Raw genomic sequence first — 114,044 nt, 5'->3', positions numbered from 1 at the left:
TCGTGACGAGTTGGCGAGCAATCGCCTGCTGGCAGCCCATGGCGTCGATCGTTACGATTGCACCCTTGAGCAGTAGTGCATCGAGCAGTTCCGGAATCGCCGTGATCTCGTTACTCTTGTCGGCCGTGCGCACCTGCCCCAGTACAACGCCCAGGCCGCTTCCAAAGGCCGAAACAAGGTGGATGGCACGCTCCCCATTGCGATGCGAGCCACGCACCGTCTTGCCGTCGATCGCGATGACCTCGCCGGACAAGGTTGGAAACGCACCGCTCATCCAGCGCGTGAAGCACGCCTCGAACTGACGTGGGTTCAGGGCCGCGAACACCCGTCCAAACGTGTCGTGGGACGGGATGCCGTTGCGCAGCGGCACGTAGCCGCGTAGCCACTCCAGTTTCTCTTCACCCCAGATCTGAATGGCTACCCAGCTATCCGCTCCCGAGAGAATCGCGCACAGCGCCACCACCAGCATCTCTGACAGGTCGTGCGCAGGCGTTCGGCTGCGCGGATCGCGTAACTCGCCGAACGCGTCTTCGATGCTCAAGGCTTGCGTTTCCTCCATCCGATGCCTCCGCAAAAGATAGTAGTAAACGCTTGATTCGCCTCGGTTTACAACCCCGCGCGTAACTCCTTGATTGTTAACGCCCCTTCATGCGATTGCCCTGGCGGCCCGGCGCCAGGCGCGGCCGGCAGCATGACGCCGGCCCTCAGCGGCGGCGCATCAGGAACACGAAGGTCTTGTCCTGCGTCGTCGATTCGACGATCTCGTTGCCCGTCTGCTTCGCGAACGCGGCGAAATCGCGCTGCGAACCCGGATCGGTCGCGAGCACCTTGAGGATTTGCCCGCTTTCCATATCGGCGAGCGCTTTCTTGGCACGCAGGATCGGCAACGGGCAATTGAGCCCGCGCGCGTCTACTTCCTTGTGAATCTGCATCGGCTGTCGACCTTCGAATGTCGCGCCACACGCGGCGCGGGAAGAAGCCGCGATTTTACCGCAGCGCCGCCGCGCCTGCCCGGGCAGGCCGAGGCCCGGCACCCGCGGGCACCGGGTTCACGCGCCGGAGAAACCGCCCGCGAGCCGCTCCCGCAGGTGCCGCACGAGCGCGCGCACCGCGCTCGGCACGACCGGGCTGTACGGGCGGATCGCGAAGATGTGGTCGCCGAACGCGCCTGACGGCCGCCAGCCGTCGAGCAGCGCGACGAGCCGGCCGGCGTCGAGATCGCGCTGCGCGCTGAAGTCCGGCAGCAGCGCGATGCCGAGCCCGCCGAGCGCGGCTTCGCGCATCGCCTCGCTGTTGTTCGCCGCGAAACTGCCGCGCACCGGCACGCTCACGCGCTGGCGCCGCCGGCCGTCCGGCTCGAAGCTCCACGCGGCCGGCTCGTGCTCGCGCAGGTAGCACAGGCAGCTGTGCTCGACGAGTTCGCTCGGGTGCCTCGGCGCGCCGCGCGCGTCGAGGTAGTCGCGGCTCGCGACGAGCAGCGAACGCGTGTCGCACAGCTTCCACGCGACGTGGGTCTGCGGCGCGGTGGTCGTATGGCGGATCGCGAGGTCGAAACCCTCCTGCGTCAGCGAATGCAGCCGGTCCGACAGGTCGAGCTCGATATGCACGCCCGGATGCCGCCGAAGGAAATCGGGCAGGTGCGGCACGACCTGCTGGCGCCCGAGCGCGACCGGCACCGTCACGCGCAGCAGGCCGCGCGGCTCCCCGGCCAGGTCCTTCACGCGCGCGAAGTGCTGCCCGATCGACTCGAACGCGTCGCGCGTGCTGTCGACGAGCGTCTGGCCCGCGTCGGTGAGCCGCACGCTGCGCGTCGTGCGCCGCACGAGCGGCACGCCGGCCGCTTTTTCGAGGTCGGCGATACGCTGGCTCATCGCGGCCTTGCTGATGCCGAGCCGCTGCGCGGCGGCCGTGAAACTGCCGGCCGCGGCCAGCACCGTCAGCGAATGGATATGCGGCCAGAGCGCCTGGACATTTTGCTGATTCATCCGCCGATTATTCAGAATTCTGAACAGTGAATCAAGCTGCTCGGCCTTCTCCCGCCCGGCGCGTTTGCCTAGACTGGGTGCCGTCCACCCTACCCGATCCCTCAGGAGACACGATGAATCCGGTTCCCGCGTACACCTCCGACGCCGACGTCGGCCACTATGTCGACGGCGCGCCCGTCTCCGGCCGCAGCGGCCGCTTCCAGGACGTGCTCAATCCGGCGCTCGGCCGCGCGGTGCGCCGCGTCGCGCTTGCCGACGACAGCGAAGTGCAGCAGGCCGTCGCGTCGGCCCATGCCGCGTTCCCCGAGTGGGCCGCGACGCCGCCGATCCGCCGCGCACGCGTCCTGCACCGCTTCCTGCAACTGATGAACGAGCACCGCGACGCGCTCGCGGCGATCATCACGGCCGAGCACGGCAAGGTGTTCTCCGACGCGCAGGGCGAAGTCGCACGCGGCATCGACATCATCGAATTCGCGTGCGGGGTGCCGCAGCTCCTGAAAGGCGACTTCACCGATCAGGTCAGCACCGGCATCGACAACTGGACGATGCGCCAGCCGCTCGGCGTCGTCGCGGGCATCACGCCGTTCAACTTCCCGTGCATGGTGCCGTGTTGGATGTTCCCGGTCGCGATCGCGACGGGCAACACGTTCGTGCTGAAGCCGAGCGAGCGCGACCCGTCGGCGGCCCTGTTCATCGCCGACCTGCTCACGCAGGCCGGATTGCCGGCCGGCGTGTTCAACGTCGTCCAGGGCGACAAGGGGGCGGTCGACGCGCTGCTCGACCACCCGGACGTGCAGGCCGTCAGCTTCGTCGGCTCGACCCCGATCGCGGCCTACGTGCAGCAACGCGCGGTGCAGTCGGGCAAGCGCGTGCAGGCCCTCGGCGGCGCGAAGAACCATCTGGTGGTGATGCCCGATGCGAACCTCGAACAGGCCGTCGACGCGCTGATCGGCGCCGCGTACGGCTCGGCCGGCGAACGCTGCATGGCGATCAGCGTCGCGGTGCTGGTCGGCGACGTCGCGGACAAGATCGTGCCGCTGGTGGCCGAGCGCGCCCGCAAGCTCGTGATCGGCGACGGGATGTCGCCGGAAGTCGAGATGGGCCCAATCGTCACCGGCGATGCACTCAAGCGCATCGAAGGCTATATCGAGCAAGGCGTGAACGAAGGCGCGCAACTGGTGGTCGACGGCCGCGGGCTGCGCGTGCCGGGCCGCGAGGCGGGCTTCTTCACCGGCGGCACGCTGTTCGACCACGTGACCCCCGACATGCGCATCTACAAGGAAGAAATCTTCGGGCCCGTGCTCGGCTGCGTGCGCGTGAAGGACTTCGGCGAGGCGGTCGACCTGATCAACGCGCACGAGTTCGGCAACGGCGTGTCGTGCTTCACGAGCGACGGCGGCATCGCGCGCGAATTCGCGCGGCGCATCCAGGTCGGGATGGTCGGCATCAACGTGCCGATTCCGGTGCCGATGGCGTGGCATGGCTTCGGCGGCTGGAAGAAGAGCCTGTTCGGCGACATGCACGCCTACGGCGAGGAAGGTGTGCGCTTCTACACGCGCCAGAAGTCGGTGATGCAGCGCTGGTCGTCGAGCATCGGCAAGGGTGCCGAATTCGCGATGCCGACCGCGAAGTAATTGCCTGGAGGCACGCCGCCGGCCGGTCACTGGCCGCCGGCCGCCGGTTGCCGGCCGCTCTCGCGGCCGGTACGCCGGCAGGCGACGTCAGCCGGCCTTCGTGCCGTGCGCGCCGTCGGCGGTCGGCAGGTACGACAGTTCGAGCCGATACGCGAGCGCGACGAACAGGCTCTGCGCGAGGCCCATCGTGGCCGTCAGCGCGCGGAAGCCGAACGTCTCGCTGTCCTGCACCATCAGCGTCACCTCGGCCTCCCGTGCAAGCGGGCTCATCCGGCTGTCGGTGATCGCGATCAGCCGCGCGCCGCGCTGCACGGCTTGCTGTGCGACCTGCACGGTTTCCTCCGCATACGGCATGAACGAGATGACGATCATCACGTCGCCCTCGCGCACCGACCGGATCTGCCCGAGATGCATGCTGCCCAGCGCGCTGAACAGCCCGATGCGCTTGTCGGTGTGCTGCAGCGCGTAGTCGAGGTACACGGCGATCGGAAACGCGCGCCGCGAGCCCGCGATCCAGATCGCCTGGGTTTCGGCGAGCAGGTCGACGGCCTGCGCGAGCGCCTGCGAATCGAGCGTCTGCCGCAGCTGCTGCATGCCGGCAATGCTGCCCTTGATGAATTCGTCGGCGATCTGTTCGGGCTGCAGGCTCGACGAGCCCGACTCGATCACGTCGCGCAGCCGCAGGTTGTACGCGCGCCCCGGCGCGATCTGCTGCGCGAGCCCTTCGCGGAACAGCCGCTGCATCTCGGAGAAGCCGGAAAAGCCGAAATGCTTCGCGAAGCGCACCACGGCCGACGGCTGGACGCCGCACGCCTCCGCGAGCGACTGGATGCCTTCCAGGCCAAGCTGGTCCCGATGCGTTTCCACGTGGCGCGCAATCACCTTCAGGCGATTGCTGAGGCCGTCGTACTCCTGCGTCAGGTGCTGCAGGAACTGCTCGACGGTGGCGGGAGGTTTCTCGGATGAACTCATCGGATAGCGCGAAGTTGACGGCCCCGATGCGCGCACGACACTGACGGACGCGGCCCGGGGCTCACCTGAACACATGCATGAAGGGCGAATTTAATCACGTTTGCGGCGCGGCCCGCGCCACGTGCTCGCTCCCACGCGCTCGATCATCACTTGCCTACGCTCCACGGCGATACTGGAAGCGATTGTCCAACGCTCACGCAGCGGCGTAAAGATTAGGGCGTCTACCAAGCCGGCCATCGGGGCGAAGCGGCGAGAAACAGCGAGAAACGGCGAAAGCGACAGAAGCGGAGACATGCGGCAGGCAGCCGCCTGCCCCGCAGCCTGCCCGCGCCGCCGGTTCAGCGATAGTCGACCCACACCCCGCCCGCATCGGCGGAGCGCACGCAGTTCTCCACCCAGCGCACGCCTTCCACGCCCGCATGGACATCCGGAAAGCGAATGCTCTTCAACGCCGCGGCGTCGCCGCGGTCGGCCGCATCCATCGCAAGCGCGAAGCGCGCATAGAGATTCGACCAGGCCTCGAACAGCCCCTCCGGATGCCCGGCACCGATGCGATCTTCGCGCAATGCGTGCGGATGCAGATAACCCATCCCGCGATCGAGCACCTGGGCGGGCTGCCCCTGCACTTCGTAGCGCAACTGGTTCGGATGCTCGTCCCACCATTCGACGCTCGCCTTCGCGCCGATCACCCTCACCTTCTGGCCGTGCATCGAGCCCGCGTTCACCGCGCTCGACCACACGTAACCGACCGCGCCCGTGTCGTACTCCATGATCGTGAACGCGTTGTCCTCGAGCGGCGCGCGGCTCTTCACGAAGCTCTGCCGCGAGCACATCAGCCGCCGGATCTTCAGCTCGGGCGCCATCACTTCGGAGATGTACAGCGGATGCGTGCCGATGTCGCCGAGCACGTAGCTCGGGCCCGCGAACTTCGGGTCGACGCGCCAGCGCGCGGCCGCGCTCGCGGCCTCGACGCCCTCGCTGTGGAACCCGTGTGCGAACTGCATCTGCACGATGCGGATCTCGCCGAGATCGCCGCGCGCGATCATCTCGCGCGCCTGTTCGATCATCTGGTGTCCGGAATAGCCGTACGCGACGCCGACGATCCGGTTCTTCTCGACCGACAGCCGCTGCAGCGCCTCGGCCTCCTCGGTCGTGAAGCACAGCGGCTTCTCGCAGACCACGTGCAGCCCCGCGTTCAGCGCGGCGCGGCAGATCTCGAAGTGCGTGTTGTTCGGTGTCGCGATCGACACCGCGCGGATGCCGTCCGGGCGGCGCGCCTCGGCGTCGAACATCGTCGCGTAGTCGGGATAGCAGCGCTCGGCGGCGACGCCGAGCTTCACGCCGAACTGGCGGCCGCGTTCGGGATCGATGTCGAACGCGCCGGCGACCAGCTGGAAGCTGCCGTCGCGCAACGCGGCCGACCGGTGGCTGTAGCCGATCTGGCTGCCGAGCCCGCCGCCGACCATGCCCCAGCGAATCGAATGTCCAAGCAGAATCTGTCCGTCAATCATGATGGTGATGTTCCTGGTCCGTGTTCAGGGTGTTCAGGGGTGCAACGCGCGGTGGATCATGCGAAGCCGGCCGACGCGAGAAACGCGCGGCTCGCGGCGACGTCGCGCAGGCTCGTGCCGGCATTGCGCGGGTCGCGCTCCTGTTCGATCGTGATGTACCCGGCGTAACCGATGTCGTCGAGCGCGCGGCGGATCGCCCGGTAGTCGAGCACGCCGGTGCCGATCGGGCACATCACGCCGCGCGCGCAGGCGGCGAAGAACGCGATGTGCTCGCCCATCACCGCGTCGTACACGGCCGCGTCGATGTCCTTGAAGTGCACATAGTCGAGGCGCGCCGCATGGCGGCGCAGCCAGGTTTCCGGGTCCATGCCCGAGTAATGCAGGTGGCCGGTATCCAGACAGAGGCCGGCCGTGTCGGCCGGAATGTCGGCGACGATCCGGTCGATCTCGTCCGCGAATTCGATGTAGCCGCCCGCATGCGGATGGATCACCGTGCGCACGCCGAATTCGTCGCGCGCGATCGTCGCGATCTGCCGGATGTGCTCGACCATGCCGGCCCAGCGTGCGCCGGACAGCCGCGGCGCGCGATCTGCGTGGCCGGCCGCGTAGTCGCGTTCCTCATGCCCCCAGTCAATCACGACCAGGTACGGCGCCGCGTAGCGCTGGCCGTCCTGCGTCGGCAGTTTCGGCAGCCGCGTGATCAGCGCGCAGATCTCGCGCGTCTGGCGCAACAGGTTCGGCAGGTTCTCCGGCGCCACGAGATCGTCGAAGATCGTACCGGCGGTGATGCTCAGGCGCTGCCGCTCGAGCTCGGCGCTCACCACGTCGAGTTCGAGCGGGATGTAGCCGTACGGCCCGAGCTCGATGCCCGAGTAGCCGGCCTGCGCGGCTTCGGCGAGCACGTGCCGCCACGGCGGCAGGTGCGGGTTCTTCACGTCGTCTACGCCCCAGCAGCAGGGCGCGCAGCCAATCTTCATCGTCATGTCGGTCTCTCCGGCAGGTCAGCCGCGATAGAACGCGGGGCGTTCGGCCATCGCGATCGATTCGACCGCCCCGCTCTTTTGCGCACGCACGCATGCGTCGGCCGCGACCGCCGCCGCGTAGCCGTCCCAGGCCGACGGCCCGGTGAGCGCTTGCGCGCGCACGCCGTCGATGAACGCCTGCAGCTCGACGTCGTACGATGCGATGAAGCGCTCCTTCCAGTCGGTCATGATCTCGACCGACTGCCGCGCCGCATGCTTGAGCCCCACCGCCGGCGGATCGGGCAGCTTCGCGATGCCCTGCTCGCCGACCACCTCGCACTGGATGTCGTAGCCGTACTGGCAGTTCACGAAGATCTCGACGTCGATGCGCACGCCGCTCGCGGTTTCCAGCAACACGATCTGCGGATCGGCGAGATGCGACGACGCATGACGCGTCTTCTTCGGATAGACGACCTGCGTGCTCACGTAGTCCTCGCCGAGCAGCCAGCGCAGCACGTCGAGTTCGTGAATCAGCGTATCGGTGATCGCCATGTCGGTCGTGTAGCGCTCGCCGACCGACTGGTTGCGGTGCGCGCAATGCAGCATCAAGGGCGCGCCGATCTCGCCGCTGTCGATCACGCGCTTGAGCGCGCGATAACCTTCGTCGTACGGACGCATGAAGCCGACCTGCACGAGCCGCTTGCCGTGCGCGACTTCCGCTTCGACGATCCGCATGCAGCCTTCCGCCGTGACGGCGAGCGGCTTCTCGCAGAACACGGGCTTGCCGTGCGCGATCGCGTCGAGCACGAACGCTTCGTGCGTCGGCCCCCACGACGTGACGAGCACGGCCTGCACGTCGGCGGCCGCGACCACCTCGTGGCCATCGGCGTAGATCTCGGCATCGAGCCCGTACTTCGTCACCGCGTCGCGCGCCTGCTGCGGATCGATGTCGTTGACGGCCACGACACGCGCGCCGGACAGCGTGCGGGTCAGTCTGCGGATGTGGTCCTGGCCGATCGCGCCGCAGCCGATCACGCCGATTTGCAAGGTCATCTAACAGTCTCCAGTCGTTCATCTGCGGTGCGACACCCGCCGCACCGGCCAGCAACAGGTCAGCGCGCGGTGCGATCGAAAAAACGATCGACGTAGCGCCGGATCGTGTCGCGCATGTAGCGCGACGACGCTTCCGCGCGGTCCTCCCACGCGAACACGCACGACGACATCACGCCGTCGAAGCCTGCCGCGCCGAGCGCACGAAAGAACACGTCCCAGTCGATCTCGCCCTGCCCGATGTCGAGATGCTGGTGCACGCGGATCTGGTTCGAACCGGGCGGGTTCACGATGTAGCGCAGTTGGCTGCTCTTGCGGTGGTCGAAGGTGTCGGCCACGCGCACGTGCGCGAGGATCGGCGCGGCCTGCGCGATCATCGCGGCCATGTCGTCGCCGTAGTAGAACGTGTGCGGCGCGATGTACGACAGCTTCAGCGACGGCGAACCGATGTTCGTGACGATGTCGATCGCCGGCTGCAGCTGCTCGATCCAGTCCTCCGGATGCGGCTCGACCGACAGCACGATGCGTTCGCGCTCGAGGATCGGCAGCAGCTCGTCCATCGAACGGAACCACGCGGCTTCGCACAGCTCCTTCGGGTTCGCGCCCGGCCGTTCGCCGACCGAGCGCTCGGGCGACGCGCCGCGCCCGAACTCCGACACCATCAGCGCGCACTCCATCTCGACCGCGACCTCGATCGCCTTCTTCCAGCAGCGCACGGCCCATAACCGCTCGTCCTCGAACGGGCTCGCCCAGCGGTACATCGGCTGCAGCGACGCGAGGCCGACGCCGCTCGCGCGCATCGCCTGCCGGAAAGCGGCCATCCGCTCGCGCGTCGCGCGCGGCATCACTCACCAGTCGAGAAAGTCGCTGCGCGGCGACAGCTCGATCTGGTCGTAGCCGAGCTCGGCCACCGCGTGCGGCAGGCGGTCGAGCGGCAGGTGGCGAATCATGTAGGGGTCCAGCGCGATCTTCATCGAAAGTCCTCGGCGATAGTGGGTTCCGGATGAACGCGGCGGCACGTGCCGCCCTCGTCCGGCGATGCATGACGGTCAGCGGCGCTTCTTCTTGTTGCGGTACTGGTCGGCGATCACGGCCGCGACGATGATCGCGCCCTTGACCATCTCCTGGTAATACGCGTCGATGCGGATGAACGTGAAGCCCGACGTCATCACGCCGAGGATCAGCACGCCGATCACGGTGCCCGTCACGCGGCCGAGCCCGCCCGACAGCGACGTGCCGCCGATCACGACGGCCGCGATCGCGTCGAGTTCGTACATCACGCCCATGCCCGACTGGCCCGAGATCGCGCGCGCGGCGGTCACGGTGCCGGCGATCCCGCTCAGCAGGCCCGCGATCGCGTAGACGAAGATCAGGTGGCGCGTGACGTTGATGCCGGACACGACGGCCGCATGACGGTTCGCGCCGATCGCGTACGTGTACTTGCCGAAGCGCGTGTAGCGCAGCACGACGTGGAAGATCGCGGCGATCACGAGGAAGATGATCACCGGATTGGCGCCTGCGCCGATGGCCGCGAACTGGTCGGTCAGCATCGACACGGGCATCCCGTTGGTGAACCACTTCGCGAACCCGCGCGCGGCGACCATCGTGCCGAGCGTCGCGATGAACGGCGGGATGCCGGTCATCGCGATCAGCGAGCCGTTCAGCAGGCCGACCAGCAGCCCGACGCACACGCCGGCCAGCACGGGCCAGATGATCGGCAGGTCGGTCAGGTGCGGGAACACCGCGCGCGGGAAGTCGGACACCTGCGCGAGGCTTGCCGACACGACCGCCGCGGCGGCCACGACCGAGCCCGACGACAGGTCGATCCCGCTGGTGATGATGACGAGGTTCACGCCGACCGCGATGATGCCGATCACGGCCATCTGCAGCACGATGATCTCGAGCCGCTCGGTATTGAACAGGAAGCTCTGGCCGACGACGATCCAGCCGACGATCTCGAAGAACAGGCTGATGCCGACGAGCACGAGGAAGATGCTCAGTTCGGGCGGCCACTTCATGTGCCGCGCCTTGATCGTCATGGTCTGCGCATCCGCAGCCGGATTCAGGTTGCCCATTTCATTTGTCTCCAGTCTTGTTTCGGCTCAGCGCGACGCGAGATCCATGATGCGGACCTGGTCGGCGTCCTTGCGATCGACGATGCCGGTCATGCGCCCTTCGTGCATCACCATCACGCGATCGCTCATTCCCAGCACTTCCGGCATTTCCGACGAGATCATCAGCACCGCGACGCCCTTGCCGGCGAGCGCGCTGACGAGCCGGTGAATCTCGGCCTTCGCGCCGACGTCGATGCCGCGGGTCGGTTCGTCGAGGATCAGGATGCGCGGCTGCGTGAGCAGCCACCGGCCGATCAGCACCTTCTGCTGGTTGCCGCCCGACAGGTTCTGGATCTCCTCGTGCAGCCCGGGCGACTTCACGCGCAGCATCCGGCTCATTTCCTCGCAGTCGCGCTTCAACTGCGCCTGCCGCACGAAATTGAACTTCACGTAGCGGTTGCTGAGCACCGCCGCTTCCATGTTCGCGAGCAGGTCGAGATTCAGGAAGCAGCCGGTGTCCTTGCGATCCTCGGTGAGGAAGGCCATCCCGTGCTTCATCGCCTGCGCGGGTGTCGCGATCCGCACCGGCTTGCCGTCGATCCGGATCTCGCCCGACGTGGCCGGCACGACGCCGAACAGCGCCTCCGCGACGTTCGAGCGCCCCGAGCCGACGAGGCCGGCCACGCCGAGGATCTCGCCCGCGCGCAGCTCGAAGCTCACGTCGCGGAACACGCCGTCGACGCCGAGGTTCTTCACCGACAGCACGACGTCGCCGATCGGCACCTCCTCCTTCGGGAACATCTGCGTGATCTCGCGCCCGACCATCATGCGGATGATGTCGTCGCGCGTGACGTCGCTCGACGCATGCGTGCCGATGTACTTGCCGTCGCGGAACACCGAAAACTCGTCGGCGATCTCGAACAGCTCGTTCATCTTGTGCGTGATGTAGACGATGCCCTTGCCCTGCTCGCGCAGCTGGCGAATGATCCGGAACAGGTGCGTGACTTCCTTGTCGGTCAGCGCGGAAGTCGGCTCGTCCATGATCAGCACGTCCGAGTCGAACGACACGGCCTTCGCGATCTCGACCATCTGGCGGCTCGCGACCGTCAGCGTGCGCACGTCGGTTTCCGGATCGATGTCGATCGACAGCCGCTCGAACAGCGCGGCCGTCTGGCGGCGCAGCGCCGCGTGATCGATCAGGCCGAAGCGGTTCTTCGGTTCGCGGCGGATCCAGATGTTCTCCGCGACCGTCATGTACGGCATCAGGTTGAGTTCCTGGTGAATCATCGCGATGCCGCGGTCGAGCGCATCGAGCGGGCCGTTCAGCACGACCGGCTCGCCGTTGATCAGGATCTCGCCCTCATCGGGCGTGTAGACGCCCGCGATGATCTTCATCAGCGTCGACTTGCCCGCGCCGTTCTCGCCCATCAGTGCATGGACGGTGCCGCGACGCACGCGGAACTGCACGCCGTCGAGCGCGACGACGCCCGGAAAGGACTTGCCGACACCGCGCACCTCGAGCACGCAGTCGGCCGCGGAAGAAGCCGGCGGGGCCGACGAGCCGGACAAACCCGACACACCGGCCGACGCATCGTCGCCGGCCATCGGGCGCGCGATCCTGGCTGTAAACATGGACGTTCCTCGACGAGTCGCGCGCGTGCCCGGTCATGCCGGGCACGCGCAGTTCAACGGATCACCGGTCAGTGCTTCGCGTACTGGCTCATGTTCTCGGGCGTCACGAGCTCGAACGGCACGTTCACGTAGCGGTCGACGGGCTGTTTCTTCGCGAGCTTGAGCGCGGCCGCGACGGCCTGCTGCCCCTGCCCGGACGCGTTCTGGTACACCGACACCTTCAGCTCGCCGCTCTTCATCGAGGCGAGCCCGTCGGGCGTCGCGTCGATGCCGGCGACGATCGTCTTCGGCGTCCACTTGCGCGCGGCCTTCAGCGCATTGATCGCGCCGATCGCCATCTCGTCGTTGTTGGAGATGATCGCGTCGTACTTCGTGCCGGAGCTCAGCCAGTTCATCGTGATGTCCTGGCCCTGCGTGCGGCTCCACTTGCCCTCGCGCTTGTCGACGATCTTCATGCCCGCGCAATCCTTCGTCGCGATCACGTCCTCGATGTCTTTCGTGCGGGCGCGCGCCGATTCGTTGGACAGCTCGCCCATCAGCACGAGGAGGTCGCCCTTGCCGCCGAGCAGCTTGCACACCTGGCGCGCCTGCAGCGTGCCCGACTGCTTCTCGTCGGACGCGACGACCGCGACGCCGGCCGGCAGCTTGTCGAAATCGACCGGCTTGCGGTTCACGTAGACGAGCGGAATCTTCGCGGCCGTCACCATCTTCGTGATCTTCGGCGTCGCGTCGGTATCGACCGCGTTCACGATAATCGCGTCGACCTTCTGCGCAATCATGTTCTGGACCTGGCTCAACTGCTTGCCGACGTCGTTGCCGCCGTCCTCGATCTGCACCGTCGCGCCGTCCTTCTTCGCCGAATCGGCGATGCTGTTGCGCAGGATGGTCAGGAACGTGTCGTCGAACGACGCCATCGTCACGCCGATCTTCTCGGCATGCGCGAGCGGCGCAGCCAGGATCGCGGCGGCCGCGACGGCCATCAGCTTGGTCTTCATGATCAATCTGTCTCCTCATCTCCGGGGGGCGGAAGACGGCGCGTTGCGCGCCGCCGGGCCGAGTCCGATCGAATCCGATACGGACTGAAGCATCCGGATGAAACTGTAGATCACTTCCTCGAAAATTTGGAAATTTATTTCTACGTGATTTCACCTAGGGAACTGGATTTCCAAAAAGTCTAGACTGCGTCCGTAGCCCGATTCCTTGCGGCAGGCAGTCCCGCGTCGTGCAATACACGGTGCGGACGGTCGCGACAGGATCGGCCCCCTAATCCGCCGGCATTGCCGAACGCCGGCCGCGAGCGTGACACGTGATATGAGCCTGCTGAACTTTCCGAGTGACCGCCCCATCGATCTCGCCTGCCTCGGCCGCGTGGCCGTGGATCTCTATGCGCAGCAGTACGGCAGCCGCCTCGAAGACGCGCGCAGCTTCCAGATGTATCTCGGCGGCTCGTCCGGCAACGTCGCGTTCGGCGTGGCGCGGCTCGGGCTGAAGACCGCGATGATCTCGCGCGTCGGCGACGAGCAGATGGGCCGCTTCCTGCGCGAGACGCTCGAGCGCGAAGGCTGCGACACGAGCCAGCTGCAGACCGACCGCGAACGCCTCACCGCGCTGGTGCTGCTCGGGCTGAAGGATCGCGACACGTTCCCGCTGCTGTTCGTGCGCGAGAACTGCGCGGACATGGCCGTGCGCGCCGACGAGATCAGCGAGGACTTCATCGCCGGCTGCCGCGCGCTCGCGATCACCGGCACGCATCTGTCGACGCCGGGCACGCGCGAGGCGTCGCTGACCGCGCTCGGTTATGCGCGCCGCCATGGCGTCGTGCGGATTCTCGACATCGACTACCGGCCCGTACTGTGGGGCCTGACCGCGCGCGGCGCGGGCGAGAACCGCTACGTGCCGGACGCGCAGGTGACGCGTCAGCTGCAGCAGGTGCTCGGCGAATTCGACCTGCTGGTCGGCACCGAGGAGGAATTCCTGATCGCGGGCGGCGTGCCGCATGACCTGATCGGGTCGTTGCAGGCGGTGCGCGCCATCACGAACGCGACGCTGGTCGTCAAGCGCGGCGCGCTCGGCTGCTGCGTGATCGAGGGCGACATTCCCGCCCGCATCGACGATGCGCCGACCTTCCTCGGCGAACGCGTCGAGGTGCTCAACGTGCTCGGCGCGGGCGACGCGTTCCTGTCGGGCCTGCTGTCGGGGCTGCTGCGCGGCCGCGACTGGGCCGAGTCGACGCGCATCGCGAACGCGTGCGGCGCGATCGTCGTATCGCGCCACGCGTGCTCCGCGGCGATGCCGACGCCGGCCGAGCTTGCGCACTGGTTCGACGGCAACCGCAATCCGGTGGTCGATGCCGATCACACGCTCGCGCACCTGCATCGCGTGACGGTGCCGCGCCGCGAATGGGACGACCTGTGCGTGATGGCGTTCGATCATCGCAGCCAGTTCTACGAACTCGCGGTGCAGGCCGGCGCCGACGAAGCACGGATCAGGACGCTGAAGCGCCTGCTCGTGCGCGCGGTCGAGCAGGTCGAGCGCGAGCGCCGGATCGAAGGCCATGTCGGCGTGCTGATCGACGGCGGCGGCTACGGCAGCGACGCGCTGGCGTCGGCCACCGGGCGCGGCTGGTGGGTCGGCCGCCCGGTCGAGCTGCCGGGCTCCCGGCCGCTGCGCTTCGACGAAACGCGCTCGGTCGGCTCGTCGCTCACGCACTGGCCGACTGAACAGGTCGTGAAGTGCCTCGTTCACTATCATCCGGACGACCAGGTCGACCTGCGCGTCGAACAGGAGCAGCGCGTGCTGGAACTGTGGGAAGCCACGCGCGCCAGCGGCAACGAACTGCTGCTGGAAATGATTCCGCCGCGCGCGGTCACGCCGGCCGGCACCGAGGACGACGCGGTGCTGCGCACGATCGCGCGCTTCTACAACCTCGGCGTGAAACCCGAATGGTGGAAGCTCACGCCGCTGAGCGCCGACGGCTGGGCACGGCTCGCCGCGCTGATCGCCGAGCGCGACCCGCACTGCCGCGGCGCGGTGATCCTCGGGCTGAACCAGCCGCTGCAATACCTCGTCGACAGCTTCCGCTCGGCGACCAACCCGATCGTCAAGGGCTTCATGGTCGGGCGCACGCTGTGGGCCGATGCGTCGCTGAACTGGTTCGCCGGCCGGATCGACGACCAGGCGCTGATCGATGAAGTGGCCGGCAACTTCGCGCAGCTCGTGGATGCGTGGCTCGGCCGCCGTGCGGCGGCGGCGGCACGCGCCGCCGCGGCGTGACGTGACGCAACACGAAGCGACGCCCGCGATGATCCACCCGAATCCTCTTCACCGACCGACATGACCTCTACCGTAAGACTGACCGTCAGCCAGGCGCTCGTGCGCTACCTGGCCGCCCTGCGCGCCGAAGTCGTCCAGCCCGACGGCCGCGTCGAGATCCTGCCCTACTGCGGCGGCGTGTTCGCGATCTTCGGCCACGGCAACGTGGCCGGGCTCGGCGAGGCGCTGCACGCCGAAAAAGACCGGCTGCCGACGTTCCGCGCGCACAACGAGCAAGGGATGGCGAACGCGGCGATCGCGTTCGCGAAAGCGAACTTCCGCCAGCGGATGATGGCCGCGACGTCGAGCATCGGCCCCGGCGCGACCAACATGCTGACCTCCGCCGCGCTCGCGCACGTCGGCCGCCTGCCGCTGCTGCTGCTGCCCGGCGACGTGTTCGTGTCGCGCCTGCCCGACCCGGTGCTGCAACAGGTCGAGGATTTCGAACAGGGCGACGTCAGCGCGAACGACTGCTTCCGGCCGGTGACGCGCTACTTCGACCGGATCACGTCGCCCGAGCAGCTGCTCGTCGCGCTGCCGCGTGCGATCCAGGTGATGACCGACCCCGCGCAGTGCGGCCCCGTGTGCCTCGCGCTGCCGCAGGACGTGCAGACCTTCGCGTACGACTGGCCCGAGGATTTCTTCGCGCCGCCGGTGATCCGGATGCGCCGGCCGCCGGCCGACGCGCTCGAGCTCGCCGATGCGCTCGACGTGCTGAAGGCCGCGAAGAAGCCGCTGATCGTCGCGGGCGGCGGCGTGCTGTACAGCCAGGCGTGGGACGCACTGCGCGCGTTCGCCGATACGCATGGCGTGCCGGTCGCGGAATCGCAGGCCGGCAAGGGCAGCCTCGCGTGGGACCACCCGCTGAACCTCGGCTCGATCGGCGTGACGGGCTCGCCCGCCGCGAACCGCGCGGCCGCGCAGGCCGATGTGGTGTTCGCGGTCGGCACGAGGCTGCAGGACTTCACGACCGGCTCGCATGCGCTCTACGGCAACGCGACGCTGCTGAGCCTGAACGTGCAGCCGTTCGACGCAGGCAAGAAACGCGGCCGGCAACTCGTCGCCGACGCGCGCACGGGCCTCGGCCAGTTGTCGGCCGCGCTGGCCGGCTGGCATGCCGATCCGGCATGGACGGCCAGCAACCGCGACCAGGCCGCCGCATGGAACGCGCGCGTGACCGAACTCACGACGCGCGTGCCGAACGACACGCTGCCCTACGACGCGGAAGTGATCGGCGCGGTGCGCGACTCCGCGGCCGACGCGGGGCGCGACAGCGCGCGCGACGACCTCGTGGTGTGCGCGGCCGGCACGCTGCCGGCCGAACTGCACAAGCTGTGGCGCAGCGGCGTGCCGGGCAACTACCACATGGACTACGCGTACTCGTGCATGGGCTACGAGGTCGCGGGCGGCCTCGGCGCGAAGCTCGCGCGGCCCGAGCGCGAAGTGATCGTGATCGTCGGCGACGGCTCGTACATGATGCTCAACGCGGAACTCGCGACCTCCGTGATGCTCGGCCGCAAGATCGTCGTCGTGATCCTCGACAACCGCGGCTACGGCTGCATCGAGCGGCTGCAGCTGAACTGCGGCGGCGCGAGCTTCAACAACATGCTCGACGACTGCGTGCCCGAAGGCGGCGAACGCTCGACCATCGACTTCGCGATGCACGCGCGCGCGATGGGCGCCGAAGCCGTGCACGTGCGCGACATCGGCGAACTGCGTAGCGAAATGAAGCGCGCCCGCGCGGCGAAGAAGAGCCAGGTGCTCGTGATCGACACCACGCACCGGCGCACGACCGACGACGGCGGCGCATGGTGGGAAGTCGCCGTGCCGCAGGTGTCCGAACGCGCCGGCGTCGAGGACGCGCACCGCGCATATCTCGACGCGAAGACCCGGCAGCGGCGCTGACGGCGCACGCTGCCCACGCCCCCTCCCCGCGAAAAACACATTCGAACCAAGGAAGCCCGTCATGAGCTGGAACGTCCGCATCGGTATCAATCCCCTGTCGTGGATGAACGACGACCTGCCGTCGCTCGGCGGCGAGACGCCGCTCGAAACGGCGCTGAAGGAAGGCGCCGAAATCGGCTATGCGGGCTTCGAGCTCGGCAACAAGTTTCCGAAGACGGGCCCCGAGCTGAAGGCGAAACTTGCCGGGTTCGGGCTCGTGTGCGTGTCGGGCTGGTATTCGGGCTTCCTCGCGGAAGTCGCGCCGGGCATGAGCGACGCCGATGCGGTCGCCGCGGAGATCGAGCGCTGCCGCGCGCACATGACGAAGCTGCAGTACAACGACGTGAACGTGGTCGTGTACGGCGAATGCGCGGGCACGATCCAGGGCAACATCGACACGCCGGTCGCGAAGCGGCCGCGCTTCGTCGACGAAGACGCATGGCGGCGCTACGCGGCACGCCTCGACGCATTCGGCGAGCACCTGCTCGCGACCTACGGCATCAAGCTCGCCTACCATCACCACATGGGCGCATACGTCGAATCGCCCGACGACGTCGACCGGCTGATGGCGCTGACCGATCCGGCGAAGGTGTTCCTGCTGTTCGATACCGGCCACGCATATTTCGGCGGCGCGGCCGACCCGGTGACGTTGTTGAAGAAACACGTATCGCGCGTGGTCCACGTGCATTGCAAGGACGTGCGGCCGCAGGTCGTCACGCAGGCGCGCAACGACGGCTGGAGCTTCCTGAACGGCGTGATCAACGGCACCTTCACGGTGCCCGGCGACGGCGCGCTCGACTACGAGGCGACGCTGCGCACGCTGAAGGATGCCGGCTACGAAGGCTGGCTCGTCGTCGAGGCCGAGCAGGATCCGGCCGTCGCGCCGAGCTATGCGTATGCGAAGAAGGGCTACGAATCGCTGCGCGCGATCGTCGACCGGTTGAGCGCGTGAGCCCTGTCACCCCCGCTGTCACCCCATTGCGGAGCCCCACCCCATGACGATTTCTCCCCTGCTGGTCAAAGCATCGCCCGAGCGCGAAATCTGCAACGTCACGCCGGAATCGGCCGGCTGGAAGCACGTCGGCTTTCGCGCGCTGCGCCTGAAGGCCGGCGACACCGAAACGCTCGACACGGGCACGCGGGAACTGTGCGTCGTCGTGCTCACGGGCACGGTGCGCGCGGAAGTCGACGGCACGACCTACGATGCGCTCGGCAAGCGCGACAGCGTATTCGAGGACGTATCGCCCGATGCGCTGTACGTGCCGGGCGGCAAGACGGTCACGCTGGTCGCGACGCGCGATGCGGAAATCGCGCTGTGCACCGCGCCGTACGCGAGCGGCGACAAGCCCGTGCAACGCCTCGACGGCGAACGGATGCGCCGCTCGGTACGCGGCCAAGGCACCAACACGCGCTACGTGTGCGACATCCTGATGGGCGACAACCCGGCGGCCGAGCGCCTCCTCGTCGTCGAGGTCGTCACGCCGGCGAGCCATTCGAGCAGCTATCCGCCGCACAAGCACGACCGCGACGCAGCGCCCGACGAAACCTCGCTCGAGGAAACCTACTACCACCGGATCGATCCGCCGCAGGGTTTCGCGTTCCAGCGCGTGTACACGGACGACCGCAGCCTCGACGAAGCGTGCGCGGTCGAGAACCACGACGTCGTGATGGTGCCGCGCGGCTACCATCCGGTCGTCGCGCCGCACGGCTACAACCTGTACTACCTGAACGTGATGGCCGGGCCGAGCCGCGCGTGGGCGTTCAGGAACGACCCCGCGCACGAATGGATGCTCGACGCGGCGCCGAAGCGCTGAATGGAAGACGGGCCCGCGCGCGGCCCGTGACGATGCGATGCCCGGCACGCGCACCCAGAGCCGGGAACGCCACGGAGCCGCCATGGTGACGACCCTCTTTCGCCTCGATCCCCACCCGTTCGACGACGATGCGTCGAACCCGGCGCTGCCGCGCTTCGATGCGGCGCTTGCCCGCCGGATGGGCGAGATCGCGGTCAACCTCGCGTCGCGCCGCGGGCTGCCGATCGCGGTGAGCATCGTCGGCGAGCAGGCGCCGCTGTTCTACTGCGCGCTCGACGGCAGCCACGCGAACGACAGCGACGCGATCCGCCGGCGACAGAACACGGTGTTGCGCTTCGGCCTCAGCTCACTCGCGGTCGGCGAGCGCTTTCGACGCGCCGGCTGGTCGCTGCAATCGCAGGGGCTGTCGGATGACGACTATGCGCTCGACGGCGGTGGCGTGCCGTTGCGTGTCGCCGGGGCCGGCATCGTCGGCGCGATGACGATCGCGGGGCTCGCCTCGGAACACAATCACGCGCTCGTCGTCGAGAGCCTGCAGTGGCACGTCGGCCGTTACGCGCTCGCGCCGCACGCGTAACGACAAGGGCGGCACGACCGGCGCAAGCGCACCGATGCGCCGCCCCGCCCGATCAGTTCAACCCGCCGCTCACGACGAGATGCTCGCCGGTCATCCAGCGTGCATCGTCCGACGCGAGGAACACGGCCACCGACGCGATGTCGTCCGGCTCGCCGAGGCGGCCGAGCGGCGTCTCGCTGCGCACCTGCTTGTCGAGATCCGAACCGATGATGCCCGCGCTGTGCGTGCCCTCGGTCACGATCATCCCCGGGTTGATCGCGTTCACGCGAATCTTGCGCGGGCCGAGTTCGAGCGCGAGCACGCCGGTGATCGCGTCGACCGCGCCCTTGGTGCCGCTGTAGACGGCGCTGGCGGGCGGCGTGATGCTGGTCACCACCGAGCTGATGTTGATGATGCTCGCGCCTTCGCCGAGATGCTTGACGGCGGCCTGCGTCGTCAGCAGCACGCCGAACACGTTCGTGTCGAACTGCCGGCGATAGTGCTCTTCGGTGATCGCCTCGATCGGCGCGAATTCGTACACGCCGGAATTGTTGACGAGCACGTCGAGACGGCCGTACGTGTCGATCGCCGTATCGACGATGCGCTGCGCGTCGGCTGCCTTCGACACGTCGCCGCCCACCGCGACCGCGCGGCCGCCCGCTTCGACGATCGCGCCGACGACCGCGTCGGCACCCGCCTTGCTGCTCGCATAGTTGACGACGACCGACGCGCCTTCGGCGGCCAGTGCCTTCGCGATTGCCGCGCCGATGCCCTTCGATCCGCCCGTGACGATCGCGACCTTGCCTGCCAGCTTGCTCATGATTTCATTCCTCAGTCAAAAGACCTTCGATGGATGGCGCCGGTTGCCGCGCAGTGTGTCGATGCGGCGACCGGCATGCATGGCAATGTACGGTGCGGCACCGCAGCGATAAAGCGGCTCGACACGAATTGACTGGCGGAGTTTGCCGAACAATCGCTCGCGCGCCGTCAGCCGGCGCTGAGCCAGGCGTTCGCGACCTCGCCGCCCAGGCCGTCGAGCGCGCCGTCGTAGACGATCCGTCCGCGCCCCATCACCGCGACGCGCCGCGCGAGCCGCGGCGCGAACTGCAGCCGCTGCTCGATCAGCAGGATCGCGACGCCGTCGGCCTGCAGCGCGGCCAGGCACGCGCCGACTTCGTCGACCGCGAGCGGCGCGAGGCCTTCGGCCGGTTCGTCGACGATCAGCACGCGCGGGCGGCCGGCCAGCGCACGCACCAGCGCGAGCACCTGCTGTTCGCCGCCCGACAGCCGCCCGGCTTTCACGTCCGCGCGCGCGGACAGCAGCGGAAAGCGGTCGAACAGCCGTTCGAGCGCCGCGCGTTCGGCCGCACCGCGGGCACCGCGCAACCCGAGCCGCAGGTTGTCGCGCACCGTCAGCAGCGGGAACACGTCGCGGCTTTCGGCAACGTAAGCGACACCGCGCCGCGCGATCTCGAACGTGCGCGCGCCCACGCATTCGGCGCCGTCGATGCGCACCGAGCCGGCCGTGCGCACGAGCCCCATCACGGCCTTCGCGAGCGTCGAGCGCCCCGAGCCGTTGCGGCCGAGCAGCGCGAGCGTCTCGCCCGGGGCAAGCGCAAGATCGACGCCGTCGAGCACGGGTTGCAGGCCGTACCCCGCGCGCAGCCCGCGAATGTCGAGCAGCGCGCTCACAGGCCGCCCTCGCCCAGGTAGGCGGCCCGCACGGCCGGATCGGCGCGGATCGCATCGGGTGCGCCGGTCGCGACCACCGTGCCGCGCACGAGCACCGTGATGCGCTCGGCGAATCCGAACACCGTGTCCATGTCGTGCTCGATCAGCAGGACCGTTCGCCCCTGCGTCGTCGCACGGATCAGCGCGATCATCCGCGCCGCCTGCGCGCGGCTCATGCCGGCCGTCGGCTCGTCGAGCAGCAGCGTGCGCGCCCCGCTCGCGAGTGCGATCCCGAGATCGAGCGCGCGCTGTTCCGCATAGCCCAGCTCGGCGGCCGGCGTGTCGCGGTGCGCGTCGAGACCGATGTCGTGCAGCACGCGCCCGGCCGCGAGATCGACCGACGCCGATTCGCGCAGCCGGTTCCACCAGCGCCGCCGTTCGGCGGGCGCATGCAGTGCCGCACAACGCAGGTTGTCGAACACCGATAGCCGCGCGAACGCGCTCGTCTGCTGGAAACTGCGGCCGATGCCGAGCCGGCTCGCGACGACCGGCCCGCGCCCGCGCAGCTCCACGCCATGCAGCACCACGCACCCGCGCGTGGGCCGCGTCGCACCGGCGATCACGCCGAACAGCGTCGACTTGCCCGCGCCGTTCGGCCCGATCAGCGCATGACGCTCGCCGGCCGCGATGCTCAGCTCGACGCCGTCGAGCACCGTCTGCGCGCCGAAGCGCTGCACGACGCCGTGAAGCGCGATCGCGTTGCCGTTCATCGCACGTCCTCCCGCTTGCCCGCCTGCCCGCCCGGCGCGAAGCGCGCGCGCCAGCCCCACAGCAACGCACCGATGCCGGCCGCCGAACACGCGACGGCCCAGCCGGCCGGCGTATCGGCGTCGATGCGCCAGGCGCCGAACGCGAAGCCTGCGCCGTCGTCCTGCGCGAAGCGCCACGCATAACCGAGCTCCGCCGCGCAGACGATCGCGACGCCCCAGAACACGCACGCGGCGACCGCGCACAGCATGCGCCACCGCTCGGCCGCCGGCGCGCCGCGCCGCGATGCTTGCGCGAGCGCCTGCACGATCCCGGCGATCCCGCGCGGCGCGGCCACGACGATCGCGACGAACAGCACGCCGAGATACAGCGCCCACGCGCGCGACACGCCCGCGACGACGATGCTCAGCAGGGTCAGCACGGCGGCACCGGCCGCCGGCCCGAAGAACGTACCGGTGCCGCCGATCACCGCGGCGATCAGCACGGTCGCCGAACGCGCCATCGACACGCTGTCGGGCGTCGCGATTTCGACGTCGATCAGTGTCAGCGTGCCCGCGACACCCGCGAAGAACGACGCGCAGGTGACCATCGCGAGCCGCACGCGGCGCGGATCGGTGCCGAGCGCGGCGACGCGCGCGGGGTTGTCGCGCACCGCGTTCGCGAGCCGCGCGAGCGGCGTGCGCGTCAGCGCGTGCATGGCCCACGCCGACGCGATGCACCACGCGGCGATGACCGCATACGCCTGCACCGGTGCGCCGAAATGCCAGCCGCCCCACGGCATGCCGCTCGCGCGGTCGATCGGCACGCCGCCGATTCCGCCGAACCACGCGGGCACGCTCCAGGCGGCGGCCGCGACGCATTCGCCGAGCCCGAGCGTGATCATCGCGAACGCGGTGCCCGAGCGGCGCGTCGCGAGCAGCCCGGCCGCGAAGCCTAAACCGGCACCGGCCATGCCGCCGACGAGCGGCAACAGCGGCAGCGGGCCGCCGAAGTGGTTGAACCAGTGCGCGGCCGCGAACGCGCCGAGGCCCGCGAACGCCGCGTGGCCGAACGACAGCAGCCCGGTCGTGCCGAGCTGCAGGTTGTACGACAGCGCGAGCACGGCGAGCGCGGCCGTCTGCGCGAGATAACCGAGCACCGCGCCATGCGGCCACAGCCACGCGGGCAGCGCGACGCACGCGGCGAACAGCGCCCCGCGCGCCAGACCGTGGGCGAGCGCGCGGCTACGCATCGGCGCGCTCGCCGAACAGCCCGCGCGGCCGCGCGACCAGCACCGCGACGAGCAGCAGGTACGGCACCAGCGGCGCGAGCTGCGCGATCGATACCGTGGCCACGCTGTCGGGCAGCGCGATGCCGGCCCATGACGCGAGGTCGCGCAGCGACGTATCGCTCGCGGCCGCGAAGGTCTGCGCGCAACCGACGGCGAGCGACGCCGCGAACGCGCCGCCGAGCGAACCGAGCCCGCCGATCACGACGACCGCGAACACGACCGAACCGACGGTTTCGGCCAGCGCGGGTTCGATCACCGCGAGCGGCGCGCCGATCACGCCGGCCAGCGCGGCCAGCGCGGTGCCCGCGCCGAACAGCGCCGTCATCACACGCGGCACGTCGTAGCCGAGCGCCTCGACGGCCGCCCGGTGCGTGAGTGCCGCGCGCACCACGAGCCCGATGCGCGACGTGCGCAACAACGCGCCGAGCGCGACGAGCATCGCCGCGGACATTCCCATCATGAACAGCCGGTAGCGCGGCAGCGCGAGGTCGAAGACGGTCGCGGGCGCGCCGTCGAACAGCGCCGGCACGGGGGCCGGCAGCGGCGCCAGGCCCCACACGAGTTTCGCGCCCTCGCCGATCAGGTACGCGAGCCCGAAGGTCAGCAGCAGTTCGCTCGTATGGCCGCGCGCCTGGACCCGGCGCAGCAGCGTGCGTTCGCAGCCGGCGCCGAGCAGCCCGACCGCGAGCGGCGCGAGAACCAGCGCGGGCCAGAAGCCCGCGCGGGCCGCGATGCTGTAGCCGACATACGCGCCGAGCATGTAGAAGCTCGCGTGTGCGAAGTTGAGCACGCCCTGCACGCTGAAGATCAGCGTGAGGCCGGCCGACAGCATGAACAGCAGCAAGCCGTAGCTGAGGCCGTTGAAGGCCTGGAGCGCGAATGCGTGCACCGCGAGGTCAGGCCGCGAGCGGCTCGAGCGCGGCGCGCAGCGCGTCGGGCAGCGGCACCGGGCGGCGCGTGCCGCGATCGACGTACACGTGCACGAAATGCCCCTGTGCGGCGGGCGACGCGTCGCCCTGCGCGAACAGCCCGACCTCGTAGCGCACGCTCGACGTGCCGAGCTTCACGACCCGCAAGCCCGCGTCGACCGACTGCGGAAACACCAGCGGCGCGAAGTAGTTGCACTGCGTCTCGACCACGAGGCCGATCGTCTGCCCGTGCTCGACGTCGAGCACGCCGGCGCGGATCAGGTATTCGTTCACGACCGTGTCGAAGTAGCTGTAGTAGACGACGTTGTTCACGTGCCCGTAGACGTCGTTGTCCATCCAGCGGGTCGTGATCGGCAGGAAGTGGCGATAGGCGTCGCGCGGACGCGGTTGCGGCTTGTCGGACATGGCGATGGCGGTCAGGACGATGAAAGCGCTGAGGACGAAGCGCGGCGGCCGCATGACACGGCGCACCGGCAAGAAGCCGGGCGCCGCGATCGCTCGCGGCACGGCGGCTGCAACCCGACTGGCCGGCCCGTCACTGGCCCGGCCGGTCGACGAATTCGAAATCGAGGCCGCGCGCACGCATCCAGTCGGCGAGCGCGACACCCGTGCCGGCGCGCCACGGGCGCAGCAGCGGCGGATCGACGAGCTTGTATTCGAGCAGTTCCGGCGACAGCGCGACCGTGCCCGACGCGCGCACGTGGTACGCGATGATCAGTTCGTTCTTGCGGATGAATTCGTAGACGCCGACGAGCGACACGTGCTCGGCCTTCAGAGCCGTTTCCTCGAACACCTCGCGCGCGATGCCGTCCTCGGGCGTCTCGCCGTTCTCGAGGAAGCCGGTGATCAGCGCGAACATGCCTTCGGGCCAGGCCGCGTTGCGCGCGAGCAGGATCTTGCCGTCGAGCTCGACGATCGCGGCCACCACCGGCAGCGGGTTGTTCCAGTGCACGTAGCCGCATGCATCGTCGGGACAGGCCTGGCGGACGCGGCCGCCTTCATGGTCGGGATCGGCGCGCTCGGTGAGCGGGCTCGCGCAGCGCGGGCAGAAGCGGTAGTCGGCGGTGGTCATCGATGGGGATCTGGCGGGCGCCGGACGGCCGCCAGCCGGCTGCCCGCGCACCCGCTCGGCGCGGGAAAGGCTTCATTCTAGCGAGTTTGCCTGTGCCGCAGACGATCCGGCCCCGCCGACATCAGGGTTGCAGGCGCCGTCGTGCGGCGGTCGCCGCGAAGCCGGCGGCGCCCAGCAGCAGAGCGGCCACCGCGACCCACAGCGCGGGAGAAAACGACCCGAAGCGCGCAACCAGCGGCGCCGCGACGAGCGGCCCCAGGATCTGCCCGACCCCGTACGACGCGGTCGCATAACCCATCAGCCCGGCCGCGCGTTCTCCGTGGAGCCGCCGCGCCTCGCGCATCGCGAACAGCGTGATCGCGGTGAACGGCAGGCCGAGCAGCGCGCTGCCGACCGAGAAGCCGGCCGCGTTCGGCCACACGATCCCCGCCGCGATTCCGAGCGCCTGAGTCGCGCAGCCGGCGGCGAGCAGCAGCCGGTTGTCCCAGTGGCCGGGCAATCGCGAAGCGGCGATCGCGCCGACGATCAGCGCCGCGCCGAACATCGGCCAGAACAGGTCGGGCCACGGCGAGCCGGCCGGCAGCGCGGCACGCGCGATCACCGGCAGGAACGTCGCGGTGATGATGTAGCCGAAGCCCGGCATCCCGTACAGCACGACGAGCCACGCGGCGTCGACCCGATGGCGCCGCGCGTCGTCCGGTGCCGCGACCATCGCCGCATGCCGGGCAGGCTCGGCCGTCGGCACGGCTGCCGACACCGGCGCACGGCCGAACGTGCGCCAGATCGCGATCGACAGCACGGCCGACAGCGCCGCGAAACCGAGCCAGCCGGGCGCCGCGCGCTGGCCGGCCAGCGCGCTGCCGATCAGCCCCGTCACCACGATGCCCACGCCGGGTCCCGCATAGATCACCCCGCTCCACTCGGGCGCGTGCAGTTCGGCCAGCCGCCGCAGCCCCCATTGCGACACGAACACGAACGTCCAGGCGCTGACGACGCCCGCGACGAAGCGCACCACGAGCCACGCCGGCAACAGATGGCCGACGCCCATCGCGGCGGTCAGCAGCACGGTGGCGGCAAGCCCGATGCGCACCATCCGTGCGGGCGCGGCGCGCACCGCCGCGCAGCTGACCGCACCAACGAAATAGCCCGCGTAGTTCGCCGACGCGAGCCAACTGCCGGCCTTCAGACTGATCGAGCCGTCGGCGAGCATCAGCGGCAGCAGCGGCGTGAACGCGAAGCGGCCGACGCCGAGCGCGACCGCGAGCCCGATCATGCAGGCGAGCGCGGCCGCGCGGGCGCGGCGGTCGGCGTCGGCATCATCGGGCAGGTGTACGCCGGCGGCGGCGCTCGGGGCATCGGAACGGGACATGGCGGCATGGGCCGCGCGCGAAACGCGCCGGCTGGATCGGAAATCGGAACGTTTCCATCGTAGCTTGACCAAACGTTCTCGAAAAATGAATAATTGAGAATCCATTCATCGCTCGGAGAGAATCATGGATCTGGCGGCGCTGGCGATATTCCGGGCCGTGGTGCGCGAGAACGGCGTGACGCGCGCGGCGGCCAAGCTCAATCGCGTGCAGTCGAACGTCACGACGCGCATCAAGCAGCTCGAGGAGGAACTCGGCGCGGCGCTGTTCGTGCGCGACGGCCGCCGGCTCGTGCTGACGCCGGCCGGGCACACGCTGCTGCCGTATGCGGAGCGCCTGCTCGCGCTCGCCGACGAGGCGCGCGACGCGGTGCGCGAGGACACGCCGCGCGGGCGGCTGCGGCTCGGCACGATGGAGAGCACGGCCGCGAGCCGGCTGCCGACCGTGCTCGCGCGCTATCACCACGCGTGGCCCGACGTGTCGCTCGAACTGGTGACGGGCACGACGGGCTGGCTGATCGAGCGCGTGCGCGACTTCGAGATCGACGCCGCGCTGTTCGCGCGCCCGCCGGCACCCGACACGCTGCCCGACACATTCGAGACCGTGCCGGTCTTCCGCGAGGATCTGGTGCTGCTCACGCCGCGCGGCCATCCGCCGGTGCGCACGCCGCGCGACGTGATCCTGCCGACGCTGATCGCATTCGAGCGCGGCTGCACGTATCGCAAGTACGTCGAACAGTGGTACGCGGCGCACGGCGTCAAGCCGGCGCGCGTGCTCGAACTCGGCTCGTATCACGCGATCGTCGCGTGTGTCGCGGCAGGTGCCGGCGTCGCGGTCGCGCCGCGTTCGGTGCTCGACCTGCAGCCCGAGACCGGCAACATCGCCGCGCACGTGATCCCCGAGCTGGAGGGCATCGACACGCTGCTCGCGTGGCGGCAGGGTTATGCGTCGGCGGCGTTGGCCGCGTTGCGCGATGCGCTCACCGAAGCCGCACGGCAGCCGGATGGCGCGGCGAAGCCGCCGGTGGCCGTGCCGGTCTGAACCGCCGGCCCCCGCTTCCGCCGCGCACAAAAAAACGGCCCGACCGGTATCAACCGGTCGGGCCGTTTTTCATGTCGAGCGATGCCGCCTTCAACGAGACGGCATCGCATCGGTCGTGACGATCAGAGCCGCTCTTCGACCCAGCCCTTCACGCCCGCCAGCGCGCCGGGCAGGTTCGCCGGCTCGGTGCCGCCTGCCTGCGCCATGTCCGGGCGGCCGCCGCCCTTGCCGCCGACCTGTTGCGCGACGAAGTTCACGAGCTCGCCGGCCTTGACCTTCTTGCTCGCATCCGGCGTGACGCCGGCGATCAGGCTGACCTTGCCGCCTTCGACGGCCGCCAGCACGATCGCCGCGCTCTTCAGCTTGTCCTTCAGCTTGTCGACCGTTTCGCGCAGCGTCTTCGCGTCCGCGCCGTCGAGCGTCGCCGCCAGCACGTACACGCCGCCGATTTCGACGGCCTGCTGCGCGAGCTCGTCGCCCTGGCTCGACGCGAGCTTCGACTTCAGCGCGCCCAGCTCCTTCTCGAGCGACTTCACCTGGTCCTGCACCTGCGCGATACGCTGCGTGAGTTCCGACGGCTGCGCCTTCAGCGCCGCTGCCGCTTCGTTCACACGCGCGTCGAGCTCCTGCACGTAGCGCAGCGCGTTGTCGCCGGTGATCGCCTCGACGCGGCGAATGCCGGCCGCGACGCCGCCTTCGACGACGATCTTGAAGAAGCCGATGTCGCCGCTGCGGCTCACGTGCGTGCCGCCGCACAGTTCGCGCGAGAAGCCGAGGTCGAGCACGCGCACTTCATCGCCGTACTTCTCGCCGAACAGCGCCATCGCGCCGCCCTTCACGGCTTCGTCGTACGGCATCACGCGCACGATGCCCGGCGCGTTGGCCAGGATTTCGTTGTTGACGATCTGCTCGACGCGACGGATTTCGTCGTCGGTCATCGGTGCGTTGTGCGCGAAGTCGAAACGGGTCTTTTCCGCGTCGACCAGCGAACCCTTCTGCTGCACGTGCGCGCCGAGCACTTCGCGCAGCGCCTTGTGCATCAGGTGGGTGGCCGAGTGGTTGCGCTGCGTGCGTGCACGACGGTGCGCGTCGATCTCCGCGCGCAGCACGTCGCCGACCTTCAGCGTGCCCTGCTCCAGCGTGCCGTGATGGCCGATCACGTCGGCCTGCACCTTCAGCGTATCGGCCACCGCGAAGCGCGTCGCGGCGTTCGCGAGCACGCCCTGGTCGCCGACCTGGCCGCCCGATTCCGCATAGAACGGCGTGTGGTCGAGCACGACGACCGCGTCCTGGCCGGTCTTCGCTTCGTTGACCGACGAACCGTCGACGTACAGCGCGACGACCTTCGCGTCGTCGAACGCGATTTCCTCGTAACCGTGGAACGTGGTCTTCGCGCCCGTGTATTCGAGGCCCTGCGTGGCCTTGAACTTGCCGGCCGCGCGCGCCTGCTCGCGCTGGCGCGCCATCGCGTCGTCGAATGCCGGCTCGTCGACCGTCATCCCGCGCTCGCGGCACACGTCGGCCGTGAGGTCGAGCGGGAAGCCGTAGGTGTCGTGCAGCTTGAATGCGAGCTCGCCGTCGAGCACCTTGCCGCCCTTTGCCTCGACGTCGGCCAGCGCGGCCTCGAGGATCGACATGCCGTGCTCGATCGTCTCGAAGAAGCGCTCTTCTTCCTGGCGCAGCACGTCGGTCACGCGCTGCTCGGCTTCCTTCAGCTCCGGATACGCGACGCCCATCTCGGCGACGAGGTCGGCCACCAGCTTGTGGAAGAACGCGCCCTTGCGGCCGAGCTTGTAGCCGTGGCGGATCGCGCGGCGCACGATCCGGCGCAGCACGTAGCCGCGGCCTTCGTTGCCGGGAATCACGCCGTCGACGATCAGGAACGAGCATGCGCGGATGTGATCGGCGATCACCTTCAGCGAGTTGTTCGTGAGGTCGCTGATCTCGGTCACGCGCGCGGCGGCCTTGATCAGGTTCTGGAACAGGTCGATCTCGTAGTTGCTGTGCACGTGCTGCAGCACCGCGGCGAGACGCTCGAGGCCCATGCCGGTGTCGACCGACTGCTTCGGCAGGCGCGTCATGTTGCCCTGCGCGTCGCGGTTGAACTGCATGAACACGAGGTTCCAGATCTCGATGTAGCGGTCGCCGTCTTCTTCAGGCGACCCCGGCGGGCCACCCCACACGTCCGGGCCGTGGTCGTAGAAGATTTCGGTACACGGGCCGCACGGGCCGGTGTCGCCCATCGTCCAGAAGTTGTCCGACGCGTAGCGCGCGCCCTTGTTGTCGCCGATGCGGATGATGCGCTCGGTCGGCACGCCGACTTCCTTCGCCCAGATGTCGTAGGCTTCGTCGTCTTCCTGGTACACGGTGACCCACAGCTTGTCCTTCGGCAGCTGGTACACCGTGGTCAGCAGTTCCCACGCGAACTTGATCGCGTCGTGCTTGAAGTAGTCGCCGAACGAGAAGTTGCCGAGCATCTCGAAGAACGTGTGGTGGCGCGCCGTGTAGCCGACGTTCTCGAGGTCGTTGTGCTTGCCGCCCGCGCGCACGCTGCGCTGCGCCGTCGTGGCGCGCGAGTACGGACGCGGGTCCGTGCCGAGGAACACGTCCTTGAACTGGACCATGCCCGAGTTCGTGAACATCAGCGTGGGGTCGTTACCGGGCACGAGGCTCGACGAGCGGACGATCGTGTGGCCCTTCGATTCGAAGAATTTGAGAAATTTCTCGCGGATTTCGGCAGCTTTCATGGCGTGCGGGGACAGTCTGGCAAAGACGGCTTCAAACGCCGGCGCCCTTGGGCGGCGCGCGGCGGCATGGATTCGGAAACGGTCGATTATACGGGATCGGGGCCGGCTTCCGGGCAAAGCGCCGGCAAAGCGGCTCGGCCATCCGGACGGCCCGGCTGGGCCACCCGGATGGCCGATTCGCCTTAAGATGCTCGGCATGCCAATTCGCCTTGCCCGCCAAGGCCAGCCATGAAAGGAGACGATTCGACGATGGGTGCCCTGAGCCATATCCGCGTGCTGGACCTCACCCGCGTGCTCGCGGGCCCGTGGTGCGCGCAGACGCTTGCCGATTTCGGCGCGGACGTGATCAAGGTCGAGCGCCCGGGCGCCGGCGACGACACGCGCCACTGGGGGCCGCCGTACCTGAAGGACGCGGACGGCGCGGATACCGCCGAGGCCGCGTACTACCTGGCGGCGAACCGCAACAAGCGCTCGGTGACGGTCGACATCGCCACACCCGAGGGCCAGCAGATCGTGCGCGAACTCGCCGCGCAAAGCGACGTCGTGCTCGAGAACTACAAGGTCGGCCAGTTGAAGAAATACGGGCTCGATTACGAATCGCTGCGCGCGGTGAAGCCCGACCTCGTCTACTGCTCGGTCACCGGCTTTGGCCAGACGGGCCCGTACGCGCATCGTGCCGGCTACGACTTCATCGTCCAGGGGATCGGCGGCTTCATGAGCATCACCGGCGAGCGCGACGGCGAGCCGGGCGGCGGCCCGCAGAAGGCCGGCGTCGCGATCGCCGACCTCGCGACCGGCCTCTACTCGACGATCGCGGTGCTCGCCGCCCTCACCCACCGCGACCGGACGGGCGAAGGCCAGTACATCGACATGGCGCTGCTCGACGTGCAGGTCGCGCTGCTCGCGAACATGAACACCAACTTCCTCGCGAGCGGCAAGCCGCCGGTGCGCTGGGGCAACGCGCATCCGAACATCGTGCCGTACCAGACGTTCCAGACGAGCGACGGGTGGATCATCGTCGCGGTCGGCAACGACGGGCAGTTCCGCAAGTTCGTCGAGGCGGGCGGCCGGCCCGAGCTGGCCGACGACGAGCGCTTCGCGACGAATCCGTCGCGCGTGCGCCACCGCGACACGCTGGTGCCGATCCTCGCGGACATGGTGAAGGCGCGCGGCAAGGCCGACTGGATCGACGCGCTCGAAGCGGCCGGCGTGCCGTGCGGGCCGATCAACGATCTCGACGAGGTGTTCGACAACGAGCAGGTCGTCGCGCGCGGCATGCAGGTGTCGCTGCCGCATCCGAGCGGCGCGGACGCGAAGCTCGTGCGCAACCCGATCCGGATGAGCGTGACGCCGCCCGACGCGCGTACCGCCCCGCCGCTGCTCGGCGCACAGACCGACGACGTGCTGCGCGACATGCTCGGCTACGACGACGCGAAGATCGCCCGGCTGCGCGCTAAACAGGCGATCTGAGAGGCGATCCGAGAGGCGATCCGGGCACGGCGCCCGGCGCGGGTGCCGGCGGGCAGGCGGCGGCCGCCGCCGCCCCGCCGCGCGCCGTCAGCCGCGGCGGGCGAGCGCGTCGAGCCAGCCGCGCGCCTCGGGCCAGTCGCCGAGCCCGCTGTCCGCATTGATGTGGCCGCGCGGGCCGATATCGTGGAAAGCGCTGCCCCATGCGTTCGCGCAACCGCGCGCGAACGCAAGCGAGCCGTACGGATCGTCGCTGCTGGCGACGACGCAGGTCGGAAACGGCAGCCGTTCGAGCGGCACGGGCCCGAAGCCGTGCGCATCGGCCGGAAACGCGGGGCCGCCCGGGTCGGGCAGCGCGACGAGCAGCGCGCCGCGCACCTTCGCGAGCGCGGCCGGGCGCGCATAGCGGGTCGCCCACCACGCGGTGGTGAGCGTGCCGAGACTGTGGCCGGCGATCAGCACCGGCCCGGGCGCGGCTTCGACCGCGCGATCGAGCGCGAGACACCAGCCGTTGCGGAACGCACGGTCCCAGTCGGGCATCGCGACGCGCGAGAAACGTGCATCGGCACGCTCCCAGCGGCTCTGCCAGTGAAGCGGGCCCGAATTGGCGTAACCCGGCAGGATGAGAACGGGAAATGAGCTCATGGAAGGTGCGTCGACGGGTGAAATCGTTATATGGCGTCGACGCAGTGTCGCACACCCGTTCCTCCCTGATGCTGCCTGTCTGAAACCGGAAGGATGTGCAAGGGGCCGGGACGCGTGCGGGACGGCGTCGCGACCGGACGACGAGCCGCGTGGCACGCGGCTCGCGTCATGTCATCGATCAGCGCACGTTCGCGCCGACGATACCGCCCGCCGCGGCGCCGGCGACCGTGCCGAGCGGGCCGCCCGTCACCAGGTAACCGAGCGCGCCGCCGGCGGCCGCGCCGATGCCGGCATTGCGCTGCGTATGCGTCATGGCGCACGCGCCGAGTTGCGACAGGGCCGCGACGATCACGGCGGTACGAACGATAAACGTGGTCTTCTTCATCATGATTGTTGGTGTCCTCTCGCCGCGCGGTTATGCGAACGGCGGTATCGAATCGGTGAAGCCATCATAGGCAACGCCAAACGGCCCGGGCAATCCGATTTACGTCGTGTTACAGCCGACACAATATCGAGATAATCCGTCGAAACCCGTGCCTGCCGCGCCGCCAGCCGCGCGGGACGGACCCCGGTCAGGTAGAATCACGGGATTAAACCGGCGCGACGCGCCGACACAACCTGACGCCATCCGCATGAGCACCGAACGCAACGACGCCCCCGCGGCTTCCAATTTCATCCGCAACATCATCGACGACGACAACCGCACCGGCAAATGGGGCGGCCGCGTCGAAACACGCTTCCCGCCCGAGCCGAACGGCTACCTGCACATCGGCCACGCCAAGAGCATCTGCCTGAACTTCAGCGTCGCACGCGACTACGGCGGCGTGTGCCACCTGCGCTTCGACGATACGAACCCGGAAAAGGAAAGCGTCGAGTACGTCGACTCGATCGTCGACGCGGTGCGCTGGCTCGGCTTCGACTGGCGCAAGGACGCGGTCGATCACCAGTACTTCGCGAGCGACTACTACGACAAGCTGTACGAATTCGCCGAGCTGCTGATCCAGCGCGGCAAGGCGTACGTCGACAGCCAGAGCGCGGAAGAAATGCGCGCGAACCGCGGCTCGCTGACCGAAGGCGGCAAGCCGTCGCCGTTCCGCGACCGCACGCCGGAAGAAAACCTCGACCTGTTCCGCCGCATGAAGGCCGGCGAGTTCAAGGAAGGCGAGCACGTGCTGCGCGCGAAGATCGACATGGCTTCGCCGAACATGAACATGCGCGACCCGGTGATCTACCGGATCCGCTACGCGCACCACTACCGCACCGGCGACGCGTGGTGCGTGTACCCGATGTACGACTACACGCACTGCATCTCGGATGCGCTCGAAGGCATCACGCATTCGCTGTGCACGCTCGAATTCGAGGATCACCGCCCGCTGTACGACTGGGTGCTGAACGAACTCGCGGAAGCCGGCATGTTCACGCGCCCGCTGCCGCAACAGATCGAATTCTCGCGGCTGAACCTCACGTACGCGATCACCAGCAAGCGCAAGCTGCTGCAGCTCGTCACCGAAGGCCACGTCGACGGCTGGGACGACCCCCGGATGCCGACGATCGTCGGCGTGCGCCGCCGCGGCTTCACGCCGGAGAGCATCCACCTGTTCTGCGAGCGGATCGGCGTGACGAAGATCGATTCGTGGATCGACATGAGCATCTTCGAAGGCGCGCTGCGCGACGACCTCGACGACAAGGCAGCGCGCACGGTCGCCGTGCTCGATCCGCTGAAGCTCGTGATCGACAACTACCCGGAAGACCTCGAGGAAGCGTGCACGGCGCCCGTGCATCCGCACCATCCGGATCGCGGCGTGCGCACGTTCCCGATCTCGCGCGAGCTGTGGATCGAGCGCGAGGATTTCGTCGAAAACCCGCCGAAGGGCTATTTCCGCCTGTTCCCGGGCAACAAGGTGCGCCTGCGCTACGGCTACGTGATCGAGTGCACGGGCTTCGACAAGGACGCCGACGGCAACGTGACGGCCGTGCACTGCAACTACTTCCCGGACAGCAAGTCGGGCACCGAAGGCGCGAACAACTACAAGGTCAAGGGCAACATCCACTGGGTCAGCGCGAAGCATGCGCAGCCGGCCGAAGTGCGGATCTACGACCGCCTGTTCAAGGAGCCGCATCCGGACGCGGGCGGCGCGAACTTCCTCGAGGCGCTGAATCCGGATTCGAAGAAGATCGTCCAGGCATACGTCGAGCCGGGCAACAGCGACATCGCGCCGGAAACGCGCGTGCAGTTCGAGCGTCACGGCTACTTCGTGGCCGATCGTGTCGATTCGAAGCCGGGCAAGCCCGTGTTCAACCGGATCGTCGGGCTGCGCGACAGCTGGGGCAAGCCGGCCTGACGGATCGGACAGGCGCGGCGCCGGTCGCCCGCGCCTGACCCGTTCGTCATGCTCGGACAACGGCTGCGCCGATGCGCAGCCCGACCGGCCGCTCGCCGGGGCAGCCTGCCCCGAATGCCACGCCAGGAACCGTCGTCATGCCCTATTCGCTGCAGGCCATCGTCGCCAGATCCGGCGCATTTGCGTCCGCGCCGCTGCCGCGCGGGCTGCACGTCGTCCGCCTGCGCGGCGACATCGACATGATCCCGCTCGACACCGCGTTCCGGGACGCTCACGCCATCCCGTTCTGCCCGTTGACCGACGGGGACGACACGGTGCTGCCGCCGGCACTTCTGTCGCTGTGTGAACAGTTGAGTGCGCTCGCTGCACTGGCTTATGTCGAAGCCGAATTCTTCGGCGGCAGCGGCACCCAGGCGCATGCGCGCTTCGCGGATGGCCGCGCAAGCGGCCCGCTCGTCGTGTCGGACCACGCGATCAACGAAGCGCTTCGCGAACTCGGCGTCGCCAGGGGCGACGCGTTCGACGAATTCGAAGCGATCGGCCTCGACCAGCATCGCGACACCGATCGATGGCTGACCTGACTCGCCGGCGGCGAATCGGACGAACCATGAAAAAACCGGCTTGCGCCGGTTTTTTTATTGCCTGCCGGGGTTACGCGCCCGTCAACCGCCGATGCAGATCCACCAGCGACAGCTTCGTGCGAAACAGCCGCGCGAGGCTGCGGCTCGCATACGCGTCGATGTCGGCCGGCACGGTCCAGCGATACGCATCCATCTCGGGAATCATCGAGCCGTCGCGGCGGCTCGGAAACAGCGACGTGCACGTGCACTGCGCGGGATCGATCTCGCCTTCGGCCACCTGCACCGCGAACAGGTGCAGATCCTTGTCGTGCCGGTACGCAAAGCGGCCGAGATCGAGCAACCGGGCCGGCGCCAGCGCGATGCCGGTTTCCTCGAGCAGTTCGCGCAGCGCGGCGTCGGCCGGCGATTCGCCCGGCTCGCCCTGCCCCTTCGGGATGTCCCAGTGCGTGGTGTCCGTCGCGTGCGCGAGGAACACGCGGCCGGCCGCATCGAGGATCACGACGCCGCACGACACCGTGCGCGGCGCGTCGCCCCGCTTCATCACGCGCGTGCTCAGCGCTTCTGCAACTGCCACTTGCCCGCGTCGGTCTTGCAATAGACGGGCTTGAGCGTCATCGTCTGGCCCTTCGCGGTGATTTCGGTGGCGATTTGGCGGCAGGTCTTGCCGTCCGTCTCGGTCGTGGTCGGCGTGAGCTTCGCATCGATCTGCGTGCCGCGGCCGCTGCTCTGCCACGCCGTGGTCTCGCCGTCCTTGCCTTCGTCGCGCACCTGCGCGGCGGCCTTCGCGAGCGACGCGCGGTCGGCCTTGCTGAAGTAGCTGAGCGGCGTGTCGTTCAGGAAGTTCAGGTTGTTCTGCGCATGGGCGGGCAGCATCGCGGCTGCGCACGCGGCGCCGGCCAGCACGCGCGTGACGACGGAAAGGGATGCACGCATCGACATGTTGTTCTCCTTGGATGTTCGATCGAACGGCGCACCGCGCATGCCGGCGAACTGGCACGCACACTGCGCCTGTCAGCGAGCGAGGATAGCATGCGTGCCGTCCGCACCGCCTACTAGTGGCCGCCCGGCGCGGCCGCTTGCTGATATCCGTCAGTCAACGTGCCGAGGAAGGCGATCACGTCCTTGATCTCGGCCGCGTTCAGCGCCGGCTGCTCGCCGCGCTTGCGGTCGAACGGCGCCTCGCGGTTGATGTTCGGCCAGTAGCGTTTCGGCAGGTCGTCATAGATCTGCACCTTGCCGTGCACGACCGGATAGAACTTCTCCGGATGAATGTCGCGCTCGACGTAGAAGCGCATCACGTCCTCGAGCGTGTGATAGACGCCGTTGTGGAAGAACGTCTTGCGCAGCGCGACGTTGCGCAGCGACGGCGTGCGGAACAACCCGCAGAATTCGTCGCGGCCCTTCAGGTCGGTACGCTCGGGGCCGCACGCGCCGAGGTCGTGAAAGCGCGGGTCGCGATTGACGGGCAGCGCGCGATTGCGCGGCACCGCGATCGCGATCAGCCCGAAATCGCTGAACTGCGGCGGCGTGCCGTCGAGTGCGCGCTGGCTGATGTGGCAGCTCGCGCAGTTGCCCTTCTTCTCGTCGTTGAACAGCTGCAGGCCGCGCATTTCGGCCGGCGTGAGCTGCGCATGGCCCGCGAGATACGCGTCGTACTTGCTCGTGTACGGCGAGAACAGCTCGGGCGTCTGCTCGAACGTTTCGAGCGCGCGCAGCACGGCCTTGAACGTGGCCGCGTCGTCGTCGAGCACCTTCACGCCGAACACCGCGCGGAACTCCTCCGCGTACGGCGCGGCCTTCACGGCCTGCGCGACCTTCGCCGGCGAGCTGTTCATCTCGAACGGCGACGTGAGCGGAATGCGCGCCTGCTCGGCGCCCGTGTCGACGCGGCCGTCCCACGTGAGGCCGCCCGTCGGGCCCGCATCGACGCTTTCGTCGCCTTCGTCGTCGGAATCGTGGAAGTGCTCGGTGAACTGCGGCACGCCCTGCAGGTACTTGAGCGACGGCACCGCACGAAAGCCCGGATGCTTCATGTCGTCGCCGCCGAACTGCACGTCCAGCGCATTGGGCGGCCCGAATGCGTGATCGGGGCTGTGACACGACGCGCACGCGAGCTTGCCGGAACCTGACAGCGTAGGGTCGAAGAAAAGTTGCTTGCCGAGCGCCGTCATCCGGCGCACGCCTTCGTAAACTTGTGCCCGCGTCTGCGGCTGGTTCGTCGCGACCACGGCGCCGCTCGCGGCAACCGTTGCGGACGCAACGGGGTGCGCGCCGCCCGGCGCGCTCGCAGCCTGTGCGGACGGCGCACCGGCACCGGGCTGTCCGTCACAGCCGGCAACGGTGACGAGCGTGGCGGCCAGCGCGAATGCGCCGGCGAGATGCAGCCACGAACGCGCGAATGCGCCGGCTGTCGGTTGGCGAGGCTTCATCGATTCGTCGGAAAGTAGGTTCAGGAGCGGCCGGAGTTTATGTCAGCCGCATGACCGTTGCATGACGACTCATCGACAGCCAATCGAAAGGACGCCTACACCCGCCTGTCAAATCGCACCCTCAAAATGCGTGCAGCCGGACATGCCACGGCCACCTCGCGAACCGGTGGTACACGAATGCGCCGGTTCCCCACGCGACAAGAGAGAGATAGAGAGTACAACGGATGAAAAACCACGCCTGGATTCGCTTTACACCGATCGCCGTTGCCGCGGCTGCCGCCCTCACCGCCTGCGGCGGCGACGACGTGCAGCAGCAAGGCCTGTCGACGGTCAAGAACGTCGTCGTGATCTACGCGGAAAACCGCAGCTTCGACAACCTGTACGGCAACTTCCCCGGCGCGAACGGCCTGCAGAACGTGACCGCGGCCAGCGCGCAGCAGAAGGACCGCAACGGCCAGCCGCTCGCGACGCTGCCGAAGGCCTGGGGCGGCCTGACCGCGAAGGGCGTGACGCCGGCCGTGACCGAGGCGATGACGGCGAACCTGCCGAACGCGCCGTTCGCGATCGACGACCCGAACGGCTTCAACACGCCGATGAGCGTGACGACGCGCGACCTGTATCACCGCTTCTACGAGAACCAGATGCAGATCAACGGCGGCAAGAACGACATGTTCGCCGCATGGGCCGACTCGGGCGGCCTCGTGATGGGCCACTACACGCCCGACGCGACGAAGCTGCCGCTGTGGAAGATCGCGCAGCAGTTCACGCTGGCCGACAACTTCTTCATGGGCGCGTTCGGCGGCTCGTTCCTGAACCACCAGTACCTGATCTGCGCGTGCGCGCCGTTCTACGCGAACGCGGACAAGAGCCCGGCCGCCGGTTCGATCTCGGCCGTCGCCGCCGACGGCAAGTCGCTGCAGCTCGCGAGCAACTCGCCCGCTTCCGCGCTCGACGGCGCGCCGAAGTTCGTGAACTCGGGCAACCTGACGCCGGACTTCTACGCGATCAACACGATGCAGCCGCCGTACCAGCCGAGCGGCAACAAGGCGGCGTCGGGCGGCGATCCGAACCTCGCCGACCCGTCGGCCGCGACGACACTGCCGCCGCAGTCGCAACAGAACATCGGCGACCTGCTGACCAACGCGGGCGTGTCGTGGGCGTGGTACGGCGGTGCGTGGAACCAGGCACTGCAGGCCGCGCAAAGCGGCACGGCGAACGTGATCTACGGCCCGAACATGACGGCGCCGAACTTCCAGCCGCACCACCAGCCGTTCAACTACTACGCGAACCAGGCGCCGGGCAGCACGAGCCGCGCGCAGCACTTGCTCGACGGCGGCACCGACGGCAGCGAGTTCATCAAGGCGATCGACGCGGGCACGCTGCCGCAGGTCGCGTTCTACAAGCCGCAGGGCAACCTGAACGAGCACCCGGGTTACACGGACGTCGCAAGCGGCGACCAGCACATCGCGAACGTGCTCGCGCACCTGCAGGCGAGCCCGCAGTGGAAGAACATGGTCGTGGTCGTCACGTACGACGAAAACGGCGGCTTCTGGGATCACGTGTCGCCGCCGAAGGGCGACCGCTGGGGCCCGGGCACGCGCATTCCGGCGCTGATCGTGTCGCCGTTCTCGAAGAAGGGTTTCGTCGACCACACGCAGTACGACACCGCGTCGATCCTGCGCTTCATCACGCGCCGCTTCTCGCTGCCGCGCCTCGCCGGCCTGCAACAGCGCGACGACGCGCTGAAGGCCAACGGCGGGCAGCCGATGGGCGACCTGACGAACGCGCTGCAACTGTCGCCGAACCTGTAACGGCATCGCGACAGGCGGGCCGGTGTCATCGCCGGCCCGAATGCACGAAGGGCGGCCTCCCGGCCGCCCTTTTTTCATCGGTGCGCGCGCGTCACCAGCCGTACTTCAGCTCGACCCCGACATAGTCGGCGTTGTGCCCGCCTGCCTCGCGGATCGCATCGCCGACCTGGAAATGCACGGCCTCGACCGCACCGATCAGGTTCGCGGCGATCGTCCAGTCGGCACGCAGCTGCACGTACATCCCCGTCCACGACCCGCCCTTGCCTGCCGTGCCCGGCACCACCGCATTGCCCTGCTGGTAGACCGCATCGCCGGTCGTCTCGCGCCACTGGAAACCGAGCGCACCGAGCAACGACAGGTTCGGCGACGGCTTCAGCGTCACCGACGGCTTCACGTGGATCAGGTTCGAATACCCGGTGAAGCCGGCGAGCGTGAAGTAATAGCCGTTCGGAAACAGCGGATTGAAGGTCTCGACCCGGCCGTCGTGCGGATGCCTGTCGCCCGACGCCGCATCGACCTGCAGCGCGATGCGCGGCGACCACGGCGCGTCGAGCCGGTAGCCGGCGATCGAGCCGACCGCCCACGCGCGGATCGTGCTGCTGCCGACCGTGCCCGTCTGCAGCATCGTTTCGAGATCCCAGTCGAAGCGGCCGTGCGTGCCGGTGTAACGCAGGTCCCACACGTCACGGCGCTCCGCGCCGCTCGCATCGAGAAAGCGCGCGCTGCTGCGGTTATAGCGCGACCAGTAGCCCGACAGGTCGCCGGGCCCGACCGACTGCCGCTCGAAGCGCACGCCGCTGAACGTGAGGTCGCGGTTCGACACGTCGTCGAACGCGGACACGGTGCGGTTCTGCACCGGCTGCGTCGCATACGCGATGAAGCGCCACTTCCGGTACTCGTAGTCGGCCCACACCGCATCGAACGCCAGCCGCACGTTCGGGCCGTCGCGCGCGGCGATGAAACGCTGCAGGTCGAACGCCATCTCCTGCCGGCCGACGCGGAATTTGAACGTCCCGCCGCCGAGCGCGCCCGTGTAGGTCGCGAACGCCTGCTCGAGATCGAGCGGGTTCCTGTCGACCGGCGAGATCGTGTTCTTGCCGAATGCGCGGTCGTCCTGCAACTGCACGAAGAACTGCCAGTGCTGGCCCAGATGCGCGTCGGCATGCACCTCGACACGCTGGATCAGGTACGTATCCGATTGCGCGGAGCCGATGCCGAACAGCGGCGCGTCGTTGGTCTCGAGGCGCTCGCGCAGGTTCACGCCGAGCGACAGATAGGAAGCCGGATCGTTACCGAGCGGGATATATTTCAAGCCGTCGAGCGGTGCGCGCGGCACGCACGGATTCGCGAGCACCGACCAGTCCTCCTGCCAGCGGTTGAACAGCACGGTCGGCCGCTTGGCCGTGCAGGTCGCGGCGGGTGCGCCATCGGCGGCGGCCGGTGCGGTCTCCGCATCCGCTCGAGCCGCATCGGTACCCGCGAGCAGCAGCCCCGCGACGAGCGACGCGCGGGCAAGCCGGTCGAGGCGAGCGGCTCGCGGCATCGCCCGAAGCTGCCCGACCGCCGCGGCCGTTCGGTCACGCTCGCGTGCATCCGCGCGACCCGCTCGCCGGTCGCGGCCGCCGCGCAGCCCGCCGCGCCGCCCGATCACGCATGCTCCCGCGCGGCGGTGCCGGCGGACATCCCCGCGCAGGCCGCCAGTCCCGCGAGCGCGACGGCCGGAGCCAGAAGCGCCCAGAACCCGAGATAGCGAAAGCCCAGCGCGCCGGCCATCGCGCCGAGCGCGAACGCGACGATCGCCGGCCACATCTTCGCGAAGCGCGCGCGTGCCGCCGTGCGCACGCTGTCGGGCGTGCCGGCGGACAGCAGGTCGACGACGTCGAGAATCGCCTGCGTGACGTTGCCGGTCATCACCGTGTTCGGCACGCCGGCGCGCGCGATCACGCGCGGATGCGCGTTCTGGATGCCCATCGCGAACGTGCCGACGATGCCGGCCAGCAGCACCGGCAGGCTGTCGGATTGCGTGACGGGCGACGCCCACACGCCGGCCGCGCAGAAGCCGAGCAGCAGCACGGCCTGGACCGCATGCAGCGCCCGCGTGCCCTGCCACGCGGGCCGCCCGGAAAACGCGCGCGCGATCAGGCTGCTCGCGACGACACCGCACACGAACGCGGGAAACACGCTCAGCTTCAGCAGGACGCCCTGGCCGAACCCCGCGGCCCCCGCGCCGATCAGCACGAAGTTGCCGGTCACGTGCGCGGTGAACAGCCCGAACAGCGCGACGAAGCTCAGCGTGTCGACGAAGCCGGCCACCGCGGCAAGAATCGTGTCCTCGTGCTTCATCGCGCCGCACCCGCGTGGATCTCGGCGACATAACCGCCGGGGAACCGGACCAGCGCCGCGTCGCGCCCGTCCGCCGTGTACGGCGGCACGAGCACGTCGACGCCGGCCGCCCTGGCTTTCTCCAGCGTTGCGGCCAGGTCGGGCACCTCGTAGCCCGTCGTCTCGTGCCCGTACGGATAAGGCAGGTGGCCGTCCGTCACGAGCACCGTCATCTTGCCGAAGCCCGACGTGATGCGAATGCGGCGATAGGTGTCGTTCGGGCGGCCGATCTCGACGCCGGGCGCCTTCAGATCGTCCGAGAGCACCTTGCCGTTCGAGAACTTGACGAAGTCGTGCACGAACTTGCGCACGCTCTGCGGCGACACGTACACGCGATTCTCGGGGATCGTCTGCAGTGCGTCGTACTTCGGCGCCTGCGTGTGCCAGTAGAGCTGCATCTTCACGCCGCCCGTCCACGCGATCACCGCATCGCGGCCGATCGGATCGGGAAACGTGTCGACGATCACTTCCGCGCCGTGCTCGCGCGCCACCTTCATCGCCGCATCCATGTCGGTGACGAGATAACCCGTGCGCTCCGCGCCGAACGGCCAGGGAGTCGGCGTCTTGAAGCCGAACACCGAGATCGTGCCGGCCGGCGTGAACACGAGCTGCGACATCGTCTGGCTTGGCGTCGGCGTGACCTGGAACACGCCCTGCTTCGACTTGCTGCCGCCGAACGTCGCGACGAAGCTGTCGGTGAAGCGATCGAAATCTTCCGGCGCCACGTACACGTGCGCCGTGTCGTATTGCGGCCCGACGGCGAGCGTCGGCGTGGCCGCCGGCAGGACGGGCGGCTTCGCGTACGCGGCCGGCGCCGCGACGAGGCCTGCGGCGATCGCCAGCGCGAGCAAGGCGGAACGAATCGATTTCATGACTGGATGTCCTTGTTGTTGATCGTCATCGAGTGGCACGGCCGTTGCCGGCCGGATACGTCGCATCGGCGAGCCGCGTCGCGAGCACGAGTGCCGCGATCAGCCCGAGATGCTCGAAAAAGCTGTTGAGCGCCATGAAACGCGCGGCGCCCGTCTGGTTCCAGAAGTCGTTCGCCACCGCCATCGCGACGAGCGTCAGCATGCCGAGGCCGCCGGCGCCGAGCCACGTGAAGCGGCGAAACACGATGCACAGCGAGCCGCCGATCTCGACGACGACCGCCAGTGCAGCCCACAACGCGGGCGGGTGCAAACCGAAATGCGCCTGCTCCGCGATTGCTGCGTCGAAGTGCATCGCCTTGTTGATCCCGCCGATCAGAAAGGCGGACACGAGTGCAAGTCGAACCAGCGCGCCGATCCACGGCTGCGCGAGCAGCGCACAAATCCACGCGGGGCTGTACCGGCCGGTTGTCGTCGCCATGTCAGACCGCCCAGCAGGAACAGCCGAACGCGCCCCAGAAGCCCTTCGCGTCCGACGTCGGCAATGCGCTGCCCCACGCGCTCGCGTGCGCATGCTGGTGCACGTTGCACGCATTCGCGCAGCCGCACATCGCGGCGGCCGCCGCCGCGCGTTGCAGCGGTGCGCCGCTGCGCTGCGTCGCGCCCCAGCCGCCGTAGCCGCCGTACTCGCGCACAGGCGACCAGTCCGGCATCGCGGGCGGAATCGGCGCGTCATGCGACGCGAACGGGCCCGCGCCCCACACGATCCGGCCGCCGACCACCGTCAGCAACGCGGTCGTGCCCGCGATGTCGTCCTCCGCGCACGCGAAGAAGTCGCGATCCGGCACGACCACGTCGGCCAGCTGCCCGACCGCGATCCGCCCTTTCTTGCCGACCTCGTTCGAGAACCACGTCACGTATTCGGTCCACATGCGCAGCGCGGTCTCGCGATCGAGCAGGTTGCGCTGCGGATACATGCGCAGCCCGCCGATCGTCTTGCCCGTCACGAGCCAGGACAGCGACACCCACGGGTTGTACGACGCCACGCGCGTCGCGTCGGTGCCGGCCGACACCTTGAGGCCCTTCGACAGCATCTTCGCGACCGGCGGCGTCGCTTCGGCCGCCTGCGCGCCGTAACGCTCGACGAAGTATTCGCCCTGGTACGCCATCCGGTGCTGCACCGCGATGCCGCCGCCCAGCGCCGCGATACGATCCATCGACTTTTCGGTGATGGTTTCCGCGTGATCGAAGAACCAGTTCAGCCCTTCGAGCGGGATGTCCTTGTTCACCTTCTCGAACACGTCGAGCGCGCGGCTGATCGTTTCGTCATACGTCGCATGCATGCGCCACGGCCAGCGGTTCTGGGCGAGCACGCGCACGACGCCCTCGAGATCGTCTTCCATCTGCGCCGGCAGGTCCGGACGCGCGACGCGGAAGTCCTCGAAGTCGGCCGCCGAGAACACCAGCATTTCGCCCGCGCCGTTGTTGCGGAAGTAGTCGGTGCCGTCGTGATACTTCGTGCTCTTCGTCCAGTTCACGAAGTCTTCCTTCTCGGCGTTCGGCTTCTGCGTGAACAGGTTGTACGCGATCCGGATCGTCATCTCGCCCGCGTCGTGCAGCTTGCGGATCACCTCGTAGTCGTCCGGATAGTTTTGCGAACCGCCGCCCGCGTCGATCACGCCGGTCACGCCGAGACGGTTCAGTTCGCGCATGAAGTGGCGCGTCGAGTTGTACTGGTATTCGAACGGCAGCTTCGGCCCCTTCGCGAGCGTCGCGTACAGGATCGTCGCGTTCGGGTTCGCGAGCAGCAGCCCGGTCGGGTTGCCCGCGGCATCGCGCAGGATCGTGCCGCCCGGCGGCTCCGGCGTGTCCTTCGTGTAGCCGACCACGCGCAGCGCGGCCGCGTTCAGCAGCGCGCGATCGTACAGGTGCAGGATGAACACCGGCGTATCGGGCGCGGCCGCGTTGAGTTCGTCGATCGTCGGCAGGCGCTTCTCGGCGAACTGGTGCTCGGTGAAGCCGCCGACCACGCGTACCCATTGCGGCGCGGGCGTGATCGCCACCTGCCGCTTGAGCATGTCCATTGCAACCGCGAGCGACGGCACGCCGTCCCAACGCAGTTCCATGTTGTAGTTCAGGCCGCCGCGAATCACGTGGCAGTGGTTGTCGATCAGGCCCGGCAGCGCGCCGCGGCCCTCGAGATCGACGACCTTCGTCGCGCGGCCCGCGAGCGGCATCACGTCCGCGTCGTGGCCGACCGCGACGAAGCGGCCGTCCTTGATTGCGACGGCGGTCGCGACGGGGTTCGCGCGGTCGAGGGTCGTGAACCTTCCGTTGTGAAGGATCAGATCCGGTTGAGTGGCGGGTGCGTTCATCAATGTGTCCTCGATCCAGTCAGAAACCGAGCCAGTGACGGACCGGTGCGACGGCCGCGACGCCGGCCAGCATGCCGGCCAGCCCGACCAGGGCAATCAGCGGCGGTGCGGGCGAGCGCACCTTGACCACGCTGTACATGACGCCGACCAGCATGCCGGCACCCAATGAAACGACATACGATTCCATACGCTCCTCACGACTGGATTAGAATGACCCGCATTTCCGCCCGCACGGGCGCCATGCGCACGCGGCGCGATCCGCTGCCGCCCCACCCGCTTCGCTTGCCCGCCACGCCTTCCAGCCATGCAACATCTTCCCGATCTCGAAGCCTGGGCCATCTTCGCGCGCGTCGCCGAGACCGGTTCGTTCGCCAAGGCCGCCGACCTGCTCGGCGTATCGCAACCGACCGTGTCGAAAGCGATCGCCCGCCTGGAAAAGCGCCTCGGCGCGATGCTGCTGTACCGCACGTCGCGCAAGCTGTCGCTCACGCCGACCGGCGAGCTGCTGCGCGATCGCGCGATCCGGCTGCTCGCCGATGCCGAGCTGATCGAAGGCGAAGCCTCCGCGCATGCGCTCGAACCGCACGGCCTCGTGCGCGTGAACGCGCCGATGTCCTACGGCCTGTGCAATCTCGCGCCGCTGTTGCCCGCGTTTCTCGAGCGCTATCCGCGCGTCGACGTCGACCTCGTGCTGACCGATCACTTCGTCGACATCGTGTCCGGCGGCTTCGACGTCGCGATCCGGATCGCCGAACTGAACGATTCGTCGCTGCGTGCGCGCCGCCTGTGCGCGGTGCGCCGGCCGCTCGTCGCGTCGCCCGCGTATCTCGACCGGCACGGCCGGCCGACTCATCCGAGCGAACTCGACCAGCACGTATGCCTGACCTACACGAACATTCCGACGCCCGAATACTGGCGCTTCCGCCACAAGACGTCGGGCGAGGAATTCGGCGTGCCGGTGCGCGGGCGCATTCGCGCGAACAACGCCGACGTGCTCTGCCCCGCGCTGATCGCCGGCCAGGGCCTCGCGCTGCAGCCGTCGTTCCTGGTGTGGAACGAGTTGCAAAGCGGCGCGCTCGAGGAAGTGATGCATGACTGGAAAATTCCCGATATCAACGTCAACCTCGTCACGCCGCCCGGCATGCTGCGCGCCGCGCGCGTGACGGCGTTGCTCGATTTTCTCGTCGAACACCTGTCGCACGCGCCGTGGGCGCTGCCGCCCGTCTGACCGGTCGGCAGCATGCGGCCGGTTACTTCGCCGGCACGGCCGGAATCGACTCGTGCGGCGTCGCGGTGCGCTGGGCGGCCTTGTGGACCATCGTGTACGCGTAGTCGACGCCCATCCCGTACGCGCCCGAGTGTTCCTTCGCGATCGCCATCACCGCGTCGTAGGTGTCGCGGCGCGCCCAGTCGCGCTGCCATTCGAGCGCGACCTGCTGCCAGGTGACCGGCACGACGCCGGCCTGGATCATCCGCTGCATCGCGTAGTCGTGCGCGTCCTTCGACGTGCCGCCCGACGCGTCGGCCACCATGTAGATCTCGTAGTCGCCTTCGAGCATCGCGCAGAGCGCGAACGTCGTGTTGCAGACTTCCGTCCACAGGCCCGACACGACCACCTTCTTGCGGCCGTTCGCGGCCAGCGCGTCGCGCACCTTCTGGTCGTCCCACGAGTTCATCGACGTACGTTCGAGCGTCTTCTGGTTCGGGAACACGTCGAGCAGTTCGGGGTAGGTGTAACCCGAGAAGCTGTCGCTTTCGACCGTCGTGATCGTGGTGGGGATGTTGAATGCCTTCGCGGCCTTGGCGAGCCCGACGACGTTGTTCTTCAGCGTCTGGCGATCGATCGACTGCACGCCGAACGCCATCTGCGGCTGCTGGTCGATGAAGATGATCTGGCTATTGTGGGGAGTGAGGACTTCAAGTTTGGCGTTGCTCATGGCGCGAATCATCCTTTGGTCTGGAAACGTTCAAGGCTTGCCTCGACCGGGATGGCGGAGGAGCCGGCTGTGCGTTGCTCCGGATTGGCGTGTTCCGGTTGCAGCCATTTAATCGGAAAAGTCGCGGCTCGAACATCCAAGAAATGGAATCGATCGAATTCCGAAAGAGGGGGTCTCCGAGGGCTGTCCGCCCTTTTTTTCCGCACGTAAACCCGATACGCTTCCAGCACATTGAAGGCACCGCCTTCGCGCCCGATCAGCCTATCACGAGAGGTTTTCATCATGAAACCGTATTTTCTGTCGCTGTTCGCCGGCATCCTCGCCGGTGTCATCTACGGCGCGCTCGGCGTGAATTCGCCGGCGCCGCCGATCATCGCGCTCCTCGGCCTGCTCGGCATGCTGGCCGGCGAGCAGATCCTCCCGCTCGCGCGCCGGATGCTGTCCGGCCACCGGCTCAATACCGCATGGCGCGACGCACAATGCAGCCAGCACATGTTCGGTACGCTGCCGGGCGGCGCCGCCAACGACCGCAAGCCGTCGTGACGCCAGGCTCATGACCAACGTCGAACTGTTTCATTACCTGCTGCTGTTGATCTGCGGCGCGGGCGCGCTCACGTGGCTCGCCGAACGCATCTCGATTCCGCCGGCCGTCGTGCTGCTGCTCGGCGGCTGCGTGGTCGCGGTCGCCGGCAAGCGTGTGCCCGACATGGACCCGGCGCTGCTGCTCGTGGCCGTGCTGCCGCCGCTGCTGATGTCGAGCGGGTTCTACACCGCGTGGAAGGAATTCCGGCAGGAGCTCGCATCGATCGCGTCGCTCGCGCTCGGCGCGGTGGTGTTCACCACCGTCGCGGTCGCGCTCGCCGTGCATGCCGTGAACCCGGCGCTGCCGTGGGCCGCCTGCTTCACGCTCGGCGCGATCGTGTCGCCGCCCGACGCGGTTGCCGCGAAGGCGATCCTGCAGCGCCACCCGCTGCCCGCGCGGCTCGTCGCGGTGCTCGAAGGCGAGAGCCTCGTCAACGATGCGTCGGGTCTGCTGCTGTACCAGATGGCCGTGTCGGCCGCGCTGGCGGTATCGATCACGGCCGCCAGCGCCACCGGCCTGTTCTTCTCGCTGACGCTGATCGGCATCGCGGTCGGCCTCGCGTGCGGCCATGCGATGTGCTGGGTGCTGCCGCGCCTGCGCGACCCGATGCTCGGCATCGTCGTGACCTTCGCGATGGCGTGGGGCAGCTACGGGATCGCGGAAGCCGTCGACGGCTCGGGCGTGCTGTCGGTGGTGACCTGCGGCCTCGTGCTCGGCGTGCGCCAGCATCGCGTGTTCGACGCCGACATGCGGATCAAGGCGAAGGCGACCTGGGAAGCGATCGTGTTCGTGCTCGACGCGCTCGTGTTCATCCTGATCGGCCTCGCGCTGCACGCGATCCTCGCACGCGTGAACCACGAAGGCGCGGTGCTGATGGCCGGCCTGCGCGTCGCGCTGCCCGCCACCGCCGCCGCGATCGGCGCGCGCCTCGTGTGGGTGTTCGTCGCGATGTGGCTGCCGGGCCGCCTGCGCGCGCCGCGCGCGGGCCACGCTCCGTGGTCGTGGCGCGAAGCCGTCGTGCTCGGCTGGTCGGGCATGCGCGGTGTCGTGAGCCTCGCGGCCGCGATCGCACTGCCGGCCACCTTCCCCGGCCGCGACCTGATCCTGTTCAGCACGTTCCTGCTGATCATCGCGACGCTCGTCGTGCAGGGCGGCACGCTCGCGCCGCTGATCCGCGTACTGAAGCTGCGCCCGGCCGCGCGGCACACGATGTCCGAACACGCCGTGCGCGCGCACACGTTCGGCGCGGCGCTCGCCGAACTCGACGCGCTCGAACAGCGCGGGTCGAGCCTCGAACGCCCTTCGCTCGACCGCCTGCTCGCCGAATACCGGAACCGCGTGACCTTCAACGAACGCGCGCATCGTCATGGCACCGAACCGGCCAACGTGCGGGCGCGCATGCTGCGCGTCGAACTCGACCTCGTCGGCGTGTCGCGCCGTGCGCTGCTCGACCTGCATCGCGACGGCAAGGTCGACGACACGGTGCTGCACCGGATCGAATCGGAACTCGATTTCGAGGAGCTGCGCCTGCAGCGCCTGCTCGAACCCTGAAGCCCGGCCAAGCCGCCGCCTCCCCCTTTCTCCTTATGGAACCGCAATGAGCGAACTGTCAGTCGAAGCAAGCATCGGCGCCGTCGATTACCTCGTCCACTTCACCGACGGCGTCCACCAGTGGCGCGCCGACGAGCCCACGCCGCTCGGCGGCGGCGACACCGCGCCGACGCCCGTCGCGCTGCTGCTGTCGAGCCTCGGCGCATGCACCGCGATCACGCTGAAGATGTATGCGCAACGCAAGGGCTGGCCGCTCGCCGAAGTGCACGTGAAGCTCGCGCACGAATCGGGCAGCGCGGGCAGCACGATCGTGCGCCGCATCACGCTCGACGGCGACCTGTCCGGCGAACAGCGCGAACGCCTGCTGCAGATCGCGAACGCATGCCCGGTGCACAAGATCCTCTCGCATCCGATCACCATCGACACGGCGATCGCCTGACGCGCCCCGCACCGACCACGAGAATCCCCACCATGTCCGCCTCGATCAAGACCCTGCTCACGCCGCGCGAAAGCGACATCGGCAACCTCGTCGTGCGCCGCGTGCTGCCCGCGCGCGCCGCGCGCCTCGTCGGCCCGTTCATCTTCTTCGACGAGATGGGGCCGGCCGTGCTGCCGGCCGGCCGCGGCATCGACGTGCTGCCGCATCCGCACATCGGCCTCGCGACCGTCACCTACCTGTTCGACGGCTCGCTGATGCATCACGACAGCCTCGGCTTCCGGCAGAAGATCGTGCCGGGCGACGTGAACTGGATGACGGCCGGCCGCGGCATCGTGCATTCGGAGCGCTCGCCCGACGAAGACCGGCCGCGCGAGCAGCCGGTGCACGGGATCCAGACCTGGGTCGCGCTGCCGGTCGAGCATGAAGACACCACGCCCGCGTTCGTCCATCATCCGGCCGACACGCTGCCGTCGTTCACGCGTGACGGCACGACCGTGCGCGTGATCGCGGGTACCGCGTTCGGGCTCGCGTCGCCGGTCGCCGTGTTCTCGCCGACGCTCTATGCGTATGCGGAATTCGCGGCAGGCGGCACGCTCGCGCTCGATGCCGAACATGAGGAACGCGGCGTGTACCTGGTCGACGGCGACCTCGCCATCGACGGCACGCCGCTCGCCCCCGCGACGATGGCCGTGCTCGAACCCGGCGCGACCGTGGCGCTCGCCAGCGCAAGCGGCGCACGCGTGATGCTGCTCGGCGGTGCGCATCTGCCGGGCGAGCGTTTCATCGAATGGAATTTCGTGTCGAGCACGCGCGCGAAGATCGACGCGGCCCGCGCCGCGTGGGCCGATCAGACCTTCGGCAAGGTGCCGGGCGAAGAAAACGAATGGACGCGCCAGCCGGAACGCAAGGCGCAACAGGCGCAATAGGCCCAATAGGCCCAATAGGCAGGATCGCCCGCAGGCAACCGACGGCCGGCACGCATGCCGGCCGTCGTCCCGTCCGTGTTACGTCGACGGTTTCAATCCCATCAGCTTCGCCAGTGTCGGCCAGCGGTCGAGCGACTCGATGAACGCACGGCGCGCCTGCTCGTCGACATAGCGCCCGGGATCGAGCGCGGGCAGATGCCGCGCGAGGCCGAGCACGTCGTTCGGTTGCGACAGGCGATCGTCGTCGCCGTCACCGTGAAGCATTACTGTTCGTCGATCCATACGCCATCCGGAGTTTTCACCGAGTAACCCTCGGCCGTCTGCATCGTCACCGTGCCCTCGTTCTCGCCGACCATCCGCGTGCGCGGCAGGTCGGCCGCGTATTGCGCGAGCGTCGTGCCCGGCTTGAACGGGCTGTTCGACACGAGGTTCGACAGCAGTTGCGCGAGCGCGAGGAAGCTGGTCGGCTGGTCGATCACGGTCGTCGCGCCGTGATTGCCGGCAAAGCCGACGAGCCGCACGCCCACCGGCCCGTGCACGATGCGCGGCGTCGGGATCTCGCGCAGGCCCGCGACCTGGTACTTGTCGCCGCGCAGCGCGGCGCCGTGCTCGGGCACGAACACGATCACCGCACGGCGGCCGGATTGCGCGATCAGGTCGGCGAGGCGGTCGAAGTCGTTCATCATCTTCGTCACGCGCTGCGGATACGAGTCGATGCTCGTCAGCGAACTGCCGACGATCCGGTTGCCGTCGTGCAGGCTGATCGTGTTGTAGTACAGCGCGACCGGGCCTTGCACCGACGCGCGCTGCGCATACCAGTTCGCGAGCGTCGTGTAGTCGTCCTTGATCGCCGAGCCGTCGAACGCGTGCATCGCAACGGGCGCGGCCGCGTTCGAGATCATCGGCGCGTCGGCCACGCCGATGTTGTCGTGGATCACCTGCAGGAAATTGTCGAAGTGGCCGTCGTGGTTCAGCAGCGACTGCACCGAGTAACCGGCGCTCGCCAGTTGCGAGAACAGGTGGCACTGCTGCGGCGCGGGTTTGTACAGGTCGGCGTGCGCTTCCTGCCCGCAGCTCGCGCGCAGCACGCGGATCGCCGCCGGGCCGCTGTAGCTCGCGGCCGTGCTGAAGTTCGAGAACAGGTAGTCGAAATGGCTCAGCATCGGATGGTTGCGCGCCTTCGCGGCATCGAGGTCGTCCCACGACAGCGAGCAGATGTGCAGCACGATCACGTCGAACTGTGCGGCCGGATCGCTGCCGAGGTGGCCGAACGCGACCTGTCGCTGCGACTCCTGCGTGCGGAACGTCGCGAGCGCGGCGTTGTGGTCCTCGGGCTGGCCGGCGAGCGTCGTGCCCGCCGCGTTCGCCTGCTGCGGAAGCGGCGCGACGACGCGCGCCATCAGCCCGCTGCCGGCCTGCCACAGCGGCATCACGACCAGCACGGCCAGCACGAAGGTCGCGACGCGCAGCCAGCGGTTGACGATGAAGTAGACGATCAGCACACCGGCCACCGTCAGCACCAGCACTGGCGGCAGCAGGCGCGGCAGCAGCTCCATCCAGTAGTCGAAGCGGAACGTGCTGACTTCCCGCGCGGCCTCGGCGAGACGGGCAAGCGGCGGCGCATGCAGCTCGCGCGCGAGCAGCGGCACCGCGATCGCGATCGCGACGACCTGCCGGACGATGCGCCACGCACGCCGCCGGATCGGCGCGCTCATCGCGAGCGCCACCGCGAACGCGAGGTTCGCGAGCCAGAACGGCTGCAGGTGCCCGGTCGCGAACAGCGCGAACTTCAGGATGAAATACAGATTCCAGAACGTCATCTAACCCACTCCATGATGAGCGCGCGTCAGTCGCGCGCCCGATCGAGTTTCGGCGCCAGCATGGCCTGCAGGCCGCGCGCCGCACCCTTCCACATCCGTACATAGCCGTCCAGGCCGATGCGCAGCACTTCCTTCAGCCCGCGGAGCGGCGTGTCGACGCGCTGGCCTTCGTGCCAGTCGAGCCACGCGTCCGCGCGCCCGAACGTGCATTGCACGAGCTGGCGCTCCTGTTCGAGCGTCAGTTCCTCGAAGCTCACGCCGACATGGGTCGGCGTCACGCGGCTCACGCGCACCGGGAACGGGAACGGCCGGTCGCCGCGCGTCACGCACACCGTCAGCGTGTCGCCGACGGCGACCGGGAGCCCCGGCACCGCTTCGAGACCGAGGCCGCCCGTCGAGTAGTCGCTCGTGAAGCATGCGGCCGTCGAGCCGTCGGCGAGCAGCAGCGTGGCCGGCACGCGCATCGCGATCCGGTGCGTGACGCGCACCTGTTTGGTCTCGCGCGCGACGGCGAGCGCGGCGCCGAGCATCGCGAGGTTGTACACGGTCCAGCCGAGCGTGATCAGGATCGTCGACGCCTCGTCGCCCTGGTCGGCCACGAGCCGCCAGATGCCGGCGAGGATCGCGAGCACGTTCAGCCCGAACAGCACGAGATACGGCTTCGACGTCGACCAGTCGACGTAGCCTTCGTCGATCTTGCCGCCCTTGTCGGTCACGTTGAACTTGCCGTGCTTCGGGCTGAAGAACGCGACGGTGGTCGGCAGCGCGATGTACCACGCGAGCACCGACTCGTAGACCTCGGCCCAGAACGAATGGCGGTAGCGCCCCTGCATCCGCGAGTTCGCGACGTTCGCGAGCACCAGGTACGGGATCACGTAGCTCGCGAGCGCGAGCGACGACGCGTTGATGAAGTACAGGTGGAAGAACAGGTACGCGAGCGGGATCGTCAGGAACACGAGCCGCGGAATCCCGTAGAAGAAGTGCAGCATCGCGTTGCCGTAGCAGATCCGCTGGATCAGGCCGAGCCCGCGCCCGAGGAACGGGTTGTCGATGCGGAAGATCTGCGCCATCCCGCGCGCCCAGCGCGTGCGCTGCTTCACGTGGCCCGCGAGGCTTTCGGTCGCGAGGCCGGCCGCCTGCACGGTCGGCAGGTACGCCGACGTATAGCCGCGCCGGTGCAGCTTGAGCGCCGTGTGCGCATCCTCGGTCACGGTCTCGACCGCGACGCCGCCCACCTCTTCCAGCGCGCTGCGCTTGAGCACCGCGCACGAGCCGCAGAAGAACGTCGCGTTCCACAGGTCGTTGCCCGACTGCACCAGGCCGTAGAACAGGTTGCCCTCGTTCGGGATCTCGCGGAACGTGCCGAGGTTGCGCTCGAACGGATCGGGCGAGAAGAAATGGTGCGGCGTCTGCACCAGCGCGCACTTCGGGTCGCGCAGGAACACGCCCATCGTCGTCTGCAGGAACGAGCGCGTCGGCACGTGATCGCAGTCGAAGATCGCGATGTATTCGCCGTGCGTCTTCGGCAGCGCGCGGTTGATGTTGCCTGCCTTCGCGTGGCGGTTGTCGTCGCGCGTCAGGTAGTCGATGCCGGCCTCGGCCGCGAACGCCGCGAACTCGGGGCGCCGGCCGTCGTCGAGCAGGTACACGCGCAGCTTCGCGCTCGGCCAGTCGATGCTCTGCGCGGCGAATACCGTCGGCTTCACGACCGACAGCGGCTCGTTGTAGGTCGGGATGTAGATGTCGACGGTCGGCCAGGTGTCGGGATCGTCGGGCAGCGGCACGATCGGCCGGTCGAGCGGCCACGCGGTCTGCACGAAGCCGAGCAGCAGGATCATCCACGTATAGGCTTCCGCGCCGTACAGCAGGTAGCCCGCGATGGCCTCGACGGGGCTGCGGAAATCGAGCGTCTGCGTGGTGCGCCACCACACGTAGCGCACCGTCGCGAGCAGCGCGAGCGACGCGAGCGCGAGCGTCGGCAGATGGCCCGGCAGGCGGCGCAGCATGAGCGCCAGCACCGCGACGATCGCGAAGAACGCGAACTGCGCGCCGGGCATCAGCGGCGACATCCCGGCCGCGGCCCACAGCAGTGCGCCGGCCACCAGCAGCAGCGGCGCGAGCCAGCGGCGCCGGCCGACGCCGTTCGCGCGCGCATCGAGCCAGCCGCCCCAGCGCACCCATGGCAGACGCTCGAGCAACGCGTTGATGCGCCGGCCGACCGCGCGCCCGGCCACGTAGACGGGCACGACGGTCTTGTCGAACCAGGCGAGCGGATCGCGCGCGGGGCGGCCGTCGGCCGCGCGCGGCGCCCGCACGATCGCGCGCCACAGCCATTCGCGCGGGCTGAGCGGCTGCAGCACGCCCCACTCCTGCGCGAGCCGCAGCGACGCGACACGCACCCAGCGGCGCACGTGATCGGGCCGGCCGGGCGGCGGGGCGTGGAAGAACAACCGCACGAGCCAGTCGACCAGCGTGCGTTGCGCGGGCAAGCCGATGCCGCGCGCGATCCAGTCGGCCGTGCGGCGTCCGAACGCGCGCAGGCGCGGCGCGATGCGCGCGTTCATCGCGCTGCTCCGCGGCGAACGGCGGCGCGTGCCGCCAGCCATGTATCGACCCAGTTCGCGACGCCGTTCAGGTCGTGCGACGCCTGCGAATACGGTGCGTCGTCGAAGATCCAGCTGCCGCGCGCGAGCGCTTCGGGCACGGCCGCATCGACGTGGATGCGCTGCTCGAGCATCGACGCCGGCCCCGCGACCGCACGCAGCATCGCGAGCGCGTCGCGCTGCATGTCGCGCGCCGGATTCAGCCGGTTCACGACGATGTGCAGTTCGCCGCCCGCCCCGAGCGCGTCGAGCCGCGCGGCCGTCGTCGCGCAGGCGGCCGGCTCGGGCGGCACGACGACGAGCGTCAGGTCCGCGCGGCGAATCGCCTGCTCGGCCTGCGTCGACGGATAGCGCGCGGTGTCGATCAGCACGACGCCGTCGGCCGGCAACGCGATCTCGTCGAGCGCGCGCGACAGCCACGCCGGATCCGCCGCGAGCCGCGCATCGCATGCGGCCGCGCCGGCCGCGTCGACCTGCCCGTAAGGCACGAACAGCACGCCATCGGCGTTGCGCCACGTGTGCGCGTGCCACGGCTCGGCGCCGCCGAGCACGCTCTGCGCGAGGCCGTGCTCGGCCAGCGTGTCGAGGCCGAGCGTCGCGCCCATCAGGTTCTGCGCGTCGAATTCGACGGCGACGACCGGCCTGCCGCGGCGCGCCAGCAGCACCGCGAGCGCGGCCGTGAGCGTCGTGCGGCCCGCGCCCCCGGTCGTCGACGTAATCGCGATCGTCTTCATCGGGCCGCCTCGCCGTGACGTTCGTCATGCTCGCCACGCTCGCGCCCGGCGTCGGGCAGCAGCCGCCCGCGCAGCGCGACCGGCACGAGTTCGCACGGCACCGCGTCGCGCCGGTCGATCCCGCGCGGCGCATGAAAGCCGCGGCCGATGCCGAGATGCTGCGCGACGATCCACACGGGCACCGCGATCGCGATGCCGACGATGAATCCGATGACGAGTTCGGCGATCATGCGACCCCCTCCTTGCGCAGCGGCATCGCGCTGCGGATGGCGCTGCGCTTGCGCGCGGCGAGAATGACGGGTTCCGGCGCCGCAGCATCGGCGGCCGCGGCGGCCGGCGTCGCACCGATCGCCTCGAGCGCGACAATCGTATCGATCGCGTCGATCGCACCGCTCACTTCGCTCGCGTCGGGCAACGCGTCGCCGGGCCCGGTGCGCGCGAGCGGGGCGCGACTGGCGCCCGCCGGCTGCGCGGCCCCGAACAAATCGCTGTAGTCGGCGATCGGCGCACGCCGGTTCTCGGCCTTCAGCGCGTTGAGTTCGCTATCGATGCTGCCCTGCCCGAGACACACGACGCGGTCGGACAGCGTGTCGACCGGCACGTCGAAGATGCGCGCGAGCGCGTCCTCCGCGTCCGCCGGTTCGCACGCGAACAGGAACACGTACAGGTGCGCGGCATCGGCCGTCACGACGTCGCCCGCGCGGCGCGGGCGGCAATGCCGCAGCGCGTCGACGTGCGACACACCGGGCAGCAGCGCGATCTTCGCGAGCGTGTGCGGCAGCGCGAGCACGGCGCCGCGATCGAGCACCGCGCGAATCCGCAGGCAGAACGCGCCGACCGGCAGATAACCGAGCACCGAATCGCCGAGCGCGGCCGCGAGCGCCGCACGATAGTCGGCCGCGACGGGCCGCGCATAGAGCTGGCCGCGCAGTGCGTGCACGGCCCCCTGCAGTCGCGATACCGGCAGGTCGCGTGCGATGACGCGGCTCGCGCCGACGCTCAGCACGAGCATCTCGAACTGCTGGCGCAGCACTTCGCCGCGCTCGACGACCGCGATCTTCAGCGCACCGCCGCACTGCCGGCGCAGCGTGTGCACGTCCGCGCACAGCGCTTCGAGCTGCGCATGCGAACGGAACGCGAGCACCGCGGTCGCGGCCTGGGCACGCGCGCAGGCGGCAACGACGGCCGCGTTGTCCTCGACGATTTCCCAGCCCTGCGGCGCGCGGTTCGTGCCGTCGAGCACCGCGCGGCTGACGACGACGCGATCCTCGTCGCTCGCGAGCTTCATCCGGTTCGCCGGCTCGGTCGCGCCGCCGTCGATGCTCGCCGACAGCCGGCCGCCCGGCGCGAAACGCAGCGGCCGTACCTCGCCGGCCGCGAGCGTATCGCCCGCGCGCCAGAAATCGACGATCCACAGCAGCTCGCCATGGGTGCGCTGCAACTGCGCGACGCCCGAGCAGATACCGTGGAAACCGCTGCGCGGCGTGCGATCCGCGTCGCGCACGAGCGGTGCATCGTCGGTGCGTGCCGCGTCGTCCGCGCGGCTCGCTTCGGGATCGAGCAGCAGCACGAGCGCGATCCGGCGCGTGCGGCACCAGTCGGCGAGTGCGTGCGCCTCGTCGGCGAGCGCGATCGGGTCGTCCCAGCTGAACCAGCGCTGCGCGCCCTCGACGAAATACAGCGAGCGTGCGCGAAAGCCGTAACGCTTCATCGCGCGTAGGCCGCCGGTCAGCCGCGCGAACGGGCCCGGTGCCGCGCGGCGCGGTGCGTCGGCCGTCGCGCCCGTGCCGGTGCCGGCGCCGTCACCGCCGGCCGGATCGGCCGCGGGCGCGGGCGGCATCGCGAGCACGTTCAGGTTGCGCGGCCAGCCGGCCGGATGCGCGCCGTCCGCGAAGCCGCGCGCCCGCATCTGCTCGGCAACGTGCGCCGCGTCGCGCGCGAGCACGATCGTCACGTCGCGCGTGCGCGCCTGCCGTGCGCTCTCCCACACGAGCGCATCGCAGGCCGGCGTACCGCCGGCCGCGTAGATCGCGTACAGGCCGCCGGCTTCCAGCTGTGTCCACGCGTCGGGCAAGCCGTCGATCGCGAGCCGGCTCACCGTGCCGGCGCGACCGCCGGCCGGCCCCGCGCCCAGCAGCGCACGCAGACGGCCCAGCAGGCCGGCGGCGCCGAGCGCGGGACGGGTGGCATCGATTTCCGTATTCACGGCGCGTTCCCCTAGTAATCCGAATAAAGCCGCACGGGTGTCGGCGTGACGAGCCAGCTGCGTTGCGCACGGGCGTCGAACGCATAGCGCAGGTACACGAGCGCCGAACTCGGCGCGTAGTCGTGCGACCGGTCGACGTGCAGCTGCGCGCCGACGCTCAGGTGCGGGTTCACGCGATACTCGACGATCCCGTTGACGCCGTACGAGAACGACACGCCGCGCGTCGAGCTGCCCGCGTACACGAACCCGGCCGCCACCTGCGCGGCCCGCTGGTCCGAGAACGTCGGGTAATACAGCGAATCCTTCTCGTAGCTGTTCGAGATCCCGCCCGTGACGGTCAGGTCCCACGACAGCGCATCGTGCCGCCCCGCCCATTCGATCGGCACGCCGAGCGACAGATAGCGCTGCGGGCTGTAGTAACCGCCCTGCCCGTACGTGTAGTAGCGCAGGTTCTGCGCGTAGTGCCACGCGTTGCCGACGAGCCCGGTGCTGACCTTCATCGTCGCGCGCTCGTACACGGGCACCGTGAAGCCCGTGCGCAGCGTGACTTCCGCGTTGCGCTCGACGTTTCGGCCGGACAGCACGCCCGCGCCGAGTTCCGCGAACAGGTTCGTGCGGCCGACGTCGACCGACGCGCGCAGGTTCACGCCGTCGCGGCGCACGCCGCCCCAGACCGCGCCCGTCCACGGGTCGCGCATCCCCGCGTACGACAGCACGCTGCTCGTTTCCGGCCGCCGCGACGCGTTCACCGAGAAGCTGGCGGGGCCCGCGTCGAAGCGATAGCGCACGCCGCCGACGAGGTAATGCACGGGAAAACCGAGCGGCGACGTGCCGAGGTCGACGCGCCATGCGTCCGACAGATAGCCGGCGCCGAGCGCGACGCCCGTCGTCGACTGGTGCAGCGAACCCGGCGGATTCGCGATCGATGCGGGCGTCAGCGCGTTCTGCGCCCTGAGCGCCGCGAACGTGCCGAACGTCTTGAGCGAATACGCATTCGGGTTGCTCGTATCGAGCGTGCCCGGATCGAGATGCACGGTGTCGATCTGCGCGAACACGTGACCGTCGTAGCGGACCGGCATCTGCATGTAGATCGGCACCTGCTGCGCGCGATACGAAGAGATGCCTTCGTCGCCCGATTTGTACGCAGGCGTCCAGCCGGTCTCGATCTCGGGATTGCGCCGCTGCTCGAGATCCGCGAACGCGGCCTGCGCGGGCGTCAGGCCGTCACGGCCCGGGCTCACGCCCGTCGCGCGCTCCTGCGACTGCGACAACCGGTACAGCGACGCCGCGTCGTCATAGCGGCCCTGCGCCTCGGCCACGCGCCCGGCCGCGACCGTCACGTCGGCGCGCGCCGGATATGCGGCATGCAGCCGGTCGGTCACCTGCGCGGCTTCGTCCGCGCGGCGCAGCGCGTTCAGGCGGCGCACGGCCGACAGTTGCGTGTCGACGTCGTCGTCCGGCGTGCGCGCGAGCACCGCCTGCACGCGCGCCAGCGCGGCGGCACGGTTGCCGCTGTCCTCGTCGATGCGTGCCAGCGCGAGCTGCGTATCGGCATCGTCCGGCGTGCGCGCGACGACCGGCGCGAGCGCATCGCGCGCCGCGTCGTAACGGCCTTGCGCGCGTTCGAGATCGGCCCGTTCGAGCGCATGACGCTTGTCCGCGCGGCCGGCCGGGCTCGCACGATCGAGCAGCTTGCGCGCCTGCGCGTAGTCCTGCCGCGCGATCGCATCGTCGGTCTCCCGCAACACGAGCCGCAGCGACTGGTCCTCGATCCGCGCCGTCTGCGCGGGCGTCAGCGACGGTTCCCGGCGCAGCGTGTCGAGCCACGCGGCAAGCGCGTCGTCGCGCCCCGCGCCGCCGAGCAGGTCGCCATAGCGCAGCCGCACGTCCGTATCGGCTTCACGCGGGTGAGCGGCGATCCAGTCGTGCAACGGTGCGAGGCCGCGATCCGGTTCGCCCGCGTCGATCCACTGCGCGCCGATCGCGGCGAGCATGTCGGGATCGTCCGGCGCGCTCGCCTGGGCCTGCGCGAGCGACGCGGCGAACGCCGTGCGGTCGCCGCGCGCGAGCGCATCGCGTGCGTCGGCCAGCGCGCGTTGCGCATCGAGCTTGCGCGCGAGCGCGCGCATCCCGTCCGTACGATGCGCGTCGTCGACCGGCGCGAGCGCGGCCTGCGCGCCCGCCACGTCGTCGAGCGAATTGCGATACAGCGCGGTCGCGTAGCGCATCTCGGGCGTCGCGCCTTGCGCGAGCCCGTCGTCCATCACCGTGCGGCCGAGTTGCGGCAGCCCCATGTCGCGATAGAGGCGCGCGAGCGCGAAGCGCGTCCACGGCGCGTCGGGCGCCGCGCGCACGGCCGCCTCGTAGCGCTGCGCGGCGGGCCCGCGTTCGCCCTTGTCCGCCAGCGCGCGCGCCTGGTCCGCGAGCAGGTCGGCACGCAGGCCGTCGAGCGCGTGCTGGCCGTCGCGGCCCGTCACGCGGCCTTGCAGCGCGTCGAGCAGCGGGCCGATCCGGTCCGCGCGGCTGGTGTTCTGATACAGCGTGGCCGTATCGCGCACGGCCGCGAGGCTCGGCGAACGCGCGGCCAGCAGCTCGCGCAGCAACGGCTCCGCGCGCGCCCAGTCGCGCTGCGCGAGCAACGCATCGGCAAGCTGCAGCTTCGCGTCCGGACTGTCCGGCTGCATCGCGAGTGCCGCACGCGCTGCGCGCTCCGCGTCCTGCGGACGTCCCGCGGCCGCCGCCGCGCGGCCTTGCGCGAGCAGCCCCCAGAACTGCGCGGTGCGCGCGAGGCCCTGCCATTTGCCGCGCTGGTCGGTCGCGAGCGTCGCGGCGCGCGTGAACAGCGCGCGCGCCTCGTCGTGCCGCCCTTCGCGCAGGCGCAGCAGGCCGAGCCCGCCGACCGCGTCGGCGTCGTCCGCGCGTGCGCGCGCGGCGCGCGTCAGCAGCGGATCGGCGCCGGCCAGGTCGCCGCGCGCGAGCGCCTGCAGGCCGCGCTGCTGCGCGATGTAGTCGGGATTGCGCTCGAGCCGGCGCTGCGCGTCGCGCTGGCGATCCAGCGCCGCCGCGCGATCGACGAATTCGGTGTCGTCCGGCACGAGCACGAGGTACGCATGCAGCGCATCGAGATACGCGGGATCGCTGCCGGCCGACTGCAGCACGCGCCGCCACTGCGCCATTGCCTCCGTATGGTCGGCGTCCGCGCGCTTCGCGAGCGCCCACGCGAGCCGGTTCGCCTCCGGCCGCGTGTCGGCACGCTGGTTCAGGAGCCGCACGAGCGCCATCGCCGCGCTCGTGTCCTGCGGATCGGCCGCGACCGCGCGGCGCAGCGCGGCGATCGCCGGCTCGCGCCCGCCCGGCGCATTCGACACGATCTGGTAGTACTCGGCGCCGAGCGCGCCCTCCGGCGCACCGTTCGGAAACAGCGCGACGATCCGCCGTGCCGCCTCGTCGGCACGGCCGCTGCGCGCGAGCAGACGGATCTGCGCCATCTCGCCGCGCCCGCTCGTCGCGACGCGATATTCGTCGGCGACCCGCCGCGTGGCGGGCGCATTCGGCGACTGTGCCTGCAGGCGCGCGAGCGAGGCCTGCGCGCCTTTCGCGTCGCCGAGCCGCAGCAGCACGCGAACCTGTTCGGCCAGCAGCTCGGGATCGCCCGGCGCGATCAGCAGCCCCTTGCGCAGCGCGTCGCGCGCCAGGTCGTCGCGATGCTTGACGCCCCACATCCGCGCGGTTTCGAGCTGGCGCTGCGCATCGGCGGACGCGGCGGCCGCCGGCGTCGCGGAGGATGCCATCGTCGTGCCCGGCGCGGTGCCCGGCGCCGCCGCGCATACCGACGACGCGAGCCACGCGAATCCCGCCACATGCGGCGCGGCGCGCTTCAGCGGGCGGCGCACGAGCGGCCTCCCCAGCGGGCGTCGAGCGTGCCGTCCGCGCCGAACCGGTAGCGTCCGTCGCGCCAGCCGAGCCCGAACAGCGTCAGCACGCTCGTGTAGTACCCGGGCGCCGACTGGCGCGCGAGCGTATCGACACGCGCCGCCTGCGCATCGGCGAGCGCGCGCTGACCGCGCGCGTCGAGGAACGGCACGGCGGCCGCCGAAAACCCGCCGTTGCCGTCGTTCGGCCCCGCGACGCCCGTCGTCGTATCGACCTTCTCGGGCGGCGCGCCATGCGCGGCGATATGGTCGGCGAACGGCGCAAAGCGTGCGAGCAGCGGCGCGGCGAGCGGATCGGCGCGGTCGAGCATGCCGGCCCACAGGTACACGCGGATCGCGTTGTACGCGCTCTGCGCATGCGTGTCGCGATCGGGCCCGAAACCCGTGCCCGCGCGATACAGCGCCCAGTCGGGAGAAAAGCCCTTCGGTGCCGTGTCGAGCAGCACGCGGCCGGTGCTGGCGGCGAGCGCGGCCCAGCGCCGGTCGTCGGGCAGGCGCGCGCCGAGCGCGCGGATCACCTGCGGCGGCGAATAGCTCGGGTTCAAACGCCACTGACCGTCGGCCAGCTTGAACCCCGTCGGCCCCGGCAGCAGCGTGAGGCCGAGGCCCGGCACGGTCGCGGTCTCGTCGTCGAGCACGCGCTTCGCGAGCAGCGCGCCGCGCGCCGTGTAGCTGCGCTCGTGCCACAGCCGCCCGGCCTCGACGAGTGCATACGCGATCCACAGGTCGGCGTCCGACGCCGCGTTCGCGTCGAGCACGCGCCACGCGCCGTCGGGCGCACGGCCCCACAGCCACGCCGGCAGGTGCGCGCTCAGGTCGCCCTGCGCGAGATTGTTCTCGGTCCATGCGAGGATCGTGTCGAACATGCGCCGGTCGTTCGCGACCAGCGCGAAGAAGAGTCCATACGCCTGCCCCTCCGACACCGTGCGTGAATCGGCCGAGCCGACGTCGATCACGCGGCCGTCGGCCGAGATGAAATCGCGCTTGAACGCGTCCCAGCGCGGCCACGCCGCGCCGCATCCCGCGTCGGCCGCGTCAGCCGCGCCCGCGGCGTGCGCGCGCGTGGCCATGCCGGCTCCCGTGCACGTCATCGCCACCGCCAGCGCGAGTGCCGCGCCGACGCGCCGCGCCGGCCGCGTTGCCCGTCGCTTCGCCATAACCCGCGCCATCCGTTACATCCCCCGTCGACGCGCGGCGATTCTCTGCAGCACGCTGAACACGCCGAGCGCGAGCAGCAGCCCCGCGACCACGCCGACCGCGCCGAGCACGACCGGATGCCGCGCCGCTTCCGTCCACACGCGCGCATACCACGGCACGAAGCCGACCACGTAAGGCTCGCCGACGCGCAGGCTGTCGACCTGCCCCGGCCGCACCAGCGCGAGGTCGCCCTGCAGCTGCGACACGAGCCCGGCGTTCTCGAACACGTCGAGCAGATCGCCGAGGCGCGGCTGGTCGGTCGCCGTCAGCGCGACCACGCTGCGCCCCCGGCTGCCCGGCAGCTCGAACCCGGCAAGCGCCGCGAGCGAGCCGGTCTGCTCGATGCGCGCGCCGCCTTCGGCCAGGCCGACGCCGTTGCGCCAGCGCTCCTTCACCGAGAACGCGATGCGCGCGGTGCCTTCGCCGCCCGCGCTGCCCTGCTCGCCGATCACGAGCGGCAGCGCCGAGCGCCAGTGCGCGAGCAGCGGCGACGCGGGCGAGCCGTCGATCACGAGCAGGTCCTTGCTGCCCGACAGCGCGGCGACGTCGCCGGGCCGCGCGACCTGCACGCGCAGGGCCGGAAACCCGGTCCATTCGCCCATGTGGCCGAGCATCGTCAGGTAGGCCTCGAGCTCCTGCGGCGACGGCCGGTCGGGCATCACGACGGCCGTCTGCGACAGGTCGGCGAAGCGCGTGAACGGGAAGCCGCTGTTCGCGAAGAACGCGAGGTTCGGCAATTGCGCGTAATGGACGAAGTGCGAGAAGTCGATCGTCGAATCGGGATCGATAGCCGCGCGCTGCGGCTCGGTCGCCGTGCTTGAGCACAGGCCCGTCTTCTGCGAGTCGAGCGTGAAGCGGAACTGCAGCTGGTTGCCGCTGCCGACCCGGAACGCCGGGATGTCGACGTCGCTCGTCACGCGCCCTTCGGGCACCGACAGCAGCGGCAGCTGCATGCGGCCGTGCGCGTCCTCGGCTTGGGCCGGCCCGAGCCGGTACGACTTCACGAGCTGCTCGTTGATCTCGACGGCGAGCGTCGAGTTGTCCTGCACGGTCGGCGCCGTGTAGCGGTAGCGCAGCGTGATCGGCACGCCCGCGCCGTTCCACGAATGCAGATCGGCCGGCACGCGCAGGTTCAGGCGGATTGCGTCGGGCGTCGTGCCGCGCACTTCCAGCTGGCGCGTATCGGATACGAGCTCGCGGAACGCGATCGGCCGGTTCACGGGCAGCCAGCGCGGCGCGTCGTACGGCTTGCGCGGCGCGCCGGGATCGACGTGCGCGACCGTCGCCGCCGGCCCCGACAGCGCCGCGCGGCCCAGCACGAGCGTCGCGACCGCATCGTCGACCTCGGCCGCCGTGCGGCCCGTGACGACGAGCAGCTTGCGCCCCGGCGCGGCCGGGTTGTCCGCCACCGCGAGCAGCGGGCCGTTGATCGACGGCAGCGCGAGGCCGGCCGGCAGCGTCGCGGCCGTGCCGATCACCACCGCCTGGTCGTCCGTCGGCAGCCCGGACGACACCGGGAACCGCGCATGCCGGTAATCGGCCAGCGCGCCGAACCACGACGCGAGCACGCCCGCGCTGCGCAGCGTCGCCGAATCCGGCGACGCCGGCAGCACGAACGGCAACCGCACGCGGCCGTTGTCGCGCCGGTCGAAGAACGGCGCGGGCAGCAGCGCGAGATCGTTCGGCAGGCGCACCGGCGACTCGTCGAGGATCAGCTCGCTCTTCGGGCTCACGTCGGCCCACAGCGCCGAGTTCGACGGATCCTCGCAATGGTCGAGCGTGTAGTGCGCGATCAGGCGCAGGCCGATCTGGTTGAAATCCGAGAAATAGCGCGGATCGATCGGGATTTCCTGCGTGACCGTCCGGCCCGCCTGCGCGGCGTCGAACGGAACGGTCGCGATCACCTCGCCGTTCACCGACACCTTCAGGTGCGACATCGGGAACACCAGCGACGGCGAATAGGCGTAGGTCAGGCGCAGCCGCGCGCCGGTGACCACGCGGTCGAGCCGCACGCCCGCGTTGATCGTGCGCGCGTCGTCGGCGCCGCGCAGGCGCAGCGGATCGAACGCACCGAGCGACGCGAACGGCAGGTGCACCGTCGTCGCCGGCAAGCCGGCGGACGGCGCACTGGCCGCCGCGGGCGCGGACGCGGCCGCGAGCACCGGCGCCGGCATCGCGCCCGAGGCTGCTGCTGCTGCGGCGGCCGGCACGGCCGGCATCGGTGCGGCCGACAGCGCGGCGGCGTGAAACGCGCCGACCATGGCGGCCGACAGGACGAACAGCGACACGGCCGGCTTCATGCGCCGCTCCGTTTCGTCAGGATCGTCAGGTCATTCGTTGCATCGGAACCGATGCGCGCAAAGCAGCTATGCCCGTGAGTGAACAATCCCACTGCTTCCCCTCATATCTATCCAACTGGCCTGATTCATTTATCGAAACGATGCGGCGATTTCTTTAATCGCCTGTCATCGTGCTGCGCGCGCCTGGCACCGGCACGCGCCCATTCGTCACACTATCTCAAAAATAGGACAAAACTTACCCCGATTCGCGACGATGAAGCGAAAAAAACCTCAATCCAGTCGAAAATGCTGCGCGAGAGGGATGAATGGTAAGAATTGCGCCGTTGTCGCCCAACGGGCCGAACGGCATACTGCCGGCGCGGTTCGGCCGGCCGGCGGCGGTTCGTTGCAGACCGCCCCGGAACGCGCCGCCGCGAAGCGGCGCGTATGCTACCGCAATCCCGTGCCGCCGGACGTGCTTTCTTTCACGGAAAACTGACTTGAATCAAATCGCCGACACCGCCACTCCGTCCCCCGATACCCTGCTGCGCATCATTGCCGCCCAGACCGAGATCGCGAAGCTCGGCCTCGACCTCGGCAGCGTGATGGCCTATGTGGCCGAGCAGGTGCCGCAGCTCACCGGTGCGAGCGCCGCCGCGGTCGAATTCGCCGAGGGTGACGACATGGTGTACCGCGCCGCGTCGGGCACCGCGGCCGGGATGCTCGGCCTGCGGCTGCGGCGCTCGGGCAGCCTGTCCGGCCTGTGCGTGCAGCAAGGCGAGCTGCTGCACTGCATCGATTCGGAAACCGACCCGCGCGTCGATCGCGACGCATGCCGGCGTGTCGGCCTGCGCTCGATGCTCGTGATGCCGCTCACCCATGCCGACACGACGGTCGGCGTGCTGAAGGTGATGTCGCCGGAAGTCGACGGCTTTTCGCCAGCCGATGCCGGCACGCTGCGGCTGACGGCCGACCTGATCGCCGCCGCGATGTTCTACGCGGCGCGCAACGAGGCGAACGAACTCTACATGCGCGCGACGCACGATGCGCTCACGGGCCTGCCGAACCGCGCGCTGTTCTACGACCGCCTGCGGCAGTCGATGCACACGACGCTGCGCGCGAACGGCCGGCTCGGCATCCTCAACATCGACATGGACGGGCTGAAGCCGATCAATGACGGATTCGGCCACCGCGCGGGCGACGCTGCGCTGCGCGAGATCGCCACGCGGATGCAGGGCGCGGTGCGGCGCTCGGATACGGTCGCGCGCATCGGCGGCGACGAATTCGCAGTGATCCTGCCGAACATCGGCAACCGCGACGATGCGCATGCGCAAAGCACGCGGCTCGCGCGCCAGGTGAGCGAACCGTTCGAATTCGAGGGGCGCCCGCTGCGGCTCGGCGTCAGCGTCGGAATCGCGCTGCCGCCCGACGACGGCACCGACATGACCGCGCTGATCGAGCATGCGGACCAGGCGATGTATGAGGTGAAGCGCACGCGGTCGCAGCGGACGGCTCACGCGTAACGCGCACTCGAAGACGGCTTCCTCGATGCACGGGCGGCCGGAACGACAGCGTCGACCACGCGCGGCGAGCTCACACGGCCGCTGACTAGCCGATCTGCGAAACGGCAATCGCGAGCCCGACCACGAGCCACTGCACGATCGCGACGAGCACACCTGCGCGGCACAGCCCAACCGCGCCGCGCACGCGTGCGTCGAGCGCACGTCCGGCCTTCGACGCGTCGATCCAGCCGAGATCGGCAAGCGCGCGGTCGAGCGCGGCAAGGGCGTCGTCGACCGATGCATCGCCGGCCGCCGCGCGCGCAAGCGCGGCGAACAGCCGGCGGTCGATCTCAATCCGCACCGCAACCCACAGCGCCGCGATCCCCGACCCGGTGCTGACGACGGCCAGCAGCACGCGCGCGACCGTCGCCGGCGCCCAGCCCGATGCGATCCACCAGCCCGCGCCGGCCGCGGCCAGTGCGGCCGCGATCGCCCACACGCCTGCATCGAGCGCGCCGCGCGCGGCGGCAATCCTGAATGGCGCGGACGGGTCGCGCATCACACACCTCCCGCGCCGCGGCGGCCATCGATCCAGTGCTGCAGCACGGCCACGCCGTCGTCCGACCACACCGCATGCAGCCGCACCGCGCGCACCGCGGCCAGCGCGTCGCGCGCATCGCCGAATCCGCGTCGCGCCGCCAGCCACGCGGCCGCGCACAGCACGCTGCGCCCGTAGCCGAGCGCGCAGCAGACCAGCACGTCGCGCCCTTCCCCGTGCAGGCGTTCGAGCGCCGCGACGGCCTGCGCAAGTTGCGCGGCCGTCGGCGCGACGAGGTCGAGCTGCGGCACGCTCGCATAGGCGAGCGATGCGTCGGCCGCCGCCCAGCGCGGCATTTCGGCCGTCAGGTCGACCAGTGCCGTGAAACCGTGGCGGCGCACGTCGGATGTGGTCGGCGTGCGGCCGAGCGACACGCGTTCGTCGATCCGCACCGGCGCCGGCTGCCGGAACGTCCACAGCCGCGAATTGACGAATGCGCCGGCGATCGTCGGCGCGAGCAGCCAGCGGATGACGACCGGGAAACGCCCGTGCGCATCCTTCTGGAACGCGCCGGGTGCGCCGCGCCGGTAGATCCACGCGACACACGCGAGCGCCAGCGCGACCCACCCGGCCGCCAGCGCCCAGCCGGGCGCGTGCGGCACGCACCAGAGCGCCACGAGCGCGACCGCCGCCGCGCCGAGCGCATAACGACGCGCGAGCGCACGGCCGGCCGCGCCCGGCGACGCATCGGCGCCCGGCAGCCGGCCCGCGGCATCGCGCAGCGGAAACAGGAACAGCGCGAGACAGCCGACCGCCGCACCGGTCGGCACGTCGATCGCGTGATGCTGGTAGGTCGTCAGCACCGACACGCCGATCGCCGCGAACCACAGATGGAGCACGACGCGCGCGAGCGTGCCGCGCACGTGCTTCGCATAGACGGCCCACAGCACGACGAGCAGCCCGATGTGCAGCGACGGCGCCTGGTTGAACGGCTTGTCGAACCCCATCAGCAGCGTGAACAGCGCACCGGCCACGCCGCCCGCGTCGGGCCGCTCGAACCCGAAGCGCAGCGGCCACGCGATGAAGCACGCGACCGATACCAGTTGCACGGTCAACAGCCGTTTCACGTGATCGAGCAGGTCGGCGCGGCGCGTCCAGAAGAAGAACGACAGCGCATACAGCAGGTCGATCGACCAGTACGGCACGATCGTCCACGGCACGAACGGGATCGCGTGTTCCCAGCCGAACGCGAAGGTCGGCACCGCCACGCGGCGCGCGGCGAGCCAGTTCGCGAAGCCGTAGGTCGAGAAGAACACGGCGCCCATCACCGCGAGCCAGCCGAGACGCAGCGCGAACGACGCGTCGCGTGTGCCGGCCGCCGACGCCTGCGCCGCCAGGCCGCGCGCGTCGCCGCCGAATTCGCTCATGACGCGTCGACCCGCTGCGCGAGGCTGACCGTGAAAATGCCCATTTCGTCGATCCGCTGGTCGAGCTTGCGGAACCCCGCGCGCGCGACGAGTTCGTCCATCTCGGCCTGCGAGCGGCGGCGCATCACCCAGGTCGCCTCGCCGCGGTGATTGTTCAATGCGCGCGCGATGAATTCGAGCTGCGGATGCCACGGCTGCCCCGTATAGACGAGATAACCGCCCGGCGGCACGGCCTGCGCGAGCCCGCGCAGCGAGCGCTCGATCAGCGCGTTCTCGCCGAACAGTTCGTAGAGGCCCGACACGATCGCGAGCGTCGGACGCGGCTCGAGCGTCGCGAGCGACGCCTCGTCGAACGCGTCGCCGCGCTCGAAGCGCGCGATCGGCTCGAGGCCGCGCTGCGCGATCAGCACGCGCCCGGCCTCGACGTTCGGCGGGCTGTAGTCGCGCAGCGTGATGTCGTCGGGCGCCGCGCCGTCACGCTCGGCGGCCGACGCGATCGCGTCGAGCACGTAGCGCCCGTGCCCGGCCGCGATATCGACGATCCGCACCGGCGTGCCGTGGCCGCGCAGGCGGCCGATCGCCGCGCCGATCAGCTCCTGCAGATGCACCTTGCGCTGGCGGATGCCGACCCAGCCCGGCGAATCGAGATACGTGCGGTCGATCAGCGCACCGACGCCGAGCCGCCCCTGCGCGCGGTTGCGATACACGTAATCGAGCGTCGAGCCCGAATCGAAACCGAGCCGCAGCCCGAGCGCGATACCGTCCGACAGCGCGCCGCCGGCCTTCAGGCCGGCCCGCGTGAGCGCCCAGTACGCACGCGCGAACGCATTCGAGGGCGGGCGGCCGAGCGCCGCGTATTCATCGTGGAACGCACCGCGCCGGTCGGCATCGGCGAGCGACACGCGCGGGCTCGGCGCATCGAATTCGCGCAGCACGAATGCGCGCAGCGGCGCGAGCGCCTGCGCGCGATCGCGTTCGCCGAGCGTGTCGTGATAGAAGCCCGGCAGCACGATGCGCTCCTTGCGCGCGGCGCCCAGGCGTTCGAAGAAGCGGTCCTGCGGGCCGCGATGCACGACCCAGTCGGCGCCCGAGATCAGCAGTTGCGTCGGCACGGTGATCGCGGCCGCATCGGCGACGATCCGCTGCGCGGTGTCGTGCAGGTCGAGCAGCATGTTGACCGCGATCGGCCGCGTGATCAGCGGATCGGACGCATAACTCGCGATCCGCTCGGGATCGTGCGTGAGGAATTTCGGTTTCACGTAGCTGTTCACGTAGAACAGCCCGCGCAGCTTGTGCATCAGCCGCAGGCCCGGTCGCGCGAACGGCACGTAGAGCTTGATGTGAAACGCCGGCGACGCGACGACGAGCGCGCGGATCGGCGGCGCGTAGTCGTGCACCCAGGTGGCCGCGAGCACCGCGCCGACGCTCTGGCCGACCACGGCCATGTCCTCGATCGCGATGCCGTGCGTGTCGCGGATATGTTCGACGAAGGTCTGCAGGTCGCGTACCGACGCGGCCGCGCTCGGGCTGTAGCCGCGTGCGCCGGGCGAGCGGCCGTGGCCGCGCGCATCCCACGCGAAGAACGCGAAATCCGGCAGGTCGAGCTCGTCGACGAGATGCGCGACGCGCGCCGAATGTTCGTGGCCGCGATGCAGCAGCACGATGGCGCCGCGGCAGCGCGGGCCCGTTGCGGGCCAGTGACGATAGAACAGCGTTTCGCCGTCGTGCGTGATGAAGTCGGCCTCGCGGGCCAGGCGTGCGCTCATGCGTTTTCTCTCGTTTCGTTATTCGAATCTTGGTGCGCCGCCCTCCGGCGCCCGGTACCGCCACTGCCTTTGACTGCCTTGACTACCCTTTCAACCGCCCTTTTCCGCGATGCCGGCCTGCACGCGCCGGACCACGGTCACGATCGACAGCACGATCAGCAGCCGCCACAGCCATGCGGCGACACCGCCGACCGGAAACCCGAGCCCGATCCACAGCGCGAACGCGCCGAGGGCGAGCGCGCGGTCGCTCTTGCCGAACGGGCCGTCGTAGCGGCGGCTCACGCCGACCAGCGGGCCGATCAGCCCCGCGCATTCGACGATCACCGCCGTCAGCGCGAACAGCCAGACGTCTGCCGGAGCGAACGCCGGAATCGCGAGAAACGGCAGCACCAGCGCGACATCGGACACGACGTCGCCGAGTTCGTTCAGGTACGCGCCGAGCGTGCTTTTCTGGTTGTGCTCGCGCGCGAGCATCCCGTCGATCGCATTGAGCGCCATCCGCACGAACAGCCACAGCGGGATCAGCAGGAACAGCGCGCGGGCAAACACGCCGAGCCCGGCGAGCGCGCCGACGACGATCGAGCCGCCGGCCGCGAACAGCGTGACCTGGTTGGCCGTGACGCCGCGCTCGGCGAGCGAGTTCGCGAACGGGCGCAGGCGGTTCTGGAATTTGGGTTTGAGTGCGTAGAGGCTCATCGTTTCGTATTCGTTCTATTCACGCGGCACAGTCGGACACCTTTCCCGCCGCCATGCCCCGGGCGGCGAAACGGCCCTGGACGGCCTTCCATGGACGGCCCTAATCGTCGCCGAGCGGCCCCGATGCGTCAAGCATGCGCCCGGCGCGCAAGCGCGGCGCCAATCTGGCGTTTTTGACGGAAACTCGCGATAATCCGCTGGCCCGAGCGCAGCACGATCCATTCGAACTGCAAACGGGCACTCGTGCAACAGCCGATTATCACGCCGCCGACCGGCGCATTCGCCGCGACGCAACAGCGTGTGGCGGCGAATCGTCCGATTATCGCGGACCTGCGACAGGCAGCCACGAATTTGAAAAAATTTAAACAAGGGCCGTCCGGCGCGCATCCTGCCGCGCCGGCATTCCGGGGTTCCGCCCGGCGCGCATGCGCCTCGGGCCATGCAGGCAGGCAGGAGGCGCGACGCCGATGAACATTCTCAACGTCTGGCAGCGCGACTTCCTGCTGTCCATCGTGCGGCTCGTCGCCGGCGCGTATCCGGTCTGGCATCAGGCGCCGCCGTCCCCCACGCAGAAGATCTACTTCTCGAACCACACGAGCCACATCGACACGCTCGCGATCCTCGCCGCGCTGCCGCGCGACGTGCGCGCGGTCGTGCGGCCCGTCGCCGCGCGCGACTACTGGGACAGCAGCGACGCGAAGCGCCACATCGCGCAGAAGCTGCTGAACGTCGTGCTGATCGATCGCCACCGCGAGTCCGGCGGCGATCCGCTCGACCCCGTGCGCGACGCACTCCGGCAGGGCCATTCGATCATCATCTTCCCGGAAGGCACGCGCGGCGCCGAGATCCTGCCGCAACCGTTCAAGAGCGGGCTGTTCCACCTCGCGACCGAGTTTCCGGACGTCGCGCTCGCGCCCGTCTATCTCGAGAACCTGCAACGGATCATGCCGAAGGGTGCGATCTGGCCGGTGCCGCTGATCTGCAAGGTGCACTTCGGCGCGAACGATGCGCTCGGTGCCCAGGAAGACAAGCCGACGTTCCTCGCCCGCATGCGCGACGCGATCGTCGCGCTCGCGCCGCCGCAGCGGCCGGCCGGCTGAACACCGCCCTCTCCTTTCCCTTTTCCGGATATCCCCCATGCGAACTCTCTTCTGGGAACTGGTCGCGGGCGTCACGGGCGTGCTCGTCATCGCCACCGTGATCGGCGCGATCCTCGGCGCGCGCAGCGGCGGCACGAGCGCGACCATCGTCAACCTGAACCAGCGCATCCGTGCGTGGTGGGCGATGATCGCGATCATGGTCATCGCGATCGGCCTCGGCAACAACGTCACGTATCTCGTGTTCGCGGTGCTGTCCTACCTGACGCTGCGCGAATTCATCACGCTCACGCCGACGACCGCGAGCGACCACACGACGCTGTTCATCGCGTTCTTCGTCGCGATCCCCGTGCAATACCTGCTGCTCGGGATCAACTGGTACGGGATGTACTCGATCTTCGTGCCCGTGCACCTGTTCTTCGCGATGTCGCTCGTGTCGGCGCTCACGCAGGACACGCGCGAATTCCTGAGCCGCAACGCGAAGATCAACTGGGCGCTGATGGTGTGCGTGTACGGGCTGAGCCACGCGCCGGCCGTGCTGATCCTTGACATTCCGCGCTACACGGGACAGAACGCGCTGCTGCTGTTCTTCTTCCTGCTCGTCGTGCAGATCAGCGACGTGCTGCAGTATGTCGTCGGCAAGCTGTTCGGGCGCCGCAAGATCGCGCCGCAGCTGTCGCCGTCCAAGACGATCGAAGGGTTCGTCGGCGGCGGGCTGCTCGCGACGCTGTGCGGCGCGTCGCTGTATCGCGTGACGCCGTTCAGTTTCGGCGCCGCGTTCGGGATCTCGCTCGCGATCGTGATCGCGGGCTTCGTCGGCGGCCTCGTGCTGTCGGCCGTCAAGCGCTCGCTCGGCACCAAGGACTGGGGTTCGATGATCGCGGGCCACGGCGGGATGCTCGATCGCGTCGACTCGATCTGCTTCGCCGCGCCGGTGTTCTTCCACCTCGTCCGGTATCTGTACGTGTGACAGGCGGGCGGCACCGCGCCGCCCGTTCCTTCGCGCGAACGGTCAGTATCCTGCGCGCAACGCCTTCGGCACCACGTAGCGGCCGCGCGCCGCGTCGAACGTCACCGTGTAGCGCGCGTGAATCGCCTTGTCGCCGCGCGAGCCCGTTTCCGTGACCGTCAGCGGATAGACGTCGCCGGTGCCGGTCGTGTCGGGCACGATCGAAAACGTGCGGCTCTCGCAATGCGACTTCGCGTTCCCGCAATCGAGCGACCCCGTGTTGTCGAGCGCTTCGTCGATGCGCGGCGCCGCCTCGACGATCGCGTTGCCGACCGGCAGCCAGATCGATCGCATCGCCATCGTATAGCCCTGCAGCGTGACGCCGTCGCCGATCGTGAAGCCGAACAGGTGCGGGCCGTACCGCTCGATGCGCACCGTACCCGGCTCGCCGCGCTTGCCGGACGCGATATCCGTCTTCTTCACCACCGGCTCGAGCGTCTTGCCGTCCGCCGCGGGCTTCAGCACGTACAGGTCGATGGTGCCCGTCGTGCCGTCCGAATCCATCCCCGGCATGCCGTCCTGCACGGCGGCCTCGGTCTCGCCGCACACCGCGAGCAGATACCGCGGGCCGTCGGCGGTCGCGACGCGCAGCGACCCGCACGGCGAATAAATGAAATCGCCCGCGTCCGACTGCCAGCCCTTGCGGTCCGCGCGCCAGTTGCCGTAGTGGTCGTGGAGGAACGTGCGCAGCAGACGGTCGGCCGCGACCGGCTCGACCGCCTGCGCCGTCGCGGGCAGCACCGTCGCCGGCACCGCACACGCAACGGACAGCGCCAGGCGTCGCAACAGGGGATGAACGGATGAAATCATGTCGGCGTCGGCAGGAACGGAAAGCGGTATGCGAAATGAGCTGCTGGCGGCATCAATGCGTCATCGAGGTTGCGCGACCGGTTCGGGATCGAACGCCGCCAGCCCCGGCCATGCCGCCCGCCCCCACACACCGTCACCCGATGCAAGCCAGCGCTGCAGCGTGGCGTCGTCGAACGCCTTGCCGAACGGGTCGGCGCGAAACCCGGCCACCCACTGCTTGCGGCCCGCGATATACGCGCTACCGAAATCCGTCCAGCTGCCGAAACAATCCTGCGCGCGCTGCGCGTTGAGCAACAGCACACGCCACGCGGTGTCCGGCTCGGTCCAGCCCATCAGCATCGCCACTCGCGCGAGGAACGCCATCCGCGCACAGGCGAACGCGAGTGCGGCACGCGGGTCGTCGGTCGGCTGCAGCGCATGCAGGTCGGCCCGAAACCATTGCGTCTCGAGCACGCGTGCGAGGTGCGCGCGCGCATCGTCGTCCGTCGCGTCGGTGCGCAACTCCATCTGATGCAGCATCTGCGCGCGCAGGAACTTGCGCGACGTGTCGTTCAGGTGGCTCGTATCCGCATCGTCGAAACCCGAGAACCCGGTCGCCTCCACGTACGGATGCGCGAGCAGCAGCGCCCAGTGCTTGCGGGCGGACAAGGTCGAATGGCGCGCACCGCGCCGGCGGAAGTAGCGCACGATACGCCACAGCACGAACAACGCGACGATCAGCTTGAATGTCATGGTCTTCGCCCCGTCATTCGCCGGCACTGGCGCCGTGCGGCGCGTCGTAGCCGGGCCAGCGCACGTTCTCGGTTGCAAAGGCGGGCTGTGCGTCGTCCCGTTGCGCGGACGGCACCGCGGGCGCCAGCGTCGCGCGCACCGCGTAACGCACCGAGCCGGCACGCGGCGGCCGCGCCTGCAGCAGTTCGGGCTGCCGCGCGGCGACCAGCCACTCGACGGTCGGCGTCGGCTCGGCGAGCCGCCCGAACAATTGCGGATGGCGCGCGACGAGCCGTGCTTGCGACGCGGCATCCGTCACGTCCTCGATCCTGCACCACCCCGACGCCGTATGGACCACGCCGAGCGCGATGCAGTCGGGCGGCGTGTTATCCGTCGTCCCCAGCGTATTCAGGCACGCCAGCACGTCGTCGACATAGCGCTCGACCGGCGGCCGGTTCTGCTTGCCCTTGACCTGATCGACGTCGAGGCCGCCGTCCGCGCGCATCGCGACACTGATCGTGATGTGCGGCTGGCCGCTCGCGTCCCGGAAGCTCAGCAGCCGCAGCGTGCGCGCCTCGATCGCTTCCGCGTAGCGCCCGCCGTAGCCGCCCGTCAGCGCCTGCCGGTCGGCGAACTGGCCGAGGCAATGGCGCATCACGTAACTCTCGAACGCCATTTCGGCGCGCAGCAGCGCGCTGTCGGGCAGGAATTCGACGAAGCGGCCGTTCGCGGTTTCACACCAGGTGCGCAGCGCATCGGGCTGGCTCTCGCGCCAGCCGCGCGCGATCCGGGCCGCCATCTCCGCATGCTCGCGTTCCCACATCGCGAGCGCCTGCGGGCAATTGACGCGGTCGAGCTTGCCGTCGAGCCCGGTCCCCTTGCGCGACTCGAGGAACTCGACGAGCGTGGTTTCGAGCGCGAGAAGCTGCGGATCGCCCGGGTCGACCCAGACGACGGGCGCCAGCCTGCCGGCGTCGGCCTCGCCGATCGTCTTCGCGTCCGCACCGAAGCGCCGCGCGACCCACGCCGGCGGCGCGGCGTTACCGAGCGCCTGCCGCGCGTCGTCGAGCGACCCGATCGTGCGTGCCGGCTCGAAGTTCGCGACGACGTGCCGGTAGAAATGGTTGAGCAGCCACGCGCGCACCGCGTCGGCATCGCCTCGCGCGGTGCTGCGCGCGGCGATCGCCGCTTTCAGCGCATCGGCGTTCAGCGCGTTGCGCGGCGCATAGCCGGCCCGCCGACCGACGGCCGTCATTGCCAGAACTTCCACCAGCGCTTGCCCGGCGCGGCCGTCGCCGGGCCCGGCGCCGCAGGCGGCGCACCGGCCTCGCTGATCCGCCGCTCGATCACGTCCATCTTCAGGTCGAGCGGTTCGGCGGCGTACCGGTTGCCGGCGAGCACCCGTTCGTAGAAATATTTCGCGTCCGGCTGGCGGCCCAGTTCGTACGCCGCGTCGGCGGCCCGGAGCAGCACGTTCAGATCGCGCGACGCGTCGGCCTGCGCACGCGCGGCGTCGTACAGCGCCGATGCCTGGTCCGGATGCGACTCCGACATGTGGGCCGCGAACACGAGGCGGGCAATCAGTGCCTCGTCGGGCAACCTGCCGTCGAGCTGGTCGTGCTCGCGCTGCCAGCCGACGAGGCGCTCGAGCCAGATCGGCAATTCGTTGCAGCGATCGACGCGGTACAGCGCGCGCACCACGTCGCGCACGTACCAGTTCGGCTCGTGCCGGCTGTAACCGTATTCGGCGGCGTAGTGCCACAGCTGCTCGGCGGCTTCGAGCATCTCTTCATCCTTCTCCTGGCACGCGAGCACGTAGCGCACCCCGTCGTAATGCTCGGCAAACGAACTCGCCGCGATCCCGCTGCGATGCAGGACCAGCGCTTCGTCGTAGCGCTCCTCGCCGCGATAGAGGATCGCGAGGTTGTTGCAGAGCATCGAATACAGGTGCGCGCACGCATCGTACGGATGGCCGTTGCCCGTCTCGAAGAAGCGCTCCATGCAGGCGCGGCCCTGCTCATACGCGGCGATCTTCAGGCGCTCGAGATCGGCGCGCACCGGCGCCTGTTCCGCGGCCGGCAGCGCGTCGATCGCCTCCTCGGCCCTGTCCTCGATCGAGCACGCGTAGCCGTAGCTCCACAAGCCGCTGCGCAGCGGCGGCGGCGGCAGCTTCATCGCGGCGGCGACACCCAGCGCCCGAATGCGCGCATCGGTCAGCATGAACCCGGTGCGGTTGTCGTACATCTCGCCTTCCTGCGCGGCCGCGAGCAGGCGCGCGGCCTGGGTCGTCGCGTCGATGCGGCCGGTTTCGCCGTCGTAGACGGCCGCGAGCCGCGCGATCCACGGATGGCCGGGCGCGCGCCGCAGTGCGACCTCGCGCGCGGCGTCGGCGATCGCGTAGCGCAACGCGTCGCCTTCGAGCGAGCCGAACGCGGCAAAGATCTCGCCATGGGTCGGCGAACGCGCGGCCAGCGCGTCGGGCCCTTCCGCGCCGAGTTCGACGAGCCGCTCGAGCGTCGGCTGGAAACCCGCTGCGCGCATCGCGCACAGCGGCCACCAGACCGACGTGTCGGTCGGCTCGGCCAGGCGCGCATGGATGATCTGCCCGACCCGGTCGAGCATGCTGCTTTCGATCTGGTACACGTGGAAGAACGCCCTGCGCCCTGCCTCGTCGAAACGGCCCGCCTCGAGCAGCCACGGCAGTTCGTATTCGATGAAGTCGTCTCCGCCGTCCGATTCGAGGCTGTGGCGCGCCATCTCGCAACGGGCCAGCGCGCCCGCGAGATCGCCTTGCGCGTGTGCCGCCCGCGCGGCGAGCCGCGCCAGCCTCACCTCGGCCTCGCGGCGAGGCGGCAGCGCCCAGTCGGCAATGCGCGACTCGACGGCCTGGCGAATGGTGTCGAACTGCAACGGCGCGATCTCGATCATCGCCCGGCCGATCCGCAGCCAGTCGTCGGCGTCGATGTCCTGGTCCGCCGCTGCCGATGCCATCGCAGCCACCGCGGCCTCGGCCGCCGCACGCGCGTCGTCGTCCCGGTCGAGACGCCGCAGTGCCCACGCGCGCAGGCATTGCCGGTTCGCCTCGTCCCACGCGCGAAACGTGGCGCGGCCGGCAATCGCGCGGTTCAGCGCATGCCGCAGTTCGATCGCGTCGAGCGCATGCTCCGCGTGGTCGAATTCGAGCGTATCGAGAATGCGTGCGCGGACGTAGCGATCGGCATCGAGCGTCGGCGACGTGCGCAAGACGTCGTGCATCTGGCCGATCGCCTCGGTGACGGCGTCGTTCTCGCCCAGGTGCCGGGCGACCTGCAGCCGGTATAGCGCGAGTTGCATGCGGATGTCGGGCCGCGCCTCGGGCGGCGCCGCGTCGTGCACGCCCGTGCCGTCCTCGTCGAGCACGGCGCGCGCGGCGGCCGGATCGCCGGCGTGCATCCACAGCGTGTGCAGGCGCGCGATCGCGTCGAGCGAATCGGCACGCAACGGCTGCGCACGCAGTCGTGCCGCAAGGTCGCTCTCGCGGCTCGAATCGCTTTCCTCGAGATCGGCTTCGAGCCGGTTCATCAGTGTGTCGAGCGGCTGGCCCGTCAGGGGCATCGTCGTCATATCGATATTGGAATGGGCGTTTGTAGTTGTATTGGCGCTGGGAGTCATCGACTTCTCCATCTCGGAATCGCGATAGCTTATCAGGAGACGGCGACCGTGCGCGGCCTCGCCATTCGCGTCGCCCGGCGTTACGATCTCGTTCTTCATCCCCGGACAGGTCGATGCGCACGGTGCGACGGCGCGACGCGCGCCGACCGGTCCCGCCGACCCGGAAACCGCATGAACCTCACCTTGCAGGATGTCGCGTGGCATCGTTCGGTCGGGCGGCTCATCGAGTCGCTCGACCAGCCGGGCTTCTGGCTGGCGCTGATCCGGCTGATCGAGGAATACGTCGCGGTCGACAGCTGGGTCGTGCTGACCTTCGGCGACGGCCGCCCGCAGGTGTTCGCCGAATGCCCGTACGAAGGCGGCGGCCCCGACCCGCTGTTCCGCGACTACGTGCAGGGCCTGTACCAGCTCGACCCGTTCTACATCGCGAACCGCGACGCGCCGAGGAGCGGCCTGTTCCGGCTGTCGGACGTCGCGCCCGAATGCTTTCGCGATACCGAGTACTACACGCTCTATTTCACGCACAACGTCGTCGAGGACGAGGTGCAGTTCAACGTCGTGCTCGACGATGCGCGCACGCTGTGCCTGTCGCTCGGCAGCAAACGGCGCTTCAGCCCCGGGCAGGTTGCGCTGCTCGACCTGATCCGGCCGTGGGTGGCCGCGCTGATGCGGCAGCGGCTCGCGTTCGAGCCCGCCTCCGCGGAGCAGGCGCCGCCGCGCCGGGCCGGCGCGCACGATGGCTTCGAGCAGGCGATGGCGCGGCTCGGCACGCCGCTCACCGCGCGCGAACTCGACGTGATCCGGCTGATCCTCAGCGGCCGCTCGAACAAGGAAGTCGCGAACAAGCTGTCGATTTCCGCCGAAACGGTCAAGGTGCATCGGCGCAACATCTACGGGAAGCTCGCGATCAATTCGCAATCGGAACTGTTTTCACTGTTCCTGAAGGCGCAGACCGACGGATAGCGCGCTCCGTCGCGCCCGTTTCGCCTCCCTGCGTGCCTCTTTGCGGCGGCCTTCGACGGCCGCGGCCGGATCATGCCGATGCCGTCGCGGCCCGGTGCGAACCCGCGAGCTTGAATTCGCCGACCGTCTGCGCGAGCTGAGCCGCCTGCTCGCGCAACAGCGCGGCGGCCGCAGCCGACTCCTCGACGAGGGCAGCGTTCTGCTGCGTCGAGTGATCGAGCTGCGACACGGCCTGGTTCACCTGCGCGATCCCGGTGCTCTGCTCGTTCGCCGCGACCGTCATTTCCGCGATCACGCTCGTGATGCCGCGCACGCCCTCGACGATCTCGTCCATCGTCGTGCCGGCCGTCTTCACGAGCCCCGATCCGCCTTCGATCTTCTCGACGGACGACTGGATCAACTGCTTGATTTCCCTGGCGGCCACCGCGCTGCGTTGCGCGAGCGTGCGCACCTCGCCCGCGACGACCGCGAAGCCTCGCCCGTGCTCGTGCGCGCGCGCCGCCTCGACGGCCGCATTCAGCGCGAGGATGTTGGTCTGGAACGCGATGCCGTCGATCACGCCGATGATGTTCGAGATCTCGGCCGACGCCTTCGTGATCTCGTCCATCGTCGCGACCACCTCGCTCACCACCTCGCCGCCGCGTACGGCAACGCCCGACGCCGATTCCGCCAGCCGGCTCACCTGCGTGGCCGCATCGGCCGAGTTGCGCGCCGTGCCGGCGATCTCCTCGAGCGCCGCCGCGGTCTCCTGCAGGCTCGATGCCGCATGTTCGGTGCGGCTCGACAGGTCCTGGTTGCCCTGCGCGATCTCCGCGCTCGCCACGCTCACGGATTCGCTGAATCCGCGTATCTGCAGCAGGATCGCGCTGATCTTTTCGGCGAACAGGTTGAAGGCCCGCGCGATCTGCGCGGCCTCGTCGCCGCCGTCGGCCGGCAGCCGCTTCGTCAGGTCCCCGCTCCCGCTCGCGACGTCGGTCAGCGCGTCGCGCACGAGCAGCACGCGCTTGAATGCCGCGTTCGTCAACGCGCCGACGAGTGCCGCCGCGACGCAGGCGACGACGAGGATCGCAATGAGCGTCGTCGTCGCGACGGCGCGCATGCCGGCCGTCACGTCCGACCGGTCGAGCGCCATGACGAGCGACCAGTCCGTCCCGGCGATCGGGCGCGCGCGGAGCAGCTTGGTCACGCCGTCCACGTCGATCGCCACCGGTTCGGTCGCCGTCTGCAGGCCGGCGAGACGCTCCGGCGTCAGTTCGGGCGACAGCTCGGCGGCCGGCTTCATGATCAGATCGGTCTTCGCGCCCGCGATCAGGCGCCCGCTCTTGTCGACCAGGAACGCGAAACTCGACGGCGTCGGATGCATCGACGCCACGATCGCGCTCGCGCGCTCCATGTAAAGGCTCGCCGCGAGCACGCCCTTCAGCGTGCCGCCGCGAACGATCGGGGCGGCGAACGCGAACGCGGGCTTGCCGGTCGACGCGTCGCGGTACAACGCCGTGACGACGAGCCGGCCGGCGTCGACCGCCTGCCTGAACCACGGGCGCGCGGTCGGATCGTAGCCGGCCGCGAGCGGGACGTTCGAATACGCGGTGCGATCCGGCAGGCCGAGCGTGAGCACCTGGAAACCGCCCGATTTGCCGAGCAGCGTCAGCGCCGGCAGCGGATCGCCTTCGCCCGGCGTCAGCGTGTCCGCGAGCGCCTGGGTCTGCTGCGCGCGGCTCGCGACCCACTCGTCGAGCGCGAGCGCGTGGCCGGTCAGGACGGACTGCAGGTTCTGGTCGATGGTCGTGTCGTTGTGCTGCTTGACGACGTAGTACACAAGGCCGCCTGTCACGGCCAGGGCCGTGACCACGATGGCGACGCAGGTCGCCAGAATCCGGGCGCGAATCGATGACAGCATGATGACGTTGATCTCCGGTTGCCGCGTTGTTTTCGGTTGGTCAAATGGGCACTCAACCGTCCTTAACGACCGCACGCGATGCAACTTGAGGTTCGACTGGTCAGACCGGCAAAAAAAGTTGAGCCGAGGCCGGCGACAGTACGCGGGATCAATACCCCCGACGGGTTAACACGCCGGCGGGATGGGAAAACCGGCGGTTCGGCGCATACTCGGGCGTTCCGACGTCCAACGTTGCGGAGCCGGCCGCGCCGGCCCCGCCCACCGAAATCGCCCATGAAACTGAAGCTCGACATCGTCCAGCTCGCCGGTCGCGACGGCGACACGCACTACAACCTGCAGCGCACGCTCGAAGCGATCGCGACCTGCGCACCGGGCACCGACATCGTGATGTTTCCGGAAGCGCAGCTCACCGGCTTCCTCGATCCGTCGAACCTGGCCGAATGCGCCGAGCCGCTCGACGGCCCGGGCGTCGGCGCGGTCATCGCGGCCGCACGCGCGCGCGACGTTGCCGTCGTGGTCGGGCTGATCGAGAACGACGGCGGCCGCTTCTACAACACCACCGTGTTCGTCACGCCGGACGGCATCGCGCTGCGCTACCGCAAGACGCACCTGTGGGTGAGCGAGCACGGCGTCGTGCTGCCCGGCGACCGCTACGCGACGATCGAATGGCACGGCGTGCGGATCGGTCTGCTGATCTGCTACGACAACGAATTCCCCGAAACCGGCCGCGCGCTCGCCGAACTCGGCGCCGAGCTGATCCTCATCACCGACGGCAACATGGAACCGTACCGCCCGGTCCACCGCACGTCGGCAACGGCGCGGGCGATGGAGAACCAGGTGTTCACGGTGGTCGCCAACCGCGTCGGCGGCAGCACGCACGACGTCGTGTTCGCGGGGGGCAGCCTCGCGGCCGATCCGTTCGGCAACCTGATCTTCGAGGCCGGCAAGGGCGAATCGCGCCACGCGATCGAGCTCGATTTCGACCAGCTCGCCGCGTCGCGCGCGGTTTACGACTATCGCAGGGACCAGCGCCTGCACATCGCCGGCGAACGTATCGAGCATGCGGACGGGCTTCGCGAGTTGCTGATTCCGTGACGGGGGCTCGCCCGCCCGGGCGGCGCCGTCCGTCACGCCCGTCACGCCGGCTCCGGCACCTCGATCGCCAGCAGCGCCGAACTGACCGACTTGCCGTGCGCGTCGAGCGCGAGCGAGCGCGTGACGCCGCCACCGAGCGCATCGCGCAGCACGAAATTGAATGCCCCGAGCGCCGGCAGTTCGTACCGCACGACGTCGCCGTGCACGATACCCGCGAGCCACGCCTTCACCGCATCGGCACCCAGATGCGTGCGCAGATGATCGTAATGGCGCGGATCGCGGCAAATCACCGACACGTTCAGCGTATTGCCCTTGTCGCCAGTGCGCGCATGCGCGAGTTCACGCAGTTGCATCATGCCTCCACGAATGAAAACGACGGCGTCACGGCCGCGCGCGGCAGCAGCACCGACTGCACGGCGATCACCTCGCGCGTCGACTTGAACGCGCCGCCGCCGCCGGCCGGCCCGTTCGTATAGAGCGTCTCGACTTCATTGCCGATCCGCGCCGCTTCGCCGGCGCTCGCCGCGCGGCCGGCCACCCGCACACGCACCTCGGCCGGCTCGCCGCGCACGGCCGGCGTCGCGTCGCCATACAGCGCATCGACGCCGATCAGGTCGAAGCGCAGCTCGGTCGCGGCGACGCCGGTCAATGCCAGCCGCTCGCGGACGATCCCGAGCGCGAGACGCGCGCGTTCGAGCGCGCCCGGGCCGCCGTACGAGATCTGGCCTTCGCCGATCCAGCCGTCGACATACGCCACCGACACCTTGAGCGTGTCGGGCCGCGCCGTGCCGCGCCCGCCCGTCACACGCACGCGGTCCGCCGCCTCCTCGGCGACGGCGACGTGCGTGAAATCCGCGACGACGTCGGGCTGCAGGTACCGCGCCGGATCGTGTATCTCGTAGAGCAGCTGTTCCTTGCAGGTCGCCGCGCTCACGCGGCCGCCCGCGTGCGGCACCTTGGTGATCACGACCGAGCCGTCCGCCGCGACTTCGCCGATCGGAAACCCGAGCCGCGCGAGGTTCGGCACGTCCTTGTAGCCGGGGTCGGCGAAATAACCGCCCGTCACCTGCCCCGCGCATTCGAGCAGGTGGCCGACGACCGTCGCGGCCCCGAGCGTGTCCCAGTCGTCCATCCGCCAGCCGAACGCGTGGATCAGCGGCGCGGCGAACAGCGACGGATCGGCGACGCGCCCGGTCAGCACGACGTCCGCGCCGGCCGCGAGCGCATCGACGATCGGCGCGGCGCCGAGATACGCGTTCGCGGACACGATGCGGTCGCGATACGCGGCGACGTCGTCGCCCGATTCCTCGAAGCGAAACGCGCCGCGCAGTACGACGTCGAGCACGTCGTCGCCTTCGACGGCCGCGACCTTCAGCCCGGCGACGCCGAGCGATTGCGCGATCCGTGCGGTGCGCCGTGCGGCCGCCCGCGGATTCGCCGCACCCATGTTCGACACGATGCGCACGCCGTTCGGCACGGCAACCGGCAGCACGGCGCGCATCCGCGCGTCCAGCAGCGGGTCGTAGCCGAGCGACGGGTCCTGGCGCCGCGCCTGCTGCGCGATCGCGATCGTGCGCTCGGCCAGGCATTCGAAGACGAGATAGTCGAGCTGCCCGTGTTCGGCCAGCTCGACCGCGGGCTCGATCCGGTCGCCCGAGTAGCCGGCGCCCGCGCCGATGCGCACGCGCCGTTCAGGTTGCTTTGCTGTCATGTCCATACCGTCGTCGTCCGGCGGGTGCGCCGCCGGTGAAAATCAAAAGATGCCCAGCACGACGCACGCGATCGTCATCACGATCGACGCGCCGAACAGCAGCGGAAACGTGAACTTCTGGTGCTCGGCCAGCTCGATGCCGCACAGGCCGACGACGAGGAAGGTCGCGGGCGTCAGCGGGCTGACCGGGAAACCGGTGGTCATCTGGCCGAGCAGCGCGGCCTGCCCGACCTGCACGGCCGGTACGCCGAGCTGGCCGGCCACCTCCGCGATCACGGGCAGGACGCCGAAGTAGAACGAATCGGGATCGAACAGCATGCTGAGCGGCATCGACGCGAGGCCGAGCGCGACCGGGATGTGGCCGGCCATCGACGGCGGCACGAAGCCGACCGCCGCCTGCGCCATCGCCTTCAGCATCCCGCTGCCCTGCATGATCCCCGTGAACACGCCGGCCGCGAGCAGGATGCCGGCCATCATCAGCGCCGCGCGCGCATGCGCGTCGATGCGCTTCCTCTGCATGTCGACGTCCGGGTAGTTCACCATCAGCGCGATGCACAGCCCGACCATGAACATGATCGCCGGCGGGATCTTCTCGCCCATCACGACCATCGTGCCGAGCACGACGAGCGTCAGCACGAGGTTGAACCAGAACAGGTGCGGCCGGCGCAGCGCCTGCTCGTCGGGCGTCAGCTCGCGGGTCGGCAACGGAATCGACGCATCGTCGCGCGACAGGCCGAGCCGCTTCTCCTCGCGCCGCCCGAGCCAGTACGCGACGCCGAACACGAACACGAGCCCGATCGCCTGCACCGGGATCAGCGGATTGAACAGCGCCGACACCGGCAGATGCAGCGAAGCGGACGCGCGGATCATCGGCCCCGTCCACGGCAGGAAGTTGATGCCCGCGGCCATCGACACCGCGGCGGCCAGCACGCGCCGGTCCATCTTCAGCCGGTCGTACAGCGGCAGCACGGCCGGAATCGTCACGAGGAAACACACGGCGCCCGAGCCGTCGAGGTGGATCAGCAGCGCGAGCAGCGTCGTGCCCATCACGATGCGCGTCGGCCGCGTGCCGACCGCGCGCAGGATGCGGTCGATGATCGGGTCGAGCGTGCCGGCGTCGGTGATCGTGCCGAAATAGAGGATCGCGAACACGAACATCCCCACCACGGGCGCGAGGCCCTTCAGCCCGTCGACGACGAACTTGCTGGTGTGCAGCCCGAAGCCGCCGATCAGCGATGCGGCGATCGGCACGATGATCAGCGCGACGAGCGGCGACATCCGCTTCGACAGAATCGCGGCCAGCAGCACGACGATCGTGCCAAGCCCGAGTAACGGCAGCATCCGTGTCTCCTACCTTGTCTTTTGTTGGAGACGAGCGTAAGGTCGGCGCAGCAATAGCACAATTGAAATGATTTGATCGCAGCAATCACGAACCGTTATGGATCTGAATCTTCGCGACATTCGCGCGTTCGTCACCGTCGCGCACGCCGGCAACTTCACGCGCGCCGCCGCGCGGCTGCACCTGTCGCAGCCGGCGCTGACCGTGCAGATCCGCCGGCTCGAGGAAATCGTCGGCGCGCGCCTGTTCGACCGCAACAGCCGCAGCGTCGCGCTCACGCAGACCGGGCGCGAGCTGCTGCCGCTGCTGCAGCGTTCGCTCGACGACATGGAGCGCGTGCTGCGCGACGCGCGCGCGCTCGGCGAAGGCACGAGCGGCACGGTGCGGCTCGCGTGCCTGCCGACCTTCGCGTCCAGCGTGCTGCCGGAGCTGATCCAGTCGTTCCGGCGCGACGTGCCGCGCGCGGGCTTCGAGATCCGCGACGGCGTCGCGAGCCTCGTCACCGCGCTCGTGCGCAACGAGGAGGCCGATCTCGGACTGACGGGCGGCGACACGTTCGATGCGTCGCTGGAGGTGCTGTATGCGGGCGCCGACCGGCTCGTCGCCGTGTGCCCGAAGGATCATCCGCTCGCGCGCAAGCGCCGCGTGAGCACCGCCGATGTCGCGGCCGTGCCGCTCGTGCTCACCGCGCAGGGCACGAGCGTGCGCAGCGTCGTCGATGCCGCGCTGGACGCGGCCGGCTGCACGCCCGACATCGCGTGCGAGCCGACCTACATGATGACGGCCGTCGCGATGGTGCGCGGCGGGCTCGGCGTGACGATCCTGCCCGCGACCGCGCGCGAGGTGCGCGCCGAGCCCGAGCTGGTGGCGAAGCCGATCGACGATCCCGCGTTCGTGCGGCCGATCGCGCTCGTCACGAAGCGCGGCCGCACGCTGCCGCGCGTCGCGCAGGCGTTCGCGGAAACCATGCTGACGGAATTGAAAAAGCGCGCGTGATGCCGGGTTCGGCTTACTTCACGTCCGGATCGACGTGCAGCGATTCGCCGATCGCATAGAAATTGCCGCCCGCGATGTAGTGCAGGCTGCGCAGTGCCGGATCGGCCGATTCGAAATACCAGTGACCGTCGCGGAACACGCGCGTGTCGGACCACGCCGCGACCACCTCGCCGATGAACAGGTCGTAGGTCTGCTGGTTGTGCGGCTCGGGAACCAGCCTGCACGCGAGCCAGCCCGAGCAGCCGGCGACGAACGGCAGGTCGTGGCCTTCGACGTCGAACAGCGTGACGCCCGCCTCGCGCAGCTTGTCCGGCCGCTCGGCGAGACTGTGGCTGCCGACCGCATGCGTGAGCTGCAGTTGCGCGGCCGTCGGCACCTGGATCACGAACGTGCCGCTGCGCTCGACGAGCTCGCGCGTCTTCGCGGACTTGTCGAGCACGACCGTCAGCTTCGGCGGCAGGAAGTCCAGCGCGCACGCCCACGCGGCGGCCATCACGTTGTCGACGCCGTCGTGGCGGGCCGACACGAGCACGGTCGGGCCGTGGTTGAGGAGACGGTAGGCTTTCTTCAGCTCCACCGGAGCGATGTGACTGTCCATACGGATTCCCTGGAGAACGGCGCGCACGGACGGATGCCGTGCGGCGCGCGGCGCCGGCCGGTGCGCAGGTGCGCAGCCGCGCCGAAGGCCGCATTCTCGCACCCAATTTCAATCGGTGCCGACAACGCCGCCGGTCACTTCGCGAACAACTGGCCGATATCGCGGAACGCCTTGAATTCGAGTGCATTGCCGCACGGATCGAACAGGAACATCGTCGCCTGCTCGCCGACCTGCCCCTGGAAGCGCACATACGGCTCGATCACGAAGGTCACGCCGAACGATCTCAGCCGCTCGGCCAGCGCTTCCCAGCTCGCCCAGTCGAGCACGATCCCGAAATGCGGCACCGGCACGTCGTGACCGTCGACCGCGTTCGTATGCGCGCTTTCCTGCGATGCGGTCTTCGGATGCTCGTGGATCACGAGCTGATGCCCGTAGAAGTCGAAGTCGACCCACTGCGCGCTCGAACGCCCCTCCGCCAGCCCGAATACACGGCCGTAGAAATCGCGCGCGGCCGCCAGGTCGTAGACCGGGATCGCCAGGTGAAACGGGGAAAGACTCATGGTTGCCTCGTGATGGAACGCTCGCGTGGCGCGAGGACGGCACCATGGTAGTCAAGGTCGATCGAAAATCAAATCAATATATAGTTTCGTCATTCACAAACGGAATTGATGAATGATCCGCGAACTGAGAACCCTCGTCGCCGTCGCCCGGGAAGGCACGTTCGCCGCGGCAGGCCACCGTATCGGGCTCACGCAGGCGGCCGTCAGCGCGCAGATGCAGCGTCTCGAAGCCGAGCTCGGCTTCGCGCTGTTCGACCGGCACGGCCGGTCGGCGCGGCTCAACGAAATGGGCCATCACGTGCTCGACCAGGCGCAGGCGCTGCTCGGCCTGTACGAGAACCTGAGCTCGACGGCCCCCGGCTCGCCGGCCGCCGTGCGCGTGACGATCGGCGCGATCGCGTCGGTGCAGAGCGCGCTGCTGCCGGCCGCGCTCGCCGATTTCCATCGCCGCCATCCCGCGTGCCGCACGCGCGTGATACCGGGGCTGTCGATCGAGCTGGTCAACCGGGTCGACGCGGGCGAGATCGACATGGCCGCGATCATCCGGCCGCCGTTTTCGCTGCAGAGCGACCTGCACTGGACGACGCTCGCGCAGGAACCGTTCCGGCTGATCGTGCCGCGTGGCGTGAAAGGCAAGGACTGGGCCGAACTGCTCGCGCGCGAACCGTTCGTGCGCTACGACCGCGCATCGTTCGGCGGGCGCCAGGTCGATCGTTTCCTGAAAAAGATGCACCTCGCGGTGCGCGACACGTGTGAGCTCGACGAACTCGACGCGATCGTCAAGCTGGTCGGGAACGGCGTCGGCGTCGCGATCGTCCCGCAGACCGCCGTCTATCGCCGCTGGCCGGCCGGCGTGCGCGCGATCGACCTTGGACACCATACGTTCCACCGCGACATCGGGCTCGTGCACCGCGCGCGGCGGACGATGTCGGAGCCGGCGCAGCAGCTCGCGCAACTGATCGAAGCGGCGTCACGACGGCGCGCGCCGCCGCAGGCGGCATAGCGCCGACGTCGTCGGTCAGCGCCGCCCGGCCGCCCAGTCGACCGCCGCATCGAACAGCGCGACGCCGGCCGGCGACAGGTTCGCGAACGTGTCGTTGTCGAGGAAGAACATCACGCGGCGCGCCGGCGCGAGCGCTTCGTAGTCCATCGTCGCGCCCTTCTCGTACGCGAAGATCGCGGCCTTGTCGGGTTGGCCGTACACGGTCGCGATCGTGATCGCGCCGAGCCCCGGCTTGCCCCAGCTCATCGGCGCCTGCTTGCCGTACACGCTGGTCGCGCCGGCCGGCAGCCCGGCCGAGATCGGGTGCGGCGCATTGACGAGCCACAGGTAGCGTTCCTTGCCCGTTTCGCCGAAGTCGACGTCGTGACGCTTGCCCGTCATCGCGAGATCGTCGAGCAGGTCGTTTTCCCACGTGACGAGCGGCTTGTCGAGCGTGCGCCAGCCGGGCCGCACGTTCTTCGACGACACCGTCGACGAGATCACGACGAGGTCGGCGTCGCGCGCCGCGTCGGGCGTCGAGGACTCGTCGATCAGGCGCACCGCGTAGCCGCGTTCGCCGAGATGCTGGCCGATGCGTTCGTCGACCTTCAGGTTCGGGCCGCGCAGCTGCACGAGCATCGCGACGCGCGTGACGGCCTGCGGTGCATCGGCCGCCCGCGCGGGCGCAGCCACCCCTGCCCCGAGGCCCAGGCCCGCGCCGATCGCGAGCACCGAGCCCGCGATCGCGCGCAACGCGCGGCGCCGCGCACCGGCGGCAACGGCGCGCACGGCGCCGGTCTTCATGTTCCGGTTCATCTGGATCTTCTCCGAAGCCGCGCGCCGCCGTGACGGCCGCGCGGCGATTGCGTGGTCAGAACTGCAGCGTGGTGAGCAGCGACACCTGTCGCGCATCGCCGATCGCGACGAAATAACGGTTCGCGCTCGACGGGTAATAGGTGCGGTTGAAGAGGTTCTTCACGTTGAGCTGGAACGACAGCTTCTGCTTGCCGATCCGCGTGTCGTAGGTCGCGAACGCGTCGGCGAGCACGTACGACGGCAGCGTGAAGCTGTTCGCCGAATCGCCGGGCCGCGCGCCGACGTAGCGCACGTCCGCGCCGACGCGCAGGTCGTCGCCGCCGGCCAGCGTGCCGACATCGTAGACGGCCGCGAGCGACGCCGTATGGCGCGCGACGTTCCACAGCTGGTTGCCCGCGTAAAGCGGATCCTCGGTCGTCTTCGCGTCGATGTACGCGTAGCTCGCGATCACGTTCACGCGCTCGCCGATCCGGCCCGACACGTCGAGCTCGATCCCGCGCGAGCGCGCCTTGCCCGACGTGCGCCAGTCGGTCAGCTTGGTCGCGTCGTTGTATTGCGACACGAGCACGTTCTTCTTGTCGATGTTGAAGAGTGCCAGCGTGCCCGTCATCCCGCCCGGCAGGTCGAGCTTGCCGCCCACTTCCCACGCGGTCGCTTCCTCGGGCGGCGTCGCGCCGTCGATGATGTAGCCCGTCATCGGCGCGATCGACGAGGACGGCTTCAGCGACTGCGAATAGCTGCCGTACAGCGAGAACGTATCGGTCCACTTGTAGACGACGCCCGCGCGCGGCAGCCACTTCGAGCCGCTGAGATCGGTGTTCGCGGTGAACGGCCGGCCGCGCCCCGCGACCTGGTTGTACGTGATGTAGCGCAGCCCGCCCGACACGATCCACTTGTCGGTCAGGTGGATCGTGTCCTGCACGAACGCGGACGCATCGTGCAGCGTGTCGGTCTGGTCGCTGTCGCTCGCGGACACCGTGCTCGACGGCGGCAGCAGCCCGTAGACGGGATCGACATAGCTGAACGGCGTCTTCACGGCCTGCCGCAGCATGTCCTTGCGGTAGATGCGACGGTATTCGGTATCGAAGCCGACCTGCACGTCGTGCCGCATCCCGCCGAGCACCAGCTTGCCGTTCACGTAGCCGATTCCGTAGCTGTCGGTGCTGAGCGAGCCGTGCGTCGCATCGTTGCTGCGCGACAGCGTGCCCTTCACCGGATCGACGCCCGTCGTGCGCAACTGGTTCGCGTCGTAGGTCTCGCGGTTGTAGCTGTAGCCGAGATGCGCGCTCCAGTCCGCGTTGAACTGGTGATCGACGCTCAGCTGCGCGAGGTGCGATTCGCCGTCCATGTTGTTGAACGGCTCGTCGAGGCGCCGCCGCGCGGGAATGTCGAGCGGCGCGTTGGTACGCGGGTCGAGCGCCGTGCCGCGATCGAACGGCGAATGGAAGGTCCGGTACTGGTAGGACACCACGACCTGCGTATCGCGGCCGTACCACGCGAGCGACGGGGCGACGAAGGTCTGCCGGTATTCGCCGAAGTTGCGCCAGTACTGCTCGTTCGATTGATCGACGATCAGCCGGTACGCGAGCCGCGAATCGCCGACCGGCCCCGTCGAATCGAAGGTCGCGCTGCCGCCGTTCTTGCCGTGCCCGAACGTCGACGCGCCGAGCGAGATCGCGTTGTAGCGCACGAGCTGCGGCTGTTTCGTGACGACGTTGACCACGCCGCCCGGGTCCATCAGCCCATACAGCAGCGACGTCGGCCCCTTCAGCACCTCGACGCTGTCGACCGCCGCGTTGAACGCGCGCCCCTGCACGAGCGGCATCCCGTTCTGCATGAGCGAGCCGTCGCGATTGCCGCCGAAGCCGCGCTTCATGATCGTGTCCTGCGTGCCCGCGAGCGTGTTGCCCTGCGTGATGCCGCTGACGTTGCCGAGCGCGTCGTCCAGATTGCGCGGACGCTGGTCGCGCAGCACCTGTGCCGGCACGATGTTGACGGCCTGCGCGGTGTCGAGCAGCGGGATGTCGGAACGCAACACGCCCGCCTCCTTCGGCGCGCGATAGCTTTCGGCGCGCAGCGCGCTGTCGCGCACCGTGATCGCCGGCAACTCGGCGCCCGCGGCCACGCCGGCCGCCACGGGTCGTGCGACCGTGCCGTCCGCGCGCTTCAGCGTGTAGCCGCCGCCGGGCTGCCGCAACGCGACGAGCCCCGTGCCTGCCAGCAGGCGGTCGAGCGCCCCGTCGACGTCGAAGCGGCCCTGCACGCAGCCGCTCGTCAGGCCGGCCGTCAGCTCGGCCGGAAACGCGAGCAGGATGCCCGCGTCGCGGCCGAACCGGTTCAGCGCCGCTTCGAGCGGCCCGGCCGGAATGTCGAACGCACGGCGTGCCGCGCGCTGCGCGGCCGGCGCCGCATCGGTGTCGGTGTCGGCCAGCGCGGGCAGCGGCAGCAGCGCGGACACCAGGACGGCACCGGCGAGCCGGCGCGCGAGGTGCCCGGGCGCGGCAGGTGCGGCCGGGCGCGCGGCGCGCGGCAGATGTCGGTCGGGCGCCGGACGGCGCCGATACGTGAGACGGATGGAAACCATGATCGGGAAGTCGGTGGACGATGGGCCAGTGCTGCTTTCATTACCCATGTCACGCGAACATCGAGAAACAGCTCAGGTCGGCGAAAATTTTTTTCGACACGCTCAGGAACGGGCCGGCACGACCGTCGCCCAGTAGCGCGTCAGGTAGTGCACATCGATCGGCAACGTCGCCTTCAGCGTGTCGAGCACACGCGCGGGATCGTCGAGCGGATAGGTGCCCGACACGCGCAGGTCGGCCACGGCCGCATCGCAGCGCAGGCTGCCGCGGCGATAGCGGTCGAGCTCGGCGACGAGGTCGGCCAGCCGCATGCGCGACGCGACCAGCATGCCGCCCGTCCACGCGGACGCATACGCATCGAGCGGTGCCTGCACGCCGATCGCATCGCGCGTGAAATCCGCGCCCTCCCCGGCCGCGATCACGCGCGCGCCTGCCGCCGCATCGTCCGGCTGCACGCGCACGGCACCGGCGAACACTTCGACCCGCGTCGCGCCTTCGCGCTGCCGCACCGCGAAGCGTGTACCGAGCGGCCGCAACTCGCCTTGCGCGGTCGCGACGACGAGCGGCCGCGCGGGCACGCGATCGTCGTGGCTGCTCGTCACCATGATCGTGCCGCGCAGCAGGCGCAGGCCGCGCGCGGCGGCGTCGAAGCGCACGTCGAGCGCCGTGTCGGTATCGAGGACGACGACCGTGCGATCCGCGAGCGTCACCGTGCGCCGCTCGCCGACCGCCGTTCGCAGGTCTGCCGGCCAGATCGCCGCGCGCCGCGCGGGCTCGGCCATCCATGCGGCGCCGCCCGCGAACAGCAGGACGGCCAGCGCCTTCACGGCCGCGCGGCGGCGGCCCGCACGCGGCGACAGCAGCGCCGCGTGCGCGGCCTGCGCGTCGAGCCCGGCCGTGAGCCCGCCCAACCTGTGCTGCATCGTTTCGATATGGCGCCATGCCGCGTCGTGCGCCGGATCCTCCGCGCGCCAGCGCGCGAGCGCGGCGTCGAACGCTTCGCCGGTGCGGCCGGCCTGCCGGTCGACCCACCATTCGACCGCGCGACGCGCAACCTGCGGCGGCACCGCCGGCGCTCCCGGGGCGGCCATCGGTCAGGCCGCCATCGCGAAGAAACACTGCGTGCCGGCCTTCACGAGATAACGCTTCACCGTCGCGAGCGACACGCCGAGTTCGCGCGCGATCTCGGCCTGCGTGAGCCCGTCGAGTTGCGCGAGCAGGAACGCTCGCTTCGCCGCGAGCGGCAGGCCGTCGAGCAGCCGGTCGATTTCGAGCAGCGTCTCGAACACGACGGCCCGCTCCTCCGGCGACGGCGCATGCGCTTCGGGGTGCTGCGCGAGCGCATCGAGATACGCGCGCTCGATCTGCTCGCGCCGCCAGTGGTTACTCAGCACGCGCTGCGCGACCGTGGTGAGGAACGCGCGCGGTTCGTCGGCGCCGATCGGCTCGTCGCGTGCGAGCAGGCGCATGAAGGTGTCGTGCGCCAGATCGGCCGCGCGGTGCGCGCAACCGAGCTTCCGGCTCAACCAGCCGCGCAGCCACGCGTGGTGGCCGGTATAGAGGGCGTCGATTTCTCGATGGAGGGACAGCTGGTCAGCAGACATGGCCGGGTTCCGGGGTGCGCAGGCGTCAACGATCTTGTAAATGAGAATGATTATTATATACAAGACCGGATCGACGACCGGCGTGCCACGCGTGCAACGACAACGCGACAGGAAGGGAGACGCCGCCGCGATGCCGTCGCCCGATGCGTCGTTAACACATTCATTACACCGTGGCCAAATCGATTCATTAAATAGTTATTTGACGGATCGATAACAATATCCGGGCCGCCTCGACGCCCCGTCAAATCGATCGAGATTATCGCGAGATATGCAAGCCGGAATGACAAAATTGCGAAATGACAATCAATTGATACGCAATTTTCAATAATTCAAATCCCTCGATCGTCGAGACTGGAGCACATCCCTGTCTGCCTCAAGCCACAAAAGAGAATTTCGTTTTTCCGTTTTAATCGCACTCGGTAGTCTCCTGCCATTCCGGATCACGAATACAAGCCAATGCGCAAGGAGATGAAATGAAACGCACGACCCTCTCGCTGATTTCCATCGCGTCGTTCGCGGCGATACCCGTCGCGCACGCGCAGTCGAGCGTCACGCTGTATGGCGTGATCGACACGTCGATCACCTACGTGAACCATGCGCAGGGCAATGACAACGCGTGGATGCTCGGCAACAGCAGCGCGGGCAACCTGGCCGGCAGCCGCTTCGGCGTGAAAGGCACCGAGGATCTCGGCGGCGGGCTGAAGGCGCTGTTCCAGCTCGAGAACGGCTTCGACCCGAGCAACGGCCGGCAGGGCCAGGGCGGCCGCATGTTCGGCCGGCAGGCGTTCGTCGGCCTGACGAGCGACCGCTACGGCACGCTCACGTTCGGCCGCCAGTACGATCCGCTCGTCGATCTCGTGCAGGGCATCACCGCCGACAATTATCTCGGCAGCGTGTTCGCGACGCCCGGCGACGTCGACAACTACGACAACAGCTTCCGCGTCGACAACGCGGTGAAGTACACGTCGGCCGTCTATGCGGGCCTGCAGTTCTCCGCGATGTATTCGTTCGGCGGCATCGCCGGCAGCACCGGCGCCGCGCAATCGTATTCGGCCGCCGTGTCGTACAACAACGGGCCGTTCAGCGTCGCGGGCGGGTACTTCCACGCGACCAACAGCCCTGCGTCGAACGGGCTGCGCAACGGCTGGACCAGCTCGTCGGATGGCACCTTCGACGGCCCGATCAACAACGGCTATGCGAGCGCGCACTCGATCGGCATCGCACGCATCGCGGGCCAGTACGTCGCCGGCCCGTTCACGTTCGGCCTCGGCTACAGCAACGCGCAGTACCGCCGCGATGCGAGCTCGGTATTCAACTCGAACGAGCACTACAACACCGGGCAAGGCTTCGTGAACTACCAGGCGACGAACGCGCTGCTGGTCGGCGTCGGCTACAGCTATACACGCTCGGGCGGCGACACGTCGGCCACCTATCACCAGGTATCGGCCGGCGCGGACTACAACCTGTCGAAGCGCACCGACGTCTACCTGACCGCCGCGTACCAGCACGCAAGCGGCCGGACCGGCGACGGCAACGGCGGCTCGATGGGCGCGCAGGCGTCGATCGGTTCGTACGGCTACGCGGGCACCAGCTCGCAGACGATGGTCAACCTCGGCCTGCGACACCGCTTCTGATGCAAAACGGCCGGCTGTCCGCCGTGCGGCCGGCCGAATCCGCATCGACCGATACGGCGGCACCGGCCGCCGGCGCGTTTCCCGATCGCCTTTTCATCGCCCATTTCACCCCGGATATCGGCTGCCTGCCGATTTTCATCCGGTTTGATTCAGCACCGATTTCCTGGAACAAATGACGCGATGCGTCAGTATTCCGGCGCCGCCATTGCCCCGGCATTCACCGTGAAATCCGGCCATATTTACCGATAATGCTTCGCCGCACGCCGTGATCGGACACGATAAAAAGGCGTGTCGGGCGCATGGGCAAATGCAAAGGAAAGTTTGACGCGAGCCATTTGCCTGCTCGCTATGGCACACTTCGCGTCTCGCGTAATTTCCTTGCACCGGGCGCCCGGATTCCGCCCCATCCTGCCATGCCGCGTCAGACCACCCGTTCGATCAGCCGAGAAACGCTGAAAATCGCCTCGACGATTGCGCTGTCGTGCGCGCTGCACGGTGTCACGCGGGCCGATTGCCTCGACGACGCGGCCGCGTTCCAGCACGTGAGCGTCAGCCTGATGCGCGGCATCGCGCAGGTCGAGTCGGGCATGAACCCGAACGCCGTCAATACCAACACGAACGGCACGGTCGACATCGGGCTGATGCAGATCAACAGCACCTGGCTGCCGACGCTCGCGCGCGAAGGCATCACGCGGGAGAGCCTGTTCGATGCGTGCACGAACGCGTATGTCGGCGCGTGGATCCTGTCGCAGAACATCCGCCAACTCGGCGCCAACTGGAACGCGATCGGCGCGTACAACTCCGCGTCGCCCGACAAGCGCCTCGCGTATGCGCGCAAGGTCTATGATGCAATCCGGACCATGCCGGATTCGCCGGATACTCCCATGCCCATCCTTCCACCGTCCTTTACGCCGCCGCAACAGGCCCAGGCGTACAACCCGTTCGCGAGCCTGAGCGTGTCCGCCCCGCAGCAGGTCACGCGCCCGCGCACGATCTCGTCGGCTCCGCCGCCGGCGCCCCCGCAGGGCGGCCCCGCCGGCCCGGCCGGCACGTACAACTTCGGCTGGACGGTCACCGGGGCGGACCAGGCCAAGCCGACCCAGGTGTTCGACGACGGCGCGCGGGTCTACGTGCAGTTCAGCGACATGAAGCACCTGCCGGCGATCTTCACGGAAACGTCGTCAGGCCGCGTGCTGATGTCGTGGGAGCTGCAGTTCCCGTATGCCGTCCTGACGCGTCCCGCGCAAACGTTAATCTTCCAGCTCGGGCCGTTCGAGGCGCGTGCGCAGCGTGGTGGAGCCGGGACGACGGCGCAGGCAACGGCTGCGGCGGGAACGCCGCGTTCGGGCGCGACGGCGGCAACGGCTGCCACCGCGCCGGCTGCGAAACAGCCGGCTGCGAATGCGTCGACCAGGCGGATCGCATCGTCCGATGCGCTCTGGTACATCGACACGGCGTCGACGTCGGGTTCAGCACCGACCGCGAGTACCGCCAATGCGTCGACGGCATCGACCCCGTCGAATACGCCGGCGACGTGGCCCACCGCAGTGACGTCGAACACGCCGCCCCCCGTTACGACGCCTCAGGTGCCGGCCACGACGAAGCCGGCCGCGCGCGTCAGCACCGACGCGCTCTGGTACATCTCGAAGTAACGCACGGGCCAGCCGCGCGTCGCCGGCCGGCGTGGGTCGGCGGCCGGCCGACTATCGAACGACCGTCGTGCCGGGCGGTGCGGATACGGTCGACACCAGCGAGTGGTACACGTCCGCGACGCGATCCAGGAAGGACTTGTCGGGCGCGGTCGCGATCTTCTGCATCGCCCGCGTATTCATGTAGTTCTTGATCGACACCAGATGGCTCCACACGGCCTCGATATCGCTCTCGGCCATGCTGTCGTGCACGTGCTTCACGAACAGCGGATACATCGCTTCGACTTGCGGCAGGCGCTCGCCAGGATTGTTCCACAGCCAGAACAGCGCCTGCGCCTGCGGGTCGGTATTGAACATCGACGCCGGCAACTCGCCGTCGAGCTGCTTCATCGCCTGCTTCCGATCGAACCCGTATCCCGGGCGCGTGCCGTGCTGCTTCTGGTAGTCGATTTCGCGCACCAGCTTCTCGTAACGGCCGTACGCCAGCGGATTCACCGCGCCGCCGAGCCACCCCGGCTTGCGCTGTGTCGCGGCCGTGCGATTCTCGGCCCGGTCGTACCACATGCGCAGCCACTGGATGTACACGACCATGTGGCCCTTGAGCTCGCCCTGGATGTCCTTCGGCAGGTCGGTCACGACGACCGGGCGCGGCGGCGTCCGGTCGGGCACGCGGCAACCGTCCGTCATGTCGGGCAGCGGCTTCGGATTGAGAAAATCGAGCGGCCCGATCGACGGCCTGAGCGCCGCCGACGGATAGCCGATGCCGGCGCCCAGCGGCGACAGCGGCGGAATCTCGCGCGTCGTCGCCACGAGCTTCTTGACGGTCACCCGGTAGTCGAGCTGGAAGGCCTGGACCTCCTGCGGCGCGACGATCTGCTGATACAGCGCGCCGTCCTCGTTCGCCAGCGCGGTCAGGCTCGGCATTGGAATGCCCGCGCCGTATGCGCGGTGGTACATCATCTCGAGCGGCAGGCGCGCAAGCTTGTCGGAAATGCCGTCCTCGCCTTCGATCGCGCCGCCGCCCACGTCCACCTGCGCGCCGGGAAAGAGGCGCTCCTGCCGCCGGCCGCGCATGTCGGCCGGATCGACGCCGAGCATCGTCAACGGCTTGTACACGCGCAGTTCATGCGCGGCCGCGTAGTGCACGCATTTCTCGATGTCCGGCGACAAGATCAGATCCGACGACACCGCGTTGCTCAACGGAATGTAGCCCGTCAGCAGGTTGTCGTCGAAACGGTTCGTCACGCAGTCGAACAGGCCCATGAACTTGATCTTGACCGCCACGCCGTCGTACTTCCCGCCCTTGCAGGTTTCCTCGAGCAACCGTTTGGCAAAGGCCAGCGCGAGGCCGCCGCCCATGTCGTACCCGAAGATCGCGACATGAATCTTGTTGATCGTGCCCGCCTGCTTCACGCCCGCCACGGCCGCCTTGAAATCCTCGTCCGCCGCCTTCAGGCGCGTATCGACGCCGGTATTGAACAGCGCAGCGCCGAGCTTCGTGTCGCGCGAAAGCTGGAACGACTCGGCCAGCGCGCCGAGCGTTTCCTTGCCGACCTCCTTCAGGACCGTCTTCGGAATCCGGTACGGATACTTGACGACATCGCGCCAGAACCCTCGCCATTCGCGCTTCAGGTAACGCAACGCGCGGTTCTTTTCCGCCCCCGGCCGCGCGACCGCTCGCTCGAGCCGCTTCCGTGCGTCGCCCACGCCTTCCTTCGCCTTGTCGAACACCGTGCCGACCGTGTCGCCGACGCGGCCGCTCAGCGTGGAATTCCCCTTCCTGCCGCTCTGCTTCCACGCGTCCTCGACCGTCTTCATGCCCTTCTCCTTGGCCTTGTCGACGGTCATCTCCTTGAGCTTGTCGCCGGCCTTTTCGCCGGCGGTGTCGAGCGCCTTGTCCTTCAACACCTGCCGAAGCACGCCGGCTTCCGGGTCGAAATCGGCGCCGAGCCCCGGATAGTAGAAGCGCCGCATGTTCTTGTTCTTCTTGTCGTATGCGGCGTTGAACAGCTTCAGGATGTTGGTTCGTGGTCCTTCCTTGTCGCCGAAACCGAATCCGTCGAAATAGAAGCTGACCCACAGCATGTGCTCGCATGCGGGGCACATCTGCTCGGCTTCCGCCCTGACGCGATCCGTCTCCGCGCTTGCGGCATCCTTCTTCAGGTTGATTTCGGCCATGGCGCTCACTTCTCCTGGGTCGGCTTGAGCTCGGGTGCGTTCATGTCGTCGACCCACTGCAGCTCGGCGGTACCGTTCTTGCGGAAATACACGCGCAGATAGCGCGACGTCGGCGATTCCGGCTGCGGAATGGTCACGTCGATCGTCTTGCGCTCCGGCTGGATGCCGCGCTGAATGTCGGCCAGCGGTTGCGCGAATTCCCAGTACAGCTTCACCTTCTGCCCCGGGGTCACCTTGCAGCCACACGCAAAGCCGCCGCCGCCGCCGAATGCCTCGCCGTCCTCGCGCGCCGCCGGATTGCCGAAGCACCCGGACTTGTGCTCGTTGTCGAGCCAGAATTCGTGCAGCTTGCGGCCGTACTCGTTGTATCCGGTGACGCACACGTTATGCGGCTCCGCCGACACGTCGACGCCGTGCTTGCCGCATGCGGCGAGCACACCGAGCCCGACCAGCGCCAAAACGTGCATCCCTGCCCTGAATTTCATCGATACCCTCGCAAACTTGCGTCGTTGTTGCCTTCATCGCGCGACGGCGGATCGAACCGGTTATGTACGTCGTCGCCACGGACGAACCCGTTCATCGCGATCGCGACGAACGCGCCGACGACGGGAATTGCATGGACGAGCGTCCACCACCCGGACTTGCCGATGTCGTGCCAGCGCCGCACCGACACCGCGACCAGCAGCCAGATCATCACGACCGCGAATGCCCATCCGGCAAGGTCGACGATCGTCTGTGCCCGCCGCGCGGCGGGCAGATCGGCGAGCGCGTCGAACACCGAACCGGCGACCAGCAACGGCACCGTCACGCTCCACCATTGCATGCGCCCGGCCCGGCCGCGCAACGAAAACAGCGCGGGCACGTTCATCGCTGCGCCTCCTGTTCCGTCGCGGCATTCGCTGCCTCGCCGTGCTCGAGCAGGCGATCCAGCAATGCGTCGCACAACGCGTCGTGATCGTGCCGATGCGCGGCGATGCACTCGGCTACACTCGCATCGTCGAGCCGCACGTGGCCGACCATCGCGAGCGTCGCGCCGATCCGGTAGGCGAGCCTGTCGTCGTTCAGCCCCTGTGCATCCAGCATGCCGAACAGTGTGAGCATGCGCGCGTATGTGTCGAACGGATCCGCGTCGGCCGGGATCCGGCCGTTGCGCCGCAATTCGGCCAGCACGGCGTCCGGCCGGCTGCCGCGGCGCAATGCGTCGAGCTCGCGGGCGTCCACGCGCGCGTAGAAGATCCGCTCGTGCCGGCGCGGATGCCGCACCGTACCGACGGTTCCATCGCGACACACCCAGGTCCACGACACGCACGGCGACAACAGCGCCTGATAGCGCGCCCCGGACAGTGCGCCTGCCAGCGTCTGGAACACCGCCGCATCGTAGAACCGCAGCAGGCCGTCGCGATCGTCGGGCAACGTCACGCGCGTCCTGATACCAAGTTTCGGCGCGAGTTCGTCGAGCGGATAGACGCTGACCAGCGACAGAAACGCGAACGGCCGCCGCGCGAGCTGCCGTTCGAGCAACGCCGACACGTGCGGCGCACGATAGTCGCACACCAGCGCGCAGACTTCCGGGTTGCTCGCTTCCGGCTGACCGGCGAGCAGGTTGTGAACCTGCCCTTGCGCGATCAGCTCGCGCCACGGCGCCGCGTTGATCGGCAGTTGCGAAGCATCGGCCAGCAGATAGCGATGGGTATCCGGAAACGCCGCGTGCTCCGCGGCGGCCGTCGTTTCCCAGGTCTGAAGCAGCGTTGTCATCGCCGTCACCCGCGCGTGGCGATCGCTTCATGGCGATGCGCGAGATCCCGCATGCATTCGACGCACGCGGGCTTGTTCATCGACGGCAGCTGCACGTTCGCGGAACGCGGCCCGGTCAGCGTGTGCTGGGCCGCATGAAACGTCGCCTTGCCGGGCGCGCCGATCACGATGTCGTTGCCTTCCATCTTCAGGAACGCGTTGGCGGCCGTCAGCAGCAGCCGCTTCGGCGACTGCAGCGCGACACTCGCCTGCGCGCTCGACACCGTCACTGCGCGCTGCGCATTGGCGTCGAGCGTCCCGGCGTTCTGCGCCTGCAGGGTGACGGCGCCCGTCGCCGCGTGCAGCGCGATGCCGACGGCCGGCACCGGGCGGCTGCCACCCGAGGTGCCGTGCGTGTACAGCGCGATGCCTTCCTTCGCGACGATGCTCGACTTGCCGTGGACCGTGACCTGCACGTCGCGTCCTGCGCTCAGCACGCTTTGCGTGCCCGACGTCCACACGTGGCTTCGCGCGGTCATCGCGACGACGCCGGCCGCGCCGTGTGCGACGAGATGCGGATGCTGCCACGCAACCGCACCGCCGCCGCCGGCACCGCCCGCGCCGTTGCCTTCGCGCGTCGCGCCGATCGACACCTGGCTCTGCTGCAGCCCCTCGATCGCCGCGAGCGGCGACGCGGCGCTCGCGCCGGCACTCGCGACACCGGGCTGCGCCGTGCTAACACCCGGCTCCGCCCCCTGCTTGCGCGCGAAATCCGCGAGCCCCTGCAGCATCTCGCGTTGCTGCGCGAGCACCTGGCTCGCCGCGCTCGCGTCCATCTGGTTCACGCCCGGCGCCGTGCTAATCAGCAGGCCGGCACCGGCGCGCAGCGCCCCGGCCGCCTGCGTCGACAGTTCGGCGCCGTAGCCGCGATCGGCCAGACGGCGGTTGTCCTGCACCTGCTTGATGTGGCCGAGCGTCAGGCCGCTGTCGTGATCGGTCGTGTAAAGGCGCGCACTCGACTGGCCGGCCGTATCGTCGAGCATGAATTGCCGCGAGCCGCCCGCGCCGGTCTGGCTCGCGCTCATGTCCTGCGTCTTGAAGCCGGTCAGCACAGCCGCATGGTCGTTGCCGGCAAACCAGGCCGCCGCATTGGCCGTGCTGCCGCTCGGGCCGCCCGCGAACGCATTGTGCTGTGCGTTGGCGTTGCCCTGCCCGTTGTACAGCGCGGCGACCGCAACCGGCCGGTCCGGCTGGCCTTCCAGCCACTCGGTCCAGACTTCCTGACCGACGCGCGGCACGCTCACGCCGCCCCAGTTGTCGCCGCCGACCGGGGTCACCATGCGCGTCCAGGTGCCGGCGCCACGATCGGCCGGCGCATTCGCCGCACGTGGATGCGCTTCGCGACTCGCGGAATTCTGCCCGCGCTGCGCGTGATGCTGGATCCGGATCCGGTGATCGCGTTCGGTGTGGACCGGATCGCCCGCGCCGACCACGACGGTTGTCTGCGCGCCCGGCATCACCGCGACCGGATGCACACGCGCACCGTGCCCGTTCGACGCCAGCGGCCGATAGGCCTGGTCGAACGGCAACGCGGCGAAGCGGTTCCGGTACACCTCGTTGCCGTCCACGAGCGCGCTGCCATCGTGCGCCGTGGCGTCGAATACCGCATGCAGCGCCTGCGCGCCGCCGTATCCGACTGCCTCGCCGGGTGCGGCGTCGGGCACCGACGGAATCTCGCCCAGTCGCTGCGCGATCGCACCGTGCACGTCGGCGCCCACGTTCGCACGCGCGTCGTGCTCGACACGCAGGCACACGAACGTCCGCGATGCATCGAGCGACGGATGCTGCGACATCGCGAAGTGCAGCCCCGGCCGCAGATCGCGACGCGTACCGCTGCCTTCGGCCTGCAGCGCCGCCACGCGCTGCGCGTCGAGTTGCTGCTGTGCGCGCTGTTCGCCGATCCCGGTGGTCTGGAACGCGTACGGGCCGGCGACGTCGCGATCCTCGCCCGGCACGACCGCGCCGTCCGCGCGCACGCCGGACGGACGGGTCGACAGGCTTCGATGATCCCAGCTGGCGCGCGCGACGCTGCCGATGCGCCAGCGGCGCGCGTGCAGGAAGTGCCGGATGCCGCCGCGCGGATCGCCGTCGCTCGTCTGGTGGAAACCAACGACCTCGGGTTCGGCCGGGGCGAAACGCTGGTTCGTATCGGCGAGGACGAGCGTGTGCGTGCCGAGGTTCGTCGACTGCGCGTCGCCCTCGTGTTCGAACCAGTAGAAGATGCCCTCTTCCGCCCACAGACGTTCGAGAAACGCGAAGTCCGATTCGCCGGCCTGTGCGGTCAGGCTGCGGCTCGCATATCGCGCGGGATCGGCGAGCGACCAGCGCCATGCCGGCGCGACCGCGCCACGCGCGTAGTGCGAGAAAACCTGTTCGCTGATCTCGACCACGCTCGCGTTCACGAAGTTGTAGCTGTCGACGCGCTGCTGCAGCAGCGCGAGCCACGGTTCGACGACGAGTCGCACGCGCGCGAGCCCGCCGTTGTAGCCGACGAGTTCCGCGGCCATCACATGGCCGTGGAACGGGCGCCGTGCGTCCTGCCCGTCGGCGGCCTGCCATTCGATCAGGATCGGCGCACCGATCAGCTTGTCGAGCGGCACGTCGGGACGCTCGGTCAGCGCAGTGACCTGGAACCGGAAGCCGCCGCGATCGAGCGACTCCCATCCGTGCAGGCTCTCGGCGACGAGTTTGTCCGCGCCGAGCGGCGTGGTCAGCCACAGAAACCGGTCGTGCTGCGACCAGCCGCGGAAGAACGCCTGGATGAGGTCAGATTGGGTCGGCATGATGGGTGGGTTCGGGGTTCGCGGGAGGTAGTACGTTCAGTTCCTGGAGTCGAAGCTTCGGGTTACGCATTATCGTTCGGTCAAATCGACGTCGGACAGTTTGTCCATCCGTATGAATGCTTTGCCTTTCATTTCCGAGGGCGACTGGATATTGACATTCGCGACGCCGAACATCTGGTAGGTGCCCCCGGGGATCCGTTGCCGCGATGCGCCCGGATCGAACGTCAACGCATCGTGCGGCACGACGAATTCGACTTTCACCGACCGCCCCGGTTTGACCGAAATCACCGACGCATAGGCGCGGGAAGCGGCACTCAGGTACTTCTCGACCAGCGCGACCTGGAAGCGCGCGCCAGCGTCGTTGCCCGCGCTGATCAGAAAGTATTGCCCGTTCAGGAGCGCGCGCCGCGACAACCACTTCTCCGGGCCATCGATGACCACTTCCTGCGTCCCGTCGTTCCCGAACACGACATCGACCACCAGATTCCCCGCTTCGGAACGCGCGGCGAACGTCGGGTGCAGATTGATTTCCGGCGTGCCGTGATCCAACAGATCCTGCGCAAGTTCGTAAAGAAACGACAGCTTTCCGTTGATGTCGTCACTGGATCGATATTGCAGCTGCCCCTGGTAATGCGTTCCATTCCGATCGAACGAATATGCGAGGACCGATCCGACATTCCGGCCCGGAACCGAAGCGATCTCGTTGTTGGCCAGAATCCGCTGCATCTGCTCGATTTCCGGCCAGTAACGATCGTTCAGTTCTCCCGTGTATTTTCCGATTCCCACATACTTCGCCGGCGGCATGAGATCAAGATCCAGCCCATGCGAATAGTAGGCGACACGATTGCCGTCAAACGTGAAACCCAATGGAGGCGCAGGCTTGATCTGCCCCGGGCTGCTCCGGATTTCGAAATGACCATGCTCGTCGCGCGCAGACGCCATGTCCGTCGCGCAGGGAAGCAATGCCGCCAACACCAGGATTCGTATAACGCGCATCACGTCAGGGTCACTTCCCCGTCAGGTTCACGTTTTCCAGCCGATTCGTCGGCGTGAAGATCCGTCCGTCCATTTCCTGCGGACGCAGGATGTCGACGTTCATCTTGCCGGCGAAGACGTAGGTGCCGGGCTCGACACGGCGCATCGGCGAATTGGCGTCATAGGTCAGATCTGCGTAAGGCACGAGGAATTCCATCTTCTCGGGCTGACCGGGCTTGACGACGATTTCGCGCCGATTACGACGCGATGTGTCGTTCAGATATTTGCTGACCAGCCTGACGTCGAAACCCACGAGTTTGTTGCCGCCGCTGATCTCCATGTATTGCACATCGGGCCTCGCCAGATCTGGCGACCAACGATCAGGACCGTCGATCGCCACATCCTGCTTGCCATCGTTTGCGAACGTCACGTCGACGACAAGATGGTCGGCGGTGGATCGCACCGAAAATTCCGGACGAAAATTGATCTCGTGCGTACCACGCGCCAGCAAATCGTGGGCAAGGTCATAAAGCACCGAAAGGTTCTCGTTGAATTGATCGTCGAACTGATAGTTGTACGTGCCCTCGTAATGGTGGCCGTCCTTGTCGAACGAATAGACGAGCACGGACCCCTTGTTGATTGCACGGATCTGGGGGATCGCCCTACTGCTTAACGTCGCCTTCACCATATCGACATGCTGGCGATAGGTTCCCGTGAGATCCGCCGTATATTTCCCGATTCCGACGTAACTCGATGGCGGCATCGGGTCGATGTCCCGTCCACGCGAAAAATATGACACCGTTTGGCCATCGGCCGTGAAGACCATCGATGGCGACGGATTGAGCTGTCCCTGTCCGCTACGAATCTCGAAATAATCCGGACGAACTTGTGCGAGCGTCATTTCCGCCACCCCGAAAGAAATCGTTGACATCACCAGGAACAAGATCGAGCGCTTCATTTCAGCACCTCCCATTCAATCCCGGTTTTCTTGTTGAACCAGTTGCGGAAGCTGTACATGTAGTGCTTCGCAATTTCCGGCTTCTTCGTGTACACCCCTCGGCCCATCACGTTCGTGGGGGTCTCGCGCTGCCAGTTGTCGACAAGCTGGGCCATCTTCACGTCGACTAGATGTTGCGAGTTGATGTATTTGCCATACACCGCCCCGCCATCCAGGAAATACTCATCGGGCCAGCCGAACAGATGGCCGGCCTCGTGCACGATCGTATGTTCCGTTTTGATCGGAACGTACCGATTCTCCCGGCCGTTCCACTCGACGCTCACTTCCCCCCAGTTGCCCGAATCCGCCCGGGTCGCCATCGGAAACAGATTGATCTCCGCATGGCATCGTCCGATTTGAACCAGCTCGACTTCCAGTTTCAGCTTGACCTTGCACGTACATGCACTGCCAAGCGGGCATTCTTTCGGCTGCATCGAATAGTTCCCGCTATTCAGCCCGTCCTCGATGCGCTTCTTGAAGCCCGATATGGAACCCAGCCCACCCGGCCGGTCCACGACCCTTATCACCCGGTCTTTACGGATTCCATCGCTATTGAACGGTACCGAGAACGGTTTGCCCGTCGATGGATCCATGTAGACGGCCCCGTTATTGATCCAGTACTGGTCCTTCAGGTTGACCTTGATATAGACGGTCGCCGTCACGGTCGCCGTCGCGGGTGCGTATCCTATGTCGTACGAATCCTCCGTGCCGGAAAAATTCAGCCAGATGCGCTTCTTGTCCCTGAGCACCGCCTTGCCGTCCGCTCCCGTTTGGAAATAGCTGGCGCATCCAGAATCAACGGTATGAGACTCGGTGGGAATCGCGGGGACGTGAAGATTGCACGGCCCGCTTTGCGCTGCCGGGCCTTTCTTCGGCATGCCTTCCAGTTCGCTGGACACCGGCGGCGGAGTCGAATAACCGAGCGACGGGCCGGGTGCCGCATTCGGTCCCGACGAAGCGGGTACCGGTGCAGGCATGGATCGACTCGACTCACCTGCCCGTGCCTGCGGGACAAGCGGCAAAGCTCCTGCTTCCGGAACCGGCATGTGGGCCGTCAAACCCGTCGCGCTCGACGCGGCCCCGCTCCATGCCGCTCCCCCCGCCGCCACCGCCCCTCTCCCCGCCGGGCTCGCCGCCAGCGCCTGTACGAGGAAGTCGCACGGATCGCCCTGCGGCAACACCGGCAGCGCCGGAAGCTTCACGCTCGCCGCGCGCGGCCCTGGGAACGGATGCCCGCCCGACTTCACCGCGAACTGCCCCGGTGTCTCGACGATGATGTCGCCGCCCTTCAGCGTGATCCGGTTCGGCCCCTGCTGCAGCACGATCGCATCCTGCGCGAGCACGTCGACGCGCTCGTCGGTCGACGTCACGCGCACGGTCTGGTCCGCGAGAATCTCCATCGTCGACGCATGCGCCTCGACGCTCACCGGCCCTTCGCCCGCGATCGCCTTGAGCCCGCCTGCCACGCTGTACAGGCTTACTGCATCGCCCGTCGCCGCGGCCACGGTCGCACCGGCGCCCACGTGCGCATCGCCTTGTGACGTCACATGAACATGCTGCGCCGCATACGACACCGCGCTGTCCGGCGTCGTCACCACGATGTTCTCCGGCGACTCCATCAGCACCGCGGGTGTCGCGAATCGCTCGACGGGATCGCCGCCGTCGCGCTGCGTGCCGCTCGGCTTGGTCGCGCTCTGGCCGCCCACGGTCCCCGTATACTTGCCGTCCTGCGCAGGATCGATCGCCTTCAGGAAATCCGTCAGCGCCGCGTTCGCGCTCAGGCCGACTGCCAGCGCGCCGGTGGCCGCCCGGTCGAGTTCCTGCGCGGTTTTTTCGGCGTCCTTCAACTGCGCCACGCGTTCGGCGACGTCCATCTGCGTCGACGCACCGAACTGACGCGCGGTACTCGATACCAGCACGCCCGCGCCGGCCCGCACAACGCCCCAGCCCTGCGTCGCCAGTTCGAAACCTTCGCCGCGATAGGCGCCGCGCATCGTGCCCTGCTGGTCGATCAGATAACCCTGCGCGAGGCGCGTGCCGGCGGTCGAATTGTTCAGCTCGTGGCGCAATTGCCCGGCCGCATCGTCCATCACCCAGCGGCTGCCCGGTTGCCCGTCGAGCGTTTGCGTCTGCAGGCCCGTCAGCGATCCTGAATGATTCGCGTCGCTGCCTTCGCCGGCCGAGAACGGCGGTCGCACCCGGCCGCCGTACACCTGGCCGAGGACGACAGGCGCATCGATGTTGCCGGACTCGAAGCCGACCACCACCTCCGCCCCCACACGCGGCGCGAACGCATGACCGAAATTCGGCCCGGCGGCCTGTTCGGCAACGCGGACCAGGATGCCCGACCGATGGTCGCCCGGCGCATGGCCGGCCGGATTGGCACGGCTCGCCGTATCGGTCAGCCCGCCCGGCAGCGGTGCGACCCCGCGCATCCACGGAAACTGGATGCGGACCTGATGATCGCGCGTGCTGCTGACGCGGCCGCCCGACTCGCCGACCACGATCGCGGTCTGCACGCCGTGCACCGTCGGCCGGTCGCGATGCGGCGGCACGATCGGCGTGCCTTCCGGCACCGCGACGAAGCGGTTGCGATACAGGCCCTTCTCGAGCTCGCCGCGTCCGAACAGCTGCCCGATCTGCGCGCCGAGATTGTTGACGGCCTCATGCTCGATCGACAGCGGCACGAACCGCACGGCGCCGCTCAGATAATCGTTCAGCGTATGCACCCTGCCGACCTCGAGCGTGCGCGACGATCCGCCGCCACGGTAAACCCGTTTGGCGAGCTGCAGCGCGTCGAGACGCTGCTCGGCGTAACGCTGCGCGTCGCCGCTCGTGTCGAAGCGGCCGGCACGCTGGCCGTCGTAGACCTCCCGCACCGGCAGCAGCGGCGCGTCGGCGTCGGCCGGCTGCTGCGCCTGGCCGGCCAGCGCAACGAGCTCGCTGGCTTTCCAGCTCGTCGCCACCATGCGATCCGGCACGAGCTGACGCCGATCGGAGAATTGCGTCATCACGCCGTCGGGATCGCCGACGTCCTGCGCATTGAATGCGATCGCGCTGCCGTCGGGCAGCCGCGCGTGACGGTCGAACACGACGACCGTATGATCGCCCGACGGTGCGTTCCCCGCGTCCTGCCCGTGCTCGATGCGAAACGACAACCCGGCTTCCGACAACTGCCGCAACACGAAATCGAGATCGGTTTCCCGATACTGGCCGCGCAGGCGGAACGCACGCAGCGGCTCGACTCGCTCGTAGCGCCGATGCGCTTCCGGGTAATCGCCGAACACCTGCTCGCAGATGCCCTCGACGTCAAGATCGACGAAATACAGGCAATTGCGGCGCAGCTGCAGCAGCGCGAGCCACGATTCCATCGTGAGCCGGTAGCGCGTGAACTCGCCGTCGCTCTCCGCATACGCGGCATGCGTGACGTAGCCGTTCCAGCAGCGCTCGCCCGCTGCCGTCGCAAGGCGCAGCCGCACGGCGCTGCCGATCAGCGGCGCCAGATCGAGAAACGGCTCGCTCGACAGCACGTCGATCTCGAACCGGAACGATTCGCTGATCCCTTCACGACCGTGAAAGCGCTCGACCACGAATGCCCCCGGCATCGCGGTATCGATCTGGATATGGCGGGTCGCTTGCCCGTACCCCGTTAATGCGGCAACAAGATCCATGTCGTTTCTCGGCAATCGCGCGCGAATGCGTTTCGCGTCGGCTGGTTCGTATCGAATCGGTTCTGCGGTGCAACGGCGAGCGGCCGCCGCGCGCGGGAGACAGTACGCCGCATCATTGCGGGAACATCCCGTTCATGTTGACCTTGTACTGCAGCATCTTGCGCTGCGCCTCCATTTCTTCCTGCACGCTCGGTACGTGGGGCGCATCCCAGCGCACGCCGTTCACGTAGACGGTGCGCCAGCGCAGGTAACCCCAGACGAACGAAAACTCGCGTCCCGAATCCTGCAACGCGAGACCGCCCGTGACATCGGGATCGGTCAGCACGGCACTGTCGGTCGGCGCATTCGCGTCCTTGGCCGCGCGTGCCTTCTGCGCGGCCTGCTGCGCGGCGTCGTAGCGCTTCAGGATATCGGCCTCCCGTGCGCTCAGCGGCGAACGCGGTTCGGGCTCCTGCACCGCGCTGACCCCGGGCCCGAGCCCGAGCGCACTCGCGCCCATCACCTGCATGATCTGCGACGGCCCCGGCAGGCCAAGTTGCCGACGCTTCTGCCACGCCGCGTGCTCGCGCTCGAATTCCGCCTGACGGGTTTTCAGCGCCTTGATCTGGTTGTAGTTCCAGACGTCGTCGTCGTCGCCGAGCGGCTTGAACCACGCGCGCGAGTCGTGCATGAAGTTGTCGTACAGCGCGCTGATCGGCGCCTCCGGCGGCCCCATGTTCCAGTCGCCTCGCACCTCGAGCCACTGTTGCCACTTCTCGTCGAGCTGCAACTGGAAAAAATCCTCGGCGCGCTTCGCACTCGCGCGTACCACCGGACCGACGAGCGGAAGCGCGGACTGCAGGCCCTGGACGATCGGCAGCACGGCCGGGGAAATGACGGCTGCCGCCTTCGGGTTCTGCGTGAGCTTCTTGCTGACCGCGTTCCCCGCGTAACGTCTCACGGTCGGGCCACCCTGCTTCTCGCACTCGAGCAGGTCGCGCCATTCGAGCCGCAGTTCCTCGTTCGCGCTGTCGAGATCGACGGCATCCTGCGGGTACGCGGCCTTGGCGGCCAGGAACGATGGTTGCGTACGCAAGTTGTCGAGGCGCATCCTGCGCCAGCGCAGGTACAGCCCGTAGTGCGCGCGCATCAGGCCCGGCGTGCCGTGTTCCTTGGCGTAGTAGTAGTCCGCGCTCGTTTTCACGTAGGCGGAAAACGCGCGCTTGAGCGCGGGCGAAATCGCGAACGCCGCGGCCGCTTCGGCGGCGACGCCGGGCCCGTTGATGTCGAGCGGAACACCGGCCTTGCGCGCTTCGCGATACATGTCGAGCAGCGGTATCTGCGACAGCTTGTCCGCATCGCCCGTGCCACGCCCTTGCTCGCCCGGTCCATAACCGCCGCCGACGTCCGAATGGACGCCCGGATAGACGATCTCCTCGCGCCCGTCGATCGACGCATCGATCAGGTCGAGCGGGAACGATCCGCGCGGCTCGTGTGCGGCGACCATGTGGACGCAGCGGCGGATGGAGTGCGGCAGCCCCATCAGTTCCTTGCGTCCCCAGCCGCCGTGCCCGTCGAACAACGTCGCGGCCGTGCTTTGCGCGATGCCGACCGACGCGACCGTATCGAACAGGCCGAGAAAGTCGTACGACACCGGCACGCCGCACAGGCTGAAATCGGCGTCGAGCGCATCGTTCAGCCAATTCGAAAACGTGCGCGCTTCGGCCGCGCCGCGCGAAAAGCCGAACACATACAGGCGGATGCGCTGCAGTTTCGGCTTGCCCTTGACCAGCAGATCGCCGACGCGCTCCTTCAGCTGCGCGCAACGGGCCCGCAACGCGGCGCGCCGCTTGTCGTCCCACGCGCGCATGGTCGCGGTCCAGTTCGCCGTATCGACTTCGCCCTTGAGCTGTGCCCAGATCGTGTCGCGATCCCAGGTGAGTTCGATCCCGTTCTGCTCGGCTGCCATCAGCTTGAGCGCGCCGGCGCTCGAACTGCCGCGCGCGTTGATGTCGCCGAGACTGCCCGGCTTCGGCGGCGTGCCGCCGAGATCGATGCCCTTGAAATTCAGGTCGACGCTGACGGCCTTCGCGAGCGCCTTGTCGCTCTTGCCGAGCGCCGCGGACAGCGAATTGCCGAACGCGTGCGCATGCACGACGTTGTGGATCTGCAGCAGCGCCCAGTTGATGCGCCCCTCGCCGGCCCACCCCGTCGCGGCGCCCGCCGCGGCCTGCAGCCCGACACCCTGATCGCCGACCTCGTCGACAAAGGGCGTGCCGACGCCCGCCACGTAGATGGCGCTGTGATACTTGTCGCGGGGAAACACGTCGAACAGGCGTGCGACGTTGCTGTGCTTGCCGCCGGCGCGATCGCGATGGGCGTTGTTGCGCGTGCCGTCGAAGAAGATGCCGACATGCAGCGTCTTGCAGCAACTCATCCCGTCGTCGTCGTGCAGGCGGCGCATGATCGCGTCCTGCTCCTCCGGGGTGACGACCGCAACGTCGGGCCGGTCAGCGCTCGCGAAGCGGAAACTCATGGCGTGATCCTCTTGTCGGGATTCGGGCACTGCGGATCGCCGTTGCGCAACGTGAAGTGTCCCGGACACGCTTCGGCGGGCGCCTGAAGATTTTCGGGAAAACCGCGATAGCCGGGCATCCACTGCGACGCATAGACCTTGATTCGATCGTGCGGAAAGAACAGGACCCACAGGAAGCCATCCGAGAACGCGTCGTAGCGCTCGACCGGCACGACGCGGCTCGCGAGCGCCTTCGGATCCTTCCTGTACAGGTTGTCGTCCCGCCACTGCAGGTTGACGGTCAACCCCGGATGCCATTGCTTCGGTAACGCGACGCAGCAGATGATCGCGCCGCCGCCGCTGCCGATGCGTGCCGGAACCGCCCCGCCCCAGGTACCGTCGACGTAGAACGCGCCGATCGGAACGTCGGTGTAGTTGAGGGCATTCAGCTTCAAGCCCATCGTGTCGGGCTCGGCCGGCGCGCTCGACACACCCGCCACACCCGACGCCGCAAACGACGCATCGGTGGCACGCGAGCATCCTGCCGTCCCCAGCAGGATGGCCATGAACATCAGCAGCCGAGCGGCAAACGTCGTGGAACCGGCATTCAGACTCATTTCTCGATCCTCTTGTCCGACGCCGTCCGGCGCGGATCGCTATCAACAGTGTGCTCCGTCGCATGCGGCGCCGACACGTCCGTGTCGCCGTTCGCATGCACGCGAACCCGCATTGTTCTACGCGGACGACGCGGCAGGCGCCCGCTCCGTCGCCAGATACCCGGCCGCCACGAGCGCATCGAGCGCGACCCGCGACGCTGCCGCGGGCGGCCCGTCGTGCCGCGCCCACGCCGCGCTCACGCACGCATGGGCTTGCGACGGCGTTGCCAGCAGCCGGCCGAAACTCTCCGGACGCTGGCGGACATGAAAAAGCAGCGTGTCGATCTTCGCGGCCTGCCGCAGTCGTTCGACCTGGTCCCCGTCGAGCACGTAGGGCTCGCCGCTGCGCCCGGCACCCGCTTCGCCGGCGGCCGCTTCGCGCGCGGTGTCGACATCGAGCGCCACGAGCGCCCCGGTGCGATCGAACACATGCCACGCGTCGATGCCGTCCGTGAAGCGGCGACGCTGCGCGAGCGTGAGCGCCTCGAGCCAGGCCGGCAGGCAACGCGTATCGGCGAAACGCACCAGGAACGCTTCGCCGTCGGCCGCCGCGCTCGCCTCCATCTGCCCGCGCAGATGCGCGGCAAGCGCGCCCGTATCGCGCGCACCGCGCAACAGGCTCACCATCGGACGTCCGGACGTCTCGCGCAGCACGGTCCCGAGCATCGCCGCGCGCGCTGCCGCGTCGGCAGGCAACGGCGCGAGGCACGGCGAAATCGCCGCCAGGTCGTCGCCGTCGTACACGCCTTCGTACAGCACGACGACGGCATCGTTGCGGTCGACCGCGGGCATCCGGTCACGCAGCGCCGGCGCGAAACCCATGTCGAGCAGCAGATGCCAGCGGCCGCCGGCCGGCGCGTGCTCGAACAGCGCGTTCAGCCGATCCGGCGTGTCGTCGGGATAGCGGTCGATCCAGTCGGTCGGTTCGATCGTCATGCTCAGATTGCCTTGCCCGCCAGCGCGCTACCCGACTGCATCGCGTGCAGCAGGCATTCGACGCACACCTTCTCGGGAAACTGCGGCAACGGTGTACTCATTTGATCAGGGCCCACGAAAGCATGCTGCGCGGCATACACGACGAATTTGCCCGGGCAGCCGAACGTGACGTCGCCGCCTTCGATCGTCACATGCGCGCCGCCGCTCACCGCGAGATGCACCGTCTTCTTCGCGGCGATCTCGACATCCGCGCTCGCGGACGCGACCTTCAGGTCGTCGCGCGCACGCAGGCCCAGCACGTCGCGCTGCGCCTGCAGCGTCAGCCCGTCCTTGCCGGAGATCAGGCTCATGCCGACGCCGTCCGCATGGCTCGCGCCGCCCAGCCAGCCGATGCCCTGCCCGCTGTGAATGCGCAGCTGCTGCGCGGCGGCGAGATTGAAGTCGGCACCGCTGCCGAGCGACAGCGTTTCGCCGGCCGCCCATTGGAGCGCCTGCCCGGCGATCGACCCGTGTCCGCCCCGTGCC

At 68.9% G+C, this 114,044-nt stretch carries 98 protein-coding genes and 1 pseudogene (2 of these 99 cut by a window edge); 27 read left to right on the top strand and 72 right to left on the bottom strand.

The annotated features are described in order from the left end of the window. From APZ15_RS11010 to APZ15_RS11000, 3 genes are all read right to left on the bottom strand, one after another. On the bottom strand, positions 1-559 hold the beginning of the coding sequence (locus APZ15_RS11010; protein ID WP_049098614.1) for an ISAs1 family transposase. The gene continues 566 nt to the left of window position 1, outside the view; the window shows 559 of its 1,125 coding nt (coding positions 1-559); its start codon is at positions 557-559; the stop codon falls past the left edge of the window. 145 nt (positions 560-704) lie between these two features. After that, a complete protein-coding gene (locus APZ15_RS11005; protein WP_006402122.1) occupies positions 705-932 on the bottom strand; it encodes a sulfurtransferase TusA family protein in 228 nt (75 codons plus the stop codon). Between the two features lie 117 nt (positions 933-1,049). Beyond that, complete coding sequence (locus APZ15_RS11000; RefSeq protein ID WP_027787735.1) at positions 1,050-1,985, bottom strand: LysR family transcriptional regulator; 936 nt, start codon at positions 1,983-1,985, stop codon at positions 1,050-1,052. Positions 1,986-2,098: 113 nt separating this feature from the next. Between APZ15_RS11000 and APZ15_RS10995 the strand changes: the two genes are divergently transcribed. Then, entirely contained in the window at positions 2,099-3,619 is a 1,521-nt protein-coding gene (locus tag APZ15_RS10995) for a CoA-acylating methylmalonate-semialdehyde dehydrogenase (protein WP_027787736.1), read from the top strand. Between the two features lie 87 nt (positions 3,620-3,706). Here the strand turns inward: APZ15_RS10995 and APZ15_RS10990 are convergent, their stop codons facing one another. From APZ15_RS10990 to APZ15_RS10955, 8 genes and pseudogenes are all read right to left on the bottom strand, one after another. Further along, a complete protein-coding gene (locus APZ15_RS10990; RefSeq protein WP_021162369.1) occupies positions 3,707-4,591 on the bottom strand; it encodes a MurR/RpiR family transcriptional regulator in 885 nt (294 codons plus the stop codon). A 338-nt stretch (positions 4,592-4,929) separates the two neighbouring features. Beyond that, the gene (locus tag APZ15_RS10985) at positions 4,930-6,102 is read right to left on the bottom strand and encodes a Gfo/Idh/MocA family protein (protein WP_027787737.1); all 1,173 of its coding nucleotides are present in this window, start codon (positions 6,100-6,102) and stop codon (positions 4,930-4,932) included. Between the two features lie 56 nt (positions 6,103-6,158). Then, the gene (locus APZ15_RS10980; RefSeq protein ID WP_027787738.1) at positions 6,159-7,085 is read right to left on the bottom strand and encodes a TIM barrel protein; all 927 of its coding nucleotides are present in this window, start codon (positions 7,083-7,085) and stop codon (positions 6,159-6,161) included. A gap of 18 nt (positions 7,086-7,103) precedes the next feature. Beyond that, complete coding sequence (iolG, locus tag APZ15_RS10975; RefSeq protein ID WP_027787739.1) at positions 7,104-8,117, bottom strand: bifunctional inositol 2-dehydrogenase/D-chiro-inositol 1-dehydrogenase; 1,014 nt, start codon at positions 8,115-8,117, stop codon at positions 7,104-7,106. Positions 8,118-8,176: 59 nt separating this feature from the next. Further along, positions 8,177-9,088: pseudogene (locus APZ15_RS10970) on the bottom strand (sugar phosphate isomerase/epimerase family protein). A 75-nt stretch (positions 9,089-9,163) separates the two neighbouring features. Beyond that, a complete protein-coding gene (locus tag APZ15_RS10965; protein WP_021162374.1) occupies positions 9,164-10,189 on the bottom strand; it encodes an ABC transporter permease in 1,026 nt (341 codons plus the stop codon). 27 nt (positions 10,190-10,216) lie between these two features. Further along, positions 10,217-11,800 (bottom strand): sugar ABC transporter ATP-binding protein, encoded by a 1,584-nt coding sequence (locus APZ15_RS10960; RefSeq protein WP_027787740.1) that lies wholly within the window; start codon positions 11,798-11,800, stop codon positions 10,217-10,219. Positions 11,801-11,868: 68 nt separating this feature from the next. Then, positions 11,869-12,795, bottom strand: a complete 927-nt coding sequence (locus APZ15_RS10955) for a sugar ABC transporter substrate-binding protein (protein WP_027787741.1) — start codon at positions 12,793-12,795, stop codon at positions 11,869-11,871. 316 nt (positions 12,796-13,111) lie between these two features. Between APZ15_RS10955 and APZ15_RS10950 the strand changes: the two genes are divergently transcribed. The 5 genes from APZ15_RS10950 (at position 13,112) to APZ15_RS10930 (ending at position 19,447) form a co-directional block, all read left to right on the top strand. Next, entirely contained in the window at positions 13,112-15,073 is a 1,962-nt protein-coding gene (locus APZ15_RS10950; RefSeq protein WP_027787742.1) for a bifunctional 5-dehydro-2-deoxygluconokinase/5-dehydro-2-deoxyphosphogluconate aldolase, read from the top strand. Between the two features lie 60 nt (positions 15,074-15,133). After that, on the top strand, positions 15,134-17,017 hold the full coding sequence (gene iolD, locus APZ15_RS10945; RefSeq protein WP_027787743.1) for a 3D-(3,5/4)-trihydroxycyclohexane-1,2-dione acylhydrolase (decyclizing): 1,884 nt from the start codon (positions 15,134-15,136) through the stop codon (positions 17,015-17,017). Between the two features lie 61 nt (positions 17,018-17,078). Next, entirely contained in the window at positions 17,079-18,008 is a 930-nt protein-coding gene (iolE, locus tag APZ15_RS10940) for a myo-inosose-2 dehydratase (protein WP_027787744.1), read from the top strand. Positions 18,009-18,051: 43 nt separating this feature from the next. Continuing rightward, a complete protein-coding gene (gene iolB / locus APZ15_RS10935) occupies positions 18,052-18,870 on the top strand; it encodes a 5-deoxy-glucuronate isomerase (protein ID WP_027787745.1) in 819 nt (272 codons plus the stop codon). An 82-nt stretch (positions 18,871-18,952) separates the two neighbouring features. After that, a complete protein-coding gene (locus APZ15_RS10930; protein ID WP_027787746.1) occupies positions 18,953-19,447 on the top strand; it encodes a heme-degrading domain-containing protein in 495 nt (164 codons plus the stop codon). A gap of 52 nt (positions 19,448-19,499) precedes the next feature. On the opposite strand, the gene APZ15_RS10925 is transcribed toward APZ15_RS10930, so the two are convergent. From APZ15_RS10925 to APZ15_RS10890, 8 genes are all read right to left on the bottom strand, one after another. Further along, positions 19,500-20,246, bottom strand: a complete 747-nt coding sequence (locus APZ15_RS10925) for a glucose 1-dehydrogenase (RefSeq protein WP_021162382.1) — start codon at positions 20,244-20,246, stop codon at positions 19,500-19,502. 167 nt (positions 20,247-20,413) lie between these two features. Then, positions 20,414-21,118, bottom strand: a complete 705-nt coding sequence (locus APZ15_RS10920) for an ABC transporter ATP-binding protein (protein WP_027787747.1) — start codon at positions 21,116-21,118, stop codon at positions 20,414-20,416. After that, positions 21,115-21,867 carry an ABC transporter ATP-binding protein gene (locus tag APZ15_RS10915; RefSeq protein WP_027787748.1) on the bottom strand — a complete coding sequence of 251 codons (753 nt, stop codon included), beginning with the start codon at positions 21,865-21,867 and terminating at the stop codon, positions 21,115-21,117. Before APZ15_RS10915 ends, APZ15_RS10920 begins: the two co-directional genes overlap by 4 nt. Next, positions 21,864-23,096 (bottom strand): branched-chain amino acid ABC transporter permease, encoded by a 1,233-nt coding sequence (locus APZ15_RS10910; RefSeq protein ID WP_027787749.1) that lies wholly within the window; start codon positions 23,094-23,096, stop codon positions 21,864-21,866. Before APZ15_RS10910 ends, APZ15_RS10915 begins: the two co-directional genes overlap by 4 nt. After that, positions 23,089-24,024, bottom strand: a complete 936-nt coding sequence (locus APZ15_RS10905) for a branched-chain amino acid ABC transporter permease (protein WP_027787750.1) — start codon at positions 24,022-24,024, stop codon at positions 23,089-23,091. The genes APZ15_RS10910 and APZ15_RS10905 overlap by 8 nt, the downstream gene beginning before the upstream one ends. A 7-nt stretch (positions 24,025-24,031) precedes the next feature. Beyond that, entirely contained in the window at positions 24,032-24,469 is a 438-nt protein-coding gene (locus APZ15_RS10900) for an acyl-CoA thioesterase (protein WP_027787751.1), read from the bottom strand. A 130-nt stretch (positions 24,470-24,599) separates the two neighbouring features. Further along, the gene (locus APZ15_RS10895) at positions 24,600-25,136 is read right to left on the bottom strand and encodes an NUDIX domain-containing protein (protein ID WP_027787752.1); all 537 of its coding nucleotides are present in this window, start codon (positions 25,134-25,136) and stop codon (positions 24,600-24,602) included. Between the two features lie 121 nt (positions 25,137-25,257). Then, positions 25,258-26,505 carry a YbfB/YjiJ family MFS transporter gene (locus tag APZ15_RS10890; RefSeq protein ID WP_027787753.1) on the bottom strand — a complete coding sequence of 416 codons (1,248 nt, stop codon included), beginning with the start codon at positions 26,503-26,505 and terminating at the stop codon, positions 25,258-25,260. Between the two features lie 124 nt (positions 26,506-26,629). Here APZ15_RS10890 and APZ15_RS10885 point away from each other — a divergent pair, with 124 nt between their 5' ends. Further along, complete coding sequence (locus APZ15_RS10885; RefSeq protein ID WP_027787754.1) at positions 26,630-27,544, top strand: LysR family transcriptional regulator; 915 nt, start codon at positions 26,630-26,632, stop codon at positions 27,542-27,544. A gap of 122 nt (positions 27,545-27,666) precedes the next feature. On the opposite strand, the gene alaS is transcribed toward APZ15_RS10885, so the two are convergent. Next, positions 27,667-30,291, bottom strand: a complete 2,625-nt coding sequence (gene alaS / locus APZ15_RS10880) for an alanine--tRNA ligase (protein WP_027787755.1) — start codon at positions 30,289-30,291, stop codon at positions 27,667-27,669. 249 nt (positions 30,292-30,540) lie between these two features. On the opposite strand from alaS, the gene APZ15_RS10875 reads away from it, so the two are divergent. Further along, positions 30,541-31,761: a CaiB/BaiF CoA transferase family protein gene (locus tag APZ15_RS10875; protein WP_027787756.1), complete on the top strand. Its 1,221-nt coding sequence runs from the start codon at positions 30,541-30,543 to the stop codon at positions 31,759-31,761. Positions 31,762-31,848: 87 nt separating this feature from the next. Here APZ15_RS10875 and APZ15_RS10870 read toward each other — a convergent pair whose 3' ends face one another. After that, entirely contained in the window at positions 31,849-32,403 is a 555-nt protein-coding gene (locus APZ15_RS10870; RefSeq protein WP_027787757.1) for an RBBP9/YdeN family alpha/beta hydrolase, read from the bottom strand. Between the two features lie 178 nt (positions 32,404-32,581). Beyond that, the gene (locus APZ15_RS10865) at positions 32,582-32,791 is read right to left on the bottom strand and encodes an ornithine acetyltransferase (protein WP_011351716.1); all 210 of its coding nucleotides are present in this window, start codon (positions 32,789-32,791) and stop codon (positions 32,582-32,584) included. A gap of 244 nt (positions 32,792-33,035) precedes the next feature. On the opposite strand from APZ15_RS10865, the gene APZ15_RS10860 reads away from it, so the two are divergent. Both APZ15_RS10860 and APZ15_RS10855 read left to right on the top strand, forming a co-directional pair. Continuing rightward, a complete protein-coding gene (locus APZ15_RS10860; RefSeq protein ID WP_027787758.1) occupies positions 33,036-34,745 on the top strand; it encodes a glutamine--tRNA ligase/YqeY domain fusion protein in 1,710 nt (569 codons plus the stop codon). 137 nt (positions 34,746-34,882) lie between these two features. Further along, positions 34,883-35,326 carry a hypothetical protein gene (locus APZ15_RS10855; RefSeq protein WP_049097074.1) on the top strand — a complete coding sequence of 148 codons (444 nt, stop codon included), beginning with the start codon at positions 34,883-34,885 and terminating at the stop codon, positions 35,324-35,326. Positions 35,327-35,396: 70 nt separating this feature from the next. On the opposite strand, the gene APZ15_RS10850 is transcribed toward APZ15_RS10855, so the two are convergent. From APZ15_RS10850 to APZ15_RS10840, 3 genes are all read right to left on the bottom strand, one after another. Beyond that, positions 35,397-35,867: an NUDIX domain-containing protein gene (locus APZ15_RS10850; RefSeq protein ID WP_027787759.1), complete on the bottom strand. Its 471-nt coding sequence runs from the start codon at positions 35,865-35,867 to the stop codon at positions 35,397-35,399. An 11-nt stretch (positions 35,868-35,878) separates the two neighbouring features. Next, complete coding sequence (locus APZ15_RS10845; protein ID WP_027787760.1) at positions 35,879-36,265, bottom strand: hypothetical protein; 387 nt, start codon at positions 36,263-36,265, stop codon at positions 35,879-35,881. Positions 36,266-36,378: 113 nt separating this feature from the next. Continuing rightward, positions 36,379-37,755: a cytochrome-c peroxidase gene (locus APZ15_RS10840; RefSeq protein WP_027787761.1), complete on the bottom strand. Its 1,377-nt coding sequence runs from the start codon at positions 37,753-37,755 to the stop codon at positions 36,379-36,381. Between the two features lie 224 nt (positions 37,756-37,979). Here APZ15_RS10840 and APZ15_RS10835 point away from each other — a divergent pair, with 224 nt between their 5' ends. Continuing rightward, positions 37,980-39,566: an acid phosphatase gene (locus tag APZ15_RS10835; protein WP_027787762.1), complete on the top strand. Its 1,587-nt coding sequence runs from the start codon at positions 37,980-37,982 to the stop codon at positions 39,564-39,566. 91 nt (positions 39,567-39,657) lie between these two features. Here the strand turns inward: APZ15_RS10835 and APZ15_RS10830 are convergent, their stop codons facing one another. The 6 genes from APZ15_RS10830 to APZ15_RS10805 all read right to left on the bottom strand — a co-directional run bounded on the left by APZ15_RS10830 (position 39,658) and on the right by APZ15_RS10805 (position 45,379). Next, positions 39,658-41,109 (bottom strand): alginate export family protein, encoded by a 1,452-nt coding sequence (locus APZ15_RS10830; RefSeq protein ID WP_027787763.1) that lies wholly within the window; start codon positions 41,107-41,109, stop codon positions 39,658-39,660. Positions 41,110-41,213: 104 nt separating this feature from the next. Beyond that, positions 41,214-41,909 (bottom strand): YoaK family protein, encoded by a 696-nt coding sequence (locus APZ15_RS10825; RefSeq protein WP_027787764.1) that lies wholly within the window; start codon positions 41,907-41,909, stop codon positions 41,214-41,216. After that, positions 41,906-42,820, bottom strand: a complete 915-nt coding sequence (locus APZ15_RS10820) for a VOC family protein (RefSeq protein WP_027787765.1) — start codon at positions 42,818-42,820, stop codon at positions 41,906-41,908. The genes APZ15_RS10825 and APZ15_RS10820 overlap by 4 nt, the downstream gene beginning before the upstream one ends. A 25-nt stretch (positions 42,821-42,845) precedes the next feature. Further along, entirely contained in the window at positions 42,846-43,298 is a 453-nt protein-coding gene (locus APZ15_RS10815) for a DoxX family protein (protein WP_027787766.1), read from the bottom strand. A 1-nt stretch (position 43,299) separates the two neighbouring features. Further along, a complete protein-coding gene (locus APZ15_RS10810; protein WP_027787767.1) occupies positions 43,300-45,192 on the bottom strand; it encodes an amidohydrolase in 1,893 nt (630 codons plus the stop codon). A gap of 19 nt (positions 45,193-45,211) precedes the next feature. Further along, a complete protein-coding gene (locus tag APZ15_RS10805) occupies positions 45,212-45,379 on the bottom strand; it encodes a DUF1427 family protein (RefSeq protein WP_021160826.1) in 168 nt (55 codons plus the stop codon). A 117-nt stretch (positions 45,380-45,496) separates the two neighbouring features. Between APZ15_RS10805 and APZ15_RS10800 the strand changes: the two genes are divergently transcribed. Continuing rightward, positions 45,497-46,420 carry a LysR family transcriptional regulator gene (locus APZ15_RS10800; protein WP_027787768.1) on the top strand — a complete coding sequence of 308 codons (924 nt, stop codon included), beginning with the start codon at positions 45,497-45,499 and terminating at the stop codon, positions 46,418-46,420. A gap of 22 nt (positions 46,421-46,442) precedes the next feature. On the opposite strand, the gene APZ15_RS10795 is transcribed toward APZ15_RS10800, so the two are convergent. Both APZ15_RS10795 and APZ15_RS40850 read right to left on the bottom strand, forming a co-directional pair. Then, positions 46,443-47,129 carry a hydrolase gene (locus tag APZ15_RS10795; protein WP_027787769.1) on the bottom strand — a complete coding sequence of 229 codons (687 nt, stop codon included), beginning with the start codon at positions 47,127-47,129 and terminating at the stop codon, positions 46,443-46,445. An 8-nt stretch (positions 47,130-47,137) separates the two neighbouring features. Further along, entirely contained in the window at positions 47,138-47,413 is a 276-nt protein-coding gene (locus APZ15_RS40850) for a hypothetical protein (RefSeq protein ID WP_138143315.1), read from the bottom strand. On the opposite strand from APZ15_RS40850, the gene APZ15_RS10790 reads away from it, so the two are divergent. From APZ15_RS10790 to APZ15_RS10775, 4 genes are read left to right on the top strand one after another with little or no spacing between them, the layout of a single operon-like run. Continuing rightward, positions 47,412-47,672: a DUF1427 family protein gene (locus tag APZ15_RS10790; protein ID WP_027787770.1), complete on the top strand. Its 261-nt coding sequence runs from the start codon at positions 47,412-47,414 to the stop codon at positions 47,670-47,672. The two genes, APZ15_RS40850 and APZ15_RS10790, sit on opposite strands and share 2 nt — an antisense overlap. Before the next feature lie 10 nt (positions 47,673-47,682). Continuing rightward, positions 47,683-49,263: a cation:proton antiporter gene (locus APZ15_RS10785; RefSeq protein ID WP_027787771.1), complete on the top strand. Its 1,581-nt coding sequence runs from the start codon at positions 47,683-47,685 to the stop codon at positions 49,261-49,263. 46 nt (positions 49,264-49,309) lie between these two features. Continuing rightward, positions 49,310-49,702: an OsmC family protein gene (locus APZ15_RS10780; protein ID WP_021160831.1), complete on the top strand. Its 393-nt coding sequence runs from the start codon at positions 49,310-49,312 to the stop codon at positions 49,700-49,702. Positions 49,703-49,734: 32 nt separating this feature from the next. Further along, positions 49,735-50,628, top strand: a complete 894-nt coding sequence (locus APZ15_RS10775) for a pirin family protein (protein WP_027787772.1) — start codon at positions 49,735-49,737, stop codon at positions 50,626-50,628. Positions 50,629-50,706: 78 nt separating this feature from the next. On the opposite strand, the gene APZ15_RS10770 is transcribed toward APZ15_RS10775, so the two are convergent. The 9 genes from APZ15_RS10770 to bcsB are packed head-to-tail and all read right to left on the bottom strand — an operon-like array spanning position 50,707 to position 65,420. Then, positions 50,707-50,910, bottom strand: coding sequence for a hypothetical protein (locus tag APZ15_RS10770; RefSeq protein ID WP_027787773.1), 204 nt, complete (start codon positions 50,908-50,910; stop codon positions 50,707-50,709). Next, positions 50,892-52,448, bottom strand: coding sequence for a cellulose biosynthesis protein BcsG (gene bcsG / locus APZ15_RS10765; RefSeq protein WP_027787774.1), 1,557 nt, complete (start codon positions 52,446-52,448; stop codon positions 50,892-50,894). Before bcsG ends, APZ15_RS10770 begins: the two co-directional genes overlap by 19 nt. Positions 52,449-52,474: 26 nt before the next feature. Next, on the bottom strand, positions 52,475-55,012 hold the full coding sequence (gene bcsA, locus APZ15_RS10760; RefSeq protein ID WP_027787775.1) for a UDP-forming cellulose synthase catalytic subunit: 2,538 nt from the start codon (positions 55,010-55,012) through the stop codon (positions 52,475-52,477). Continuing rightward, positions 55,009-55,785, bottom strand: coding sequence for a cellulose biosynthesis protein BcsQ (bcsQ, locus tag APZ15_RS10755; RefSeq protein ID WP_027787776.1), 777 nt, complete (start codon positions 55,783-55,785; stop codon positions 55,009-55,011). Before bcsQ ends, bcsA begins: the two co-directional genes overlap by 4 nt. Then, entirely contained in the window at positions 55,782-56,015 is a 234-nt protein-coding gene (locus APZ15_RS10750) for a hypothetical protein (protein ID WP_027787777.1), read from the bottom strand. The genes bcsQ and APZ15_RS10750 overlap by 4 nt, the downstream gene beginning before the upstream one ends. After that, a complete protein-coding gene (bcsE, locus tag APZ15_RS10745; protein ID WP_027787778.1) occupies positions 56,012-57,991 on the bottom strand; it encodes a cellulose biosynthesis protein BcsE in 1,980 nt (659 codons plus the stop codon). The genes APZ15_RS10750 and bcsE overlap by 4 nt, the downstream gene beginning before the upstream one ends. A gap of 11 nt (positions 57,992-58,002) precedes the next feature. Further along, positions 58,003-61,884, bottom strand: a complete 3,882-nt coding sequence (locus tag APZ15_RS10740) for a cellulose synthase subunit BcsC-related outer membrane protein (protein WP_027787779.1) — start codon at positions 61,882-61,884, stop codon at positions 58,003-58,005. Next, positions 61,869-63,092, bottom strand: coding sequence for a cellulose synthase complex periplasmic endoglucanase BcsZ (gene bcsZ, locus APZ15_RS10735; RefSeq protein ID WP_027787780.1), 1,224 nt, complete (start codon positions 63,090-63,092; stop codon positions 61,869-61,871). Before bcsZ ends, APZ15_RS10740 begins: the two co-directional genes overlap by 16 nt. 3 nt (positions 63,093-63,095) lie before the next feature. Continuing rightward, positions 63,096-65,420 carry a cellulose biosynthesis cyclic di-GMP-binding regulatory protein BcsB gene (gene bcsB / locus APZ15_RS10730; RefSeq protein WP_027787781.1) on the bottom strand — a complete coding sequence of 775 codons (2,325 nt, stop codon included), beginning with the start codon at positions 65,418-65,420 and terminating at the stop codon, positions 63,096-63,098. Positions 65,421-65,899: 479 nt separating this feature from the next. On the opposite strand from bcsB, the gene APZ15_RS10725 reads away from it, so the two are divergent. Beyond that, positions 65,900-66,922: a diguanylate cyclase domain-containing protein gene (locus tag APZ15_RS10725; protein WP_370448718.1), complete on the top strand. Its 1,023-nt coding sequence runs from the start codon at positions 65,900-65,902 to the stop codon at positions 66,920-66,922. 85 nt (positions 66,923-67,007) lie between these two features. Here the strand turns inward: APZ15_RS10725 and APZ15_RS10720 are convergent, their stop codons facing one another. The 4 genes from APZ15_RS10720 to APZ15_RS10705 form a co-directional block, all read right to left on the bottom strand. Continuing rightward, the gene (locus tag APZ15_RS10720) at positions 67,008-67,460 is read right to left on the bottom strand and encodes a hypothetical protein (RefSeq protein WP_027787783.1); all 453 of its coding nucleotides are present in this window, start codon (positions 67,458-67,460) and stop codon (positions 67,008-67,010) included. After that, a complete protein-coding gene (locus tag APZ15_RS10715; protein ID WP_027787784.1) occupies positions 67,460-68,866 on the bottom strand; it encodes a phosphatase PAP2/dual specificity phosphatase family protein in 1,407 nt (468 codons plus the stop codon). Before APZ15_RS10715 ends, APZ15_RS10720 begins: the two co-directional genes overlap by 1 nt. Next, a complete protein-coding gene (locus APZ15_RS10710; RefSeq protein WP_027787785.1) occupies positions 68,863-70,632 on the bottom strand; it encodes a bifunctional alpha/beta hydrolase/class I SAM-dependent methyltransferase in 1,770 nt (589 codons plus the stop codon). Before APZ15_RS10710 ends, APZ15_RS10715 begins: the two co-directional genes overlap by 4 nt. 90 nt (positions 70,633-70,722) lie before the next feature. Next, positions 70,723-71,328 (bottom strand): CDP-alcohol phosphatidyltransferase family protein, encoded by a 606-nt coding sequence (locus APZ15_RS10705; RefSeq protein WP_027787786.1) that lies wholly within the window; start codon positions 71,326-71,328, stop codon positions 70,723-70,725. Between the two features lie 134 nt (positions 71,329-71,462). On the opposite strand from APZ15_RS10705, the gene APZ15_RS40845 reads away from it, so the two are divergent. From APZ15_RS40845 to APZ15_RS10695, 3 genes are all read left to right on the top strand, one after another. Continuing rightward, positions 71,463-71,693 (top strand): hypothetical protein, encoded by a 231-nt coding sequence (locus tag APZ15_RS40845; RefSeq protein WP_155253126.1) that lies wholly within the window; start codon positions 71,463-71,465, stop codon positions 71,691-71,693. Between the two features lie 102 nt (positions 71,694-71,795). Then, entirely contained in the window at positions 71,796-72,428 is a 633-nt protein-coding gene (locus APZ15_RS10700; RefSeq protein ID WP_027787787.1) for a lysophospholipid acyltransferase family protein, read from the top strand. Positions 72,429-72,465: 37 nt separating this feature from the next. After that, positions 72,466-73,395: a phosphatidate cytidylyltransferase gene (locus tag APZ15_RS10695; RefSeq protein WP_027787788.1), complete on the top strand. Its 930-nt coding sequence runs from the start codon at positions 72,466-72,468 to the stop codon at positions 73,393-73,395. Positions 73,396-73,437: 42 nt separating this feature from the next. On the opposite strand, the gene APZ15_RS10690 is transcribed toward APZ15_RS10695, so the two are convergent. Genes APZ15_RS10690 through APZ15_RS10675 form a run of 4 tightly spaced genes read right to left on the bottom strand, consistent with a single transcriptional unit; the run spans position 73,438 to position 78,558 of the window. Further along, positions 73,438-74,244, bottom strand: coding sequence for a hypothetical protein (locus APZ15_RS10690; protein WP_034195789.1), 807 nt, complete (start codon positions 74,242-74,244; stop codon positions 73,438-73,440). Positions 74,245-74,304: 60 nt separating this feature from the next. Further along, on the bottom strand, positions 74,305-74,976 hold the full coding sequence (locus APZ15_RS10685; protein ID WP_027787790.1) for a DUF1266 domain-containing protein: 672 nt from the start codon (positions 74,974-74,976) through the stop codon (positions 74,305-74,307). Positions 74,977-74,989: 13 nt separating this feature from the next. Next, the gene (locus tag APZ15_RS10680; RefSeq protein WP_034195790.1) at positions 74,990-76,210 is read right to left on the bottom strand and encodes a hypothetical protein; all 1,221 of its coding nucleotides are present in this window, start codon (positions 76,208-76,210) and stop codon (positions 74,990-74,992) included. After that, entirely contained in the window at positions 76,207-78,558 is a 2,352-nt protein-coding gene (locus APZ15_RS10675) for a hypothetical protein (protein ID WP_034195791.1), read from the bottom strand. Before APZ15_RS10675 ends, APZ15_RS10680 begins: the two co-directional genes overlap by 4 nt. A gap of 219 nt (positions 78,559-78,777) precedes the next feature. Here APZ15_RS10675 and APZ15_RS10670 point away from each other — a divergent pair, with 219 nt between their 5' ends. Then, on the top strand, positions 78,778-79,569 hold the full coding sequence (locus APZ15_RS10670) for a response regulator transcription factor (RefSeq protein ID WP_027787793.1): 792 nt from the start codon (positions 78,778-78,780) through the stop codon (positions 79,567-79,569). 70 nt (positions 79,570-79,639) lie between these two features. Here the strand turns inward: APZ15_RS10670 and APZ15_RS10665 are convergent, their stop codons facing one another. Continuing rightward, entirely contained in the window at positions 79,640-81,469 is a 1,830-nt protein-coding gene (locus APZ15_RS10665; RefSeq protein ID WP_027787794.1) for a methyl-accepting chemotaxis protein, read from the bottom strand. Positions 81,470-81,742: 273 nt separating this feature from the next. On the opposite strand from APZ15_RS10665, the gene APZ15_RS10660 reads away from it, so the two are divergent. Then, positions 81,743-82,564 (top strand): carbon-nitrogen hydrolase family protein, encoded by an 822-nt coding sequence (locus APZ15_RS10660; protein WP_027787795.1) that lies wholly within the window; start codon positions 81,743-81,745, stop codon positions 82,562-82,564. A 41-nt stretch (positions 82,565-82,605) separates the two neighbouring features. Here the strand turns inward: APZ15_RS10660 and APZ15_RS10655 are convergent, their stop codons facing one another. From APZ15_RS10655 to APZ15_RS10645, 3 genes are read right to left on the bottom strand one after another with little or no spacing between them, the layout of a single operon-like run. Beyond that, positions 82,606-82,917 carry an AtuA-related protein gene (locus tag APZ15_RS10655; protein ID WP_027787796.1) on the bottom strand — a complete coding sequence of 104 codons (312 nt, stop codon included), beginning with the start codon at positions 82,915-82,917 and terminating at the stop codon, positions 82,606-82,608. Then, positions 82,917-84,275, bottom strand: a complete 1,359-nt coding sequence (locus tag APZ15_RS10650; RefSeq protein WP_027787797.1) for an acyclic terpene utilization AtuA family protein — start codon at positions 84,273-84,275, stop codon at positions 82,917-82,919. Before APZ15_RS10650 ends, APZ15_RS10655 begins: the two co-directional genes overlap by 1 nt. Positions 84,276-84,317: 42 nt before the next feature. Further along, entirely contained in the window at positions 84,318-85,616 is a 1,299-nt protein-coding gene (locus tag APZ15_RS10645; RefSeq protein ID WP_027787798.1) for a CitMHS family transporter, read from the bottom strand. A gap of 97 nt (positions 85,617-85,713) precedes the next feature. Between APZ15_RS10645 and APZ15_RS10640 the strand changes: the two genes are divergently transcribed. After that, positions 85,714-86,610, top strand: a complete 897-nt coding sequence (locus APZ15_RS10640) for a LysR family transcriptional regulator (protein ID WP_027787799.1) — start codon at positions 85,714-85,716, stop codon at positions 86,608-86,610. Between the two features lie 13 nt (positions 86,611-86,623). Here APZ15_RS10640 and APZ15_RS10635 read toward each other — a convergent pair whose 3' ends face one another. Continuing rightward, positions 86,624-87,208, bottom strand: coding sequence for a flavin reductase family protein (locus APZ15_RS10635; RefSeq protein ID WP_027787800.1), 585 nt, complete (start codon positions 87,206-87,208; stop codon positions 86,624-86,626). Between the two features lie 134 nt (positions 87,209-87,342). Next, positions 87,343-87,768 carry a VOC family protein gene (locus tag APZ15_RS10630; protein ID WP_027787801.1) on the bottom strand — a complete coding sequence of 142 codons (426 nt, stop codon included), beginning with the start codon at positions 87,766-87,768 and terminating at the stop codon, positions 87,343-87,345. 112 nt (positions 87,769-87,880) lie between these two features. On the opposite strand from APZ15_RS10630, the gene APZ15_RS10625 reads away from it, so the two are divergent. After that, positions 87,881-88,771, top strand: coding sequence for a LysR family transcriptional regulator (locus APZ15_RS10625; RefSeq protein ID WP_027787802.1), 891 nt, complete (start codon positions 87,881-87,883; stop codon positions 88,769-88,771). 15 nt (positions 88,772-88,786) lie between these two features. Here the strand turns inward: APZ15_RS10625 and APZ15_RS10620 are convergent, their stop codons facing one another. Genes APZ15_RS10620 through APZ15_RS10605 form a run of 4 tightly spaced genes read right to left on the bottom strand, consistent with a single transcriptional unit; the run spans position 88,787 to position 93,752 of the window. Next, positions 88,787-89,566 (bottom strand): hypothetical protein, encoded by a 780-nt coding sequence (locus APZ15_RS10620; protein ID WP_027787803.1) that lies wholly within the window; start codon positions 89,564-89,566, stop codon positions 88,787-88,789. Between the two features lie 55 nt (positions 89,567-89,621). Beyond that, entirely contained in the window at positions 89,622-92,198 is a 2,577-nt protein-coding gene (locus tag APZ15_RS10615) for a TonB-dependent siderophore receptor (RefSeq protein ID WP_027787804.1), read from the bottom strand. Between the two features lie 54 nt (positions 92,199-92,252). After that, positions 92,253-93,239: a FecR domain-containing protein gene (locus APZ15_RS10610; RefSeq protein WP_027787805.1), complete on the bottom strand. Its 987-nt coding sequence runs from the start codon at positions 93,237-93,239 to the stop codon at positions 92,253-92,255. A gap of 3 nt (positions 93,240-93,242) precedes the next feature. Beyond that, positions 93,243-93,752, bottom strand: a complete 510-nt coding sequence (locus APZ15_RS10605) for a sigma-70 family RNA polymerase sigma factor (RefSeq protein ID WP_027787806.1) — start codon at positions 93,750-93,752, stop codon at positions 93,243-93,245. 473 nt (positions 93,753-94,225) lie between these two features. Here APZ15_RS10605 and APZ15_RS10600 point away from each other — a divergent pair, with 473 nt between their 5' ends. The 3 genes from APZ15_RS10600 (at position 94,226) to APZ15_RS10595 (ending at position 97,038) form a co-directional block, all read left to right on the top strand. Next, positions 94,226-95,386 (top strand): porin, encoded by a 1,161-nt coding sequence (locus APZ15_RS10600; protein WP_027787807.1) that lies wholly within the window; start codon positions 94,226-94,228, stop codon positions 95,384-95,386. After that, entirely contained in the window at positions 95,386-95,562 is a 177-nt protein-coding gene (locus tag APZ15_RS40840; RefSeq protein ID WP_155253127.1) for a hypothetical protein, read from the top strand. Before APZ15_RS10600 ends, APZ15_RS40840 begins: the two co-directional genes overlap by 1 nt. A 237-nt stretch (positions 95,563-95,799) precedes the next feature. Then, positions 95,800-97,038: a lytic transglycosylase domain-containing protein gene (locus APZ15_RS10595; protein ID WP_027787808.1), complete on the top strand. Its 1,239-nt coding sequence runs from the start codon at positions 95,800-95,802 to the stop codon at positions 97,036-97,038. A gap of 51 nt (positions 97,039-97,089) precedes the next feature. On the opposite strand, the gene APZ15_RS10590 is transcribed toward APZ15_RS10595, so the two are convergent. The 12 genes from APZ15_RS10590 to APZ15_RS10535 all read right to left on the bottom strand — a co-directional run. After that, positions 97,090-99,213 (bottom strand): phospholipase effector Tle1 domain-containing protein, encoded by a 2,124-nt coding sequence (locus tag APZ15_RS10590; protein WP_027787809.1) that lies wholly within the window; start codon positions 99,211-99,213, stop codon positions 97,090-97,092. A gap of 5 nt (positions 99,214-99,218) precedes the next feature. Next, the gene (locus APZ15_RS10585) at positions 99,219-99,698 is read right to left on the bottom strand and encodes a DUF3304 domain-containing protein (RefSeq protein ID WP_034195792.1); all 480 of its coding nucleotides are present in this window, start codon (positions 99,696-99,698) and stop codon (positions 99,219-99,221) included. Continuing rightward, the gene (locus APZ15_RS10580) at positions 99,695-100,081 is read right to left on the bottom strand and encodes a DUF805 domain-containing protein (protein ID WP_027787811.1); all 387 of its coding nucleotides are present in this window, start codon (positions 100,079-100,081) and stop codon (positions 99,695-99,697) included. The genes APZ15_RS10585 and APZ15_RS10580 overlap by 4 nt, the downstream gene beginning before the upstream one ends. Then, a complete protein-coding gene (locus tag APZ15_RS10575) occupies positions 100,078-100,968 on the bottom strand; it encodes a DUF4123 domain-containing protein (RefSeq protein ID WP_226153263.1) in 891 nt (296 codons plus the stop codon). Before APZ15_RS10575 ends, APZ15_RS10580 begins: the two co-directional genes overlap by 4 nt. A 5-nt stretch (positions 100,969-100,973) precedes the next feature. Further along, positions 100,974-103,790, bottom strand: a complete 2,817-nt coding sequence (locus APZ15_RS10570; protein ID WP_027787813.1) for a type VI secretion system Vgr family protein — start codon at positions 103,788-103,790, stop codon at positions 100,974-100,976. Positions 103,791-103,859: 69 nt separating this feature from the next. Then, a complete protein-coding gene (locus tag APZ15_RS10565; protein ID WP_138143314.1) occupies positions 103,860-104,762 on the bottom strand; it encodes a hypothetical protein in 903 nt (300 codons plus the stop codon). Positions 104,763-104,796: 34 nt separating this feature from the next. Beyond that, positions 104,797-105,723, bottom strand: coding sequence for a hypothetical protein (locus APZ15_RS10560; RefSeq protein ID WP_027787815.1), 927 nt, complete (start codon positions 105,721-105,723; stop codon positions 104,797-104,799). Further along, on the bottom strand, positions 105,720-109,433 hold the full coding sequence (locus tag APZ15_RS10555) for a type VI secretion system Vgr family protein (protein WP_034195794.1): 3,714 nt from the start codon (positions 109,431-109,433) through the stop codon (positions 105,720-105,722). Before APZ15_RS10555 ends, APZ15_RS10560 begins: the two co-directional genes overlap by 4 nt. Positions 109,434-109,545: 112 nt before the next feature. After that, a complete protein-coding gene (locus tag APZ15_RS10550) occupies positions 109,546-111,948 on the bottom strand; it encodes a T6SS phospholipase effector Tle1-like catalytic domain-containing protein (protein ID WP_027787816.1) in 2,403 nt (800 codons plus the stop codon). Beyond that, entirely contained in the window at positions 111,945-112,544 is a 600-nt protein-coding gene (locus tag APZ15_RS10545; RefSeq protein ID WP_027787817.1) for a DUF3304 domain-containing protein, read from the bottom strand. Before APZ15_RS10545 ends, APZ15_RS10550 begins: the two co-directional genes overlap by 4 nt. 117 nt (positions 112,545-112,661) lie before the next feature. After that, on the bottom strand, positions 112,662-113,519 hold the full coding sequence (locus tag APZ15_RS10540) for a DUF4123 domain-containing protein (RefSeq protein ID WP_027787818.1): 858 nt from the start codon (positions 113,517-113,519) through the stop codon (positions 112,662-112,664). Positions 113,520-113,521: 2 nt separating this feature from the next. Then, a protein-coding gene (locus tag APZ15_RS10535; RefSeq protein WP_027787819.1) for a type VI secretion system Vgr family protein crosses the window boundary here: on the bottom strand, positions 113,522-114,044 show its end. It continues 2,273 nt past the right edge of the window; the window shows 523 of its 2,796 coding nt (coding positions 2,274-2,796); the start codon falls outside the window, past its right edge; the stop codon is at positions 113,522-113,524.

This window comes from Burkholderia cepacia ATCC 25416, assembly GCF_001411495.1.
GTDB lineage: Bacteria > Pseudomonadota > Gammaproteobacteria > Burkholderiales > Burkholderiaceae > Burkholderia > Burkholderia cepacia.
Note: the sequence above shows the minus strand (reverse complement) of the source record. Positions and strands in the feature narration are given on the sequence as shown.

What these genes read in the sequence shown, in the direction of transcription:
- APZ15_RS11005 (WP_006402122.1), bottom strand. Translation starts at nt 932, where the DNA reads ATGCAGATTCACAAGGAAGTAGACGCGCGCGGGCTCAATTGCCCGTTG.
- APZ15_RS11000 (WP_027787735.1), bottom strand. Translation starts at nt 1,985, where the DNA reads ATGAATCAGCAAAATGTCCAGGCGCTCTGGCCGCATATCCATTCGCTG.
- APZ15_RS10995 (WP_027787736.1), top strand. Translation starts at nt 2,099, where the DNA reads ATGAATCCGGTTCCCGCGTACACCTCCGACGCCGACGTCGGCCACTAT.
- APZ15_RS10990 (WP_021162369.1), bottom strand. Translation starts at nt 4,591, where the DNA reads ATGAGTTCATCCGAGAAACCTCCCGCCACCGTCGAGCAGTTCCTGCAG.
- APZ15_RS10985 (WP_027787737.1), bottom strand. Translation starts at nt 6,102, where the DNA reads ATGATTGACGGACAGATTCTGCTTGGACATTCGATTCGCTGGGGCATG.
- APZ15_RS10980 (WP_027787738.1), bottom strand. Translation starts at nt 7,085, where the DNA reads ATGACGATGAAGATTGGCTGCGCGCCCTGCTGCTGGGGCGTAGACGAC.
- iolG (WP_027787739.1), bottom strand. Translation starts at nt 8,117, where the DNA reads ATGACCTTGCAAATCGGCGTGATCGGCTGCGGCGCGATCGGCCAGGAC.
- APZ15_RS10965 (WP_021162374.1), bottom strand. Translation starts at nt 10,189, where the DNA reads ATGGGCAACCTGAATCCGGCTGCGGATGCGCAGACCATGACGATCAAG.
- APZ15_RS10960 (WP_027787740.1), bottom strand. Translation starts at nt 11,800, where the DNA reads ATGTTTACAGCCAGGATCGCGCGCCCGATGGCCGGCGACGATGCGTCG.
- APZ15_RS10955 (WP_027787741.1), bottom strand. Translation starts at nt 12,795, where the DNA reads ATGAAGACCAAGCTGATGGCCGTCGCGGCCGCCGCGATCCTGGCTGCG.
- APZ15_RS10950 (WP_027787742.1), top strand. Translation starts at nt 13,112, where the DNA reads ATGAGCCTGCTGAACTTTCCGAGTGACCGCCCCATCGATCTCGCCTGC.
- iolD (WP_027787743.1), top strand. Translation starts at nt 15,134, where the DNA reads ATGACCTCTACCGTAAGACTGACCGTCAGCCAGGCGCTCGTGCGCTAC.
- iolE (WP_027787744.1), top strand. Translation starts at nt 17,079, where the DNA reads ATGAGCTGGAACGTCCGCATCGGTATCAATCCCCTGTCGTGGATGAAC.
- iolB (WP_027787745.1), top strand. Translation starts at nt 18,052, where the DNA reads ATGACGATTTCTCCCCTGCTGGTCAAAGCATCGCCCGAGCGCGAAATC.
- APZ15_RS10930 (WP_027787746.1), top strand. Translation starts at nt 18,953, where the DNA reads ATGGTGACGACCCTCTTTCGCCTCGATCCCCACCCGTTCGACGACGAT.
- APZ15_RS10925 (WP_021162382.1), bottom strand. Translation starts at nt 20,246, where the DNA reads ATGAGCAAGCTGGCAGGCAAGGTCGCGATCGTCACGGGCGGATCGAAG.
- APZ15_RS10915 (WP_027787748.1), bottom strand. Translation starts at nt 21,867, where the DNA reads ATGAACGGCAACGCGATCGCGCTTCACGGCGTCGTGCAGCGCTTCGGC.
- APZ15_RS10910 (WP_027787749.1), bottom strand. Translation starts at nt 23,096, where the DNA reads ATGCGTAGCCGCGCGCTCGCCCACGGTCTGGCGCGCGGGGCGCTGTTC.
- APZ15_RS10900 (WP_027787751.1), bottom strand. Translation starts at nt 24,469, where the DNA reads ATGTCCGACAAGCCGCAACCGCGTCCGCGCGACGCCTATCGCCACTTC.
- APZ15_RS10895 (WP_027787752.1), bottom strand. Translation starts at nt 25,136, where the DNA reads ATGACCACCGCCGACTACCGCTTCTGCCCGCGCTGCGCGAGCCCGCTC.
- APZ15_RS10890 (WP_027787753.1), bottom strand. Translation starts at nt 26,505, where the DNA reads ATGTCCCGTTCCGATGCCCCGAGCGCCGCCGCCGGCGTACACCTGCCC.
- APZ15_RS10885 (WP_027787754.1), top strand. Translation starts at nt 26,630, where the DNA reads ATGGATCTGGCGGCGCTGGCGATATTCCGGGCCGTGGTGCGCGAGAAC.
- alaS (WP_027787755.1), bottom strand. Translation starts at nt 30,291, where the DNA reads ATGAAAGCTGCCGAAATCCGCGAGAAATTTCTCAAATTCTTCGAATCG.
- APZ15_RS10875 (WP_027787756.1), top strand. Translation starts at nt 30,541, where the DNA reads ATGGGTGCCCTGAGCCATATCCGCGTGCTGGACCTCACCCGCGTGCTC.
- APZ15_RS10870 (WP_027787757.1), bottom strand. Translation starts at nt 32,403, where the DNA reads ATGAGCTCATTTCCCGTTCTCATCCTGCCGGGTTACGCCAATTCGGGC.
- APZ15_RS10865 (WP_011351716.1), bottom strand. Translation starts at nt 32,791, where the DNA reads ATGATGAAGAAGACCACGTTTATCGTTCGTACCGCCGTGATCGTCGCG.
- APZ15_RS10860 (WP_027787758.1), top strand. Translation starts at nt 33,036, where the DNA reads ATGAGCACCGAACGCAACGACGCCCCCGCGGCTTCCAATTTCATCCGC.
- APZ15_RS10855 (WP_049097074.1), top strand. Translation starts at nt 34,883, where the DNA reads ATGCCCTATTCGCTGCAGGCCATCGTCGCCAGATCCGGCGCATTTGCG.
- APZ15_RS10850 (WP_027787759.1), bottom strand. Translation starts at nt 35,867, where the DNA reads ATGAAGCGGGGCGACGCGCCGCGCACGGTGTCGTGCGGCGTCGTGATC.
- APZ15_RS10845 (WP_027787760.1), bottom strand. Translation starts at nt 36,265, where the DNA reads ATGTCGATGCGTGCATCCCTTTCCGTCGTCACGCGCGTGCTGGCCGGC.
- APZ15_RS10840 (WP_027787761.1), bottom strand. Translation starts at nt 37,755, where the DNA reads ATGAAGCCTCGCCAACCGACAGCCGGCGCATTCGCGCGTTCGTGGCTG.
- APZ15_RS10835 (WP_027787762.1), top strand. Translation starts at nt 37,980, where the DNA reads ATGAAAAACCACGCCTGGATTCGCTTTACACCGATCGCCGTTGCCGCG.
- APZ15_RS10830 (WP_027787763.1), bottom strand. Translation starts at nt 41,109, where the DNA reads ATGCCGCGAGCCGCTCGCCTCGACCGGCTTGCCCGCGCGTCGCTCGTC.
- APZ15_RS10825 (WP_027787764.1), bottom strand. Translation starts at nt 41,909, where the DNA reads ATGAAGCACGAGGACACGATTCTTGCCGCGGTGGCCGGCTTCGTCGAC.
- APZ15_RS10820 (WP_027787765.1), bottom strand. Translation starts at nt 42,820, where the DNA reads ATGAAATCGATTCGTTCCGCCTTGCTCGCGCTGGCGATCGCCGCAGGC.
- APZ15_RS10815 (WP_027787766.1), bottom strand. Translation starts at nt 43,298, where the DNA reads ATGGCGACGACAACCGGCCGGTACAGCCCCGCGTGGATTTGTGCGCTG.
- APZ15_RS10810 (WP_027787767.1), bottom strand. Translation starts at nt 45,192, where the DNA reads ATGAACGCACCCGCCACTCAACCGGATCTGATCCTTCACAACGGAAGG.
- APZ15_RS10805 (WP_021160826.1), bottom strand. Translation starts at nt 45,379, where the DNA reads ATGGAATCGTATGTCGTTTCATTGGGTGCCGGCATGCTGGTCGGCGTC.
- APZ15_RS10800 (WP_027787768.1), top strand. Translation starts at nt 45,497, where the DNA reads ATGCAACATCTTCCCGATCTCGAAGCCTGGGCCATCTTCGCGCGCGTC.
- APZ15_RS10795 (WP_027787769.1), bottom strand. Translation starts at nt 47,129, where the DNA reads ATGAGCAACGCCAAACTTGAAGTCCTCACTCCCCACAATAGCCAGATC.
- APZ15_RS10790 (WP_027787770.1), top strand. Translation starts at nt 47,412, where the DNA reads ATGAAACCGTATTTTCTGTCGCTGTTCGCCGGCATCCTCGCCGGTGTC.
- APZ15_RS40850 (WP_138143315.1), bottom strand. Translation starts at nt 47,413, where the DNA reads ATGATGAAAACCTCTCGTGATAGGCTGATCGGGCGCGAAGGCGGTGCC.
- APZ15_RS10785 (WP_027787771.1), top strand. Translation starts at nt 47,683, where the DNA reads ATGACCAACGTCGAACTGTTTCATTACCTGCTGCTGTTGATCTGCGGC.
- APZ15_RS10780 (WP_021160831.1), top strand. Translation starts at nt 49,310, where the DNA reads ATGAGCGAACTGTCAGTCGAAGCAAGCATCGGCGCCGTCGATTACCTC.
- APZ15_RS10775 (WP_027787772.1), top strand. Translation starts at nt 49,735, where the DNA reads ATGTCCGCCTCGATCAAGACCCTGCTCACGCCGCGCGAAAGCGACATC.
- APZ15_RS10770 (WP_027787773.1), bottom strand. Translation starts at nt 50,910, where the DNA reads ATGGATCGACGAACAGTAATGCTTCACGGTGACGGCGACGACGATCGC.
- bcsG (WP_027787774.1), bottom strand. Translation starts at nt 52,448, where the DNA reads ATGACGTTCTGGAATCTGTATTTCATCCTGAAGTTCGCGCTGTTCGCG.
- bcsA (WP_027787775.1), bottom strand. Translation starts at nt 55,012, where the DNA reads ATGAACGCGCGCATCGCGCCGCGCCTGCGCGCGTTCGGACGCCGCACG.
- bcsQ (WP_027787776.1), bottom strand. Translation starts at nt 55,785, where the DNA reads ATGAAGACGATCGCGATTACGTCGACGACCGGGGGCGCGGGCCGCACG.
- APZ15_RS10750 (WP_027787777.1), bottom strand. Translation starts at nt 56,015, where the DNA reads ATGATCGCCGAACTCGTCATCGGATTCATCGTCGGCATCGCGATCGCG.
- bcsZ (WP_027787780.1), bottom strand. Translation starts at nt 63,092, where the DNA reads ATGGCGCGGGTTATGGCGAAGCGACGGGCAACGCGGCCGGCGCGGCGC.
- bcsB (WP_027787781.1), bottom strand. Translation starts at nt 65,420, where the DNA reads ATGAAGCCGGCCGTGTCGCTGTTCGTCCTGTCGGCCGCCATGGTCGGC.
- APZ15_RS10720 (WP_027787783.1), bottom strand. Translation starts at nt 67,460, where the DNA reads ATGCGCGACCCGTCCGCGCCATTCAGGATTGCCGCCGCGCGCGGCGCG.
- APZ15_RS10715 (WP_027787784.1), bottom strand. Translation starts at nt 68,866, where the DNA reads ATGAGCGAATTCGGCGGCGACGCGCGCGGCCTGGCGGCGCAGGCGTCG.
- APZ15_RS10710 (WP_027787785.1), bottom strand. Translation starts at nt 70,632, where the DNA reads ATGAGCGCACGCCTGGCCCGCGAGGCCGACTTCATCACGCACGACGGC.
- APZ15_RS10705 (WP_027787786.1), bottom strand. Translation starts at nt 71,328, where the DNA reads ATGAGCCTCTACGCACTCAAACCCAAATTCCAGAACCGCCTGCGCCCG.
- APZ15_RS40845 (WP_155253126.1), top strand. Translation starts at nt 71,463, where the DNA reads ATGCGCCCGGCGCGCAAGCGCGGCGCCAATCTGGCGTTTTTGACGGAA.
- APZ15_RS10700 (WP_027787787.1), top strand. Translation starts at nt 71,796, where the DNA reads ATGAACATTCTCAACGTCTGGCAGCGCGACTTCCTGCTGTCCATCGTG.
- APZ15_RS10695 (WP_027787788.1), top strand. Translation starts at nt 72,466, where the DNA reads ATGCGAACTCTCTTCTGGGAACTGGTCGCGGGCGTCACGGGCGTGCTC.
- APZ15_RS10690 (WP_034195789.1), bottom strand. Translation starts at nt 74,244, where the DNA reads ATGATTTCATCCGTTCATCCCCTGTTGCGACGCCTGGCGCTGTCCGTT.
- APZ15_RS10685 (WP_027787790.1), bottom strand. Translation starts at nt 74,976, where the DNA reads ATGACATTCAAGCTGATCGTCGCGTTGTTCGTGCTGTGGCGTATCGTG.
- APZ15_RS10680 (WP_034195790.1), bottom strand. Translation starts at nt 76,210, where the DNA reads ATGACGGCCGTCGGTCGGCGGGCCGGCTATGCGCCGCGCAACGCGCTG.
- APZ15_RS10675 (WP_034195791.1), bottom strand. Translation starts at nt 78,558, where the DNA reads ATGACGACGATGCCCCTGACGGGCCAGCCGCTCGACACACTGATGAAC.
- APZ15_RS10670 (WP_027787793.1), top strand. Translation starts at nt 78,778, where the DNA reads ATGAACCTCACCTTGCAGGATGTCGCGTGGCATCGTTCGGTCGGGCGG.
- APZ15_RS10665 (WP_027787794.1), bottom strand. Translation starts at nt 81,469, where the DNA reads ATGCTGTCATCGATTCGCGCCCGGATTCTGGCGACCTGCGTCGCCATC.
- APZ15_RS10660 (WP_027787795.1), top strand. Translation starts at nt 81,743, where the DNA reads ATGAAACTGAAGCTCGACATCGTCCAGCTCGCCGGTCGCGACGGCGAC.
- APZ15_RS10655 (WP_027787796.1), bottom strand. Translation starts at nt 82,917, where the DNA reads ATGCAACTGCGTGAACTCGCGCATGCGCGCACTGGCGACAAGGGCAAT.
- APZ15_RS10650 (WP_027787797.1), bottom strand. Translation starts at nt 84,275, where the DNA reads ATGACAGCAAAGCAACCTGAACGGCGCGTGCGCATCGGCGCGGGCGCC.
- APZ15_RS10645 (WP_027787798.1), bottom strand. Translation starts at nt 85,616, where the DNA reads ATGCTGCCGTTACTCGGGCTTGGCACGATCGTCGTGCTGCTGGCCGCG.
- APZ15_RS10640 (WP_027787799.1), top strand. Translation starts at nt 85,714, where the DNA reads ATGGATCTGAATCTTCGCGACATTCGCGCGTTCGTCACCGTCGCGCAC.
- APZ15_RS10635 (WP_027787800.1), bottom strand. Translation starts at nt 87,208, where the DNA reads ATGGACAGTCACATCGCTCCGGTGGAGCTGAAGAAAGCCTACCGTCTC.
- APZ15_RS10630 (WP_027787801.1), bottom strand. Translation starts at nt 87,768, where the DNA reads ATGAGTCTTTCCCCGTTTCACCTGGCGATCCCGGTCTACGACCTGGCG.
- APZ15_RS10625 (WP_027787802.1), top strand. Translation starts at nt 87,881, where the DNA reads ATGATCCGCGAACTGAGAACCCTCGTCGCCGTCGCCCGGGAAGGCACG.
- APZ15_RS10620 (WP_027787803.1), bottom strand. Translation starts at nt 89,566, where the DNA reads ATGAACCGGAACATGAAGACCGGCGCCGTGCGCGCCGTTGCCGCCGGT.
- APZ15_RS10615 (WP_027787804.1), bottom strand. Translation starts at nt 92,198, where the DNA reads ATGGGTAATGAAAGCAGCACTGGCCCATCGTCCACCGACTTCCCGATC.
- APZ15_RS10610 (WP_027787805.1), bottom strand. Translation starts at nt 93,239, where the DNA reads ATGGCCGCCCCGGGAGCGCCGGCGGTGCCGCCGCAGGTTGCGCGTCGC.
- APZ15_RS10605 (WP_027787806.1), bottom strand. Translation starts at nt 93,752, where the DNA reads ATGTCTGCTGACCAGCTGTCCCTCCATCGAGAAATCGACGCCCTCTAT.
- APZ15_RS10600 (WP_027787807.1), top strand. Translation starts at nt 94,226, where the DNA reads ATGAAACGCACGACCCTCTCGCTGATTTCCATCGCGTCGTTCGCGGCG.
- APZ15_RS40840 (WP_155253127.1), top strand. Translation starts at nt 95,386, where the DNA reads ATGCAAAACGGCCGGCTGTCCGCCGTGCGGCCGGCCGAATCCGCATCG.
- APZ15_RS10595 (WP_027787808.1), top strand. Translation starts at nt 95,800, where the DNA reads ATGCCGCGTCAGACCACCCGTTCGATCAGCCGAGAAACGCTGAAAATC.
- APZ15_RS10590 (WP_027787809.1), bottom strand. Translation starts at nt 99,213, where the DNA reads ATGGCCGAAATCAACCTGAAGAAGGATGCCGCAAGCGCGGAGACGGAT.
- APZ15_RS10585 (WP_034195792.1), bottom strand. Translation starts at nt 99,698, where the DNA reads ATGAAATTCAGGGCAGGGATGCACGTTTTGGCGCTGGTCGGGCTCGGT.
- APZ15_RS10580 (WP_027787811.1), bottom strand. Translation starts at nt 100,081, where the DNA reads ATGAACGTGCCCGCGCTGTTTTCGTTGCGCGGCCGGGCCGGGCGCATG.
- APZ15_RS10575 (WP_226153263.1), bottom strand. Translation starts at nt 100,968, where the DNA reads ATGACAACGCTGCTTCAGACCTGGGAAACGACGGCCGCCGCGGAGCAC.
- APZ15_RS10570 (WP_027787813.1), bottom strand. Translation starts at nt 103,790, where the DNA reads ATGCCGACCCAATCTGACCTCATCCAGGCGTTCTTCCGCGGCTGGTCG.
- APZ15_RS10560 (WP_027787815.1), bottom strand. Translation starts at nt 105,723, where the DNA reads ATGAAGCGCTCGATCTTGTTCCTGGTGATGTCAACGATTTCTTTCGGG.
- APZ15_RS10555 (WP_034195794.1), bottom strand. Translation starts at nt 109,433, where the DNA reads ATGGATCTTGTTGCCGCATTAACGGGGTACGGGCAAGCGACCCGCCAT.
- APZ15_RS10550 (WP_027787816.1), bottom strand. Translation starts at nt 111,948, where the DNA reads ATGAGTTTCCGCTTCGCGAGCGCTGACCGGCCCGACGTTGCGGTCGTC.
- APZ15_RS10545 (WP_027787817.1), bottom strand. Translation starts at nt 112,544, where the DNA reads ATGAGTCTGAATGCCGGTTCCACGACGTTTGCCGCTCGGCTGCTGATG.
- APZ15_RS10540 (WP_027787818.1), bottom strand. Translation starts at nt 113,519, where the DNA reads ATGACGATCGAACCGACCGACTGGATCGACCGCTATCCCGACGACACG.